The organism is Streptomyces sp. NPDC012474, from assembly GCF_042955185.1.
GTDB lineage: Bacteria > Actinomycetota > Actinomycetes > Streptomycetales > Streptomycetaceae > Streptomyces > Streptomyces cahuitamycinicus.
On the sequence record NZ_JBIBEP010000015.1, the window covers coordinates 1 to 112,870 of the forward strand.

General features: G+C 71.4%; 105 protein-coding genes, 3 pseudogenes and 1 riboswitch (1 of these 109 cut by a window edge). Of the genes and pseudogenes, 65 read left to right on the top strand and 43 right to left on the bottom strand.

The window, feature by feature from the left end; genetic code table 11:
- Positions 1–199: pseudogene (locus ACFY9S_RS28190) on the bottom strand (NAD(P)(+) transhydrogenase (Re/Si-specific) subunit alpha); the annotation flags it as partial.
- Between the two features lie 969 nt (positions 200–1,168).
- Between ACFY9S_RS28190 and ACFY9S_RS28195 the strand changes: the two are divergent.
- Positions 1,169–1,387, top strand: a complete 219-nt coding sequence (locus ACFY9S_RS28195; RefSeq protein WP_391133390.1) for a hypothetical protein — start codon at positions 1,169–1,171, stop codon at positions 1,385–1,387.
- Positions 1,388–1,469: 82 nt separating this feature from the next.
- Here ACFY9S_RS28195 and ACFY9S_RS28200 read toward each other — a convergent pair whose 3' ends face one another.
- Positions 1,470–3,941: a sulfatase-like hydrolase/transferase gene (locus ACFY9S_RS28200; protein ID WP_391133393.1), complete on the bottom strand. Its 2,472-nt coding sequence runs from the start codon at positions 3,939–3,941 to the stop codon at positions 1,470–1,472.
- A 643-nt stretch (positions 3,942–4,584) separates the two neighbouring features.
- Between ACFY9S_RS28200 and ACFY9S_RS28205 the strand changes: the two genes are divergently transcribed.
- The 11 genes from ACFY9S_RS28205 (at position 4,585) to ACFY9S_RS28255 (ending at position 17,871) form a co-directional block, all read left to right on the top strand.
- Entirely contained in the window at positions 4,585–5,001 is a 417-nt protein-coding gene (locus tag ACFY9S_RS28205) for a hypothetical protein (RefSeq protein ID WP_391133396.1), read from the top strand.
- Positions 4,998–5,705, top strand: a complete 708-nt coding sequence (locus tag ACFY9S_RS28210) for a helix-turn-helix domain-containing protein (protein WP_391133398.1) — start codon at positions 4,998–5,000, stop codon at positions 5,703–5,705. The genes ACFY9S_RS28205 and ACFY9S_RS28210 overlap by 4 nt, the downstream gene beginning before the upstream one ends.
- A 234-nt stretch (positions 5,706–5,939) precedes the next feature.
- On the top strand, positions 5,940–6,962 hold the full coding sequence (locus tag ACFY9S_RS28215) for an alcohol dehydrogenase catalytic domain-containing protein (RefSeq protein ID WP_391133401.1): 1,023 nt from the start codon (positions 5,940–5,942) through the stop codon (positions 6,960–6,962).
- Positions 6,959–8,338, top strand: a complete 1,380-nt coding sequence (locus ACFY9S_RS28220) for an amidohydrolase family protein (RefSeq protein WP_391133404.1) — start codon at positions 6,959–6,961, stop codon at positions 8,336–8,338. Before ACFY9S_RS28215 ends, ACFY9S_RS28220 begins: the two co-directional genes overlap by 4 nt.
- A 693-nt stretch (positions 8,339–9,031) precedes the next feature.
- Positions 9,032–10,117: a BMP family ABC transporter substrate-binding protein gene (locus tag ACFY9S_RS28225; protein ID WP_391133407.1), complete on the top strand. Its 1,086-nt coding sequence runs from the start codon at positions 9,032–9,034 to the stop codon at positions 10,115–10,117.
- Positions 10,118–10,901: 784 nt separating this feature from the next.
- The gene (locus ACFY9S_RS28230; RefSeq protein ID WP_391133410.1) at positions 10,902–11,993 is read left to right on the top strand and encodes a BMP family ABC transporter substrate-binding protein; all 1,092 of its coding nucleotides are present in this window, start codon (positions 10,902–10,904) and stop codon (positions 11,991–11,993) included.
- Positions 11,994–12,022: 29 nt separating this feature from the next.
- On the top strand, positions 12,023–13,576 hold the full coding sequence (locus ACFY9S_RS28235) for an ATP-binding cassette domain-containing protein (protein ID WP_391133414.1): 1,554 nt from the start codon (positions 12,023–12,025) through the stop codon (positions 13,574–13,576).
- A 77-nt stretch (positions 13,577–13,653) separates the two neighbouring features.
- Positions 13,654–14,751: an ABC transporter permease gene (locus ACFY9S_RS28240; protein WP_391133417.1), complete on the top strand. Its 1,098-nt coding sequence runs from the start codon at positions 13,654–13,656 to the stop codon at positions 14,749–14,751.
- On the top strand, positions 14,748–15,662 hold the full coding sequence (locus ACFY9S_RS28245) for an ABC transporter permease (protein ID WP_391133420.1): 915 nt from the start codon (positions 14,748–14,750) through the stop codon (positions 15,660–15,662). The genes ACFY9S_RS28240 and ACFY9S_RS28245 overlap by 4 nt, the downstream gene beginning before the upstream one ends.
- A 251-nt stretch (positions 15,663–15,913) precedes the next feature.
- Entirely contained in the window at positions 15,914–16,822 is a 909-nt protein-coding gene (locus tag ACFY9S_RS28250) for an SUMF1/EgtB/PvdO family nonheme iron enzyme (RefSeq protein WP_391133424.1), read from the top strand.
- Between the two features lie 80 nt (positions 16,823–16,902).
- The gene (locus ACFY9S_RS28255; RefSeq protein ID WP_391133428.1) at positions 16,903–17,871 is read left to right on the top strand and encodes a bifunctional riboflavin kinase/FAD synthetase; all 969 of its coding nucleotides are present in this window, start codon (positions 16,903–16,905) and stop codon (positions 17,869–17,871) included.
- A gap of 74 nt (positions 17,872–17,945) precedes the next feature.
- Here the strand turns inward: ACFY9S_RS28255 and ACFY9S_RS28260 are convergent.
- Positions 17,946–18,979, bottom strand: a pseudogene (locus ACFY9S_RS28260) (aldo/keto reductase).
- A 186-nt stretch (positions 18,980–19,165) separates the two neighbouring features.
- Between ACFY9S_RS28260 and ACFY9S_RS28265 the strand changes: the two are divergent.
- From ACFY9S_RS28265 to ACFY9S_RS28290, 6 genes are all read left to right on the top strand, one after another.
- Positions 19,166–19,618 (top strand): VOC family protein, encoded by a 453-nt coding sequence (locus ACFY9S_RS28265; RefSeq protein ID WP_391133431.1) that lies wholly within the window; start codon positions 19,166–19,168, stop codon positions 19,616–19,618.
- On the top strand, positions 19,603–19,998 hold the full coding sequence (locus ACFY9S_RS28270; RefSeq protein WP_391133434.1) for a nuclear transport factor 2 family protein: 396 nt from the start codon (positions 19,603–19,605) through the stop codon (positions 19,996–19,998). Before ACFY9S_RS28265 ends, ACFY9S_RS28270 begins: the two co-directional genes overlap by 16 nt.
- A gap of 148 nt (positions 19,999–20,146) precedes the next feature.
- Complete coding sequence (locus ACFY9S_RS28275; RefSeq protein ID WP_391133437.1) at positions 20,147–21,007, top strand: fumarylacetoacetate hydrolase family protein; 861 nt, start codon at positions 20,147–20,149, stop codon at positions 21,005–21,007.
- A 27-nt stretch (positions 21,008–21,034) separates the two neighbouring features.
- Entirely contained in the window at positions 21,035–22,198 is a 1,164-nt protein-coding gene (locus tag ACFY9S_RS28280) for an amidohydrolase family protein (RefSeq protein ID WP_391133440.1), read from the top strand.
- Between the two features lie 28 nt (positions 22,199–22,226).
- Positions 22,227–23,000: an aldolase/citrate lyase family protein gene (locus ACFY9S_RS28285; protein WP_391133443.1), complete on the top strand. Its 774-nt coding sequence runs from the start codon at positions 22,227–22,229 to the stop codon at positions 22,998–23,000.
- Entirely contained in the window at positions 22,997–23,353 is a 357-nt protein-coding gene (locus tag ACFY9S_RS28290) for a cupin domain-containing protein (RefSeq protein ID WP_391133446.1), read from the top strand. Before ACFY9S_RS28285 ends, ACFY9S_RS28290 begins: the two co-directional genes overlap by 4 nt.
- Before the next feature lie 75 nt (positions 23,354–23,428).
- On the opposite strand, the gene ACFY9S_RS28295 is transcribed toward ACFY9S_RS28290, so the two are convergent.
- From ACFY9S_RS28295 to fdxA, 3 genes are all read right to left on the bottom strand, one after another.
- Positions 23,429–24,223: an IclR family transcriptional regulator C-terminal domain-containing protein gene (locus tag ACFY9S_RS28295; RefSeq protein WP_391133449.1), complete on the bottom strand. Its 795-nt coding sequence runs from the start codon at positions 24,221–24,223 to the stop codon at positions 23,429–23,431.
- Positions 24,224–24,424: 201 nt separating this feature from the next.
- A complete protein-coding gene (locus ACFY9S_RS28300) occupies positions 24,425–25,423 on the bottom strand; it encodes an FAD-dependent oxidoreductase (protein ID WP_391133452.1) in 999 nt (332 codons plus the stop codon).
- The gene (gene fdxA, locus ACFY9S_RS28305; protein WP_391133455.1) at positions 25,420–25,752 is read right to left on the bottom strand and encodes a ferredoxin; all 333 of its coding nucleotides are present in this window, start codon (positions 25,750–25,752) and stop codon (positions 25,420–25,422) included. The genes ACFY9S_RS28300 and fdxA overlap by 4 nt, the downstream gene beginning before the upstream one ends.
- A gap of 187 nt (positions 25,753–25,939) precedes the next feature.
- On the opposite strand from fdxA, the gene ACFY9S_RS28310 reads away from it, so the two are divergent.
- The 6 genes from ACFY9S_RS28310 (at position 25,940) to ACFY9S_RS28335 (ending at position 31,837) form a co-directional block, all read left to right on the top strand.
- Complete coding sequence (locus ACFY9S_RS28310; RefSeq protein WP_391133458.1) at positions 25,940–27,292, top strand: SRPBCC family protein; 1,353 nt, start codon at positions 25,940–25,942, stop codon at positions 27,290–27,292.
- Entirely contained in the window at positions 27,289–27,816 is a 528-nt protein-coding gene (locus ACFY9S_RS28315) for an aromatic-ring-hydroxylating dioxygenase subunit beta (RefSeq protein ID WP_391133461.1), read from the top strand. The genes ACFY9S_RS28310 and ACFY9S_RS28315 overlap by 4 nt, the downstream gene beginning before the upstream one ends.
- A 21-nt stretch (positions 27,817–27,837) precedes the next feature.
- Complete coding sequence (locus tag ACFY9S_RS28320) at positions 27,838–29,049, top strand: VOC family protein (RefSeq protein WP_391133464.1); 1,212 nt, start codon at positions 27,838–27,840, stop codon at positions 29,047–29,049.
- The gene (locus ACFY9S_RS28325) at positions 29,046–30,206 is read left to right on the top strand and encodes a hypothetical protein (protein ID WP_391133467.1); all 1,161 of its coding nucleotides are present in this window, start codon (positions 29,046–29,048) and stop codon (positions 30,204–30,206) included. Before ACFY9S_RS28320 ends, ACFY9S_RS28325 begins: the two co-directional genes overlap by 4 nt.
- A gap of 207 nt (positions 30,207–30,413) precedes the next feature.
- Positions 30,414–31,190 (top strand): 3-oxoacid CoA-transferase subunit A, encoded by a 777-nt coding sequence (locus ACFY9S_RS28330; protein WP_391133469.1) that lies wholly within the window; start codon positions 30,414–30,416, stop codon positions 31,188–31,190.
- Entirely contained in the window at positions 31,190–31,837 is a 648-nt protein-coding gene (locus ACFY9S_RS28335; RefSeq protein ID WP_391133471.1) for a 3-oxoacid CoA-transferase subunit B, read from the top strand. Before ACFY9S_RS28330 ends, ACFY9S_RS28335 begins: the two co-directional genes overlap by 1 nt.
- A 269-nt stretch (positions 31,838–32,106) precedes the next feature.
- On the opposite strand, the gene ACFY9S_RS28340 is transcribed toward ACFY9S_RS28335, so the two are convergent.
- The 3 genes from ACFY9S_RS28340 to ACFY9S_RS28350 all read right to left on the bottom strand — a co-directional run bounded on the left by ACFY9S_RS28340 (position 32,107) and on the right by ACFY9S_RS28350 (position 34,408).
- On the bottom strand, positions 32,107–33,180 hold the full coding sequence (locus tag ACFY9S_RS28340) for a TauD/TfdA family dioxygenase (RefSeq protein WP_391133474.1): 1,074 nt from the start codon (positions 33,178–33,180) through the stop codon (positions 32,107–32,109).
- 110 nt (positions 33,181–33,290) lie between these two features.
- The gene (locus ACFY9S_RS28345) at positions 33,291–33,431 is read right to left on the bottom strand and encodes a hypothetical protein (protein WP_020277398.1); all 141 of its coding nucleotides are present in this window, start codon (positions 33,429–33,431) and stop codon (positions 33,291–33,293) included.
- 281 nt (positions 33,432–33,712) lie between these two features.
- A complete protein-coding gene (locus ACFY9S_RS28350) occupies positions 33,713–34,408 on the bottom strand; it encodes an ANTAR domain-containing protein (protein ID WP_391133477.1) in 696 nt (231 codons plus the stop codon).
- A gap of 135 nt (positions 34,409–34,543) precedes the next feature.
- Here ACFY9S_RS28350 and ACFY9S_RS28355 point away from each other — a divergent pair, with 135 nt between their 5' ends.
- The 5 genes from ACFY9S_RS28355 (at position 34,544) to ACFY9S_RS28375 (ending at position 40,039) form a co-directional block, all read left to right on the top strand.
- On the top strand, positions 34,544–35,461 hold the full coding sequence (locus ACFY9S_RS28355) for an endonuclease/exonuclease/phosphatase family protein (protein WP_391133480.1): 918 nt from the start codon (positions 34,544–34,546) through the stop codon (positions 35,459–35,461).
- Positions 35,462–35,654: 193 nt separating this feature from the next.
- On the top strand, positions 35,655–37,373 hold the full coding sequence (locus ACFY9S_RS28360; protein WP_391133483.1) for a SpoIIE family protein phosphatase: 1,719 nt from the start codon (positions 35,655–35,657) through the stop codon (positions 37,371–37,373).
- A gap of 189 nt (positions 37,374–37,562) precedes the next feature.
- Entirely contained in the window at positions 37,563–38,093 is a 531-nt protein-coding gene (locus ACFY9S_RS28365; RefSeq protein ID WP_391133486.1) for a GNAT family N-acetyltransferase, read from the top strand.
- A gap of 58 nt (positions 38,094–38,151) precedes the next feature.
- Positions 38,152–38,712, top strand: coding sequence for an AAA family ATPase (locus ACFY9S_RS28370; RefSeq protein WP_391133873.1), 561 nt, complete (start codon positions 38,152–38,154; stop codon positions 38,710–38,712).
- 139 nt (positions 38,713–38,851) lie between these two features.
- A complete protein-coding gene (locus ACFY9S_RS28375; RefSeq protein ID WP_391133489.1) occupies positions 38,852–40,039 on the top strand; it encodes a Rieske 2Fe-2S domain-containing protein in 1,188 nt (395 codons plus the stop codon).
- A 196-nt stretch (positions 40,040–40,235) separates the two neighbouring features.
- On the opposite strand, the gene ACFY9S_RS28380 is transcribed toward ACFY9S_RS28375, so the two are convergent.
- The 3 genes from ACFY9S_RS28380 to proP form a co-directional block, all read right to left on the bottom strand.
- A complete protein-coding gene (locus ACFY9S_RS28380) occupies positions 40,236–40,544 on the bottom strand; it encodes a hypothetical protein (protein ID WP_391133492.1) in 309 nt (102 codons plus the stop codon).
- A 6-nt stretch (positions 40,545–40,550) separates the two neighbouring features.
- Entirely contained in the window at positions 40,551–40,964 is a 414-nt protein-coding gene (locus ACFY9S_RS28385; RefSeq protein ID WP_391133494.1) for an SRPBCC family protein, read from the bottom strand.
- Positions 40,965–41,077: 113 nt separating this feature from the next.
- Positions 41,078–42,574, bottom strand: a complete 1,497-nt coding sequence (gene proP / locus ACFY9S_RS28390) for a glycine betaine/L-proline transporter ProP (RefSeq protein ID WP_391133497.1) — start codon at positions 42,572–42,574, stop codon at positions 41,078–41,080.
- 232 nt (positions 42,575–42,806) lie between these two features.
- On the opposite strand from proP, the gene ACFY9S_RS28395 reads away from it, so the two are divergent.
- Positions 42,807–44,321 (top strand): MFS transporter, encoded by a 1,515-nt coding sequence (locus tag ACFY9S_RS28395; protein ID WP_391133499.1) that lies wholly within the window; start codon positions 42,807–42,809, stop codon positions 44,319–44,321.
- An 11-nt stretch (positions 44,322–44,332) separates the two neighbouring features.
- Here ACFY9S_RS28395 and ACFY9S_RS28400 read toward each other — a convergent pair whose 3' ends face one another.
- The 4 genes from ACFY9S_RS28400 to ACFY9S_RS28415 all read right to left on the bottom strand — a co-directional run bounded on the left by ACFY9S_RS28400 (position 44,333) and on the right by ACFY9S_RS28415 (position 48,300).
- A complete protein-coding gene (locus ACFY9S_RS28400; RefSeq protein ID WP_391133502.1) occupies positions 44,333–45,067 on the bottom strand; it encodes a hypothetical protein in 735 nt (244 codons plus the stop codon).
- Positions 45,068–45,304: 237 nt separating this feature from the next.
- Positions 45,305–47,119 (bottom strand): ATP-binding cassette domain-containing protein, encoded by a 1,815-nt coding sequence (locus ACFY9S_RS28405; RefSeq protein ID WP_391133505.1) that lies wholly within the window; start codon positions 47,117–47,119, stop codon positions 45,305–45,307.
- Between the two features lie 224 nt (positions 47,120–47,343).
- Entirely contained in the window at positions 47,344–47,547 is a 204-nt protein-coding gene (locus ACFY9S_RS28410; RefSeq protein WP_391133508.1) for a hypothetical protein, read from the bottom strand.
- Between the two features lie 96 nt (positions 47,548–47,643).
- Complete coding sequence (locus ACFY9S_RS28415) at positions 47,644–48,300, bottom strand: maleylpyruvate isomerase N-terminal domain-containing protein (protein ID WP_391133876.1); 657 nt, start codon at positions 48,298–48,300, stop codon at positions 47,644–47,646.
- A gap of 167 nt (positions 48,301–48,467) precedes the next feature.
- Here ACFY9S_RS28415 and ACFY9S_RS28420 point away from each other — a divergent pair, with 167 nt between their 5' ends.
- Positions 48,468–49,604: an amidinotransferase gene (locus ACFY9S_RS28420; RefSeq protein ID WP_391133511.1), complete on the top strand. Its 1,137-nt coding sequence runs from the start codon at positions 48,468–48,470 to the stop codon at positions 49,602–49,604.
- 43 nt (positions 49,605–49,647) lie between these two features.
- Here the strand turns inward: ACFY9S_RS28420 and ACFY9S_RS28425 are convergent, their stop codons facing one another.
- The 11 genes from ACFY9S_RS28425 to ACFY9S_RS28475 all read right to left on the bottom strand — a co-directional run bounded on the left by ACFY9S_RS28425 (position 49,648) and on the right by ACFY9S_RS28475 (position 60,388).
- The gene (locus ACFY9S_RS28425) at positions 49,648–50,502 is read right to left on the bottom strand and encodes an ATP-binding cassette domain-containing protein (protein WP_391133514.1); all 855 of its coding nucleotides are present in this window, start codon (positions 50,500–50,502) and stop codon (positions 49,648–49,650) included.
- A complete protein-coding gene (gene cbiQ, locus ACFY9S_RS28430) occupies positions 50,499–51,248 on the bottom strand; it encodes a cobalt ECF transporter T component CbiQ (RefSeq protein WP_391133517.1) in 750 nt (249 codons plus the stop codon). The genes ACFY9S_RS28425 and cbiQ overlap by 4 nt, the downstream gene beginning before the upstream one ends.
- A gap of 5 nt (positions 51,249–51,253) precedes the next feature.
- Positions 51,254–51,649: an energy-coupling factor ABC transporter substrate-binding protein gene (locus ACFY9S_RS28435; RefSeq protein WP_391133520.1), complete on the bottom strand. Its 396-nt coding sequence runs from the start codon at positions 51,647–51,649 to the stop codon at positions 51,254–51,256.
- Complete coding sequence (locus tag ACFY9S_RS28440) at positions 51,646–52,347, bottom strand: energy-coupling factor ABC transporter permease (protein ID WP_391133523.1); 702 nt, start codon at positions 52,345–52,347, stop codon at positions 51,646–51,648. The genes ACFY9S_RS28435 and ACFY9S_RS28440 overlap by 4 nt, the downstream gene beginning before the upstream one ends.
- Before the next feature lie 29 nt (positions 52,348–52,376).
- Positions 52,377–52,564, bottom strand: a riboswitch (cobalamin riboswitch).
- Positions 52,565–52,692: 128 nt separating this feature from the next.
- A complete protein-coding gene (locus tag ACFY9S_RS28445; protein WP_391133526.1) occupies positions 52,693–54,084 on the bottom strand; it encodes a protein kinase in 1,392 nt (463 codons plus the stop codon).
- Positions 54,085–54,366: 282 nt separating this feature from the next.
- A complete protein-coding gene (locus ACFY9S_RS28450) occupies positions 54,367–55,671 on the bottom strand; it encodes an MFS transporter (protein WP_391133529.1) in 1,305 nt (434 codons plus the stop codon).
- Complete coding sequence (locus ACFY9S_RS28455) at positions 55,668–57,488, bottom strand: ABC transporter permease subunit (RefSeq protein ID WP_391133879.1); 1,821 nt, start codon at positions 57,486–57,488, stop codon at positions 55,668–55,670. Before ACFY9S_RS28455 ends, ACFY9S_RS28450 begins: the two co-directional genes overlap by 4 nt.
- Positions 57,489–57,651: 163 nt before the next feature.
- Positions 57,652–58,188: a GNAT family N-acetyltransferase gene (locus ACFY9S_RS28460; protein WP_391133532.1), complete on the bottom strand. Its 537-nt coding sequence runs from the start codon at positions 58,186–58,188 to the stop codon at positions 57,652–57,654.
- Between the two features lie 31 nt (positions 58,189–58,219).
- Positions 58,220–58,612, bottom strand: coding sequence for a DUF4440 domain-containing protein (locus ACFY9S_RS28465; protein ID WP_391133535.1), 393 nt, complete (start codon positions 58,610–58,612; stop codon positions 58,220–58,222).
- A 43-nt stretch (positions 58,613–58,655) separates the two neighbouring features.
- A complete protein-coding gene (locus ACFY9S_RS28470) occupies positions 58,656–59,453 on the bottom strand; it encodes a VOC family protein (RefSeq protein ID WP_391133538.1) in 798 nt (265 codons plus the stop codon).
- A gap of 110 nt (positions 59,454–59,563) precedes the next feature.
- Positions 59,564–60,388, bottom strand: coding sequence for an SDR family oxidoreductase (locus ACFY9S_RS28475; RefSeq protein ID WP_391133541.1), 825 nt, complete (start codon positions 60,386–60,388; stop codon positions 59,564–59,566).
- Between the two features lie 52 nt (positions 60,389–60,440).
- Between ACFY9S_RS28475 and ACFY9S_RS28480 the strand changes: the two genes are divergently transcribed.
- The 3 genes from ACFY9S_RS28480 to ACFY9S_RS28490 all read left to right on the top strand — a co-directional run bounded on the left by ACFY9S_RS28480 (position 60,441) and on the right by ACFY9S_RS28490 (position 62,613).
- Positions 60,441–60,917, top strand: coding sequence for a DUF4396 domain-containing protein (locus ACFY9S_RS28480; protein WP_391133544.1), 477 nt, complete (start codon positions 60,441–60,443; stop codon positions 60,915–60,917).
- Between the two features lie 219 nt (positions 60,918–61,136).
- Positions 61,137–61,790 carry a hypothetical protein gene (locus tag ACFY9S_RS28485; protein ID WP_391133547.1) on the top strand — a complete coding sequence of 218 codons (654 nt, stop codon included), beginning with the start codon at positions 61,137–61,139 and terminating at the stop codon, positions 61,788–61,790.
- Between the two features lie 211 nt (positions 61,791–62,001).
- The gene (locus ACFY9S_RS28490) at positions 62,002–62,613 is read left to right on the top strand and encodes a sigma-70 family RNA polymerase sigma factor (RefSeq protein ID WP_391133550.1); all 612 of its coding nucleotides are present in this window, start codon (positions 62,002–62,004) and stop codon (positions 62,611–62,613) included.
- A gap of 128 nt (positions 62,614–62,741) precedes the next feature.
- On the opposite strand, the gene ACFY9S_RS28495 is transcribed toward ACFY9S_RS28490, so the two are convergent.
- Both ACFY9S_RS28495 and ACFY9S_RS28500 read right to left on the bottom strand, forming a co-directional pair.
- Positions 62,742–64,028, bottom strand: a complete 1,287-nt coding sequence (locus ACFY9S_RS28495; RefSeq protein ID WP_391133552.1) for a cytochrome P450 — start codon at positions 64,026–64,028, stop codon at positions 62,742–62,744.
- 17 nt (positions 64,029–64,045) lie between these two features.
- On the bottom strand, positions 64,046–65,359 hold the full coding sequence (locus tag ACFY9S_RS28500) for a glutamine synthetase family protein (protein WP_391133882.1): 1,314 nt from the start codon (positions 65,357–65,359) through the stop codon (positions 64,046–64,048).
- A 368-nt stretch (positions 65,360–65,727) separates the two neighbouring features.
- Here ACFY9S_RS28500 and ACFY9S_RS28505 point away from each other — a divergent pair, with 368 nt between their 5' ends.
- From ACFY9S_RS28505 to ACFY9S_RS28550, 10 genes are all read left to right on the top strand, one after another.
- On the top strand, positions 65,728–65,916 hold the full coding sequence (locus ACFY9S_RS28505) for a ferredoxin (protein ID WP_102913108.1): 189 nt from the start codon (positions 65,728–65,730) through the stop codon (positions 65,914–65,916).
- Between the two features lies 1 nt (position 65,917).
- A complete protein-coding gene (locus ACFY9S_RS28510; protein WP_391133556.1) occupies positions 65,918–67,129 on the top strand; it encodes an FAD-dependent oxidoreductase in 1,212 nt (403 codons plus the stop codon).
- Positions 67,126–67,938 (top strand): acetoacetate decarboxylase family protein, encoded by an 813-nt coding sequence (locus ACFY9S_RS28515; RefSeq protein WP_391133559.1) that lies wholly within the window; start codon positions 67,126–67,128, stop codon positions 67,936–67,938. Before ACFY9S_RS28510 ends, ACFY9S_RS28515 begins: the two co-directional genes overlap by 4 nt.
- Positions 67,939–68,059: 121 nt before the next feature.
- Positions 68,060–69,523: an aldehyde dehydrogenase family protein gene (locus ACFY9S_RS28520; protein WP_391133562.1), complete on the top strand. Its 1,464-nt coding sequence runs from the start codon at positions 68,060–68,062 to the stop codon at positions 69,521–69,523.
- Positions 69,516–70,436 carry a 3,4-dihydroxyphenylacetate 2,3-dioxygenase gene (locus tag ACFY9S_RS28525; RefSeq protein WP_391133565.1) on the top strand — a complete coding sequence of 307 codons (921 nt, stop codon included), beginning with the start codon at positions 69,516–69,518 and terminating at the stop codon, positions 70,434–70,436. The genes ACFY9S_RS28520 and ACFY9S_RS28525 overlap by 8 nt, the downstream gene beginning before the upstream one ends.
- On the top strand, positions 70,429–71,274 hold the full coding sequence (locus ACFY9S_RS28530) for a fumarylacetoacetate hydrolase family protein (RefSeq protein ID WP_391133568.1): 846 nt from the start codon (positions 70,429–70,431) through the stop codon (positions 71,272–71,274). Before ACFY9S_RS28525 ends, ACFY9S_RS28530 begins: the two co-directional genes overlap by 8 nt.
- Before the next feature lie 55 nt (positions 71,275–71,329).
- On the top strand, positions 71,330–71,932 hold the full coding sequence (locus tag ACFY9S_RS28535; protein ID WP_391133571.1) for a TetR family transcriptional regulator: 603 nt from the start codon (positions 71,330–71,332) through the stop codon (positions 71,930–71,932).
- Positions 71,933–72,157: 225 nt separating this feature from the next.
- The gene (locus ACFY9S_RS28540) at positions 72,158–73,609 is read left to right on the top strand and encodes an amino acid permease (RefSeq protein WP_391133573.1); all 1,452 of its coding nucleotides are present in this window, start codon (positions 72,158–72,160) and stop codon (positions 73,607–73,609) included.
- A 65-nt stretch (positions 73,610–73,674) separates the two neighbouring features.
- Positions 73,675–75,165: an aldehyde dehydrogenase family protein gene (locus ACFY9S_RS28545; RefSeq protein ID WP_391133576.1), complete on the top strand. Its 1,491-nt coding sequence runs from the start codon at positions 73,675–73,677 to the stop codon at positions 75,163–75,165.
- Positions 75,162–75,857 (top strand): gamma-glutamyl-gamma-aminobutyrate hydrolase family protein, encoded by a 696-nt coding sequence (locus ACFY9S_RS28550; protein WP_391133579.1) that lies wholly within the window; start codon positions 75,162–75,164, stop codon positions 75,855–75,857. Before ACFY9S_RS28545 ends, ACFY9S_RS28550 begins: the two co-directional genes overlap by 4 nt.
- A gap of 14 nt (positions 75,858–75,871) precedes the next feature.
- On the opposite strand, the gene ACFY9S_RS28555 is transcribed toward ACFY9S_RS28550, so the two are convergent.
- Positions 75,872–76,444 (bottom strand): MarR family transcriptional regulator, encoded by a 573-nt coding sequence (locus tag ACFY9S_RS28555; RefSeq protein WP_391133582.1) that lies wholly within the window; start codon positions 76,442–76,444, stop codon positions 75,872–75,874.
- Between the two features lie 123 nt (positions 76,445–76,567).
- Here ACFY9S_RS28555 and ACFY9S_RS28560 point away from each other — a divergent pair, with 123 nt between their 5' ends.
- Complete coding sequence (locus ACFY9S_RS28560; RefSeq protein ID WP_391133585.1) at positions 76,568–77,509, top strand: LLM class flavin-dependent oxidoreductase; 942 nt, start codon at positions 76,568–76,570, stop codon at positions 77,507–77,509.
- A gap of 15 nt (positions 77,510–77,524) precedes the next feature.
- Here ACFY9S_RS28560 and ACFY9S_RS28565 read toward each other — a convergent pair whose 3' ends face one another.
- Complete coding sequence (locus ACFY9S_RS28565) at positions 77,525–78,556, bottom strand: LuxR C-terminal-related transcriptional regulator (protein ID WP_391133588.1); 1,032 nt, start codon at positions 78,554–78,556, stop codon at positions 77,525–77,527.
- A 206-nt stretch (positions 78,557–78,762) separates the two neighbouring features.
- Between ACFY9S_RS28565 and ACFY9S_RS28570 the strand changes: the two genes are divergently transcribed.
- The 4 genes from ACFY9S_RS28570 to ACFY9S_RS28585 are packed head-to-tail and all read left to right on the top strand — an operon-like array spanning position 78,763 to position 84,041.
- Positions 78,763–79,773, top strand: a complete 1,011-nt coding sequence (locus ACFY9S_RS28570) for a substrate-binding domain-containing protein (RefSeq protein WP_391133591.1) — start codon at positions 78,763–78,765, stop codon at positions 79,771–79,773.
- Positions 79,774–79,783: 10 nt separating this feature from the next.
- Positions 79,784–81,334 (top strand): ATP-binding cassette domain-containing protein, encoded by a 1,551-nt coding sequence (locus ACFY9S_RS28575; protein WP_391133593.1) that lies wholly within the window; start codon positions 79,784–79,786, stop codon positions 81,332–81,334.
- Positions 81,331–82,314 (top strand): ABC transporter permease, encoded by a 984-nt coding sequence (locus ACFY9S_RS28580; protein WP_391133597.1) that lies wholly within the window; start codon positions 81,331–81,333, stop codon positions 82,312–82,314. Before ACFY9S_RS28575 ends, ACFY9S_RS28580 begins: the two co-directional genes overlap by 4 nt.
- 29 nt (positions 82,315–82,343) lie before the next feature.
- Positions 82,344–84,041, top strand: a complete 1,698-nt coding sequence (locus tag ACFY9S_RS28585) for an amidohydrolase family protein (RefSeq protein WP_391133600.1) — start codon at positions 82,344–82,346, stop codon at positions 84,039–84,041.
- 7 nt (positions 84,042–84,048) lie between these two features.
- Here the strand turns inward: ACFY9S_RS28585 and ACFY9S_RS28590 are convergent, their stop codons facing one another.
- The 3 genes from ACFY9S_RS28590 to ACFY9S_RS28600 are packed head-to-tail and all read right to left on the bottom strand — an operon-like array spanning position 84,049 to position 86,689.
- Positions 84,049–84,930 carry a metal ABC transporter permease gene (locus tag ACFY9S_RS28590; RefSeq protein WP_391133603.1) on the bottom strand — a complete coding sequence of 294 codons (882 nt, stop codon included), beginning with the start codon at positions 84,928–84,930 and terminating at the stop codon, positions 84,049–84,051.
- Positions 84,927–85,772, bottom strand: coding sequence for an ATP-binding cassette domain-containing protein (locus tag ACFY9S_RS28595; protein ID WP_391133606.1), 846 nt, complete (start codon positions 85,770–85,772; stop codon positions 84,927–84,929). Before ACFY9S_RS28595 ends, ACFY9S_RS28590 begins: the two co-directional genes overlap by 4 nt.
- Entirely contained in the window at positions 85,769–86,689 is a 921-nt protein-coding gene (locus ACFY9S_RS28600) for a metal ABC transporter solute-binding protein, Zn/Mn family (protein ID WP_391133609.1), read from the bottom strand. The genes ACFY9S_RS28595 and ACFY9S_RS28600 overlap by 4 nt, the downstream gene beginning before the upstream one ends.
- Before the next feature lie 181 nt (positions 86,690–86,870).
- On the opposite strand from ACFY9S_RS28600, the gene ACFY9S_RS28605 reads away from it, so the two are divergent.
- The 4 genes and pseudogenes from ACFY9S_RS28605 to ACFY9S_RS28620 all read left to right on the top strand — a co-directional run.
- Positions 86,871–87,551 (top strand): PAS domain-containing protein, encoded by a 681-nt coding sequence (locus ACFY9S_RS28605; protein ID WP_391133612.1) that lies wholly within the window; start codon positions 86,871–86,873, stop codon positions 87,549–87,551.
- Positions 87,548–88,525: a pyridoxal-phosphate dependent enzyme gene (locus ACFY9S_RS28610; protein WP_391133615.1), complete on the top strand. Its 978-nt coding sequence runs from the start codon at positions 87,548–87,550 to the stop codon at positions 88,523–88,525. The genes ACFY9S_RS28605 and ACFY9S_RS28610 overlap by 4 nt, the downstream gene beginning before the upstream one ends.
- Positions 88,526–88,585: 60 nt before the next feature.
- Positions 88,586–88,945 carry a cupin domain-containing protein gene (locus tag ACFY9S_RS28615; RefSeq protein WP_391133618.1) on the top strand — a complete coding sequence of 120 codons (360 nt, stop codon included), beginning with the start codon at positions 88,586–88,588 and terminating at the stop codon, positions 88,943–88,945.
- A 72-nt stretch (positions 88,946–89,017) separates the two neighbouring features.
- Positions 89,018–89,200 (top strand): annotated as a pseudogene (locus tag ACFY9S_RS28620) (short-chain dehydrogenase); the annotation flags it as partial.
- 65 nt (positions 89,201–89,265) lie between these two features.
- Here ACFY9S_RS28620 and ACFY9S_RS28625 read toward each other — a convergent pair.
- From ACFY9S_RS28625 to rhaI, 8 genes are all read right to left on the bottom strand, one after another.
- Positions 89,266–90,624, bottom strand: coding sequence for a VWA domain-containing protein (locus ACFY9S_RS28625; protein ID WP_391133621.1), 1,359 nt, complete (start codon positions 90,622–90,624; stop codon positions 89,266–89,268).
- The gene (locus ACFY9S_RS28630; protein ID WP_391133624.1) at positions 90,621–91,478 is read right to left on the bottom strand and encodes an AAA family ATPase; all 858 of its coding nucleotides are present in this window, start codon (positions 91,476–91,478) and stop codon (positions 90,621–90,623) included. Before ACFY9S_RS28630 ends, ACFY9S_RS28625 begins: the two co-directional genes overlap by 4 nt.
- 174 nt (positions 91,479–91,652) lie before the next feature.
- On the bottom strand, positions 91,653–92,303 hold the full coding sequence (locus tag ACFY9S_RS28635; protein WP_391133627.1) for an LUD domain-containing protein: 651 nt from the start codon (positions 92,301–92,303) through the stop codon (positions 91,653–91,655).
- Positions 92,300–93,787 (bottom strand): LutB/LldF family L-lactate oxidation iron-sulfur protein, encoded by a 1,488-nt coding sequence (locus tag ACFY9S_RS28640; protein ID WP_391133630.1) that lies wholly within the window; start codon positions 93,785–93,787, stop codon positions 92,300–92,302. Before ACFY9S_RS28640 ends, ACFY9S_RS28635 begins: the two co-directional genes overlap by 4 nt.
- Positions 93,784–94,539, bottom strand: coding sequence for a heterodisulfide reductase-related iron-sulfur binding cluster (locus ACFY9S_RS28645; protein WP_391133633.1), 756 nt, complete (start codon positions 94,537–94,539; stop codon positions 93,784–93,786). Before ACFY9S_RS28645 ends, ACFY9S_RS28640 begins: the two co-directional genes overlap by 4 nt.
- A gap of 105 nt (positions 94,540–94,644) precedes the next feature.
- Positions 94,645–96,090: an FGGY-family carbohydrate kinase gene (locus ACFY9S_RS28650; RefSeq protein WP_391133636.1), complete on the bottom strand. Its 1,446-nt coding sequence runs from the start codon at positions 96,088–96,090 to the stop codon at positions 94,645–94,647.
- Positions 96,087–98,126 carry a bifunctional aldolase/short-chain dehydrogenase gene (locus tag ACFY9S_RS28655; protein ID WP_391133639.1) on the bottom strand — a complete coding sequence of 680 codons (2,040 nt, stop codon included), beginning with the start codon at positions 98,124–98,126 and terminating at the stop codon, positions 96,087–96,089. Before ACFY9S_RS28655 ends, ACFY9S_RS28650 begins: the two co-directional genes overlap by 4 nt.
- 114 nt (positions 98,127–98,240) lie before the next feature.
- A complete protein-coding gene (gene rhaI, locus ACFY9S_RS28660) occupies positions 98,241–99,401 on the bottom strand; it encodes an L-rhamnose isomerase (RefSeq protein ID WP_391133642.1) in 1,161 nt (386 codons plus the stop codon).
- 260 nt (positions 99,402–99,661) lie between these two features.
- On the opposite strand from rhaI, the gene ACFY9S_RS28665 reads away from it, so the two are divergent.
- The 11 genes from ACFY9S_RS28665 to ACFY9S_RS28715 all read left to right on the top strand — a co-directional run bounded on the left by ACFY9S_RS28665 (position 99,662) and on the right by ACFY9S_RS28715 (position 111,215).
- Positions 99,662–101,179, top strand: coding sequence for an ATP-binding cassette domain-containing protein (locus ACFY9S_RS28665; RefSeq protein WP_391133645.1), 1,518 nt, complete (start codon positions 99,662–99,664; stop codon positions 101,177–101,179).
- Positions 101,176–102,216 (top strand): ABC transporter permease, encoded by a 1,041-nt coding sequence (locus ACFY9S_RS28670; protein ID WP_391133647.1) that lies wholly within the window; start codon positions 101,176–101,178, stop codon positions 102,214–102,216. Before ACFY9S_RS28665 ends, ACFY9S_RS28670 begins: the two co-directional genes overlap by 4 nt.
- Positions 102,209–103,219 (top strand): ABC transporter permease, encoded by a 1,011-nt coding sequence (locus ACFY9S_RS28675; protein WP_391133650.1) that lies wholly within the window; start codon positions 102,209–102,211, stop codon positions 103,217–103,219. The genes ACFY9S_RS28670 and ACFY9S_RS28675 overlap by 8 nt, the downstream gene beginning before the upstream one ends.
- A gap of 30 nt (positions 103,220–103,249) precedes the next feature.
- Positions 103,250–104,332 (top strand): rhamnose ABC transporter substrate-binding protein, encoded by a 1,083-nt coding sequence (rhaS, locus tag ACFY9S_RS28680; RefSeq protein ID WP_391133652.1) that lies wholly within the window; start codon positions 103,250–103,252, stop codon positions 104,330–104,332.
- Positions 104,333–104,349: 17 nt separating this feature from the next.
- The gene (locus ACFY9S_RS28685; protein ID WP_102908957.1) at positions 104,350–104,670 is read left to right on the top strand and encodes an L-rhamnose mutarotase; all 321 of its coding nucleotides are present in this window, start codon (positions 104,350–104,352) and stop codon (positions 104,668–104,670) included.
- Between the two features lie 17 nt (positions 104,671–104,687).
- Positions 104,688–106,112 (top strand): BNR-4 repeat-containing protein, encoded by a 1,425-nt coding sequence (locus ACFY9S_RS28690; protein ID WP_391133655.1) that lies wholly within the window; start codon positions 104,688–104,690, stop codon positions 106,110–106,112.
- Positions 106,113–106,202: 90 nt separating this feature from the next.
- Positions 106,203–107,228 carry a substrate-binding domain-containing protein gene (locus tag ACFY9S_RS28695; RefSeq protein WP_391133658.1) on the top strand — a complete coding sequence of 342 codons (1,026 nt, stop codon included), beginning with the start codon at positions 106,203–106,205 and terminating at the stop codon, positions 107,226–107,228.
- Positions 107,229–107,336: 108 nt separating this feature from the next.
- Positions 107,337–108,638, top strand: coding sequence for an alpha/beta fold hydrolase (locus ACFY9S_RS28700; RefSeq protein WP_391133662.1), 1,302 nt, complete (start codon positions 107,337–107,339; stop codon positions 108,636–108,638).
- Between the two features lie 50 nt (positions 108,639–108,688).
- Positions 108,689–109,423 (top strand): PIG-L family deacetylase, encoded by a 735-nt coding sequence (locus ACFY9S_RS28705; protein ID WP_391133665.1) that lies wholly within the window; start codon positions 108,689–108,691, stop codon positions 109,421–109,423.
- 22 nt (positions 109,424–109,445) lie between these two features.
- Positions 109,446–110,342, top strand: a complete 897-nt coding sequence (sigJ, locus tag ACFY9S_RS28710) for an RNA polymerase sigma factor SigJ (protein WP_391133668.1) — start codon at positions 109,446–109,448, stop codon at positions 110,340–110,342.
- Between the two features lie 30 nt (positions 110,343–110,372).
- On the top strand, positions 110,373–111,215 hold the full coding sequence (locus tag ACFY9S_RS28715; RefSeq protein ID WP_391133885.1) for a pentapeptide repeat-containing protein: 843 nt from the start codon (positions 110,373–110,375) through the stop codon (positions 111,213–111,215).
- On the opposite strand, the gene ACFY9S_RS28720 is transcribed toward ACFY9S_RS28715, so the two are convergent.
- Positions 111,177–112,673 (bottom strand): cytochrome P450, encoded by a 1,497-nt coding sequence (locus ACFY9S_RS28720; protein ID WP_391133671.1) that lies wholly within the window; start codon positions 112,671–112,673, stop codon positions 111,177–111,179. The two genes, ACFY9S_RS28715 and ACFY9S_RS28720, sit on opposite strands and share 39 nt — an antisense overlap.
- A gap of 109 nt (positions 112,674–112,782) precedes the next feature.
- On the opposite strand from ACFY9S_RS28720, the gene ACFY9S_RS28725 reads away from it, so the two are divergent.
- Positions 112,783–112,870, top strand: the beginning of a protein-coding gene (locus tag ACFY9S_RS28725) for a TetR family transcriptional regulator (RefSeq protein WP_391133673.1). Its footprint extends 521 nt past the window's final position; the window shows 88 of its 609 coding nt (coding positions 1–88); the start codon lies at positions 112,783–112,785; its stop codon lies beyond the right edge, outside the window.

Below are 112,870 nucleotides of genomic sequence, written 5' to 3' on the forward strand. Positions count from 1 at the left end.
CGCCGAGTTGAGCGCCCGCCTCCTGGTAGGCCGTGTCGGAGAAGCGGGACGAGGCTCCCGCTCCCGGTTCGACCACCACGTCGTACCCGAGCGCGGCAAGTCTCCCCACGGTGGCCGGCGTCGCCGCCACCCTAGTCTCGCCCGCAGTGGACTCGGCCGGTATGCCGATCCGCTGGGGTTGCGGTTCCGCTGGGACCATCGTCTTCCTCTCTCGCAGTGGACATGGCTGCTGTGTGCCTGTTCGCTGCCCGGGGGCTTCATGAATCAGTGCCGCCACCTTCGAGGCGCTCCCGCCGAACGAGTGGTGGGCGATTGTGAATCTCGCCGGATCACGGTTCCGCCGGACGCTCTGTGTGGCTCAGGCGACATGCCGACCGTTGGCGCGCCTTTGCAAGACTTCTGCGGCGATGCCCTGGCTGTGGTCCCCGGACGGTGTCGCCGAATCGGCCTGTTGTCGGCAGGAGCTCGGCGGCGCGGGTTTGGGCCTGCGGGTGCGGGCCGGTAAGCCAGGCAGGGGTGGGGTCGCCGCAGAACGACATCGCCAGCAAATTAAGCCATGTTCATACTGCATTGCAAGATGGCGTCTCATATATTGATCCTAGTTGCAACCCCTCATACGGTTGGCACACTTCTTGAGAAGGTGGGAGCCTGTCGCCCTGACCGGTACCTTCCTCGTGTCGTGCGCCGGCCGCCGGAGCTAGGACGAGCCGCTCAGGTACTGCCCGCCCCGCGAAGGCCTGCGCGCCGGCACTCCCGCTGGCGAGTCAGACCCCGTTCTGAGGACTCGTCGCGGCGTCACGAACAAGTGCCGCACCGAAGACTTCGCCGTTCGGCCTTCGCCGACAGTCCTTCGCTTATGTTCGCGAGGAGTGCATCACCTTGACCACTACTGCCCCCTCAGGGGGTCTCCGGACCGTTCGCCTGGCGCGGCGACGAGCTGTCCAAGTCCTCTGCGTGGATCTACGTCCTCAGTGACGCCGAGCGCGCCGAGCTGGAGGGCCTGGGTCGGCGCTTCGTCGCCGAGGACCCCGACCTGCGCACCGTCACCGCTGCCGACTACCCGTTCGATGCCTGTCGTGCCCTCAACGAGGAGTGCGCGGCCCAGAGGGACGCCGGCCGGGGCTTCGTCCTGGTGCGTGGTCTGCGTACAGACGACTACGGCGACACCATGGCGGCGGCCATCTTCTTCATCATGGGCCTGCATCTCGGCCAGCCGATCGGGCAGAACCTCGTCGACTACTTCGGGCACTTCGGGGGTGATCCCTCAGAGAGGACGCCGCGCCGGATTGGGATGCCGAACTGCGGCTCCAACCGCCTTCGGCGGCTTCGAGGGGACACCGGGCGGGTCGTCGAAATGACGATTGCAGCAGCAGCGATGGCACACTGAGCGCCCAACGGGGCTCCCTTGCAGACAGCCGGATCTTGTTCGATCTTCTGTCCTGCCGGGAGCCCCGTTGCCATGTCAACCCTCAGTCCGCGGCGATCCATGAGGCCATGAGGCCGCCGTCGTCCTTCAGCGCTCCGTCGAGGTCCAGATCGAAGCGCACATGGCCGAAGTGGCCCGAGTACGCCCGTCCAGCCGACGGTGCCGTGACCACCGGCGCCAGCGGATCGCGTCCTACGCTGAGGCCGTTGCCGCCCGTGTAGTACGGCACCACACGGTCAATGGTCGCGCGTACCGATGCCAGGCCGGGCGTGGACAGCTCCACGCAGGCGCCGCCACCGGTGGTGGGACGATAAAGGACGTTCAGATCAAGGGTGCCGGCCGGCAGCGGGCCCAGTTCGAGGGTGTCGTACACCTCGCCGAAGTAGTTGAAGTCCAGCCGCGCCGAACCGTCGGCGATGTGCATGACGAACCCACCGAACGTCCCGCCGAAGGAGAAGATCACCCCCTCCTGGCCGGCGTAGTCAGTCAGTTTCGTCGACATCGTCCAGGCCGCACGCAGCAGGGAAGGGACGGACGATTCGGCGATCCGCTCGGCCCCCTGGTAGTAGACGAGCGTGGGCTGCGGATCGGGGCGCGCCGAGCGCTCGACGAAGCGGTCGTCAAGGGGCAGCACGCCGAACCGGTGCGCCTCGCGCCACCACGTGTCGACCATGTCCTTCAGGCGCTCGGGCTCCTGGGCAGCGAGGTCGTCGACCTCGGAGAAGTCTGCGTCGAGGTGGTAGAGCTCCCACTGGTCGTCGGCATACTTGACGCCGGTCTCGTGCAGGGTGACGGCCTTCCAGCCGTTCTTGTAGAGACCCCTGTGCCCGCCCATCTCGAAGTACTGGGTGCGCTCGGAGGCCGAGGTCTTGTCTTCGCCTGCGAGTGAGAACGGCACGCCGTGGAACGGAATCCGGTCATCATGCTCAGGGGCGCTGACGCCTGCGACCTCGAGCAGTGTCGGTGTGATGTCGATGGCATGCAGGAACGCGTCGTGCACCCGGCCGGCCTCGCCGGTGCGGCCCGGCCAGTGGACGACGAGCGGAGCGCGGACGCCGCCGCCGAAGGTGTAGTGCTTGTACAGCTTGCACGGCGTGTTGCCCGCCTGAGCCCATCCTGCCGGGTACAGCGGATAGGTGGTGGGCGAACCCAGCTCATCGATGCGCGCGACCGAGGTGTCGTCCACCGGCGGGAAGCCGTTCAGCGCGATCAGCTCGTTCCAGGTGCCGGACTCGCCGGCCTCCCCGGAAGCGCCGTTGTCAGACACGACCATGACGAGTGTGTTCTCGTCGGCGCCGAGCGCGGCCAGCCCGTCGAGGAACCGGCCGATCTGTGCGTCGGCGTGCTCGATGTAGCCGGCGTAGATCTCGGCGAAGCGCGCCATGAGCGGCTTCTGCTCCGCGGTGAGGTCCTCCCAGCGAGGCACGTCCGGGTTGGGCTCCGGCAGCTGGGTACCGGCAGGAACGACACCGGTGGCGAGCTGACGCTGGAAGACACGGTCCCGTTCGGCGTCCCAGCCCTCGTCGAACCGCCCGCGGTACTTGCTGCGATACGGCTCGGGTACCTGGTGCGGTCCGTGGCCGGCGCCGAACGCCAGGTACGTGAAGAAGGGGCGGTCCGGATCTCCTGAACGATGATCCTTCACCATTTGCAGCGCGGCGTCCGCCAGGTCCTCACTGAGGTGATAGTCCTCGTGCGGCGGGTCGATGTAGTGGTTGTCCCGCACCAGGTTGGGCCTGTACTGGTCGGTTTCGCCGCCCAGGAATCCGTAGAACCGGTCGAAGCCCTTGCGCAGGGGCCAGTGGTCGAAGGGACCCGACGGCTTCATCTCCTTCATCGGAGTGAGGTGCCATTTGCCTATCGCGTAGGTGCGGTAGCCGGCCTGCTGCAGGAGCGAGGGCAGCATCGGTGCACGGTGCGAGACGGATTCCCGCCCGTTCGGGAAGCCCGACGGGAAGCCGGCGAGCATGCCCATGCCGACCGAGTGATGGTTGCGTCCGCTGAGCAGGCACGCTCGGGTCGGCGAGCACAAGGGTGTGACGTGCAGGTTCGTGTACCGGGTCCCCTCGGCCGCGAGCCGGTCGATGGTCGGCGTCTCGATGGCACCTCCGAAACACCCGAACTGCGCGAACCCCACATCGTCGAGGACGATCACCGCGATGTTCGGGGCTTCTGGCCCCGGGTGAGCTACCGGCGCCTGCCAGGGCGTCGATTCCGCGACCGTTTCGCGGATGACGCCAGCAAAAGCCGGCTCGAACTTGTTGCCCATTCTTTGCCTCATTTCTCTGCCCGGAGAACCGCTGGCCACAGTGCGCGGTCGCGCGCGATGCCGGGCGAGTAGCAGCCGAGGCGGCGGCCCATCGTTTGCAGCCCAGCGCGTTCGGATGGCTCCGTGACGAGCGCCGCGATCTGGCGTTCTCTCGTAATGTGAGATGATGTCTCGCTTTGCGATATGTGGCGTCATGGTAGCGCAGACCACCCAGCCGACCAAGGGGGCGACGGAAGAGATTTCCATCTCGAAAAGCGCTGGTCGCTTGCGCTGCGAGTCAGAGGTGGGATGCATTCTCGCTGGTCGTCCGGTTGGTCCTGTCGGGGTGTCGACTGCCGTTTCCAGCCGCGGCTGGTCCCTGCGTTCCTGGCGCAGTACCCGCGGATGCCCGCGGTGGTGATCATCGAGCAGATCGGGTGGGAACAGTCGTTGTCGGTGCTGAAGTGACGGGGTGCGGGAGTCGCGGCCGGTCTATCTGCCGGTGGATCCGGTTTCCCGGGGCGGCGTATCACCCCCGGAGCAAAGGGGCGCATCGACGAGATGCTGCCGGGCCGGTGGTCGCCCGACAAGTCATGAGGTGCTCAGGGTCAGGAGGCCGTGCCCCCGTGCTTGTAAGTCAAGGCACCAGAGCCCAGCGGCGTCGCAGCACCGTTGGGGCGTGTTGTGCTGGCTGACCCCAGTCCGGCGCTCCCGCCGGCATCGGGGCAGGCTGCAAACACCCCGTGATGGCGTCGAAGCATGCGGGCGACTACTCCCACGTTTCGCATCGCGGAACGGTATATCGTATATTGCTGCAACTTGCTGTTGAGGGCCGCCTCCGCGCCGGCTTTCCAGCTGGTGGGCTGATTGCCTTGCCCACGACCGGACCACACCCTGAAGTGAGCTTCCGATGCGTCGTATTGCCATGTCCCTGGCCGTCATCACGATCGCCGGCCCGCTCGTCGGCTGCGGCGCGCTCCGCGCGACGGGGAGCAGCGGCGACGTAAGTCCGACCAAGGGCAACGACATCACAGTGGGGCTGCTGCTGCCGGAGAACACGAGCCCCCAGTACGAGACATTCCACTACCCCATCATCGAGGCGAAGGTCGAATCCCTCACCCGCGGCCAGGGCCGGGTCGAGTACGCCAACGCCGAGGCGGACGCGGGCAAGCAGTCCCGGCAGCTGCAGCACATGGTCGACGAACGGGTCGACGTGATCCTGCACCGCGCTGCTCATCGACGCCGTCCGCGGGGGAGGGCTCCGCTGATCCGCCGCCGCAGCCCACACCGGCCGACGTCGTCGCCGTCCTGCGGTCCGGGACGGTGAGCCGCTCGGTGCACGCGGCGGCCACGGCACTGGGTACTGATCTACAGGGACCCCTGGCCGCTGCCGTACTGCGCTACGGCGGCTCCCGCCTGCGCGCCTGGTCCACGGCCCTCACCTGGCTGGGACATCCGGTGCGGCAGGAGGGGCGTACGGCGTGGACGGTCGTGCCGGGCGAGGCGGTGCTGGCCCGCCTGCGGAACCGGCTGCGCCTCATGACGGGCGACGAGTCCGCTGACCATGACGTCGTCGCGGCAAGCGGCTCCCACCCCGACTCACCGGGCGGCCTGGCCCGGTCCTTCACCGAGGCCGAAAGGCTGCTCCGGTTGGCCCGGACCCAGCGCGTCTCGCTGCTCACCTTCGACCGCTGCGGAGTCGTCCAGGTACTCTTGCCCCTTCCGCCCGCGCGACTCGAGGCATACGGCGAGGCGCATCTCGGGCCGATCCGGCAGCGTCCGGAGCTGATGGCCACTCTGCGCGCCTGGCTGGCCGAGAGAGGCAGTCGGCAGAGCGTCTCCGAACAACTCCAGCTGCACCGCAACTCGATGGGCTACCGGGTGCGCCAGATCAAGAGCCTCCTCGGCTCGGACCCCCTGCTCCCGACCGCCTCGGCGGAACTGCACTTGGCGCTCACGGCCCTGGACCTGCTCGCTGCCGACGACCAGTGGCGGCTTGGCGACGACGAGCCGATGTCCGCCGGACGCTGACCCGGTCTGCGATGCGCGGCCGCCCGGCCCGGCGGCGCGCCTGCCCGTGTGCTCGCTCCCACACCCCCTCAGCGTGCGCTATGAGCCTTCCGAGCAGGGGAAACTCCGGCGAAACCAAGATGTAGCGCAGGAGCGTTGACAGCACCGGTCGGCGGAGGCAGAGTACCTCGCAATACGTTCCACCGCCTCGCAATGCGAGACGGGACAGAGTGAGGAGGCTGCACGGTGCGAGCCATGGTGCAGACCGATTTCGGCGGGCCCGAGGCCATGTTTCTGCAGGACATCCCGGAGCCGGTGTGCGGACCTGGCGACGTCGTCGTCGAGGTCGCGTACTGCGGACTCAACCGGCTGGACCTGCAGCAGCTCAGGGGGCCGGCCGTGATCCCCGGTTTCCGCCTTCCGCACGTGCCGGGCATGGACTTCACCGGAACGGTGGTGGCCACCGGATCCGCGGTCAGCTCGATCGTCTCCGGTGACCGGGTCATCGCCGATCCCACCCAGGGCTGCGGCTGTTGCCCATACTGCGCGGTGGGCGATCGTGCGTACTGTGTCAGCCCGCGCATCCTCGGCGCCAACGCCCCCGGCGCACTGGCGGAATATGTGCTTGTGTCCGCGGACTCGATCGTTCCACTCCCTGATTCCATGCCGCTCTCCGCGGCCGTCACCCTCCCCACTGCCTTCGCGACGGCTTGGTACGCGGTGCACACGGTCGGGTCGCTCGCCGCAGGTGAGACCCTTGTCGTGCACGGCGGTGCGAGTTCCGTCAGCCTGGCGGCCATCACGCTGGCCAAGCGGGCCGGGGCCTCGGTCGTCGCGTTCGCCAGCACCGACGCGAAGCTGGCCGCGGCCAACGCGGCCGGCGCGGACCTGGTCCTGCGCAACGGTGACCCGGACGCCGTCAAGACGATCACGGTCTTCACCGACGGCGTCGGCGCGGACCTGGTCCTGGACCACGTCGGTGCCGAAACCTGGCGCACCTCACTGGACTGCCTCGGCATCCGCGGGCGTCTGCTCCTGATGGGCAGCACCAGTGGTGACCAGGTGTCGTTCTCGCTCAGGGAGGTCTTCCACCGTGGCCTCAAACTGCTGGGTGTCGGCGGCTACACATCGGTCGACTTCGGCGCCGCCATGTCAGCCTGCTTCGCCGCCGGCCTGTACCTGCCTACCGCCGCCCGGTTCCCGCTCGAGGACATGGCCGAAGCCTGGGACGTGTTCGGCACCCGCGACACCATCGGGAAGGTCGTGATCGAGCCATGACCGACCTGCTGATCGTAGGTGGCGACGTCGTCACGATGGACTCCGCTCGGCGGGTCCTGACCGGTGCGACGGTCGCCGTATCCGGAGACAGCATCGCCGCGCTCGGCACGGCCGACGACCTTCGCGCCCGCTTCCCGGGGGCGCGGGAGATCAACGCGTCGGGCTGTGTGGTGATCCCGGGCCTGGTCGACGCCCACCAGCACACGACCGTCGACCCACTCGTGCGCAGCATGATCCCGGACCACATCAGTTCGCAGGAGTCGATATTCGACTGGATCGTCCCACTACATGCCCACGCAGACGGTGACGATGACGAGCTGTCCGCCACCGTCACGGCGGTCGACTGCCTGTCCCGCGGCATCACCACGGTGCTGGAGCCGGGCACGGTGGCCTACCCGGAACGAGTCGCCACGGGGTTGGGCGCCGCGGGTATCCGCGCCCGGGTCGGGGGCTGGGGCTGGGACGCCGAGGGCGTGCCGTTCAGTGCTCCCGCCGACGAGGTGCTCTCCAGGCAGGAGGACATCGTCCGGTCCTTGCCGGCCACGGGGCCGGTCACCGGGTGGGTCACGCTCGTCGGCCACGACCTGGCCAGCGACGAGCTCTTCGCCGGGGCGGCGAGCCTGGCCGAGCGGCTCGACACCGGACTGACCTGGCACGTCTCGCCGGGACCCGCCGACATCGAGGCGTACGCCCGGCGCTGCGCACGTCGGCCGGTGGTCCACTACCGCGAGTTGGGAGTCCTCGGCCCGCGCCTGCTGCTGGGGCACGCCGTGTGGCTCGACGACGCGGAGGTCGATGCGATCCTCGAGTCCGGTACAGCGGTCGCCGCCTGCCCGGGGGCCTACCTACGTCTCGCCCAGGGATACACCCGTGCTTCCCGCCACGCCGAACTTGTGCGGCGGGGCGGCCGGGTGGCACTGGGCTGCGACGCGCACAACGCCGGCGACGCCCCGGACGTCCTCCTGGCGGCCTACCTGTTCGTCGGCCTCGAACGGGACCATGATCTGCCCGACCCGATCCGCGCCGAGCAGGCTTTCGCCCTCGCGACGATCGACGGCGCCCGGGCGATCGGTCTCGGCGAACGGATCGGTTCCCTCGAGGTCGGCAAGGCCGCCGACATCGTCGTGCTCGACACTCACGACCCCGCCTGGACACCCCGGGGCGACCTCGCTCGCCAGCTCGTATGGGGCCACGTGTCGCGCACCGTCCGGGACGTGCTGGTCGACGGCCGCGTGGTCCTCCGTGACCGGCGACCGACCGGCGTCGACCTCGAGGCCGTCGCCGCGGCTGCCGCCGAGCGGTCCGCCGCCCTCTTGCGGCGAGCCGGTATCACTCCCCGACCGACCTGGCCCACCGAGCCAGCAGCCACTCAGTGAAGGAGACCGGCCGTTGAAGGTCATCCACATGTCTGGGGTTCCGCCGCCGGAGAGTCATGCCTGCTGCCGCAACCGGTGGTACCGCCGCAGATCGCGACTAGCAGAACGCTCGCCCCGGCGGTAGGGACCGATGTCACGCCGAACGGCTACGACATGCCAGTCATCGGCGAATCACCGCTGATCGCGGTTACGCCGGTGCTCAGCGGCAGCACCCCACCAAACCCAAGGCTGCTACCTGGCTCTACATGAATGTCCCGACCGTCGAGAGCGCCGAGCCCACCGAGGCGGTGGCCCGTGAGTACCCCAGCGGCGCCAGCGCGATGGACCTCGCCGACCGGCGACGGGTCCTCTCCCAGGCCGTGGACCCGCAGTCGGCTGGCCGATCGCCCGCCCACCCGGAGTGCCACGTGCACGAGACGATCAACACGGGTGCCCACACCCACCGAGCCCGTCTGCGTCACCGCCGACGCCTCCGTCACCACCCGGGCCGCATCGACCCCACCCGGTCCGAGCGGTCGGGCGGATGGGGTCCCCGCAGTTCCTGGCCGCGGATGAGGAGTCCCTCTTCCACCAGAACCGTGCCTCCCAGGCCGAAGTGAACCATCTCGGCTGACCTGCTCAACCGACCACCACTTCCCCCGATTCACCACCGCCCTGACGCAGCGGTGCCACCCAGTGAATGGAACAACGCTCATGACCACGAAAGGCACGCTGTGGCCTCGTCGGACTGCGGTCGGCCTCGCCCTCGCGGGAGCCCTCGCGCTGTCCGGCTGCGCCGGCAACGCGGCGACGGCGCCCAAGGCGGCGGAGAGCGGCGGCAGCGGTCCGGCGCTGAGGGAGCCCGATGTCAACGGCGACGGCAAGGTCGTCATCGGTGTCCTCAGCCCCGGCGACATCAACGACCACGGCTACTACCAGAGCTTCGTCGACTCGGCGGACGACTTCGCCAAGCAGAAGGGCTGGACGATCGTCAAGCGCGGCAGTGTGTCCACGACGGACGCGCTCAGCGCGGCGCGCGCGCTGTGCCAGCAGCACGTCGACCTCGTCGCGCTCGGCGCGACCGAGCTCAAGAGCGCCGTCCCGGCCTCCGAGGAACCGGTCTGCGCCAAGACCGCCTGGTACATGCCGGCGGCGGCGGGCGTCGTCACCCAGACCCCGCGAATCCTGCTGTCCACCGACGACCCCAACCAGAGCCTGCTCGCCGCCGGCTACGCCGCGGGCCTGAAGATGAAGGCCGCCGGCTACACCAAGGCCGGGTTCGTCACCGGCAACAAGGCATCCTTCAGCGTCCTCGCCGCCAAGGCCTTCCAGGCCGGGATCCGGGAGGTCGTCCCGAGGGCCACCGTGACGAGCACCTACACCGGCGATTTCAACGATTCGGCGAAGGCCAAGGAGGCCATGCAGGCACAGATCAGCCAGGGCACCAAGGTCATCTACCCCTACCTGGGCGGCGCGACCGACGCCGCGGCGCGGCTGGCGAACGCCAACGGCGTGGTGACCCTCACCCCGGGCACGGACCGGTGTGACTCGACCAACCCGAAGTTCGACATTGCAGTGATCTTCAACCCGGGTGACTACTTCCGCGCCGCTCTGGAGGAGTTCGCCAAGAACAACTTGAAGATGGGCACGACGCGCGTGTGGCAGCTCGGCGTCGACCCCTACCCGACGGTGAAGTTCTGCGACCCCGAGGGCGACAAGGCCAAGAAGCTGGCCGAGTTCATGAAGAAGATCGGTAACAAGGAGATCGACCCGATGGCCGAGGTCAAGCGCCTCGGCTGACCTACCGAGACCACGAGGAAGATCGGTTCACACCGACAACCTCAGCGGCTCAGGCTGGTCCAAGAGGGGCGGTGCCCGGCATCGACCTCGTGGCAATCGCAGCGGCTGCCGCCGAGCGGTCCGCCGCTCTCCCGCCCTCGTCGGAGCGTCGAAGCAGGCCCCACCCGGCCCGCGCGGCCCGGCGGACGGAGCCGGCTGGCCACCCAGTGAGGGAGAACACCCGTTGAACGTCATCGACACACCCGGGTTTGAGCCAGCGAAGAAGAAGGGCTTGCGGCCGCAACCAGTGGTACCGCCGCTACATGCCGGTCAACGGCGAACCGCCGCTGACCTCAGTTCATCTTGGCGGCGGCCCCTTCGCACCTCGGTGGCCCGCGAGTACGCTGGGCACCGCCGACCGGTGGCCTGTGCACTCCCACATCGTCGACACCCTGTCGTCGGCCGAAAGCCCCGCCCGCCTGCAGTGCCGCGTGCACGAGGTGATCGACCCGGGCGACCACATCACAAACCGCCGGCTTCTCGGGCGTACACATGCTCGCCCAAGTCGTCTGTGTCATCACCAGTGACTCGATCATGTCCGCCTCAGGTCGTGGAGGCGGTTCGAAGCGGTCGGGCGAATGGGGTTCCCCTGGTCCTTGGCCGGGATTGAGCAGCCCTTTCCACCAGAACCCTGCCTCCACGCAAAACCTGATGTGGCCGGCCGACCCGCTGAACCGGCGACCACTCTTCCTCATTCCACCTCCGCCTCCACACGGCGGTGCCATCCAGTGAACGGAACACGGACATGACTACTGCCAGCACCCTGCGGCGTCGTCGGGCCGCGGTCGGCCTCGCCCTCGCAGGAGCCCTCGCGCTCTCCGCCTGCGCCAGCAACTCGGCGACGGCACCCACGGCGACCGACCAGGCGGCCGACGGCAAGGGCCTGCCCCTGAAGGAGCCCGATGTCAACGGCGACGGCAAGGTCGTCATCGGTGTCCTCAGCCCCGGCGACATCAACGACCGCGGCTTTTACCAGAGCTTCGTCGACTCGGCGGAGGCCTTCGCCAAAAAGCAGGGCTGGACGGTCATCAAGCGCGGCAGCGTGGACGCGACCGACGGGCTCAGCGCGGCGCGCGCGCTGTGCCAGCAGCACGTCGACCTGATCGCGCTCGGCGGGACCGACCTCAAGGCCGCCATCCCGGCCTCCGAGGAACCGGTATGCGCCAAGACCGCCTGGTACGTACCGGCGGCGAAGGGCGTCGTCACCGAGTCCCCGAAGATTCTACTGTCCACCGACAACCCCAACCAGACCCAGCTCGCCGGCGGCTATGCCGCGGGCCTGAAGATGAAGGCCGCCGGCGTCACCACGGCCGGCTTCGTCACCGGCCCCAAGGCGGCTTTCAGCGTCGCCGGCGCCAGGGCCTTCACCGCCGGCATTCGCGAGGTCATCCCCAACGCCAAGGTGCTCGTCACCTACACCGGCGACTACAACGACTCGGCCAAGGCCAAGGAAGCCATGCAGGCGCAGATCAGCCAGGGCGCCAAACTGATCTACCCCAACCTGGGCGGCGCGACCGACGCCGCGACGAAACTGGCCAACGCCAACGGCGTGATGACCCTCACCCCCGGCACCGACCGCTGCTCCTCCACCGACCCGAAGTTCGACATCTCGGTGCTGTTCAGCCCCGGTTCCTACTTCCTCGCCGCGCTGGAGGAGTTCGCCAAGAACAACCTCAAGATGGGCACGACCCGCGTGTGGCAGATGGGCGTCGACCCCTATCCAGCGGTGAAGTTCTGCGACCCCAAGGGCGACGAGGCGAAGAAGCTGACCGAGTTCATGAAGAAGATCGGTAACAAGGAGATCGACGCAGACGCCGAAGTCAAGCGCCTCAGCTGACGTACCGATACCGACAAGGAAGATCAGCGATGACAGCGACGACCTCAGCGGTTCCGGTGCTTGAACTGCGAGGCATCACGAAGTCCTACGGTTCCGTCACAGCCTGCGACGGCGTGGACCTCATGGTCGACGCCGGCGAGATCCACGGACTCCTGGGTGAGAACGGGGCGGGCAAATCCAGTCTGATGAAGGTCCTGCTCGGGCTGGTCCGGCGAGACGCCGGCGCCGTCCTGGTGCGCGGCGAGCAGGTCGCGCTGGACAGTCCGCAGGAAGCGGCCGAGCTGGGCATCGGCATGGTGCACCAGCATTTCAGCCTCATCAGCAGGCTGACCGTGTGGGAGAACGTGGCACTCGGCGACACCGGCAAGGTGAACAAGCAGGCCATCTGCGCCGACATCGCCGACGTCTCCGCCCGGTATGGACTGCCGATCGACCCCGAAGCGCGTGTCGACGCCCTCTCGGCCGGCCAGCGGCAGCGCGTCGAGGTGATCAAGTGCCTGCGGCGTGACCCCCAGATCCTGATCCTGGACGAGCCGACCTCGGTGCTGACCCAGGCGGAGTCGGAGGAGTTGTTCGCCGTACTCCGCCGGGTGGTGCGGGAGGAGGGACGCGCTGTGATTCTGATCAGCCACAAGCTCGCCGAGATCGCCCAGGCCACGGACCGTGTGACGGTCCTGCGCAAGGGACGCGTCACCCACCGGACGGTCACCGCCGAGACCACCGCGGCGGAACTCGCCAGGCAGATGGTGGGCAGGGAGGTGTCGCTGGGCGAGGAGGCTGCCGCCCTCGGCATGCTGCCGGTGCGGACCACGAGCACCGGCAGCGAGACCCGGGCCCGGCAGCCGGCCGTCCTGCGTCTTGAGGGACTCACCGTCGAGGAAGGCGGGGTGAAGCGCCTCGACGGCGTGGATCTGACCGTGGGCGCGGGGGAGATCGTCGCCCTCTACGGCGTCGAGGGCAACGGCCAGGCGACGCTGGGCGATGTCCTGTCGGGTCTTGTCGTGCCGACCGCGGGGACCGTCGAGGTCGCCGGACAGAGCGTCGACGTGACCCGGCCCGGCGCGCTCACCAAGGCCGGTCTGGGCATCGTGCCGGAGGACCGGCACCAAAGCGGTGTCGTTCTCGACATGAGTATCGCCGAGAACCTGGCGATGAAGTCGCTGTCCGAGGTCAGTGGCCGCTTCCTGGTGCGGCGGGCCGCGATGCAGGCCGAGGCGCGCCGCCTCGCCGAGGAGTTCGACATCTTCACTCCCTCGCTGGACCTGCCCGTTCGCAGCCTCTCCGGCGGTAACCAACAGCGGGTCGTACTCGCCCGGGAACTGTCCGGTGACACCCGCGTCCTGGTGGCCGCGCAGCCCACTCACGGGCTGGACGTCGGTGCCATCGAGAGCATGTATTCCCGGCTGCGCAAGGCGGCCGCGGAAGGCGTCGGTGTGCTGCTCATATCCACCGAATTCGAGGAAGTCATGGCCCTTGCGACCTGGATGGCGGTGATCTCCTCCGGGCGGATCACAGGACTGCTCCCCGTCTCGGAGGCGACCCCCGAGCGGCTCGGCATGCTGGTCGGCGGTGAGGCCGCATGAGCGCAGCATCCCGGCCCGGCCCGGACGAGCTCGGCCGTCGTCTCCTCGCACAGCTCAGGCCAAGGCGCGGTGGCTGGATGACAACTGGCCTGACCGTCCTGCTCGTACTCCTCGCCGCCGGTGTGTCCGCGCTGCTGCTCGTACTGACCGGTCTCTCGCCGAGTGCCGCGCTGGACGCGATCTGGAAAGGAAGTCTGGCCAATGCCGACGGATGGACGACCACGCTGCTCAACGCGGCGCCTCTGCTGCTGGTCGCGGTGGGTATGTGTATCTGCACGACCACCGGCACGGTCAACATCGGCCAGGAGGGACAGGTACTCATCGGTGCTCTAGCCGGAGCCTGGGTCGGGCTGAGACTGGCCCTGCCCGGCCCGATGCTGGCCGTCGTGGTACTGATCGCCGCGGCCGTCGGCGGTGGCGTCTGGGCCGGTCTCAGCGCCCTGATGCACCGTTACCGCGGAGTCAACATCGCGGTCAGCACCCTGCTGATGTCGTTCGTCGCCGTCCAAGTCATCTCGTTCGCCGTCGGGACGCAGTGGCTGCTGCAGGAGACCGTGAGTGCCTCCGACATGGCTGACGCGCAGTCCAACCCCCTGCCGGCCAACGCCCAGCTCGCCACCTTCGGACAGTACCCGTCGCTGCAGCTGAACACCGGCCTGTTCCTCGCGCTCATCGCCGCGGCCGGAGTCTTCATCCTCCTCACCCGCAGCCGCTGGGGCTTCAAGGCGCGCATGGTCGGACTCAACCCGGTGACGGCCAAGCACGCCGGTGTCCGCGTGGGCGCGGTCGGCGGCCTCACCCTGGCGGTGTCCGGCGCCCTCGCGGGGCTGGCCGGCGGGCTGCTGGTGGCCAGCCCGATCGGCACCAACCGGCTGACGGCCGGAGTGTCGGACAACGTCGGCTGGGACGGTCTGCTCGTCGCGCTCGTCGCGCGCAACCGGCCCCTGGCCACGATCCCGGTGGCGTTCCTGTTCGGCGTGCTGCGCGCGGGCGGCAACTTCCTGTCCACCACCGGTGTGCCGTACTACCTCGTCGACATCGTCAAGGCGTTGCTCGTCCTCGCGTTCGTCGCGCCGCCCGTCCTCATCGACCTCTGGCGCCGCCGCCGCGGTGCCGCGCCGACCACGGCGCGCCCCGTGCCCGTTGTCCCGACCAAGGTGGAGTCAGCCTCATGAGCGTTCTCGAAGACACCGCGACCATTCTCTCCAGCGGTGTCCGGCTGACCGTGCCGCTGGCGTTCGCCGCCTGCGGTGAGTACCTGGCCGAGCGCGCCGGCACCATGAACATCTCCGTCGAGGCGATGATGCTGGGCGCCGCGTTCACCTCGGTCGCCACCGCCAGCGCGTCCGGCAGTGCCACCATCGGCCTCGTGGCCGGCGTCGTGGTCGGCCTGATCCTCGGCTTCGTACACGGCAACCTCTCCCACCGGGCACAGATCAACACCTTCGCGGTCGGTCTTGTGCTGAACGCGCTGTTGCTCGGGCTGACGAGCTACCTGATCACCGCGGAGCAGTTCGTCTCGCACCAGGTCGCAGTACTGTCGATCCCGCTGCTTCAGGACATCCCACTCATCGGCAAGCCGCTGTTCTCCCAGCGCTGGCCCGCCTTCCTCCTCTTCGCGCTGGTGCCGCTCACCTGGTGGCTGGTGGAGCGCAGTCGCTGGGGCCTGGAACTGCGGGCGGTCGGGGAGAACCCGCAGGCCGCAGACGTCACGGGCATCAAGGTGAACGTGCGGCGTCGGCAGGCCCTGCTGTGGTGCGGCGCACTGTCCGGTCTCGGTGGCGCGTACCTCGCGGTCGGCGAGGTCGGATCGTTCAACCAGGACATGACCGCAGGGCGAGGATTCATCGTCATCGCCGCGGTGATCTTCGGGGCGTGGCGGCTCGGCAGGGCCATGCTCGGCTGCCTGCTGTTTGGCCTGTCCGACGCGCTGCGGCTGGCTCTCCCGGCGCTCGGGATCACCCTCAACGCCGAACTGCTCGTCGCAGCCCCGTATCTGCTCGCGCTCCTCGCCATGGTGCTGTTCACCACCCAGCACCGGCAGCCCGCCGCGCTGTGCCGGCCCTTCCAGCGTGGGTCGACCTGAGCGCCAGGGATGCGGCAGGGACATCGGCGCCCACTGCCACAAGGGGTGGGTGTCCGCGGGCTCCCGATCGAGATCATGGCGATCGGTCGGGGAACGGCGAGCCGAGGAAGCAGGACCAGCCGCCGGGCATGCGGTCGGCCAGGTCGACAGTCCACCGCGCCTGGCGTCAGACACACCCGTCGGCCCGCGGCTCGCGGAGGTGGTCCGCGATCACAGCCGGACATGATCGAAACAGTGAGCCAGTCCCACGGATGGGCGGAAGCAGAAGGGATAGCGAAATGGCAGGATGTTGTGCTCCGGGCCGCGGGGGCCATCAGGGCCGGGCTGAGCGAGTACCGAAGGACGGCCGCGATATCGGTGCGCTGATCGCGTTGCCCGGTGGGATCTTCCGGATGGGCACCGACGACCGCGACGGGTTTCCCGAGGACAGCGAAGGCCCGGTGCGCGAGGTGACCGTGGCGCCGTTCGTCATCGACGCACATTGCGTGTCGAACGCGCGCTTCGCCGAGTTCGTCTCCGTGACCGGCTACCGCACGGATGCCGAGCGGTACGGGTGGAGTTACGTGTTCGCCAAGTTTCTGCCCGGCGAGCTCCGCAAGGTCTCACCACGCCCACAGCGGACACCCTGGTGGTGCGGGGTGGCAGGGGCCTACTGGGCAACCCCGGAGGGACCTGGCAGCGGTCTCGAAGGGCGCTGGGACCACCCCGTCGTGCACATTTCCTGGAACGACGCCACCGCGTTCTGTGCCTGGGCCGGATGCCGCCTGCCCACCGAAGACGAGTGGGAGTACGCCGCACGTGGCGGGCTCGACCAGGCACGCTACCCGTGGGGTGACGAGCTCACCCCCGACGGGCAGCATCGATGCAACATCTGGCAGGGCCGCTTCCCGGTGCACAACACCGCCGAGGACGGCTACACCGGAACCGCCCCGGTTGATGCCTACCAGCCGAACGGGTTCGGGCTGTACAACGTGGCCGGCAATGTGTGGGAATGGTGCGCCAACCAATTCGATCCGGCTCACACCAGCCGCGCGATGCGCGGCGGTTCCTACCTGTGCCACGCCTCGTACTGCAACCGGTACCGCGTCGCCGCGCGAACCGGGAACGACCCCGACAGTTCAAGCGGCAACGTCGGCTTCCGCGTCGCCGCGGATCTCTGACTCCCGCGGAGCGCCCGGGGATGGGCGGTGGCGGCGTGGACATTCGGATACCACGGACACAGGCTCAAGGAGTGGACAGGTTGCAGCAATGGCATGGCTTCAAGGACATCCCGCACGACTGGGGGCGCAGCGTGGTCACCATCGGCTCCTACGACGGTGTGCACCGGGGGCATCAGCTGATCGTCGGCCGAGCGGTGGACCGTGCCAGGGAGCTCGGAGTCCCCTCTGTCGTCGTCGCGTTCGACCCGCGCCCACGCGAGGTCGTACGTCCCGGCAGCCGCCCTCCACTGCTCGCCCCGCGCCACCGGCGTGCGGAACTGATGGCAGAACACGGCGTCGACGTCTTGCTCATCCTCCCCTTCACCGAGGAGTTCGCGAGGCTGTCGCCGGCGGATTTCGTCCTGAGAGTTCTCGTCGAGAGGCTGCATGCCAAGTGGGTCGTCGAAGGCCCCAACTTCCGCTTCGGGCACAGGGCCGCCGGCAACGTCGCCGTCCTCGCCGAGCTCGGTCACAGCTATGACTACGAGGTCGAGGTCGTCGACCTGGTCATACGCGGGGAGGCCGGCGGCGGCGAGCCCTTCTCGTCCACCCTGACCCGCCGCCTCGTCGCCGAGGGCGACGTCCAGGGCGCCGCCGAGGTCCTCGGCCGTCCGCACCGTGTCGAGGGGGTCGTCGTCCGCGGTGCTCAGCGCGGTCGCGAGCTCGGTTTCCCGACCGCCAACGTCGAGACGCTGCCGCACACCGCCATCCCCGCGGACGGTGTCTACGCCGGGTGGCTGCGCGCTGGGGGTGACGCGATGCCCGCCGCGGTCTCCATCGGCACGAAGCCTCATTTCGACGGTACGGAACGCTCCTTCGAGGCCCATGCCATCGACCGCGTCGGTCTTGACCTGTACGGCATGCACGTCACCGTCGACCTCCTCGCCTTCGTCCGCGGACAGGCGAAGTTCGACTCGATCGAGGCCCTCCTCGATGCCATCGCGGGCGACGTGAAGCGGTCACGCGAGCTCATCGAGGCGTACGAGGCGGTCTCGGGCCGGCCGACGTAGGGGCCGGAGCGGCGGGAGGGGCACGGCGGACCCGGCACGCTGCCGGCATCCGCCGTGGAAGCGCGCCCCATGCGTCACCGTCGGCGCAGCGCCGCGATCTCCAGCGCGGGCGGCGTGTAGCCGACGTCGCTGGGGTTGAGCACGCCGCCCGGTGCGACGAGGGTGTCGATCCGGTCCAGCGTCTTGGCCGACAGCGGCCGGTCCACCGCTCTGAGCTGTGTCAGGAGCTGGTCGTGGGTGCGCGGTCCCATGACGGCCGAAGTGACGCCGGGATGGGCGAGCACGAACCGCAGGGCTAGCTCGACGAGCGTGCAGCCCTCGTCGGCGGCGAGGCGCACGAGCTCCTCGACAACAGCAAGCTTGCGTTCGCGCACTTCGTCGTCGGCGAAGTCGAAGTGGTCGCCGTGGGTCCGCGCGCGCGAGTCCGCCGCCGGTTCCGCGCCGGCCCGGTACTTGCCCGTCAGCCAGCCGCCGTTCAGCGGGCTCCAGACCATGACGCCCATACGGTGCCGCTGCGCGATGGGCAGGGCGGCGGCCTCCGGGTGCCGAGCCAGGATCGAGTACGACAGCTGTTCGACGGTGAACCGCTCGCGGCCGGCGCGCCGCGCCGCCCACTGCGCCTCCACGATCTCCTCGGCCGCGAAGCTCGACGTGCCGATCGCCCGCACCTTGCCCGCCCGCACCAGGTCGCTGAGCGCACGAGCGTCTCCTCGATGTCGGTCTCCGGATCGGGACGGTGGACCAGGTACACGTCGAGGTGGTCCGTGCGCAGCCGTCGCAGGCTGTTCTCCACGGCGCGCATGATCCACAGCCGGGAATTGCCGCGCCGGTTGCGGTCCAGCGGACCTCCGGGCATCTGGTTGTGGAACTTCGACACCAGTACGACGTCGTCGCGCCGTCCCTTCAGCGCCCGGCCGAGGATCTCCTCCGACTCGCCGAACGCGTACACGTCAGCGGTGTCGATGAAGTTGACCCCGGCGTGCAGCGCCGTCGCCACCATGCGGCGGCACTCCGCCTCGTCTGTATTGCCCCAGGCGTCGAACATCATCGTCCCGAGGCAGAGCTCGCTCACCTCGATGCCCGTCCCGCCCAGAATCCGGTAGTGCACGTTTCCCTCGTCTTCCCCTGGCGACTCCCGTCGCTGTCGTGCCGCAGGTTCCCACGGCGCCAGGCCCGGATCCGATGTCGCGCGGGGGCAGCGTTCCCGGCGTACGCGTTGTGTCCGCAGCACATCGACCTGAGGGGGCGCGCAGACCTACGCTCGAGGAAAATCGCACCACTCTTTGGAGGTACCGTGGCCACCGGTCTCACCTCGGCCCGCTGGACTCATGTCGCGCTGCCGACCGGCGATCTCGACAAGGCGATCGAGTTCTACACCTCGCTGACTCCCCTGGTCGTCGTCGAGCGGTTCAAGGACGCCGACGGCGAAAGCGTCTGGCTCTCCAACGACCAGCAGGCCGAGACACCGTTCGTGCTCGTCCTGGTGTCGTTCAACAAGGACAAGGGCACCCAGCAAGGCCTGCTGCACCCGTTCGCGCACATCGGCATCGAGGTGCCGGAGCGCGCGGACGTCGACGCGCTCGCGGACAGGGCCCGTGAACTGGGCTGCCTGCACTGGGAGCCTCGGCAGATGCCCGATCCCATCGGCTACATCTGCGCCCTGAAGGACCCCGATGGCAATGTCGTCGAGATCTCCCACGACCAGCGTGTCTTCGACACGGTCCGGCAGAAGTGGGGTTCGTCCTGAACGACACCCGCGCCGCGGTCGAGGCGTATCTCGCGGCGTTGAACGCGCACGACGCCGATGCCGTGGCCGCCTGCGTGGCCGAGGACTTCGTCAACGAACACACGTCGTCGACGGGTCGCAGCCGCAGGGGCCGCGCTGAGTACCGCGCGGCGCTGCCCGGGTTCCTCGAGAACTTCGGGGACCTGCACTACGCGCCCGAGCGCTTCCTCGTCGACGGTGAGTCGGCGGCGGTGCCGTACGTCATGACGTTCCGGATGCGTTCCGCGGGCGATCGCCCCGTGCGTGTACGCGGGGTCTTCCTGTTCACCGTCGCCGACGGTCTCGTCACGCACCGTACGGACTACTGGGACAGCGGCGAGGTGCAGCGACAGCTCGCCTGACGGCCATCGTCCGAACGCCCGAATCAGCCCTCTGACCAGCACGTTGACACCCCGTCCGACTGCCGTGCGGACGGGGTGTCGGCGTGTCCGCACCCCGTGCTTGCGTATCGCTTGACACGATGCCATCTCGCATTGAAAGATGCTCGCCATGCGAGTAGTGATGACGGACGCTGGCTTGGGCCGGATCGAGGACGAGGCCGTCTCCCTGTTGGACACGGTTTTTCCGAACGTTGGTGCGGTCCTGGAGCAGGACGGCTCGCTGCGGGGCCTGGCGTGCTGCGCGGTGCGCCGGCGCATCCCGTTCGACGAGGCCACGCTCCTGGCGCCGCTGGGCCGTCCCCGCGCGGTGTGGGGCATTGGCCTCAACTACCTGTCGAAGGCGGTCAGCACCGGCCGCGGACTGCCCGAGCAGCCGATCCTGTACCTGGCCGCATCGTCCGGCGTTTCGAGCCCCGGCGCGCAGGTGGTGATCCCGCAGTCCGTGACGGAACCCGACTACGAGGGGGAGATCGCGGTCGTCGTGGGACGCCGACTGCACCAGGCGGCCGAGTCCGAGGTCTGGCCCTCGATCGCCGGCATCACCGCGGCCAACGACATGACGGCCCGTGATGTCATGCGCATCACGGGGACGCCCGCTCTCGCCAAGAGCTACCCGGGTTTCACCCCGCTCGGCCCGTCGATCTACAGCTCCGACGACCTCGAGGACCGCCACGGAATCCGCCTACGGACCCGGGTCAACGGTGAGCTCGTCCAGGACGACACCAGCGACGGAATGATCTTCCCGGTTCCCGATCTGCTCAGCAGGCTGTCGTGGTTCGCCGCGCTCGAACCCGGCGACGTCGTCCTCACCGGAACCCCGGCCGGCACCGGCCAGGACCGCGCGTGCTTCCTCGCCGACGGCGACGAGGTACGCGTCGAGGTGGACGGCGTGCTGCCCCTCGTCACCCGCATCGTCCGTCCCACGGACGCCTCACAGCACGACCACCGGCTGACCGAACCGGTCAGCTGACCGTTCCCCACCCTGGAGCACACTTCGATGTCCATCTCCTCCCTGTCGTCGTACGACCTCGTCCTGGCCGGCGGCACCGTCATCGACCCGGCGTCGGACACCCACGCCCGGCTCGACGTGGCGGTCACCGGTGACCGCATCGCCGCCATCGGGGAGGGTCTGTCGGAGAAGGCGGCCCGCACGATCGACGTCACCGGCTCCACCGTGCTGCCGGGCCTCGTCGAGGGCCACACCCACATCTTCCAGTACGTCTCCGCCGTCGGCGCGCCCGCCGAGGAGGCCCACCTGCGTCGCGGCGTGGTCGCCGCGGCGGATGCCGGCACGGCCGGCGCCTCGACGTTCGCGGCCTTCCGCAAGCTTGTGGTCGAAGCCAACCCCCTGCGCATCGTCAACTTCCTCAACGTCTCGGTGCTGGGCCTGATCGACTTCAGGTTCGGCGAGCTGCTGAACCCCGACACCCTGGTCCCCGAGGACGCGCTCGCGACCGCCGAGGCCCACCCCGACATCGTCCGTGGCTTCAAGATCCGTCTCTCCGAGGACGTCGTCGGCGAGAACTGGGAATCGCTGCTGAAGAAGTCCGTGGCCCTGGCCGAACAGGCCGGTCTGCCGCTGATGCTGCACATCGGTGAGACCTCGGAGCCGCTCCCCGTCGTCCTGGACCACCTGCGCCCCGGCGACATCGTGGCGCACTGCTACACCGGCAAGCCGTACGGCATCCTCGACGGCGACCACGTCCAGCCCGCCGTCACCGCGGCCCGTGAGCGCGGCGTGCTGTTCGACTCGGCCCACGGCAAGAGCAATCTCAGCTTCGAGGTGGCACGCCGGGCGATCGCCGACGGATTCCTGCCCGACGTCCTCAGCTCCGACACCAGCGCCCGCAACTGGCGCGGCCCGGTGTTCGACCTGCTCACCAGCATCTCCAAGCTGGTCGCGCTGGGCGCGCCGCTGGAGGAATGCATCCGGCGGGCCACTGTCGCTCCCGCACAGCTGCTCGGGCTCGACGCCGAGGGCTACGGGCGCCTGGAGGTCGGCGGGCGGGCCGACGTCACAGTCGTCGACTGGACCGACGAGGTCAGCCTGCCCGACGCCGCCGGCAACACGATCGTCGCGCCGCGCCTGGAGCCGACCGTGGTGCTGCACGGCGGCAAGGAGGTCGACATCGTGCCGTGGCGGGGTCTGAAGTCGGCGTGACACGCCCGCACATCCCAGGGAGGACTCCATGAGCGTCGGTGACGTCCATCTGCAGCGGCGCCGACTGCGCACGGCCCTGACGGCGGGGCCGCCCGCCGTCGGCACGTTCGTCAAGCTGGCCTCGCCCGACGTGGTGGAACTGGCCGCGGCGGCCGGGTTCGCGTTCGTGGTCGTCGACCTCGAACACTCCACCCTCACCGAGCGGGACGCCGTCGACCTGGTGCGCCACGCCGACGCGTGCGGGCTGCCGGCCCTGGTCCGCGTCCCCGAGGTGGACGCCGCCGCGGTCAACCGGCTCCTGGAGGCCGGAGCGGCGGGAATCCAGCTCTCCATGCTCACCCGCCTCGCCCAGTCCGAGGCACTCCTGGCGGCGAGCCGGTTCGCTCCGGCCGGCAGCCGGTCCGTGAGCCTGGCCAACAGGGCCGCCCGCTTCGGCGCGGCCCCACTGGCCGGGTTCCTGCGTGCCGAGCAGGACGACCCGCCGGTGCTGGTGGGCCAGATCGAGACGGCGCGGACGGATCCGCTGCCGGAACTGGTCGCCGCCCTCGACGTGTGCTTCGTCGGCAGCACCGACCTCGCGGTCGACCTCGGCCTGCCGGCGGACCCGGCGGTGCTGAGCGCCGCGGTGGACCGGGTCAGGGGCGCCGCCCGCTCCGCCGGGGTGGCGTTCGGCGGATGGGCGCCGAACCGGAACACCGCGTCGGACCTGGGACTCGGTGACGCCGACTACCTGGTCGTCGGATCGGACCTGCAGATGTTGGCGGCCGGCCTGCGGGCGGCCACCGGAGAGGACAACCAGTGAGCACACGCAACGCGGCCCTGTTCCACACCGTCGTCAACTGGCACGAGATGCCGGTGACCCAGGTACGGCCGGGGGTCCGCCGTCGGGTCTACGCGACGGACGAGGTGATGATCTGCCACCACGAGCTCGACATCGGCATGACCCTGAACCCGCACCGGCACGAGGACTTCGACCAGCTGGTCCACATCGCCGAGGGGCGTGCGAACTACTACGTGGACGGGGTCGCACATGACATGCCTGCCGGCTCCTTCCTGCTGGTTCCCCGTGGCAGCGAGCACTACGTGGAGCCCACCGAGGCGCCCTGCGTGAACATCGACTTCTTCGTCCCGCCGAGGGCCGACCTGCTCCCCTGAGCGGAGAATCCCGTGCAAGCACGAAAGAGGGCCCACCGCATCGGCGGTGGGCCCTCCGGTGTCGTAACAGCCAGGTCAACCGCCGTTGGGCGAGTCCTCAGAGGTGCCCAGCCGCTGCGACAACGCCCGGGCGGTCTCCAGCAACGCCTGGGCCATCGGCGACGTGACGTCGTCATCAACGGTCGCCGTCGTGCCGACGATGGCCAGCGTTCCGCTGATCTTGTCGCCCTCGAAGATGGGCGCCGCGACCGTGCGAACACCGTTGACAGTGGGGGAGTTGACCGACAGACCGTGCTTCCGGATGGCTTCGAGCTCCTCGTTCAGCTCGGATTTGCGGACCGAGCGCGGCAGCGTCGGCACCTGCTCCGGGGGCAGGAACGCGAGGAAGACACGTCCCTGGGCCGAGGACGTGAGGTTCAGGCGCGAGCCGACGCGGACGCTGATGCGCACCATGTGGTCGGTGTTGTCCACCGAGCGCACCACGGTCGCCGACTCGCCGTCCCAGACCGACAGCACGATGGTCTCGTCGATGCGCCTGACGAGTTCCTCCATGTACGGCTCGGCGGCGGCGACGATCGGCAGGCCGGCCCGTGCCGCCGTGGCGAGCGTGAGTACCTGAGGCCCGAGGGAGTACAGCGAAGTGCGCTCGTCGTACCGCAGCAGGTTCGCCGCCCGCAGTGCCTTCGTGTAGCGGTGCGCGGTCGCCTTGCTCGCACCGAGACGCGCGGTGATCTCGTTGAGACTCATGTGCGGCTTGCCGACCGTGAACGAGCCGAGGATCAGCGCCGCACGCTGCACCGTCTGGATCGTCGGCGCGGTCCTGTCCGGACCCTCCTGCTCGCCGGTGCCGCCCTGCGCCTTCGTGGCCATGGAATTCTCGCTCCTGTCCGTGCCCAGTCAATAATGGGGACGTCAAATGAAACGCCGTCTTGAATGAAGCAATGGTAAGGGTCGGGTCATGGTGGGTGAAAGAGCGCTGGTACGCGCATCCACGTGAGCCGTGGCGGTGAACGTGCCTGATGGCGGGGGAGCGCCAGGCTCTCGTTCACCGCCCCGGCTCAGCGCGGCACCTCACGCGTCGGAGGAGTGCCCCGGTGTGATCGAGCGTGCCGGATCGAGCAGGGCGGCGATGTGGTTGACCGCCAGGGCCGCCTCACCGAAGCCGATGGAGATGAGGCTGACCTTGCCGTCGTGGTCGGCGATGTCGCCGGCCGCGAAGACGCGCTCCCGGTTCGTGCGCATCGTGCGGTCGACGAGGATACGCCGACGCCGCAGGTCGAGTCCCCACCCCTCGATCGGGCCGAGATCGGCGATGAAACCGAGCGCGGCCACGACGGACTGGGCGGGCAGGGTGATGCGGTCGCCGTCGGAGCGGGCGACCACGACCTCCGACACGGAGCCGTCGCCGGAGATCTTCTCGACCTCGTACGGCGTCAGCACCCGCACCGAGGACGCGTGCACCTGCTCGACACTGCGCTCGTGGGCCCGGAACCGCGTGCGCCGGTGCACCAGCGTCACCGACGAGGCGATCGGCTCCAGCGACAGCGCCCAGTCCAGCGCGGAGTCCCCACCGCCGACCACCACGACGTCCTGTCCGGCGAGCTCGTGCAACCGCGGCACGAAATACCGCAGCCCCCGGCCGAGGTACTCGGACCCCACCGGGAGCTCACGGGGGATGAAGTTGCCGATACCGCCGCACACGAGCACCGCGCCCGCGGTGATCCGCGCGCCTGCGTCCGTGGTGGCGACGACGCCCTCACCCGTGTCGTCCAGCCGGGTGACCCCGTGCCCCAGCAGATAGGTGGGGTTCCACCGCCAGGCCTGTTCGGCCAGCCGGTCCACCAGGTCCTGACCGCGGACGGCGGGAAAGCCGGCCACGTCGTAGATGAGTTTCTCGGGGTACAGCGCGGCGATCTGGCCGCCCACCTCGGGCAGGGCGTCGGCGACCGCCACGCTCAAGCCGCGGAAGCCGGCGTAGTACGCGCCGTACAGCCCGGTCGGGCCGGCGCCGATGATGAGCAGGTCGACGGAGACCTCGGGGCCGGCTCCCGTGGGCGCGTGGCCGGTCACGCGCCCACCTCCGGGTGGTCGTGGCCGACCTGGCCGACCTTGCGGGCTCCGCCGGGTGAGCCGAGCGGGCCGGTCCCGAGGGTGAAGAACTCGGCGTTGATGCGCTCGAAGTGCTTGCTCTCCTCGGGCAGGTCCTCGTGGTGGAAGATCGAGATCTGCGGGCAGACGGGTTCGCAGCGCCCGCACTCGACACATTCGTCGGGCTGGATGTAGAGCATCCGGTCGCCCTCGTAGATGCAGTCGGCCGGGCACTCCTCCATGCACGACTTGTCCATGACGTCGATGCAGGCCTGCGTGATGACGTACGGCACGAGCTTGTTGCCCTTCACACGGTCGCACAGTATGCGAGACGGTGTATTTCAATGTGGAACAGGATGATGGCCGTACCCGGGCGGGGTGTCAACCGGGAAACGAATGCTTGACACCCTGGGAATGCTGGGGGACTCTGATGCGACATACGAGATGGCGTCTCATAGCACGCCACTCGGGTCGGGACTTGTGAGAGGCAAACTCCCCATGGGAAGCAACCCCCGGACCGTCCCAGCGCCGATGATCGTCGAGGACTGGGACCAGCTCACCTTCCGGGTCAACCGCGAGGCCTACCGAAGCGCGGAAATCTTCGCCCGGGAACGCGGCTGGGTGTGGATGCACACCTGGCTCTACCTCGGGCACGAGACCGAGATCCCCAACCCCAACGACTTCAAGGTCCGCACCCTCGGCGGCCGGCCGCTGATCTTCTGCCGGGACAGCGCCGGCGACGTGCACGCGTTCCTGAACTCCTGTCCGCACCGCGGCACCGTGCTGTGCCGCGAAAGTGAGGGTTCGACCAGGCTCTTCCAGTGCTTCTACCACGCCTGGACGTTCCGCAACAACGGCGAGGTCGCCGCGATCCCGGACGCCGGGGCGTACGAGTCGAGCGACGAGTTCCGGGCGTCGATGGGGCTGCGCGGCGTGCCGCGCCTGGAGATCCACGAGGGGTTCGTCTTCGTCGCCTTCGACCCCGACGTCCCGCCGCTGCTCGACTACCTCGGCGACGCGGCCGACTACATGACGATGATCCGGCAGCAGCACGCCGGCGGCATGACGACACTGCCCGGCACACAGCTCTACAGCGTGCGCGGCAACTGGAAACTCGCCGTCGAGAACGCCATGGACGGCTACCACTTCGCGCCGACGCACAACACCTTCGTCGGCTATCTGCGGGAGAGCGGCTACGCCGTCACCGACGACAACCAGTACGCGTACAACCTCGGCAACGGCCACGGACTGCTGGTCCTGACCGGGCACGGCGGACGCATCAGCATGCTCTGGGAACCGCGCTTCGGCGAGGACGAGCGGGTCCGCACCGAGGCCCACCGAGCGGAGATGACGCAGCGGCTGGGGGAGGAGCGGGCGCACTACGTGGCCGACGAGAGCCACATCCTGTTCGTCTTCCCGAACCTGCTGCTCTTCGACATCGAGGGTCTGTCGATCCGGCAGCTGGAGCCGGTGGCGCCCGACCAGACCGACGTGCGGGCGTGGCAGCTGGTCCCGCGCGACGAGGACCCGGACACGCGCGCCCTGCGGATGAAGACGGTCGTCAGCTTCGTCGGCCCGGGCGGACTCGCGACGCCGGACGACATCGAGGCGTACGAGGCGGTCCAGCGCGGCATCCAGGCCACGGCGGGCACCACCGCGCCCGAGCTGGACTACAGCGACATGTCACGCGGCATGGCCGACGAGGTCAGGGGCGTCCAGGGCAGATCGATCGACGAGGGCGCGATGCGGGGCTTCTGGCGACAATGGGTCGAAGCCACCGGGCTCGACGACGGCCTCGAGATCCACGGCGAGCGGCCGGCGTCCTTCCTGGCGGGGAGGGACGTCCGATGACGACGATCAGCAACCGCGGCCTGGTCCGGTGCGCGGGACGCATCGTCACCAGGCCGGAGGTGGAGGACTTCCTCTACGCCGAGGCGGACGTCCTCGACCGCTGGGACTACGACAGCTGGCTGGCCCTCTTCGAGCCCGGTGCCCGCTACGAGATCCCGACCACCGACTACCGCCCCGGCTGGTCCCCGCACGAGACCGGATCGTTCGTCGACGACGACTGGGACCTGCTGAACGCGCGGGTCAAGCGACTGAAGTCCCGCAAGGCACACGCCGAGAACCCGCACTCGCGCACGCACCGGCTGGTGTCCAACGTGCGGCTGTCCGGGGGAGACGCACAGGACTCCTTCCGGGTGGCGGCGTCCTTCGTGGTGCACCGTGCCCGCGACGGGCGCTTCGACGCCTACGTCGGGTGGTACGACCATGTGCTGGTGCCGACCGAGGACGGACTGCGTTTCCGGTTGCGGCGCTCGGTCCTCGGCCACGAGTCGCTGGCGGCAGGCGCCCGGCTCAGCTTCATCCTCTAGCCGGCGACGGAAGGCGATCCGATGATCCGACACACCCTGTCCTTCCGTTTCGCCGACGGAGTCGACGAGGCCACACGGGAGTCCGTGCTGGCCGAGCTGCGTGCCTTCCCGGACCGGTATCCGGCCATGTGCGGTTTCGTCCTCGGCGAGAACATCAGCACCCGCGACCAGACCTTCACCCACACCATGGCCGTCGACTTCGACAGCCAGGACGACCTGCTCGCCTACCTCGGCAGCGAGTCCCACGAGAGCTTCGTGCGCACCCGCTGGCGGCCGGTCATCGCCCAACAGGCCATCACCTCGTTCGAGTTCGCCGAGCGTCCCTCGCTCGCTGCAGGAAGGACACCGCCGGTGAGCACCCGCCCGCACGGCCCGTACGGCATGGAGTACGCCCGGATCGAAGTCCCGGACATGCAGGCCACGATCGACTTCCTCGAGTACCACGTCGGGCTGCAGCTGGAGCAGCGTACGGACGAGTACGCCTACCTGCGCGCCGGCATCGAGCATCACGCGATCGAACTGATCCACGCCCCCGAGCGCACCGACGGCTGGACGACCGCGGTCGGCTACAGCGTCGAGAGCGAGGAGGTCCTCGAACAGCTGCACAAGAGCGTGCTCGACGCCGGACTCGAGGTGCTCGAGCTCCAGGAGCGGCAGAAGGCTCTGTGCGACAACGGCTTCGCGGTGAAGGACCCCGACGGCCTCGTCGTCGAGCTGTTCACCGAGTTCCAGGAGTACGCCGAGCCGCCGCACATCGAGATCCGGCCGCTCGACCTGGTGCACCCCTTCATCGCCACCGCCAAGTTCGAGGAAACGGTGGACTTCTACCAGAACGTCCTGCGGTTCCGGCCCTCGGACCACGTCGTCGGCTCGACCACGTTCTTCCGCTGCGAGGACCGCTACCACCACAGCCTCGCCATCCAGAAGAACACCGAGCACTACGTCGCGCACCTGTGCTTCGCGATGAAGAGCCTCGACCACGTCATGCGGATGCGCGCCCGCGCGCTGTACAAGGGCGCGCCGATCGCCTCGGACATCGTCAACCACTCGGCGTCGACGTCGATCGCGTTCTACCTGCACGACACCCGCTTCGGCCCGCGTTTCGAACTGTGTGACCGGCACCGGGTGTTCACGCCGGAGGAGCACGAGACGCACCGGCCCCGCAGGATGCCGGCCGACCCGCGCAACATCGACGTGTGGCGTCCGGCTTCCGACGACTGGGGACGTTTTTGAGACAGCAGTTGCTCGACGTCCTGCACCTGCTCGACGCGCTCCCCGCCCCACGTGGCGGGGAGCGCGCGGCGGCCCACCGGTTGCGCGCCTGGTGCGCCGAGCGGTGGCCGCACGTCGAGTGGCAGGTGCTGGAGCACGGCTCGGCGGGCGGCAGCCTGGTCGCCGCCCACGGAGCCGGACCGCTGCTCTACTCCCACCTCGACACCTCGCTGGACGAGCGAGGTGCGGCCACCCGGCTCGTCACCGGCGACGACGCGCCCGTCGGTCCGCTCACCGTCGACGGCGACACGGTGACCGGATTCGGTCTCGGGGTCGCCCGCGGGCCGGCGGCCGCCGCGCTGGTCGCCTTCGCCGAGGCGGGGGCCGGGCGGCTCCTGCTCGCGGGCTCCGGGACGCACCGCCGCAGGAGCGGGATCACCGGTCTGGAGGCATACACCGACGCCTACCCGCTGCCGCCCTCGGCGATCGTGGCCAAGTGCGGCCCGCCGACGCTGCTGTGGCACGAGCCGGGCGCGTTCTACCTGACCGTCCGGGTGACCGGACGCTCCGGGGCCGCGATGGTGGCGGAATCCGCCACGCCACCCGGGGGAGTCGTCGCTCAGGCCGGCATCGTCCTGGACGAACTGGCACGCTGGCGCACGGCCTACCTGGCCGCAGATCCCCGGGCAGGGCAGACCGGCCGGGCGTGCGGTATCGGAGCGATCAGCGGGGGATGGCCGGACAAACCGGACCTGCTGCCGGCCCGACTGCGGGTCGACCTGTACGTCGTCGTCGGTGACCGGGCGGAGCCGAAGACGCTGGCGGCCGAGCTGACCGACCGGCTGCGGGCGCGGTGCGCGGCGTCGGTACTGCGGGAGTGCGACATCGACGTGGAGGCCGAGCCGGTCGCCTCCGCCGCGGCCACGCCGGCCGACGCCCCGGTGGTGACGGCCGCCCGGGCGGCCTGGCTCGACGAGTTCGGTACGCAGCCGCCGCCGATCACCGGCTGGACGGGCTCGACCGACGGCGTCGTCCTGCGCGCTCACGGCGTCGACACCGTACGCCTCGGCCCGACCGCCAGGCCGGACCCCGGCGAACCGCGTCGCGACGCCCTGTCGTTGACGGAGCTCACCGCCTTCGCGCGCATGTACCGAAAGCTCTTGACCGAACCGGACTAGCCCGTGCGGTTGCCGAGGGCGGACCGCGGTCTTCGCCGGTGTGCTGATCGCCTACAAGGCCGGCTGGATCCGCGTCGACCGCCGCTTCTACGGGCGGTACGGCGGCGGCGCGGGCCACCCGCCCGCGCGCCCGGCCCCGTCGGGGTTGCGAGCGATGTCGAGACCATACGTAGGGCACGGATGCCCTGAAAGGAAGTGGACGGGCCGATGGACAAAGTCATCGCCTCAGCCTCCGAAGCCGTGGCGGACGTCCCTGACGGGGCGTCCCTGGCAGTCGGCGGCTTCGGTTTGAGCGGGGTCCCGGACATCTTGATCCAGGCCCTGTACGACACCGGTGTGACAGGACTGAACGTGTTCTCGAACAACTGCGGCGCTCTGGATTCCGGCCTCGCCGTGCTCCTCGCCGCAGGCCGGATCGCGAGGGTGACCGGCAGCTACATCGGCGGCAACCAGGAGTTCGCCCGTCAGTACCTGGGCGGCGAGATCGAGCTGGAGCTGATCCCCCAGGGCACGCTCGCCGAGCGGCTGAGGGCCGGAGGCTGCGGCATACCGGCCTTCTACACCCCGGCCGGCGTCGGCACGCTGGTCGCCGACGGCGGCCTGCCGTGGCGGTACGACGGTGACGGCGGCATCGCCGTCGCCTCACCGCCCAAGGAGGTACGGGAGTTCGCAGGCGGGGACTACGTCCTGGAGCGCGGGATCACCGCCGACTTCGCCCTGGTGCGGGCGGCGAAGGGGGATCGCCACGGCAACCTGGTGTTCAGCAAGTCCGCCCGCAACTTCAACCCGCTGGCGGCGATGGCCGGCCGCATCACGATCGCCGAGGTCGAGGAGCTGGTCGAGCCGGGCGGCCTCGACCCGGACCAGGTACATCTGCCGGGCATCTTCGTGCAGCGGGTGGTGGCCCTCAGCCCCGAGCAGGCCGCCGACAAGAAGATCGAGAAGCTGACAGTCGCCCCGAGGGGCCGGAAGGTGCGGGCCTGATGGCTTGGACACGTGACGACATGGCGGCCCGCGCGGCCCGTGAGCTGTGTGACGGCGAGTACGTCAACCTGGGCATCGGTCTGCCCACCCTGATCCCGAACCACTTGCCCGATGGTGTCCATGTGGTGCTGGAGTCGGAGAACGGCGTTCTCGGCACCGGCCCCTTTCCCCACGAGGACGAGGTCGATCCCGACCTGATCAACGCGGGCAAGGAAACCGTCACGGTGCTGCCCGGCGCGGCGTTCTTCGACTCGGCGCTCTCCTTCGGCATGATCCGCGGCGGCCACATCGACACCGCCGTACTCGGTGCCATGCAGGTCTCCGAGCTGGGTGACCTCGCCAACTGGGCGATCCCGGGCCGGATGGTGACCGGGATCGGCGGAGCCATGGACCTGGTCCACGGTGCCCGTCGGGTGATCGTCACCATGACGCACACCGCGAAGGACGGCAGCCCGAAGATCGTCCAGGAGTGCGACCTGCCGCTCACCGGAAAGGGCTGCGTGGACCGGATCATCACCGACCTGGCCGTCCTCGACGTGACCACCGGAGGCCTGGTCCTCGTCGAGACCGCCCCCGGCGTCACGCATGAGCAGGTCGCCGCCAAGACGGCGGCGAAGGTGATCATCTCCGACGAGACCGCCTGCTGACCCTGCTGGACATGTACGTCGCCGATGCTGTCGGCACCCCGGTCCCCTGGTGCGGCGGCGCGCTGCCCGTAGGCGCGTCGCCGCATCGGGCTGGCCGGAGGCTTCTCCGTCCGGCAGAAAACCGCCGCAGCCCTGCTTCGGCAGGGCTGCGGCGGTGGGCGAAACCATCTGGTGGTGCGCGACGGACGTGAGTACGGCGCGTTCAGGCGCGCTCCATGGTGAACCACCCGCACCGGCCGTCAGCGTGAGGGCCGGTGCGGGTGGCGGTGTCACACTCCCCAGTCGTCGTTGACGGTGACCGCGTCGGCGATACGGAACCGGCCGCCGGGCACCAGCGGTGTCGTGGGCTCACCCAACTCGACGACGTGCTTGCCGAACCGGGGAGCCAGCGGGCGGCCGACGTCCCGCTTGAGCCACAGACGCAGCAGGTGCCGACGGCGCTCCGGCTCCGGGTGGTCGACGTAGCTGGTGCGGGAGTGCAGCGCGGCGTAGTTGAGCAGCCACTGCACGTCCCCCGGCTGGAAATCCATGTCGATCGGCAGGCCCGGCTCCTGCGAGATCTCGTCGAAGAGGTTGATGGCCGCGACCTGGTCGGGCGTCAGTTGCGGGACACCGGGGTACTCCTGGGCGCTGAAGATCATCGAGTTGCCCGCGTAGGTGCTGAAGACTCCGTCGACGTAGCCGATGATCGGCGAGGTGTACGTCAGTTCCGGGGAGTCGGGGTCCTGACGCCGCCAGTCCCAGTGGTACGTGTCGAAGAGCCGGGGAGCGAGGTCCGGCCGGCGGCGCAGCATCTCGTTGTAGATCGTGGTGCCGCTGACCAGGCTGGAGGCTCCGCCCTCCTTGGCGCCGCGCAGGCACATGAGGGCGACGACGTCGGAGCTGTCCGAGTGGAACGGCAGCCGGTCCCGTACGCGGGAGGGCAGGGCCCCCTCGTCGGACAACGTCTTGTTGGAGGTGGCGATCACGTGGTCGAGCAGGTCCCCCCGCTGGTTCTGCCCGATCGGCTGGCCCAGGTGCAGTCCCATGACGAAGAAGATGGCGGCTGCCATGGCGTCGCCGTACTCCTCGGTGCGCAGGCCGCGCACCAGGACGAAGCCGCGTCCGGCGTCCATCTGGGCGGCGCACTCCTCGTTGAGTGCCCGACAGGCGTCGAATGGATAGTCGGCGGCGGTGACGGTGCGCAGGTCGGGGTTCTCGGCGACGAAGCGCCGTCCCAGTGCCTCCAGCTCGGCGCGCTCGGCGTCGCTGAGCAGGTAGATCCATTCGGTGGACCTCGACAACTCGTCGCCGCGCCAGGCGGACGGTCCGGAGATCGGCTGAAGGCCGACAGTGGTGGTCATGATGAAGCGCTCCTCGAAAATGCGGTGAACGCCCGTGGGTGAAGATCCGACGGACGACGAAGGTCTCGGTGCGGCGGGTGTTCGTCGACGACGAACGGCACCCGGAACACTCAGAACGGGGTCTGAGGCTCGCCGGCGGCCGTACCGGGGCGCAGTCCTTCCCGGGGCGGGAAGTAGCTGAGCGGCTCGTCATAGGTCCGGCGGCCAGCGCACGACACGAGCAGAACGCCGATCAGGGCGACTGTCTCCATGCTGGTTCCGTCCTTTCGAGAAGTGCCTCAACCATAGGTGAGGGCACAATGTGAGTCAATGGACGTGACGCCGTCTCGTATTGCAGTACGTGTCCGTCGTCGTCCCCGCAGGTCCGTCCCGGACGAACCCGGCGTCGGCCTCCACCCTTTCGACATCCGCACGCTCCTGGGCGTACTCCGGAGACCGAGTGACAACGGCGCCACCGTCACCGTCATCGTCGTCAGCGCCGGTGCAAGCCCGCCCCCGCATTACTCAGTCGCGCCCGACCGTCGATCGCCGGTCAGGCCGGACCGTCGGTGTGTTTCTCCCGGATCCGCTGGGCCACGTCGCGCAGTTTGATGTTGTGGTGCTGGGAGATGTTGCGCAGCACACCGAAGGCGTCCTCGTCGCTCATCCCATGGCGTTCCATGAGCATGCCCATGGCCTCGCCGATGGCGTGCCGGGTCTCCAGGGCGTGTTCGAGCTGGTCGATCGTGCGCGCGTCCGCCAGGGCGACCGCGGCGTGCGAGGCCAGCAGCCAGCCGGCGGTCGCGATGTCCTCGGTGAAGGCCCCCGGGCGGCGCGAGTACAGGTTCAGGGCGCCGAAGTCCTCTTCATGGGTGTAGAGCAGGACCCCGGTCATGCTGGCGATGCCCAGTCCGCGCGCGGCCTCGGCGTACCGCGGCCAGTCCGGCTGTGGCCGGGTCATGTCCGCGATCCGGAACACGCGCTCCTCGTCCGCTCGGCGGGCGAGATCGAAGCACGGCCCCTCGCCCAGCGCGCCCTGCAGACGGTCGGATTCCTCGACCATGTCCCCGTAGGAGGACAGCGTCACGGCGCGGCCCTTGCGCACCGCCAGAATCCCCGCCGCGTCACAGCCGTCCACCAGCTTCACGGCCGACGCCGCGATCTCGTCCAGCGTCTGCTGCACCGAGTCCTGCTTCAACAGGGTCCGTGCGAGCAGGGCCATTTCCTCGGCGAACTTCTGCCACTCCATGCGCCACCACCCGGGTCGGTCACCAGTCCGGCCACCCTACGCACAGCCTGAACCCCGAGGGGCGAAGGCGCCAGGACCGATGAGCCGGGAAAGGGGGATACACGTGTGTCTTCGGCGCCTCCGTCCCATAACCTCATGCAGAGAGACGCCTGCGGACAGGTGTCCGGTGAGGAGGCGAAGGTGCTCGGTAAGGGTACGGGCGCGCGGTTGCTCGCGTGCGCCATGCTGGCGGTCTGCATGGTGCTCGTCGGCCCCAGCACGCCGAACGGTGGCCTCTTCGCCGGACCGCGGCACGCCGCAGCCGCCGGCGACGTCGTACCGAACCGGGTCATGACATGGAACATCTGCAACCCCTGCGAGGTGAGCGACGTCGACCGGGCCGCGGACATCGCCGCGTACGCGCCCCAGGTCATCGGCATGCAAGAGGCGTGCGTGCGAGACGTGGAGAGGATCCGGGAGTACCTGAAGAACCTTCACGGGCTGGTCTACAACGTCGAGTACGGGTCCGTGCTGCGCAAGTGGGGCCGCTGCGGGGGAGCGCCGTGGAGTCCGGGGGCCTTCGGCCAGGCGATTCTGTCGGCCGCACCGATGACGGACCCCGTCAACGTCGAGTATCCGGACGGCGGATCGGAAGACCGCGGTTACATGGCCGTCACCACCACCGTGGCCGGACAGCCCGTCCGGGTCTTCAACACGCATCTCGCGCAACGGCGTCAGGAGACGGTCCGGGCGGACCAGACGCGCGTACTCGCCGCGGAGGTCGCCCGGCACGATCGCGCGATCCTCCTCGGCGACTTCAACGCCGACCCGGACGCCCCCGAGCTCACCCGGATATGGGCACTGGCCACGGACGCGGACCCGCAGTGCCGGCCGTCGCCCACCGGGGCCTGCCTGCCGACCACCGACTGGCAGAGCAAGTTCGACTACGTGTTCCTGCGCGGCTTCGTCCCGCTCAGGCACCGTGTGCATCCGACGCCCCACTCGGACCACCACCTGCTGCACACCGACGTGAACCCGACCGCCGCGGACCCGACCGACGTCGACCCGACCTGAGAAGGCGTCCTGGCCGGCTTGCCAGATTCCTGGAATCGCAGGTCAGCGGCCCGCACGCGGTGATCACGGGCCCGGCGCGGGACACAGTGTCGCCGGGCGACGTGGAATCCCGCGCCGTATGGGCATACGGGGAGGGCAGACAACCAGGGCATGCCGGCGACGAGACGCCGGCCCGATCGGCAGGGAGGCCGCGATGACGGGGCCGGAGAACACGGAGACCGTTCACGGGCCGTCCGTGCCGACAGCGTCCGTCGTGCTGGCCGGAACCCTGGAAGCCATCGGCGCGGGCGCCTACGTCGTGGACGAGCAGGGCTGCATCATCGCCGTGAACCTGCGCGCCGAGCAGCTCCTGGTCCGGTCCGCCGACGACATGGTCGGGCACGACGCACACGACCTGCTGCACCGCGGCCCCCAGGGGCAGCCCCTGCCGCGAACCCAGTGCGCCATGCGGCAGGCCTTCCACGCCGGGCGCACGGCCCAGGCCGACGAGGACTACTTCGCCTGCGGCGACGGCACCCTGCTGCGCATCTCCTGGCTGATCACGCCGTACGACGTCGGTGGCCGGCACGCCGGCACGCTCGTCGTCTTCCACACCCCCCACCACCCGCAGGCCACGGACCCGCTGCCGGAACCGGCGGCCCAGCCACTGTCGGAGCTGCACCGGCTGGCGCTGCTGGCCGAGACCACCGCGCAGCTCACGTCCACGCTCGACGTCGACGAGGCGCTGCGCAGGCTGGTGGCCCTGGTCCTGCCCCGGCTCGCGGACTGGGCGGTCGTCGACCTGATCACCGAACGCGACGAGGTGTGGCGTGCCGTGGTGGTCCACTCCGACGGTGACACGCTCACGCACCACGAGGATCTGCAGGGGCCGATGCCGCCGATCCCCGAGGAGTCCCCGATGCCCCTGTCCAGGGCACTGCGCGGAGTCGCCTCGAACCTGGCCGGACCGCAGACCTACCAGGGGCCGCCGGACTCCGGCATCGCGGTCGAGCAGCGCCACCTGTTCGACGTCACCGGGATGCACTCCGCGGCCATCGCGCCCATCCGCAGCACCCGCTCGGTCCTGGGAGCGCTGACCCTGGGCCGCGACAAGGACCAGGCGGCCTTCACCCCCGCAGACCTCCCCCTCATCGAGGACATCGCCCGCCGGGCCGGCCTCGCCCTGGACAACGCCCGCCTCTACCAGCGCCAGCGCAAGGTCGCCGAGACCATGCAGAACCATCTGCTGCCGCAGATGCCGGGTGTCCCGGGCCTGCAGATGACCGTCCGCTACCTGCCCGCACCCGACGCCTCACAGGTCGGCGGCGACTGGTACGACGCCTTCCCCCTGTCCGACGCGTCCACCGCCCTCGCCATCGGGGACGTCGTCGGCCACGACCTGGAGGCGGCGGCCGGCATGGCGCAGGTCCGCAACATGCTCCGCGCCTACGCCTGGTCCCAGCACGAGCCTCCCAGCCGCGTCGTCGAACGGCTCGACGAGGCGATCCAGCACATCACCGACGTCGCCATGGCCACGACGATCTTCGCCCGGGTCGAACCGGCCGAAGAAGGCAACTGGCAGTTGTCCTGGACCAACGCCGGCCACCCCCCGCCGCTGCTGATCAGCCGCGACGGCCTGGCGCGCTACCTCACCGACGGCCACGGCATACTCCTGGGCACCCAGACCGGCACCCGGCGCCCGGACGCCACCGTGCAGCTGCCGCCCGGCTCCACCCTGGTGCTGTACACGGACGGCCTCATCGAAGCGCCCCGCCGCACCCTCGACGAGGGACTGGACCGATTGCGCCAGCACGCCGCCGCCCTCGCCCACCGCCCCCTCGCCTCGTTCACCGACCAGCTGCTGCGCCGCGTCCGACCCTCGGGCAACGACGACGACGTCGCCGTCCTGGCCGTGCGCGTCCCCGAGCGCTGAGCCGGAACCGGCTGGACGAAGTCGCGGGCCTCATCCGCCCGGGGTGCCCCGCGTCGCGCTGCCGACGCTGTCGCGATGCTCGCGCACCGCGATACGGGCCGGTTTCGTCAGCATCATGCCGTTGCGGATCGACCGGCCCGCCGCGGAATTCGCTGGTGACGGGCGACGGCCCGCGCCCATACTGACGCGGTGGATCCAGTGACCCTTGAGACCGGGCGTCTGGTGCTGAGGCCCTTCGGGCCCGGCGACGCGGACGCGGTGTACGACGCCTGCCAGGACGAGGACATCCAGTTCTACACACCGGTTCCCGTGCCCTTCAGACGGCAGGACGCCGAGAAGAGGGTCCGCGAGGACTGGCCCCAGGGCTGGGCCCGCGACGACAACTACCTCCTCGGAGCGTTCCGCAAGGACACCACGGCGCTCGTCGGCTCCTACTGCCTCACCGGAGTGAGCCAGGGTGTCTACGAACTCGGCTACTGGGCGGTCAAGGAACAGCGAGGCCGGGGATACTCGGTCGAGGCCGCGCGGGCGCTCTGCGACTGGGGGTGGGCCACGCTCGACGTCCACCGCATCGAGTGGTGGGCCATGACCGGCAACACCGGCTCGCGTGCCGTCGCCGAGCGGCTGGGGTTCACCGTCGAAGGGACGCTGCGCAACCGCGGCATCGCCAACGACGGCAAGCCCCACGACTGGTGGGTCGGCGGACTGGTGAGGCCCTGACGTGGAGCGCGCGAAAAGCGGGGGCATGGCGGGGCGCGGGGGGCGAGCGGGCCTGTTCATGGCGCCGCGTGGTCCGGTCTCCGCGCCGGTGGGCACGGAGCAGACTCGGCTGGTCGTGCTGAGGGGCAACAGCGGGGCCGGGAAGTCGTCCGTCGCGGCCGGGGTCCGTGAGAGGTTCGGGCGGGGACTGGCGCTGGTCGGACAGGACAATCTGCGCCGGATCGTGCTGCGGGAAAGGGACCGGCCCGGTGCGGCGAACATCGGTCTGATCGATCTGACGGCCCGCTACGCCCTGGACGCGGGGTACCACGTCGTGGTCGAAGGGATCCTGTACGCCGACCACTACGGCGAGATGCTCACCCGGCTGAGGGCGGACCACCGTGGGCCGACTCACGCGTACTACCTGCACGTGCCGTTCGAGCAGACCCTCGTCCGCCATGCGACCAAGCCCATCGCGCACGAGGTCGGCGAGGCGCAACTGCGCGACTGGTACCGCGAACTGGACCTGCTGCCCGGCGGCATCGAGACGGTGATCGGTGCCGACAGCACCCTGCGCGGGACCGTGGACCGCATCATGCGGGACACCGGCCTGGCAGGTCCGCCCACGCTCGACCTCTAGTCACCCGTACGTACGCGCCGGGCAGGGCGTGACCAGCGCGCCGAGGTGAGGATGGACGGTGCCGGGCGCCCGCGTCGGCGGCTCGGTGCTGCCCGATGTGAGGCGCGGCTGTCGCTGCCCGTACGCGCGAGGGAGAGGTATGACCGAGACCGACGAGGCCGGAGCCTTCTCCGCCGGGACCGCGTGGCCCTCGGCGCACCGCGATCCGAGTACCGGCATGGTCGACCTCCGACGCGTCGGGGCGCACCCGGACCACTGGTATCCGGTCGCACTGTCGAAGAACGTGCGCAGCAGGCGGACGTTCGCGACGGCGTTCGCCGGCGAGCGCATCGCGCTCTACCGGGGGGAGAGCGGAACCGTGTACGCGCTGGAGGACCGGTGCGCACACCGTCAGGTGCCGCTGAGCATGGGCGTCGTGGAGGGCGAGGCGCTGCGCTGCTGCTACCACGCGTGGGCCTATCGCGGCGACGGCCGCATCTCGCAGATCCCGTACCTGGCCAAAGGCGACGGCCGGCCGCCGCGCGGTGTGCGCGGCTACCCCGTCCGCGAGGCGTACGGCCTGGTGTTCGCGTTTCCCGGCGACCCGGACAAGGCGGCCGACACCCCGCTGCCCGATCTGCCGGCGTTCGGCTCGCCGCGGTACAAGGCGATGACCTACTCCCGGACCGTGCGCTGTCACTACTCGTTCATGCACGAGAACCTCCTCGACATGAACCACCAGTTCCTCCACCGGGGAGTGGTGGGCAGACTCCGTCCCGAACTGCTCGACTCCCGGACCGACGAGCGGTCGGTGGAGGCGAGGTACCTGTTCAGTCACGCCGGGGGCAAACGGAACCGCGGGGCCAGCCTGCTGGCCGCCGAGGGCATCGGCGGCAGCGACTCCCGCGACGTCATGACGATCCGCACCGAGTACCCGTACCAGACCCTCGACCTGGTCCCGGAGAACGCCGAACGGCCGGCCTTCCGGCTCTGGGTCGCCTATGTGCCCGAGGACGCCGAGCAGCGCAGATGCCACACCTTCGGCCTGCTCATGATCGAGAAGCCGCGGATTCCCGGTGCCCTCCAGTTGGCCTGGCCGCTCATCAGGCGCTTCACCGAGCGGGTGTTCGCCGAGGACCGGACGGCCGTCGAGGCCGAGCAGCGGGCCTGGGACGAGCAGGGTGAGGACCGCAATCGCGAGGTGTTCTCCCTCATCCTGGACGTCCGGGAGGTACTGCGCACCAACGGCGTCCCCATCCGCCCCCGGGCCGCCGCGTGCGGCGCCTCCTCGATGTGCGACGGCCATGACCGCGGGCCGGTTCGCGGGGCGGACGCCGGCACTTCTTGAGATCACGCGTCTCGCCGACGCCGCGGGATCTCGGGGATGCCGCTCGCGCCGGGCCTAGACGTCGCGGGGTCTCGGGGATGCCGCTTACGCCGGGCCTAGACGTCGCGGGGTCTCGGGGATGCCGCTTACGCCGGGCCTAGACGTCGCGGGGTCTCGGGGATGCCGCTCGCGCCGCGCCTCGTCGGCGCGGGCGCGCTCACGGGCGGGGGTCGGTGCGGTGCCACCGTGGGCGGGCGTCGTGGCCGCGGCGGCCCGCGACCGAGGCGCGGCGCGGGCACCGGCGCCGCACCCGGTCCGCGGCGCCGCCGGATTCGGGGAAGGTGTCCGGCCAGCCGACGTGCGGGAAGCGGACCAGCCGGGAGCGGCTGAGGGACAGGCCGCAGACCGTCTCGTTGCGGCCCGGCTCCCAGGCGTGCACCTCACCGGAGGGCAGCCGGCGCCGCCCCTCCTCCTCGTCGGTCCACTGTCCGGACGCCGCGACGGCGTACTGCCTGCCACGCGCCACGGTGGCTCAGCCGGCCGCGTGGTCGACGTGCAACCGCACCTGCTCCTCGAGCCGCCGCAGACTGGTGTCCAGGGCGTCGGTGACGGCCTGCTCGCCCGGGTCGTGGCCGTCGTCGAAGAACGACAGGTGCACGGTCACCTCGCTGGCTCCGCCGTCGAGCCCGGCGACCTGGAGCCAGCCCGCGTACTCGCCCTGGTCACGGGTGCCCCATTCGAGCCGCATCTGCTCGGGCCGGGCACGGAACAGGGCGGAGGTGTCCTCGTCGGTGCGGTCCTCGTGCACGGTGACGGCAGGCAACTGCCCGGCCTCCACGTGCAGGGCCTCCGGGAGCCAGCTGTCCAGCCGGCCGACGTTCGCGGCCTCGTCGAAGACGTGCTCGGGCTGTGCGGGCATCGTGCGGGAACGTTCGTACTCGGTCATCGCCGCCTCACCGGCCTCACCTCGGGGTCGTAGCGCGCACCGCGTTCCCGGCCTGCCCACCTCTAATCGCGAAGCCCCGTCCGCCCGGTCGCGGACGGGGCCCGGCAGGCGGGTCAGAACCTGGGCTGCGGTGACTGAGCCCGGACCAGATCCTCCGCCTCCGCCTCCGTCGCCACGGACGGCGGGGAACCGGCCAGCGGCTTGTTGGCGGTCTCGCGCATGCACAGTACGGCGATCACGCCGATGACCGCGGCGCCGGTGGCGTAGTACGCCGGCATGAGGGTCGAGTCGAAGGCACTGATCAAAGCAGTGATCACCAGCGGTGTCGTACCGCCGAAGATCGAGGTGGCCAGGTTGTAGGCCACCGAGAGCGAGCCGTAGCGCACCTGCGTGGGGAATATCGCCGGGAGCGCCGCCGACATCGTGCCGAGCATCGGCAGCAGGGAGAGCCCCATCAGCAGCAGGCCCAGGGAGATGAGGACGACGCTGCCCTGCCTGATGAGCCAGAACGCCGGCAGGGAGAGGAACAGGAACCCGAGCATCCCCGTCATCAGCAGCGGCTTGCGCCCGAAGCGGTCCGAGAGCCGCCCGACCTGGTTGATGAGGCACATCTGCAGCACCATCACCACGACCAGGATCAGCAGGCCGTGACTGGTTCCGTAGCCCAGCTCGTCGGACAGGTACGTCGGCATGTACGACAGCAGCATGTAGTCGGTGATGTTGTACGCCGCGACCAGCGCCAGGCACAGCAGCAGCGGCCGCCAGTACCGGGTGAAGATCTTGCCGAGGTCGGCGGCGGCCGAGGTCTCCACGGCGTCGGCGGCCTCGCTCGCCTTCGCCTGCCCGCCCTCCAGCTTCTGGAAGGCGGGCGTCTCGTCCAGCTTGAGCCGCAGGTAGAGCCCGATGAAGCCGAGCGGGGCCGCGACCAGGAACGGCACGCGCCAGCCCCACGACAGCATCTGGTCGTCGCTGAGGAGGGTCTGCAGGAGGACGACGAGGCCGGAGGCCCCGACGTAGCCGGCGAGCGTGCCGAGCTCCAGGAAGCTGCCGAAGAACCCGCGCCGCTTGTCGGGCGCGTACTCGGCGATGAACGTGGAGGCGCCCCCGTACTCCCCGCCGGTCGAGAAGCCCTGCACCAGCCGGAAGAAGATCAGCAGGGCCGGGGCCCACAGGCCGATCACCGCGTGCGAGGGGATCAGACCGATGGCGAAGGTCCCCACCGCCATCATGATCATGGTGAGGGAGAGGATGCGCTTGCGCCCGACCTTGTCCCCGAGCGGCCCGAAGACCATGCCGCCCAGGGGGCGCACCAGGAAGGCCACGGCGAACGTCGCGAAGGACCCGAGCAGCTGGGCGGTGTCGTTGCCGGAGGGGAAGAAGACCCTCCCGATGGTCGACGCCAGATAGCTGTAGATGCCGAAGTCGTACCACTCCATGGCGTTGCCGAGGGCGGCGGCCTTGGTGGCGCGCTTGACCGCGGCGTCGTCGGTCACCGTGATGTCGCTGCGCCGCAGCTTCGGGTGACGGCGCTTCTCGATCGCCCGGAACAGCACCCGGTGTCGTCTCACAGCCGCGGGATCCACCGACTCGTCGTTGTCGGGCGCAGCCATCACGTCGTTCCTTTCGCCGGTCGCAACTCCAAGCACAACGCCTGCACAGATCTCGCGCGCTCAAACGAATCCCTTCGCGCGACGTCCGGTCGATCACGCAACGTGATGCGCGGGTGCTCAGGGTGAGAGGCGGGTCGCTCCCGCGTCCGGGAGGATCTACGGGACGGGGTGTGTGCCCGTGCCCCGGAGGGGAACCTGATGCGCCGGGTGCTGCCTGGTGAGAGGAGCCCAAGTGACAGCGTCGGCGGCGGGCGGCCGGAACCAGGGCGGGCAGCAGGACGGGTACGAGCCGGACCCGAAGCGGTGGCGGGCCCTGTGGGTCACGCTGGTGGCCGGCTTCATGAGCCTGCTGGACGTGTCGATCGTGGCGGTCGCCCTGCCCACCATCCAGCAGGAGCTGCACGCCTCGGCGGCCGAGGTGCAGTGGGTGGTGTCCGGCTACGCCCTCTCCTTCGGCCTCGCCCTCGTCACCGCCGGCCGCCTCGGCGACGCCCTGGACCGGCGCCGCATCTTCCTGATCGCCCTCAGCGGCTTCGTGCTGTTCAGCGCGGCCTGCGGAGCGGCCCCGAACATCACGCTGCTGGTGGTGGCCCGGCTCGCCCAGGGCCTGGCGGCCGGCTTCATGGCCCCGCAGAACTCCGCGCTCATCCAGCAGATGTTCCGAGGTGCCGAGCGCGGTCGCGCCTTCGGCTTCTTCGGCGCCACCGTCGGCATCTCCTCCGGCGTCGGCCCCCTCACCGGCGGCCTGATCCTCGCACTGGCCGACGGCGCGCAGGGCTGGCGGTGGATCTTCTACGTCAACGTCCCCATCGGCATCCTCGCGATCCTCCTCGGACGCCGCCTGCTGCCCCGCACCCGGCGCTCCGGCCGGGAACACGTCGACGTGCCCGGCGTCGTGCTCCTCGGCCTCGGTGTCCTGGCCCTCATGTATCCGCTGGTGCAGGCGGAGACCGGCGGCCTCGCCCGGCTGTGGTGGATGTTCCCGGCCGGGGCCGGGCTCCTCTTCGTCTTCACCCGCTGGCAGCGCCGCCTGCTGCACCGCGGTACCCAGCCGCTGCTCGACCCGCGCCTGTTCACCACCGTGCGCGGCTACGCCGTCGGCGCCGGCGTCGGCACGCTCTACTTCATCGGCTTCAGCGGCGTCTGGCTGGTCTTCGCCCTCTTCTACCAGCACGGCCTCGGCTTCTCCCCGCTCGAATCCGGCCTCGCCGTGACGCCCTTCGCCCTCGGCTCGGCCTTCGCGGCCGCCGTCTCCGGGCGGCTGGTGGACCGGCTCGGCCGGCTGCTCACCGTGGGCGGGCTCACGGGCGTGATCCTCGGCCTGGGCGGCACCGCGCTGCTGCTGCGCTTCGCGCCCCTCGACATCGCGCCCTGGATCGCCGCCCCGGTCATGTTCCTCGGCGGCGTGGGCGGCGGGTGCGTGATCTCCCCGAACATCACCATGACGCTGCGCGAGGTGCCCGTACACATGGCGGGAGCGGCGGGCGGCGCCCTGCAGACCGGGCAGCGGCTCGGCGCCGCGGTGGGCACCGCCGTCCTGCCCGGCCTCTACTACCTGGTGCTCGGCGGCAGGAGCGACGACTACCGCGGTGCCCTCTTCCTGGCGATGGCCGCCGGGCTCGTCGGCATGGCCGCGTCCCTGGCACTCGCCGCGTACGACTGGCGGCGCGACCGGCGGACCGGCGAGCCGCACCGCGCCTGCCCGGACGACGTCGCCCACAGCCCGGTGCACGCCCGGCAGACCTGAGCGTCACCCGTTCACGAGGGCTGGGGCCGGGGCTCCTGCGGGGCGGATGCGTCGTCGTCCAGTTCGCCGCGCAGCGCGCCGAGGGCGAAGGCCGTCATGGACATCAAAATCAGCAGTGCGAGCGGCCCCCAGATCGCCGGAAGGGACCACAGCGGCCAGTCGTTGGCCGCCTGCGCCCACAGCGTCAGGACCGCCGTGCCGCCCAGGGCGACACCGTGCCACCGCACCGTCTTCGCCGCGGTCGCGTGCCGCCGCTCGCCCCGCGCGAAGAGGGGCCACAGCCCGCCCACGAGGGCCGCCAGGCCGAACGACGTGCAGGCCAGCGCACCGCCCAGGCGGTCCTCGGGCCAGCCCACCGGCCCGTCCGACGTCTGCTGTCGCCGCCCTTCGGCGTCCCGTACCTCGACGACCCGACCGTGCCAGATCACCCCGACGACCCTGTCGTCCTTCTGCATTCCGGACATCACGGGCTCGGTGCGCAGGAACGTCACCTCCCACGGCTTGCCCGACGGCAGGACCAGCTCCGCCTCCGGGGACTCGCTCCGCTCACCGCGGTTCATGGCGGCGCCCCGTACGGTGAACTCCTGCTGCCACACGCACCCGGACGCCTCGACGGGGACGGTGGCGCAGGCCGGCGCTCCGCGGTACTCCCGCTCCCGCTCCAGCGCCCCGCGGATCTGGAAGGCGGACGCAACCCCGACGCCGAGCGCGACGACCGCGAGCAGCACCCACATCACGGACCGCATGACTGTGTGCCCCGACGACCCCACCGTGCCTCATCCCCCTCCGCGCACGGAAACCCGGAGAGCATTGGAACACGGCTCAGGTGACGGCGTGGACCCGCCGGCCGTCGACGAAGGTCTCCGAGGCCCCGGGTGGCGGCGATCTCCCCGGGCGGACCCGCGAACGGGTCGCCTGGACCTCCTGCCGGAGGCCCAGGCGACCCGGGCGCGGGCCCTCGAACGGAGGCCGGCGACCCCGCGCTACACCACCTCGGCACGGCCGGGGGTGTCGTCCAGGAAGCCGCCCGACTGGTGCTGCCACAGCTTCGCGTAGGCACCCCCGTGCCCGAGCAGCTCCTGGTGGGTGCCCTGCTCGACGATCCGGCCGCGGTCGAGGACGACGAGCTGGTCCATTCCGGCGACCGTGCTCAGCCGGTGCGCCACCACCAGCGCGGTCCGCCCGTCCATGAGCCGCCACAGCGCCTCCTGGACCAGCAGTTCGCTCTCCGAGTCCAGGGCGCTGGTCGCCTCGTCGAGCAGCAGGATCGGCGCGTCCCGCAGGATCGCCCGGGCGAGGGCGACACGCTGGCGCTGCCCGCCGGACAGCTTGACGCCCCGCTCGCCGACCATGGTGTCGAAGCCGTCCGGCAACGCGTCGGCGAACTCGGTGACATGGGCCGCCTCGGCCGCCCTGCGGATCTCGGCTTCGGTGGCGTCCGGCCGGGCGAAGGCGATGTTGTCCCGCAGGGTGCGGTGGAACATCGCCGGGTCCTGGGGGACGTAGGCGATCCGGCCGCGCAGGTCGGCCTGGCGCACCCGGCTGATGTCCTGGCCCCCGACCAGGATGCGGCCGCCGTCGATGTCGGTCATCCGCAGCAGCAGCCGGGTGAGCGAGGTCTTGCCGCCGCCGGACCGGCCCACGAGACCGACCTTCGCCCCGCTCGGCACGGCCAGGTCGAGCCCCTCGAAGAGCGGCCGGCCGCCCCGGTGCGCGAAGGTCACCTTCTCGAAGCGGACGTCGGCCGCCCGGGTCCGCAGCGGCTCCGGTGCCGGCGGGTCGAGCACCGTCGGCGGCGTCAGGAGCAGTTCGGTGAACTGAGCGGCCTCCGTCATCGAGCTCTCCAGCCGGCGGTATATCTGGTTGAACTCGAACATGATCCGGGTCGCGTTGTTGTAGTAGGCGAAGGCCACCACGACGGCCTCCACGCCGTGCGCGCCGCCGCCCAGTGTCACCGCGAGCAGCAGGCCCATCGCGTTGGTGAGGACGGACATCGGTGCGACCAGCGTGTCGATGCGCAGGTTGCCGTAGTCCCACGACCGCATGGTGAGCCGGCGGGACATCGCCACCCGGGACCGGTGTTCGGCGGCCTCGCGTTCTTCCGCGGCGAACGCCCGCACGGTGTCCATGTTCATCAGGCTGTCGGCGACGTGGCCCGACACCCGGGCGATCGCCTCCTCACGCCGGTCGACGAGCGCCTGCCGGCGCCGGATGAGCGGCACGACCAGCACCGCCGTCAGGGCGATCATCGCCAGGAGGCCGACGACGAGCAGCGGTTCGTAGCGCCACAGCACCACCGCGCCGAACGCCAGTGGCACGAAGCTCCCCACGATCTGGAACGTCAGTGTGTCGACGAACTGCTCGAACCGGGAGGCGAAGCTGAGAACCCGCTTGGTCAGCGAGCCGGCGAAGTTGTCGTGGAAGAACGCGGCGTCCTTGGCGAACAGTTCGTCCATGCCGACCACGTAGAGGTGCTCGATGCCCAGGGCGTCGAGACGGTTGAGGCAGTGCACGGCTGCGCGCCACAGCGCCTCCGCGGTCAGCAGGACGCCGGCGAAGGCCAGTACGTACGGCAGCGTCGAGCCGGTGGTGACGTCCTCGTTCCCGGCGATGTCGGCGACGAGTTTGGCGACGATCAGCGGCGCCACGTAGTTGATTCCGATGTTGCCCAGCGCCGAGAACAGCATCGTGGGTGCCGCCCACCGGCGGAGCCGGGACAACTCCCGACCGTAGTGACGAAGTGCGAGAAGAACCGAGCGCCTGCCCGGTAAGACCCTGTGTGTTTCCGGCGTTTCCATCCCACCCCTGTGTCGTTTCGCGGCCGCCCGCCGCGCCGCGTCGTGCGCGCGGGGGCCGGCACCGCAACGGATGCGTGAGGTTTCGGGTCGAGTCCGGAAGTGTCCCGCGATACCGGCCGCGGAGTCCAAGCGTTTTCCGGCCGGGCGGTGGTGTGCGGGGAGCGCCAAGGGGCACGGCGGGCGGACCGGGGGAGCGGTCGCCGCCCCGGGGCGTTCCGTGCGGTTCAGGACGCGGCGCTGGAGTCCGGGCGAAGCGTGAAGACCCGGTCGAGACCGACGAGGGTGAGGACGCGCATGAGGTTCGCCGGTACGGCGGCCAGGACGACGTCGGCTCCGGCGGCCGGCGGGCGGCCGCGGGGCCCGGGGAGGAGGGGACGGCGGCAACGCCGAGCGCCCGCAGAGCGGTGTCGCGTCCAGACCGTCGCCACAGCTTGTTCCTGCGGCGGACGCCCATGGCCACCATGCTCCCGCCTGGGGCGGAGCACTCCAGGGGGCCCGCGGGCAACGCGTTCGCCGCCGCGGAGTCAGCCCAGGTACAGCGGCACCGTCGAGTCCGGTGTGCCGAGTTCGGCCTGCTCCGCCTCGGTCGGCGCCCGCCGCCCGGTGCCGACGAGCAGTGCGTCCACGTCGTGGAAGGACTTCGGGAACGGGCTCCCCGCGATCCGCTCCAGCATCTCCCGGGAGCGGGCGAGCCCCTCCGCGGGCGGCTGCCCGGCATCCGGGAGGTGGGCTGTCAGGTCGAGGTGGTGCAGCGTCCACTCCAGGACGTACGTGGCGAGGAAGTCGCCCACGGTGAGGATCTCGTCACGGGTGCCGACCCGGCCGTCCGGATCGGCGAGCAGGGCCGCGCGCCCGGCGGCGGAACCGACGTCGTCCAGTTGGAACTTCAGCAGCTGCGGATCCTCGTAGGCGGCGGCCAGCCGGACGGTCAGCGCGTCGAGCGGATCGTCACCGGTGGGCGGGGTGTCGGAGATGTGCCAGTACGTCAGCGCGTCACGGGTCGGTTCCCGGTCGGACGGGGTGGCCAGGGTGATCAGGACGTCCTGGGCGTCGACGATCAGATGGCACACCAGGTCCCGCACCAGCCAGCCCGTACAGCCGGATGGCCGCCCGAAGTCCTCGTCGGAGAGACCGGCCACCGCCGCTCGCAACGCCGTCCAGGTCCGTGAGAAGAGATCCACCCCGGCAAGGTAGTGCGGTGCGGTGAGCGTGGACAAGCGCATGTGCGGGCATCCGGAGGTATGCCGGGAGTGTCGCGAGCGTTGATGCGCGCGACTCCCACCGGCCACGTCGAGTGATCCCGCAGTCGCGGCCCGGCACATGGCTTGCGATCCGAAGAGGGGTGAGCATGAGCGTCCTGCAGAATCCCGGAGCACCTCCCTCGGCCGACAGGGGCGCGGAGCCGCTGGTGTCGCCGGTCTGTTCGCACACCGAGTGGGATCCGCTGGAGGAGATCATCGTCGGCCGTCTGGAGGGCGCGACGATCCCCTCCGACCACGCGGTGGTGACCTGCAACGTGCCACCGTGGGCCGGGCGGTTGCAGGGGCTCGCGGCCGGTTTCCGGTACCCGCGGCTGCTCGTCGAGCAGGCGCAGCAGGAGATCGACGCCTTCGTCGCCCTGTTGGAGTCCCTCGGCGTCACGGTCAGGCGACCTGAGGCGGTCGACCACCGGCGCCGCTTCGGCACTCCCGACTGGACCTCGCGCGGCTTCTGCAACACCTGCCCGCGCGACAGCATGCTCGTCATCGGCGACGAGATCATCGAGACACCGATGGCGTGGCCGTGCCGGTACTTCGAGACGCACTCCTACCGCCCCGTCCTCAAGGACTACTTCCGGCGCGGCGCGCGCTGGACGGCGGCACCCAGGCCACAGCTCACCGACGAGTTGTTCGACCAGCACTTCCGTGTCCCGGGGCCGGGCGAGCCCATGCGGTACATCCTCACCGAGTTCGAACCCGTCTTCGACGCGGCGGACTTCGTCCGGGCCGGACGGGACCTGTTCGTCACCCGCAGTAACGTCACCAACGCGATGGGCATCGACTGGCTGCGCCGACACCTCGGCCCGGAGTACCGCATCCACGAGATCGAGAGCCGGTGCCGCACACCCATGCACATCGACACCACCTTCGTCCTGCTCGCGCCGGGGAAGGTGCTGATCAACCCCGAGTACATCGACGCCGACCGCCTGCCGGACGTCCTCAGCTCCTGGGACGTCCTGGTCGCTCCCGAACCCGACCCGATCGACGAGCGGCTGCTCAAGCTCACCTCGATGTGCGGCAAGTGGCTCAGCATGAACGTGCTCATGCTCGACGAGAAGCAGGTGATCGCGGAGCGGCACCACACCGGGATGCTGCGCGCGCTGGAGAGGTGGGGCTTCGAGCCGATCCCGTGCGACCTGCTGCACTACGCCCCCTTCGGCGGCTCGTTCCACTGCGCGACCCTCGACGTCCGGCGCCGCGGTCCGCTCCAGTCCTACGTCGACTGACCGTGCCGTCCCCCTCCGCTGAGACAGGGAGGGGTGACCACCCTCATCCTCCGGACGTCCCGAGCCGTTCGCCCACGAGAGCGGCGAGTTCCTCCGGCGTGCGCGGTCCCGGCTCGCTCTCCGCCAACCACCCCCGCGCGCGCAGGAGTTCCGCCGCCGCGGCGCCCCAGGGCAGGCGCAGCCCCGCCTCACCGAGGAGATCCGGGCGGGCCAGTGCCGTGGCCGCCGGTCCGGTGCGCACGCCGGACGGGGTGAGGAGCGCGGCGTCGTCGGCCCAGCGCAGGGCGAGGTCGACGTCATGGGTGGCCATCACCACCGTGGTGCCGGCGGCACGGAGTCCGTCGAGGGTGCTCAGGAGCCGCTCCTGGCCGTCGGGGTCGAGTCCGGCCGTCGGCTCGTCCAGGACGAGCACGCGCGGCCGCATGGCGACCGCGCCCGCGATGGCGGTGCGCTTGCGCTGGCCGTAGGAGAGCAGATGGGTGGGCCGGTCGGCCAGCGCGGTGATGTCCAGCGCGGCGAGCGCCTCCGTCACCCGCGCCCGCACCTGAGTGCCGTCCAGGCCGAGGTTCAGCGGCCCGAACGACACGTCCTGCTCGACGGACGCCGCGAACAGCTGGTCGTCCGGGTCCTGCACCACCAGCTGCACGGTGGTCCGCAGCCGGGTCAGACCCCGGCGGTCGTACGCCACCGGCCGCCCCTCGACCGTCAGCCGGCCCTCGTGCGGCCGCAGTCCGCCGGAGAGCAGCCGCATCAGCGTGGTCTTGCCACTGCCGTTGCGGCCGAGCAGCGCGAGCGCGCGGCCCTCGTGTATCTCGAAGTCGAGCCCGCTGAGCACGGTGGGGCCGTCCTCGTAGGCGTAGGAGGCGCCCCGCAGGGCGACGAGGGCCGGCTCGCTCATGTCAGCGGCCTTTCCAGTACGAAGGTGAGGGCGGCCAGCGTCGCTAGGAGCGCGCAACTGGCGGCCGTGAAGCGGACGGAGACCCGCGCCTCCGGCACCAGGACGCGCAGGGTGCCGTCATAGCCGCGCCCGGCGAGTCCGGCCTGGAGACGGGCGGCACGGTCGAAGGCCCGGACGAACGCGGTGGCGCCGAGCCCGGCCAGGGAACGCCACTCAGCGGCCCGGCTGGTGTGACCGAGCCGGGCCGCCTGGGCCTCCCGGATGCGGCGCACGGAGTCCAGCAGCAGGAAGCTCATCCGGTACGTCACCAGCGCCACGTCGACGACCGGCGCGGGGATCCCCGCCCGGACCAGGCGGGGCAGCAGGTCGGACATGGGTGTGGTGAAGGCGAACAGCAGCACGCCCAGCGAGGCCGCCGAGGTCCGCAGCAGCAACTCCCCGGCCCGCACCGGCCCGTCCCCGGCGAGGGAGACGAACCCCCCGGGCCCGCCCACCCGGACGAGCAGCGTGAGCGCGCCGGTCGCGCAGAAGCCCAGCGGCACCCGGTAGGCCCGCCACAGCCGCCGCCCGGGCACACCGGCCGGCCCCAGCAGCACCGCCAGGGCGGTCAGGAGTACCAGGGCCGCACCCGGCCAGGGCGGCAGGGAGATCGCGAGCACGGTGAGGCCGAGCCCGAGCACGGCCTTGTCCACGGGATGACGGCGGCGCCAGCGGCTGCTGTGCGCCGCCGCGTCGATCGGCAGCACCGGGCTCAGTCCCGTTCCGCCGCGGACTTCCCTGCGGCGCCGGCGGGTGCGCTGCCGGCCTGCCGTTCCGGCGCCCGCCGTTCGCCTTCCCGGTCCAGCGCCCGCTGCTCGCCCTGCCGGCGGCACCGGCGCAGGCCGAAGTAGTAGGCGAGGACTCCGGCGCCGAGGGCCGCCTGGAGGGAGAACAGCGCCGACTCGATCTCGCCGGACGGTGGCTCGTACAGCGGCGAGAACCACGGCTCGTAGTCCGGCTTCAGCTCGGTGATCGCCGTCTCGGCCTCGGCGTCGGCGCCCGTGAACGGCTCCTTCTTGTGGTCACCGAGGCCCAGCGCCAGGGGCAGCACGGCCAGCGCGGCCACCGCGAACAGCAGCACCAGGTTGATCTTCGTGTTCCTGCTCATCGGGACACCGCCTCGCTCTCGGTCCGGGACTGCTTCCTGGAGAGGAGCACGCCCAGCCGGGTCAGTTCGCCCTTGCTGGACTGCACCAGCAGCCGCATCACGAGCACGGTCAGCAGACCCTCACTCACCGCGAGCGGGATCTGGGTGACGGCGAAGATGGAACCGAACTTGGCGAGCGCGCCCAGGAATCCGCTGCCCGGGTCGGGGAAGGCGAGCGCCAGCTGCACGCTGGTGACGCAGTAGGTGGAGAGGTCGGCGACGAAAGCGCCGGAGAACACCGCGACCATCAGCGGCGCGTTGGAGCGCCGCAGCAGCGCGTAGACGGCGTATCCGGCCCAGGGCCCGACGATCGCCATGGAGAAGACGTTGGCGCCGAGCGTGGTCAGGCCGCCGTGCGCGAGCAGCAGCGCCTGGAAGAGCAGGGTGATGGTGCCCAGTACCGCCATGATGGGCGGCCGGAACAGGATGGCTCCGAGGCCCGTGCCGGTGGGGTGCGAGCAACTGCCGGTGACGGACGGCAGCTTCAGGGCGGACAGGACGAACGTGAAGGCGCCGGACGCCCCGAGGAGCAGGGTGCTCTCGGGGTGCTCGCGCACTTCACGGGTGAGCGACCGGACTCCGTGGACGACGAACGGCGCCGACGCGGCGCCCCAGGCGACCGCGTGCGCCGGAGGAAGGAAACCCTCGGCTATGTGCATGGCTCAGCAGACCCTCTCCAGCACCTCGTGGATGGTTGACGCGCCTTGGCCGGTCTCCTGGCTGACGGGTACCACCGCCCGTACTCCGCCTTCCCGGGCCGCAAGGACCCAGTGGCTGCCCGTTCAGGGGCTGGAGCCGGACTTCCCGATTCACAGTGGCGAGGGCCGCACCGGCATCACACCGGATTTCCCGTTCACCAAGGCCTGGTGACAATAAGGCCGGGGTAAGGGCGATGACAAGCCGCCCAAGGGGCGCGCGAGGGGGCGCCCGCTCGCACACCGGCGCATCCCCCGGCTGATCCACGTGCTCCGGGCCTCAGGTGCAAGGACCTTCGGGGCCCGCGGTCAGTCGTCACCCCCGTCGTCGCCCCCGTCGCCGCCGTCGTCGCCCTGACCGTCCTCCCCGGCCTGGACCGGCTTCTCCGGCTGCGGCTGCTCCGGTCCGGGGTCGCCCGTCCCCTGCTCCGGAGTCGCGGCGCCGGTCGCCGGTGGGGGAGGGGTGGGGGAGGCGGGCGGCGTGGACGGGGTGACCTCGGCCACGGTGCCGCTGGTCGGTGTGGTGGCGATCTGCCGGCCGGCCTCCGGGTCGGAGGTGACGGGCGGGGCGGAGTCGCCGGACGGGGTGGCCGCAGGGTTGCTCGTGGTCGGGGACGCGTCGGGTTCCGTGCCCTCGGCGGTCGTGTCGGGCGAGAACCAGCGCATGCCGAGGAGCATCGCGGCGAGGAACAGCGCCGCTGCGGCGGCCGTCGCGGCCACTCTCGACCTGCTGCCGAGCCCGCCGCGCCCGCGGGAGCGGCCCGAACGCCCCGCCTGGGCCGCCCGGGCCGCGGTGCGGTGCCCCGTGGTCGCCGGCAGCGCGTACGTGGTCGGGTGGCTGGTCTCGGCGGCAGCGTACGGGGCGGGCCCGGCGTGCGCCGGCGCGGACGAGGGGTTCGGCCGCAGCGGCGGTGAGACCTCCGGCAGCGGCTCGGGCAGACCCCGCCAGGCGCCCCCGGCGAACCACTCGGCGGCCTGCTCCGCGGTGGGCCGGTCCTCGGGCTGCTTGGCGAGCAGTCCGAGGAGGTAGTTCTCGAACGCCGGGGGAAGGCCGGCGACGCCGAGCTCGCGGGGCGGCACGGGTGCCGAGTCGAGATGCTGGTGCAGCAGGGCGACGGCGGTGTCGGCCTGGAACGGCGGGCGGCCGCTGAGGAGCTGGTAGAGCACGCAGCCCAGGGAGTACATGTCGGAGGCGGGCCCCGCGGGCTTTCCCAGGGCCCGTTCGGGCGCGAGGTAGAGGCCGGTGCCGATGATCTGGCCGGTGGCGGTGAGCGCGGCGCCGGGATCGTCGAGGAAGCGCGCGATGCCGAAGTCGCCGATCTTCAGCGTGCCGTGGGCGTCCAGCAGCAGGTTGGCGGGTTTGACGTCCCGGTGCACGATGCCCTGCCCGTGCGCGGCGGCGAGCCCCGCGGACGCCTGCGCGGCGAGACGGGCCACCTGCTCGGCGGGCAGCCTGCCGGAGTTGGACAGCACCCCGGCGAGGCTGTCGCCCTCGACCAGCTCCATCACCAGGTACAGCCGGTTGTCGTACTCGCCGAAGTCCAGGACGCCGACCACGTTGGGGTGGTTGAGACGCCCGGCGGTCTGCGCCTCCAGACGGAACCGGGAGGTCGCCGTGGCGTCGGTGTCCTGGGGCAGCAGCAGCTTGAGGGCCACCGCTCTGGCGAGCGTCTCGTCGTACGCACGCCAGACCTCTCCCATTCCACCGCGCCCGATCTCAACATCCAGCCGGTAGCGGCCAGCTAGCAGCACTCGTCCTCGTCTCATGCGTGTGGGAAGGTCGTTGCCGCAGGCCGAACTCCCCGCTTTCGAACGGGGGTTGGTGGGGGGTTCCGCAGCCGACTAAGGATACTGGCGTGGCGTGGCCGCCGATCGCCGCAACGGTGTCCTCGAAGGGTGCGGTCTCGGAAATCCCGGAGCGAGGAGGTCGCCCGCCGGAGTGAAGGTCCCGCGCGCCCCGTTGCCGTGGGCGCCGGCGCCGCCTCAAGCCGCCGCGCCCGCTCCCTTCTCCCGGCGCGGCAGCACCACCACCGCCAGGGCCGGTACGGCCGCGAGGACCAGCCACGGCACGGCGGCCGGCAGTCCCAGGTCGAGCAGGAAGCCGGTGGCGGCGCTGCCGGCCAGGACGATCAGCCCGGAGACGGACGACAGCGCACCCATGTAGAGCCCGAGCCGGCCCTCCTCGGCGAGGTCGGGCACCCAGGCGCGGGCGGCGGGCACGACCAGCATCTGCCCCACGGTGAGCAAGATCACGAAACCGGCGGCCGGCAGCAGCCCGGAGGTGCCCGTCCAGCCGGCCGGGCGGGCCGCGGCCACCACCACGAATCCGGACGCGATCAGCAGCAGCCCCGCGCTCATGGAGCGGCGCAGGTCGAGCCGGTCGCCCGCCCAGCGGGTCACCGGCAGCTGGGTGAACACCACCAGCACCGAGGACAGCGCGAAGAGCCAGGACAACGGCGCCTGGGAGCCCGCCGCGCGCTGCACCTCGTCCGGCAGGGCGAGGTACAGCTGGTTGTAGGCGAGCAGATAGGTGCCGTAGGCGCAGCACAGGGCGAGGAAGCGGCGGTTGCGCAGCAGGACGCGGGCCCCGCCCCGCTCCCGGACGCGGACCCGGCCGGGGATGTGCTGCGGCATCAGCCACAGGTGCCCGGCGAGGACGAGCACGAAGACCGCGGCACCGGCGAGGCACGCGGTGCGGAAGCCGACGGCGAGCAGCAGCGCGCCGAGCAGCGGCCCGACGAACGCCCCGGCCTGGCCCGCCACGCTGAACAGGGCGAGGACACGGGTGCGCGGGCCGCGCCCGTCCTCCTCCCAGGTCACCGCCTGGCGGGCCACCTCGGACTCCACGGCCGGGGAGAACAGCGCGGCCGCGAAACCGATCACCAGCACCGCCCCGATCACCGTCCAACTCGCCTCCGCGTAGCCGAGCCACGCGAACCCGGCGATCCGCAGCACGCAGCCCGCCAGTACGACGGGCCGCACCCCGAACCGGTCGACGAGCCAGCCGCCGACCACGAACAGCCCCTGCTGGCTGAAGGTGCGCAGCCCGAGCACGAAGCCGACCAGCCACCCCGCCATGCCGATCGCGGTGCCGAGGTGCTCGGCGAGGAACGGCAGGACGGCGTAGAAGCCGATGTTGAAGGCGAGTTGGGTGAGGATCAGCAGCCGCAGCAGCGGCGACAGTTCCTTGCAGAGCCGCCAGGTGCTCTCACGCGGGCCCTTGGGCGGGGCGGCGTCGGACGTTCGGGCGGTCCGGCGGGACAGCACACGGGAGAGGAGGTCGGTCATCGTTCTTCCGTCGGTGGGGCGGACACGGAGGTCAGGCGGGCAACGGTGCGTTCCGGCCGCCGCGGCGGGGCCGGCACGGGCGTTCCGGCAGGCGTTCCGGCCGGGCCGGCGGGCCGCGTGCGCCGTCGGGGCAGCCGTACGCCGCCGGCGGCCGTCACCGCGAGCGCCCCGAGCAGGGCGAGTACGGCGGCGGGGAAGAGGACGGCCCACGGGGCACGCTCGGCGTACGGCTGGTTCTCGGAGAGCAGCAGGCCCCAGTCGGGGGACGGCGGCTGGGCGCCCAGGCCGAGGAAGCCGAGCGCGGCCAGGCTCAGCGCGATGCCCGGGAGCCGGAGCAGGGCGTGCCGGGCGACCGGGGGCGCGACGGCGGGCAGCAGTTCGTGCACGAGCAGGTGCAGGCGGCCGGCCCCCAGCGCCCTGGTGGCCGCCAGGTGGGCGGTGGCGCGTTCCTGGCGCAGCAGGGAGGAGGTGTGCGCGGCCAGCGGGGACCAGGCCACGACGGCCACGGCGAACGCGGGTGTCCAGGGGCCGCTGCCCATGACGCCGGTGACGAGGAGTCCGGCCAGTACGGGCGGTACGGCGCTGAGCGTGTCGACCAGCGGCCCGGACAACCTCGGGAGCAGCCCCAGCAGCAGCCCGGTGACGAGGGCGGCGGCGCTGACCGCGAGGGCGGTGCCGAGGGTGGTCAGCGCGCCGTGGGAGATCCGGGCGAGGACGTCGCGGCCGAGCGCGTCGGTGCCGAAGGGGTGCTGCGGCGAAGGGGCTTGCAGCCGGGCGAGGGTGTCCAGGGCGATCGGGTCGCGGGGCAGCCCGGCCCCGACGACGGCGGCCAGCAGCCCCGCGTAGAGCAGGGGGAGCGTGCGGGGCGCGGGCGGCCGGGGCCGGTGCAGGGACTGCAGGGCGCCGTCGCGCAGCGCCGGGCCGACCAGCAGCCGGGCGGCGAGCCGGGCGAGGACGCCCGCGGAGGCCGCGAGCAGGACGAGGGCGAGGGTGCCGGTCTGCAGGACGGGCAGGTCCTGGGAGAGTGCGGCGTGCAGGGTGAGCCGGCCGATGCCCGGGATGTCGAAGACCTGCTCGACGGCGACCGAGCCGCCGGTCAGTCCGACCACGAACAGCGCCACATTGGGCAGCAGTCCGGGCACGCAGCGGCGCACCGCCTGCCGCGCCACCGACGTCGGCGGGACACCGCGTGCCGCGGCCGCCATGGCCCAGGGCTCCCCGAACGCCCCGGGCAGCAGGTCGTCGAGCAGCCGCCCCAGGACCGCTCCGGCGGGCAGGCCGATGGCGAGCGAGGGCAGCACCATCCACTGCGGCCCGTACCAGCCCAGGGCCGGCAGCCATCCCAGCTGCACACCGATCACCGACACCAGCACCGAGGCGACGAGGAACTCGGGCAGCGCGGCCAGCACGGCCGTCGCCGTCCCGCCGGGACGACGGTCGGCGAGCCGGCCCCGCGCGCCCAGCCGGAGCGTAGGGGCGCAGACGGCGGCCGCCGTCGCCGCGGCGACCGCCAGGGCCCCGGCCATCAGCAGCAGCGACACGCCGAGGGCCAGTCCGAAGCCCGGCAGCACCTGGCTGCCGGACACCCAGGACGTGCCGGCGCTCCCGTGCAGCAGCCCGCCCAGCCAGCGGCCGAGCAGTGTCAGCGGGCCGTCGTCGAGGCCCAGTTGGTCCCGGACGGCACGCAGGGTCTCGGGATCGGGGTCGCGGTCCGCCGACCGCGCGCGGAGCACGGTCAGCGCGGGGTCGGTGCGCGACAGCCACGGCAGCAGGCCGATCCCGCACACCAGGCAGGCCACGAGCAGGGTCCGCCACATCAGTGCCGGGGCGCCGCTGCGCGCGAGCGCGCGCACGGCGGCGGCCGCACCGTTCGTCGAGGGTGTCTTCGAGCTGTTCAGGGCCGGGGCCCCGTACGGGTGAGGGTGCGTGCCGTGCCGACGGCGGCCGGACTGCTCATCACGTATATGAAAACCATTGTCATCAGGTGAACGGTATCTCGAAGTGCACTACACCGTTGCCCCCGCCGGGCACTTCCTCCCGTTCGTCGCACAGCACCTTGCCCAGCGCCTTCCACAGGCCCAGCGCGCCGGGGGAGTGGGGGTAGGTGTGCAGGTATGCGGACCGGTATCCGCCGTCGGCCCGGGCGAACTCCAGCAGGCCGTCGACCAGTTGCCGGGCCAGTCCGCGCCGCCGGTGCTCGGGGCGTACGTACACCCGCCGCAGCTGCGCCGTCTCGCCCGAGGGGAACCGCTCGGCCAGCCAGCGGGGGTTCGGCGGGTGCGCCGGACCGCGCGCGTCCAGGGCCGCGGTGGCCGCCACCGTCCCGTCCCGCTCGTCCATGGCGACCAGGAGGGTGTGCCGGGGCGGCGTGACGTAGAACGGCACCGGATCGATGATGTCGGCGTGCCAGCGCGGCACGTAACCCGTGCCGAAGTCGCGGTACACGGCGTCGAGCATCACCGCCCGGGCCCCGTCGATGTCGCCCGCTCCGGCTTCCCTGATGCTGTACTCACGCATTTGCGCATCATATGCAAGAGGAATTCCGGAGTCAGTCGGGGGCCGCCGGTGTGATGTGGCTCAGTACGCACAGCCAGCGGCCCTGCCGCCGCACGAAAACGTCCGTCGTCCACTCGTCGGCGTCGTGGCGCTGGCCCTGGTGGTGGGCCGTGTTCGTCACCCTCCCGGTCACCACGGCGGTGTCACCGTAGACGCGGACCCTCGGGTCGGTGATGAGGTCCATCGCCGAGTGGGTGAGCGCACCGGACTCCACGAGGGAGAGGAACCTCTCCTTCGGGTCGATCCCCGAATCGGAGACGATGACCCACTCGTCCGCCATGAAGCCCGCGATCCGCGCGGGGTCGTTGGAGACGATCGCCTCGGCCCAGCCCTTCGCCAGACGGGCGACCTGAAGGGCGTCTGCGGATGCGGACTCTTCGCTCATGGCACGACCGTAGGGGTCGAAACGGTGCTGCGGGGTGTCCGGTTCAGCTGACGGACGGGGTGAGCACCACGAAGTCCGCGCCGGCCGGGTCGAGACAGACGGCGAGGCGGCCGACGCCCTCCGCGTCCTCCGGGCCCATCTGCACGCTGCCGCCGTTCCCGGTGACCTCGGCCACCGCGGCGTCGCAGTCGTCGACGGCGAAGACCGGGTGCCAGTACGGCCGCCCACCCGTGAGGTTCAGATCCTCCCTGCGGAGGTGCATGAGCCCGCCGTGCATCCGGTCCTCGGAGAGTCCGGACGGGGTGATCAGGGTGTACGTGCCGGCGCCGCCCGGCAGTGGCATGTCGCTGAACTGCCAGCCGAAGAGGGTGCCGTAGAACTCCCGCGCACCCGCGGCGTCGCTGGTGTACAGCTCGGTCCACGCCAGGGAGCCCGGCTGGTCGACCAGCTCCAGGCCCTTGTTCGTGCCGGGCTGCCAGACGGCGAACTGGCCGCCCAGCGGGTCGCTGTACTGCGCCATCCGGCCCCAGTCGTCGAGGTCCATCGGTGCGACCCGCACGGTGCCGCCCGCCTGCTGCACGGCCCGCGTCGTGGCGTCCGCGTCGGTGACGCTGTAGTAGAGCATCCAGGCCGGACGCGCGCCTTCCTCGGTGAGCTTGCCGAGCCCGGCGACGACCTTGCCGTCCTTCCTGAACATTCCGCCCTCGAAATCGTCGCTCTCGCCCATGGGCTCGTAGTCCCACCCGAGGACGGCGCCGTAGAAGGCGGCGGCGGCCCGGACGTCCAGAGCGCCCAGGTCGAGCCAGCAGGGGGAACCGGGGACGTACTCGGTCGTGATCATGGCGCTGCTTCCCTTCGGCGGGTCCTGTGTGCTCAGCGTGACACCGAGCACCGGTCATCGCCCGTCGGCCGCTGTCCGTTCGGGGGACCCCCGCGCGGATGCCGGGGGCCTCAGTGGACGGACAGTCCGCCGTCGACGAAGAGGGACTGTCCGGTGACGTAGGCGGACGCCGCGCTCGCCAGGAAGACCGCCGCGCCCGCGAAGTCCCCGGCGAGACCGTTGCGCCCGACCATCGTGCGGGCGGCGAGGGCGGCCACCTTCTCCGGGTCCGACGACAGCCGCGCGTTGAGCGGTGTCATGACGAAGCCCGGCACGAGGACGTTGCAGGTGACGCCGCGCGGCGACCACGCCTCGGCCTGAGAGCGCGCCAGGGCCTCCAGGGCGCCCTTGGAGGCGCCGTAGGCCCCGCTCTGGACGAACGCGCGATGCGCCTGCTGCGAGCTGATGTGGATGATCCGCCCGTACCCGCGCTCCGCCATGCCGGGGCCGAAGCGCTGCCCCAGCAGGAACGGCGCCTCCAGGTTGACGGCCATCGTGGCGTCCCAGACGTCCTCGCCGAGCTCGTCCATCGGCGGACGCAGGTTGATCCCGGCGCTGTTGACGAGGATGTCCGGCTCCCCGAAGGCCTCGATCGCCCGCTCCGCGGCCGTCCGCACGCCGTCGCGGGTGCTCAGGTCCGCGCCGACCCACGTGGCGCGGCAGCCCTCGGCCGTCAGCTCCTCGACCGTGGCCGTCAGCCAGGCCTCGCCGCGGGCCACGGCCACCACGCTCGCCCCGGCACGCGCGAGTGCGCCGGTGATGGCGCGCCCGATACCGGAACTGCCACCCGTGACGACCGCGACCCGGCCCTCCAGGGAGAACAGCTCGGAAAGGTAGGCCTGAGTCGCAGGTGACGCCGGAGTCGGCTCTGCCGATGGAGTGGACTGTGTCGTCATGGCGACCACTCTAGGTCGCGTAGATACCCCCTGGGGGTATACAGTCGGGGTCATGGACCACACCGCTCACGAACCTGAGAAGCAGGCGCACGGGACCGCGTCCTGGGGGACCGCCGTGAAGGCGACGCTGCACTGCCTGACCGGATGTCTGATCGGCGAGATCATCGGCATGGCCATCGGCACGTCGCTGGGCTGGGCCGACGTGCCCACCATGGTCCTGGCGATCGGGCTCGCGTTCCTCTTCGGCTACTCGTTCACCCTGTCCGCCGTCCTGCGGTCCGGCATCGGCCTCAAGGCCGCGATCAGGATCGCGCTGGCCGCGGACACGGTCTCGATCGCCGTGATGGAACTCGTGGACAACGCGATCATCGCCCTCACCCCGGGCGCTATGGACGCCCATCTGTCCGACGGCCTCTTCTGGTCCGCGCTCCTGGGCGGCTTCGCGGTCGCCTTCCTGGTGACGACCCCGGTCAACAAATGGATGATCGGCCGCGGCAGGGGGCACGCCGTGGTCCACGCCCACCACTGACGCGCTGTCGCCCCCGTGACGCTTCAGCCCGCAGGTCGTGGAACGCAGTCGCCTCCGCATCGCCGTCGAGCACGCGCCACACACCGGCGCCCCGGCCGTCGATCAGCAGAGTGGTCCACTGCAGTGGCCTGGATCACATGGCCGGGATTGAGTGCCCGGCCGGGGAGCTGTCCGTACTCATGGGTGTCGGGGCGAGGCCGGATGCGAGGATGAGGCGCCATGACAGCCGGGTGGTGTGCTCGCGCGATACGGGCCGCGGTGTTCGCGGCCGTCTGTGTCGTGCTCGCCGCCCTGGGGCACGTCATGATGTCCGGCGACCACGTGCCCCCGTCGACGCTGCTGGCCGGCTGGGTCGTGACGGGCGCCGCCGGCTGGTGCCTTGCCGGCCGGGAGCGCGGACTGCGCCTGGTCGTCGGTGTCGCCGTGGCCGTCCAGACGGCTCTGCACTCGGCGTTCTCCCTCGGTCCGCCGGCGCCTTCCGCGCCCGGGAACCCCTCCATGGACATGCCGTCCATGAGCCACGGCATGGGATCCATGAGCCACGACATGAGTGCGGGCGCCATCGGGGCCGCGTCCCCGCACTCCGGGCACGTCCCCGGTGGTGACTCTTCCCTCGGCATGCTCGCCGCCCACCTCCTGGCCGCGCTGCTGTGCGGACTGTGGCTGGGCCACGGAGAGCGGGCCGTCTTCCGGCTGCTGCGTGCCGTGGGCAGCCGGCTCGCCGCGCCACTGCGGCTGCTGTTCGCCCGGCCCGCACCGCCGCCCCCGCCCGTGCGCCGGCGGCGACGGCCGTCGAACAACTCGCCCCGCCGCCTCCTCCTCGTGCACGCGATCACCACCCGGGGACCACCCGCGGGGGCCGCTGCCGCCTGACGGCAGCCGGTACCGGCCGGGGCAGCCCCGCGCGCCCCGGCAGCGGCCGTACCTCCGTGCCTGCGCGCACCCCGTGGGACCTCACACCTCCCGACGCGCGGTACGGGCACGCCCGCGCCCCCGCTCACCGGACCGCGCCCACGCGCGCACGCACGACCTCACGGCCTGCCTGCTCGCGTCCCAGCGGTCCCGGATCCCCGAAGGACATCAGGTGATCACTCCTGCCCTGCCCCTCTCGCACGAGAGGTCGGCGTCGGCCGACGCGTCGATAACCGCCTGGGCGCTGGCCGCCCGCGGCGGCGACTCCGCGGCCGTCGACCACTTCGTGCGCGCCCTGCACCGTGACGTCATCCGGTACGTCGCCCATCTGTGCGCCGACCCGCAGGCGGTGGACGATCTGGCGCAGGACACGTTCCTGCGGGCGCTCGGCAGTCTGCACCGGTTCGAGGGACGTTCCTCGGCGCGGACCTGGCTGCTGGCGATCGCCCGGCGCGCGGTGGCCGACAGCATCCGGTACACCGCCGTACGCCCCCGGCCGGCCGACCTGCCGGACTGGGAGCCGGCGGCCGAACTCGCCCAGCCGCGCGGCCTGCCCGGCTTCGATGACGGCGTGGCACTGCTGGAGCTGCTGGCCGGACTGCCGCACGAGCGCCGCGAGGCGTTCGTCCTCACGCAGCTGCTCGGCCTGCCCTACGCGGAGGCCGCCGTACGGAGCAACTGCCCGGTCGGCACGGTCCGTTCCCGCGTGGCCCGCGCGCGGGCCACGCTCCTCGCCCTGCTCGCCGCGGCGGAGGAACCGGACCCCGCTCTCGCCGCGGCCTGACCCCTCCGGATCGGCGGTGCCCACCGGCTCTGCCCGACGGGCACCGCCGGCGACGGTCGCGCTCGACTCTCACTTCACCAGCCGCACCCACCGACGGAAGGCGGCGACCCGGGAGTCGGCGGGCTGGGTCAGGCCGGGGTGACCTCCACCGGCAGCCTCTTGATGCCGTTGACGAAGTTGGAGCGCACGCGCGGCACGTCGCCGGTCAGGCGGATGTCCGCCAGGCGCGGGATCAGTTCCTCGAACATGATGCGGATCTCGGTGCGGGCGAGCAGGTTGCCCAGGCACAGGTGCGGGCTGCCCTTGCCGAAGGTGACGTGGTCGTTGTCGCGGCGCGCGACGTCGAAGTCGTAGGGGTTGCCGAAGACGTCCTCGTCGCGGTTGCCGGAGGCGAACCACATCACCACCTTGTCGCCCTCCTTCACCCGCTTGCCGCCCAGCTCGACATCGCGCGTCGCGGTGCGGCGGAAGTGGTAGACGGGGGAGGCCCAGCGCAGGAACTCCTCGACCGCGACCGGGATCAGCGACGGGTCCTCCTGGAGGCGGGCCAGTTGCCCGGGATGCTGGAGGAGAGCCAGCATCGAGTGGGAGATGGTGTGCCGGGTCGTCTCGTTGCCGGCGACGACCAGCAGCAGGAAGTAGTTGTCGAAGTCCTGCGGGGAGAGCGGCACTCCGTCCCGGGGCGTGGTGTTGACCAGCCGGGAGATCAGGTCCGTGCCGTCGCCGCCGCGCCGCTGCCGGGCCAGTTCACGGCCGTACTCGAAGACCTCCAGCGAGGCGGGGGAGCGGAAGGGCAGATCGCGGTACTGCTCGCTCTCCTCGCTGTGCAGCAGGACGTCCGCGTAGTCGGGGTCGGTGTGGCCGATGATGCGGTTGCCCCAGTCGATGAGCTTCCGGTTGTCCTCCGGCGGCACGTCCAGCAGCCGGGCGAGCACGTTGATGGGGAAGTCCGCCGAGACGTCCTCGACGAAGTCGAAGCGGCCCTTGGCGAGGGCGGCGTCGAGGGTCCTCGCGGTCAGCCCGCGCAGGAAGTCCGTGTACCCGCTGATCACGTTCGCGCCGAACTGCCGCTGGATGACGCTGCGCAGCGCCCGGTGTCGGACCCCGTCCAGTTCCAGGATCGAGGCGCGCTTCTTGATCTGGTCGTCGTCGACCTCCTCCAGGTTGACGAACCTCGTCGACGTGAAGGTCTCCGCGTCGCGGTCCACCCGGACGATGTCCTCGTGCCGGGTCACCGCCCAGAAGCCGGAGTTGGGCGCCTCCTCGGGCTGCCAGTGGACCGGGTCCTCATGGCGCAGGGTGTGGAACATCCGCCAGGGCGTCACGCCGTCGGTGAAACGGTCCAGGTCGGTGAGGTCCACGTCGGCCAGGGGCAGTGGCTCGCGTACGGCGGCGGTGGGGGTCTCGGTCGTCATCGGCATGCTCCTCGGCGTCACAGGTGGTAGGCGTACTCGGTGAACTCCCAGTCCGTGACGTGCCGGTGGAAGCGTTCGACCTCGTCGCGCTTGTAGGAGAGGAAGGACGTGGTGAAGCCCTTGCCGAGCAGGCCGGTCAGGGCGGTGTCCGCCTCCAGCGCGTCCAGCGCGGCGGAGAGGGTCTGTGGGAGGGCGGCCGAGCGGGCGGTGTCGTAGCCGTAGCCCTCCAGTGGGGCGGGCGGCTCCTCACCGGCCAGCACGCCCAGCAGCGCGGCGGCGGCCGTCCCGGCGATCGCCAGGTAGGGGTTGGCGCTCGCGTCGCCGAGGCGCAGTTCGAGCCGGGCGCCGGTGCCGCGCTCGGGCGGGATGCGCACCATGGCGCTGCGGTTGTCCAGGCCCCAGTCGATCAGCCAGGGCGCGAGGGTGTCCGGGCCGAAGCGTTTGTACGAGTTGACCGTGGGGTTGAGCAGGGCGGCCAGGGCGGGCGCGTGTGCGAGGACGCCGGCGACGGCGTGCCGGGCGGTGGCGGACAGGCCGTACGGGCCCGACGGGTCGTCGAAGGTGTTGCGGCCCTCCTCGTCGTCGCCGGACAGGTGGAGGTGGAAGCCGGAGCCGCCGGCGTCGTTGAAGGGCTTGGCCATGAAGGTGGCCAGGCGGCCCTCCTTCCGCGCCAGTTCCTTGATCGCGGCTTTGAAGCGGAAGGAGCGGTCGGCGGCCGACACGGCGTCCGAGTGGGACAGGTTGATCTCGATCTGGCCGCCGTCGAACTCGTGGTTGCCGCTGATCGCCCCGACCCGCAGATCACGCACGTGGCGCAGGGTGCGCAGCAGGTGGTTGTCCGGGTCGGCGCGCAGGCCGGCGGTGTAGACGACCCCGGGGTCCGGTGCGTAGCGGCGCCAGCCGCCGGACGGGTCCGGGTCGCACAGGAAGTACTCCAGCTCGGGCCCGACCACCGGCCGCAGTCCATGTTCGGCGCACCGGGCGAGGACGGAGCGCAGCAGATCACGGGGCGACTCGGGGGCGGGCGCGCCGGTCGCCGGGTCGACGACCTCGCCCAGACAGGCGGCCACCCCCGGCTCCCAGGGCAACGGGACCAGCGTGCCGAGATCCGGCCGGACGCAGATGTCCGGCAGCCCCGCGTCCAGCCCGCCGCTGACCGGGACCACGTCCCCCTGCGGGCTGGTGTGGTAGACGGCGCGGCAGAACGCCAGGCCGTGCTCACAGGCGCGGGGCAGCTCTTCGAGCAGCACGTCACGCGCCCGGTCGGTACCGATCAGGTCGGGATAGGTCACCCGGACCACGTCGATGCCGTCGGCGGCGAGCCGGTCCATGTGGCGGCGGACTTCTTCGGAAGCGTGAGCGCTCACCGTTGTCTCCTCGGGCGGACGTCGGGACACCTCCGGGACACGGGGCCGGGGAGGCGGGTGGCGTGAGAGCGAGCGTCCGGGCGCGGCGGAGCCAGGACCGCCCAGGGCTGTTTGACGCCAAACGGTAAGCGGGGGAGAGGGGCCCCGCAAGAGGTCTGGGCAAAGAATTTATCCATCCGGATAGCTCTTGACCGGACCTCCACCCCTGCCTACCTTGTTTGAAGCCAAACGAGTTCGGGGTGCTTCCACGCCCCGTTGGCCGGGGCCCGGCCCTTCCGGCCGGGCCCCCTCTCCCTTCCGCATCGACGCCCTCACATTCAGGAGGACCGGCCATGAAGGTCGTCGTCGACATGAACAAGTGCCAGGACCACGGCCAGTGCGTCTTCTCGGCACCCGACGTCTTCCGCATGGACGACGACGGCCGCCTCGCCTACCTCCCCGACCCCGACGACGCCCTGCGCGACGAGGTCGAGGAGGCCGCGGACGTCTGCCCGCTGCAAGCCATCCGGATCGAGGACTGACATGAGCGGGCGCATCGTCGTCGCCGGCGCCTCCCTCGGCGGACTGCGAGCCGCCGAGCAGCTGCGCGCCGCGGGCTGGACCGGCGGCATCACCGTGATCGGCGACGAGCCGCACCCGCCGTACAACCGGCCCCCGCTGTCCAAGGAGGTCCTCGCGGGCAAGGCGGCCTTCGCCTCGCTGGCCTTCACCCCGAAGGCGTCCACGAGAGACGTCCAGTGGCGCCTGGGTACGAGGATCGTCTCCGCCCGGCTCGCCCGGCGGACCGTCGAACTCGACGACGGCTCGGTGCTCCCCTACGACGGTCTGGTCGTCGCCACCGGGATGCGGTCCCGCCGGCTGGGTTGCCCCGGGCCGGTCGCCGGTCGCCACACGGTCCGGACCATCGACGACGCCCAGGTGCTGCGCGCCGGGCTGACCCGGCCCGGCGTACGGGTCGTCGTGGTCGGCGCCGGGTTCATCGGCTGCGAGGTCGCCGCCACGGCCGTCGGGCTCGGGGCCGCCGAGGTGACCGTGATCGATCCGCTGCCCCTGCCGATGGCCGGGCCACTCGGGGAGCTGCTCGCGCGGGAACTGCGCGCGCGGCACGAGAGGCGCGGGGTCCGCTTCGTGCTCGGGGCGGGCGTGGCCGGGTTCGAGGGCGGCGACCGTGTCACCGGCGTCGTGCTGAGTGACGGGTCGGTGCTGCCCGCCGACGTGGTGGTGGAGTCCGTGGGATCGGTCGCCAACACCGAGTGGCTCGACGGCAACGGACTCGACCTGAGCGACGGCGTGCTCACCGACGGACACCTGCGCGTCGGAGGCCGGCCCGAGGTCGTCGCGGTGGGTGATGTCGCCCGCTTCCCGAACGCCCGCTACGACGGTGTGCCGCGCCGGGTCGAGCACTGGTCCGTGCCCGCCGACTCGGCCAGGCACGCGGCGAAGATACTCGTCGGCGGCGACTCCGGCCTGCCGCCCTTCGCGCCGCTGCCCACCTTCTGGAGCGACCAGCACGACGTCCGGTTGCAGTCCTTCGGGGCGCCCGGCCTGGGGCTCGGCGACGTCCGGGTGCTCGACGGCGACCTCGCGGGGGACGTGCTGGTCGGCTACCACCGCGACGGTCTGCTGGTGGGTGTCGTGGCGCTCGGCGGGCCCTCCGCGGCCCGGGCCGCCGCCCGGTACCGCGCCGAACTGCTGAAGCAGCCCGCCCTCACCTCGCAAGGAGCCCTCTCGTGACCGGTCTTCGTGGCTACTTCCATCCCAAGACGGCGACGGGCGCGTCGTCGCTGGTCCCCTCACCACCCTGGCGGTACTCCGGTGACCTGCTCACCGTCGAGTACCGGACGGACCCCGCACGCGTGCGTGAACTGCTCCCCGACCCACTGGAGCTGGCGGACGACGACCCGGGGGCCGTGGCCCTGATCTGGGCCGACTGGCAGTCGTGCTCGACGTCGGGGGAGGAGCTGCTGGACCCCGTGCGGGCGCAGTACAAGGAGGCGTTCGCGGTGGTGCGGTGCCGGTTCCGGGGGCGGACGTACTCGCGGTGCGTCCACATCTGGGTGGACAAGGACTTCGCGATCGCGCGGGGGCTGCACCAGGGGTATCCGAAGAAGCTCGGCTCCATTCACCAGACGCGGCCGCATCCCTACGGGCCCGCTCCCCGGATCGAGGCGGGGGCCCGGTTCGGGGCGACCCTGGCGTCCGTGGACCGGCGTCTCGCCCAGGCTGTGGTGACGCTGCGGGAGCCGTCCGGGAGCGGCGGGTTCGTCAACGCGCATCCCATGGCGCATCACCGGTGGCTGCCGTCGATCGAGAAGGGCAAGGGGCTCGCCCTCGATGAGCTGATCGAGTCCGGGGCCGCGTCCTTCGAGGGCGGTCGAGCGTGGGTGGGTGACGCGGAGCTGGAGCTGTTCGAGGCGCCGACGGAGGAGCTGGCGCGGCTGGAGGTACGGGAGCCGATCGCCGCGTACTACCGGCAGGTCGGGGTGGTCTGGGACGGGGGGCGGCTGCTGGAGGTGGGTACGTCCGGAGCGTCTGCCGAGTGAGGTCTGGGGGCGGGTGCGGGCTCGTTGTGGTTGATCGCGCCCACGCGGCGGAGCCGCAAATCGATACAGTCCCGCGCCCCCAGGTGCGTGCGATTCCCCTCGTTTGAACGGAACCCTTCTCATGTCTGACAACATCCGCGTCGCCGGTGTTTCCGTCGACACCCGGCACTGGATCGGCGGCGAGCGCGTCGCATCCGCCGGAACCTTCACCGATCACTCGCCCATCGACGGCAGCGCACTCGGCGAGATCGCCAGGGGCGGGCCCGCCGAGGCCGAGGCCGCTGTCGCCGCCGCACGGGACGCCTTCCCCGCCTGGGCCGCCACCCCCCGCGCCGAACGCGCCCGCATCCTGCACGCCGTCGCCGACGGCGTCGAGAAGCGGACCGAGGAACTGGCGATCGTCGAGACCACGGACAACGGCGCCCTGCTCCGTTCGCACCGGCGGGGCGTCATGCCCCGCGTCGCCCACAACTTCCGGTTCTTCGCCGACTGGTTGCTCCGTCTCGAACACGAGGACTTCGAGACGCGCGGTCACACCAACCACGTCAGCTGGGACCCGGCCGGGCCCTGTGTGCTGATCACCCCGTGGAACGCGCCCCTGATGCTGGCCACCTGGAAGGTCGCCCCCGCCCTCGCCGCCGGCGACACCGTCGTCCTCAAGCCCGCCGAGTGGTCGCCGCTGACCGCCTCCCTGCTGGCCGACATCGCCGCCGAGGCCGGACTGCCCGCCGGTGTCCTCAACGTCGTCCAGGGGTACGGCTCCGAGATCGGCGACGCCCTCACCTCCCACCCCGACGTGCGCCGCATCAGCTTCACCGGGTCGGTGCCGACGGCCAGGCGGATCGCCGCCTCGGCCGCGGCGAACCTCACGCCCCTGAGCCTCGAACTCGGCGGCAAGTCACCCCTGCTGGTCTTCGCCGACGCCGACCTGGACCTGGCCGCCGGCCTCGCCGTGGAGCAGTACGACAACGCCGGGCAGGTCTGCCTGGCGGCCACCCGGCTGCTCGTCGAGGAGAGGGTCGCCGAGGAGTTCACCCGCCGGTTCGTCGAGAAGGCCACGGCCCTGCGGCAGGGCGACCCCCGCGACGAGGCCACGGACATCGGGCCCACCGTCCATCCCCGCCAGCTGGAGAAGATCGACGGCTTTGTGCAGCGCGCGGTCGCGGCGGGGGCACGGGCCGTCGTCGGCGGTCATCGCGAGGACGGGCAGTACTACGCGCCGACCCTGCTCACCGACGTCGCCCAGGACTCGGAGATCGTGCAGGAGGAGGTCTTCGGGCCGGTGCTGACCCTGCAGACCTTCACCGGCGAGGACGAGGCCGTGCGGCTCGCCAACGACACCCGCTTCGGGCTGGCCGCCACCGTCGCGACCGGCGACCGGGAGCGGGCGGAGCGGGTCACCGCCCGGCTCGTCGCCGGCACCGTCTGGGTCAACTGCTTCTTCGTGCGCGACCTCCGGGCACCCTTCGGCGGCTCCCGGCAGTCCGGGGTCGGCCGGGAGGGCGGGACCTGGAGCTTCGACTTCTACTGCGACCTGAAGAACACCGTCACCGCCCCGGAGGGATGGGACCAGGACCATGGGTGAGATCGTCGGGGCCGGGCTGCTCGCCCACGTGCCCACCATCGTGCTGCCCGAGGCCGACCGTCTCGAGCTCAACGAGGGCAAGGAGATCACCCTCGTCACCGGGCTGCGGCAGCTGCGCACGGACGTCTTCGAGCGTGACGACTACGACACCGTCGTCGTCCTGGACTCCCACTGGGCGACCACCGTCGAGTTCGTCGTGACCGCGCAGGCGCGCAGGGCCGGGCTCTTCACCTCCGAGGAACTGCCGCGCGGCATGTGCAGGATGCCGTACGACTTTCCCGGCGATCCCCAACTCGCCCACAACGTGGCCGCGTTCGCCGACAAGCACGACACGTGGATCACGCCGGTCGACGACGAGTACCTGCCCATCTACTACGCCACCCTCAACCTCTGGAAGTACCTGGGTAAGGGACTGCCCGGCAAGCGGTGGGTCACCATCGGCGTCTGCCAGACCGGCGACATGGAGGACCACCTGCGGCTCGGGCGGGCCCTCGCCGACGGGATCGCCGCGACGCCCGGGCGCCGGGTGCTGCTCATCGCCTCCGGCGCCCTCTCGCACACCTTCTGGCCGCTGCGCGAACTGCGCGACCACGAGGCCAGCGATCCGGTGCACATCCGCACCCCCGAGGCCCGCGCGGCCGACCTCGAACGCATCGCCTGGTTCAAGGAGGGCCGCCACGACAAGGTCCTCGACACGATGGACGAGTTCTGGCGGTACAAGCCCGAGGCGAAGTTCTTCCACTACCTGATGATGGCCGGCGCCCTCGGTGAGCGGCGCTGCGCCGCCCGGGCCCGTCAGTACGGCGCGTACGAGAACTCCGTCGGCACCGGCCAGGCACACCTCTGGTTCGACCGCCCCGCCGGCGGCTGGACCGCCGGCCACATCCCCGCGCAGGAGTCCGACCATGCCTGAGTACCGCCGCATTCTCCTCGATGGCGCCGCCGTCCAGGTCACCGTCGACGGTGACGAACTCGTCGCCGGGGACGGCCGCCGCGTCACGACCGAGGACGCCCACCACCTGCCCCCGGTCGTGCCCTCCAAGGTGATCGCCGTCCACCTCAACCACCGCAGCCGGGTGGACGAGTTCCGGATCGGACTTCCCGGCACTCCGACCTACTTCCACAAGCCGACCTCGGCCCTCAACTCCCACCGGGGCGCCGTCGTCCGGCCCGAGGGCTGCAAGTGGCTCAACTACGAGGGCGAGGTGGCCATCGTCGTCGGGAAGACCGCGCGGAACATCTCGCCGGGCGAGGCGGGCGAGTACATCGCCGGGTACACCGTCGCCAACGACTACGGCCTGCACGACTTCCGCGACACCGACGCCGGGTCCATGCTCCGCGTGAAGGGCTCCGACACCCTCTGCCCGCTCGGCCCCGGACTGGTCACCGACTGGGACTTCCACGGCAAGCGGCTGCGGACGTACGTCAACGGAGAGGTGGTGCAGGACGGTTCGACCGACGAGATGACCTGGGACATGCACTACCTCGTCGCCGACATCGCCCGCACCATCACCCTGTACCCCGGGGACGTCCTCCTGTCCGGCACGCCCGCCAACTCCCGGCCCGTCCGGCCGGGCGACGTCGTGGAGGTGGAGGTGGAGGGCCTCGGACGCCTCACCAACCGCATCGTGACCGGACCGGCCGCCATCCGCACGGACGTGGGCGCCCAGCCCACGGAGTCGGAGGAGGTCCTCTCGACCGCCCTCGGCGGCGACTGGGAGTTCCGTGGCATCCGCCCCCCGCGCCGCTGACGCGCGGCCCGGCCGTCCCGTCGCCGAGCGCGACCGCCCCGGTAGGGTCACCGGCATGACCGAGCCCGCCGGGCGGCGCCCCCGCAAGCGCGTGAACTACGGCACGGGACGTGAGGCCCTGCTGGAGGCCGCCGTGCGTGTCGTGGCCCGGGGCGGGCTGCGCAGGCTCACCTACCGGGCCGTCGCGGAGGAGGCCGGCGTCACCCACGGCCTGGTCGTGCACCACTTCGGCTCACGCGACGCGCTGATCGAGGAGGCCGTGGCCCACGCCATCCGCTCCTCCCTGAGCAGCAGCGCCCTCGAACCGGGCACGGGCGAGGTCGCCGACTTCTCGGTGGGTCTGACGGACATGGTGGAGGCCGGGCCGGACCTCCAGGCGTTCCAGTACGAGCTGCTGCTGGAGGCCCGGCGCCGCCCCGAACTCCTGGCCCACCTGCGTTCGCTGTACGACGAGTACTTCGACGCGACCAGGCGTGAGCTCACCCAGATGCTGCCCGGGCCGGTCGGCCAGGGCCTGTCCCGGATGGTGTTCGCCACCCTGGAGGGACTGGTCCTGCACCAGCTGGTCTTCGGTGAGCGCGAGGTCATCGACGAGGCCCTGGACGAGCTGCGCTCGGTGCTGCGGCTGCTCGCCGAACGGCACGCCGACGAGGCCTGACCCGCACCGGTCTCCGGGCGAGGCCTGACCCGCTCCGGTCTCCGTGCTGCCGGTCGTGGCCGGGCCGACCGAGTGCCGCAGCGCTGGGCGACGTCCTCGTGTGGGCGCCCCGCCGTGTTGGAACTCCCCACCCCTCACCCCTTGCCAAACGGATAGTTCCGCCCCACCATGAGGCAACTCGTTTGGCCTGAAACGATCCTTCCTCCCCTCTGGCAGGTGATCCGAGTGGACAGTCAGACGGTCTCCCGGCACGCGGCGAAACCGGACGCGCCCACCGCAGGCACGCTCAAGCCCAACGCCCTCGGCGTCCTGGGCATCCTCTTCTTCGTCCTGTCCGCCCAGGCCCCGCTGACCGGCATCGCCGGCGCGGCCCCCATCGCCGTGGCCCTCGGCAACGGCCCCGGCGTGCCCGCCGCCTATCTGGTGGCGGGCCTGGTGATCCTGCTGTTCTCGGTGGGCTTCGTCGCCATGGGCCGCCACGTGGTGGACGCGGGCGCCTTCTACACGTACATCGGCAAGGGGCTCGGCCGCACCACCGGCACCGGCAGCGCGGGCCTCGCGCTCTTCGCCTACTGCACCATCCAGGCCGCCATGTACGGCCTCTACGGCGCCATCGTCAGCGGCCTGGTCGCGAGCCACACCGGCCTGGACCTGCCGTGGTGGGTCTGGACGCTGGCCACCATGGTCCTCGTCCAGGCGCTCGGGGCGGCCGGGGTCGAGATGGGCGCCAAGGTGCTCGCCGTGTTCGTGCTCGCGGAGTTCAGCATCCTTGCGGTCTTCGCCCTGGTCACCCTCTTCAAGGGCGGCGGACCCGAGGGGCTCGGACTCGCCGACAGCTTCTCCCCGTCCGCGGCCCTGGACGGCGCCCCGGGCGTGGCCGTGATGTTCGCCGTGGCCTCCATGTTCGGCTTCGAGGCCACCGCCATCTACGGCGAGGAGGCCCGCGAGCCCAGGAAGACCGTGCCGCGGGCCACCTACCTCGCGGTCGCCGTGGTCACCGGCTTCTTCGCCCTGGTCTCCTGGATGCTCATCTCCTCCTACGGCGCCTCCAAGGCCACCGCGGCCGCGGGCGAGGCGCTGGAGAGCGGCGACGGGGCCGGGTTCGTCTTCGCGCCGATCGCGGCGGACTTCGGCGGCTGGGTGGGCGACGTGCTGCCGGTCCTGCTGGCCACGTCCCTCTTCGCCGGCATCCTCACCTTCCACAACTCCGCCAACCGCTACCTGTTCTCCCTCGGCCGCGACCGGCTGCTGCCGCTGCGGCTGTGCCGGCTCAACCGGCGCCACGCGCCCTGGACCGCCGGGTGCGTCCAGACGGCGCTCGCCGTCCTCCTGGTGGTGCCCTTCGCGCTGGCCGGCAAGGACCCGGTGCTGACACTGTTCTCCTGGTTCAGCGGCGTCGCCGTCCTGGCGATGATGCTGCTGTACCTGCTGACCTCGGTGTCCGTCGTCGTCTTCTTCCGCCGTGCCCGTCTCGACACCCGCTTGTGGAACACGCTGATCGCACCCGCCCTGGGCGCGCTCGGCATCGCGGGGGCGATCTGGCTCATCCTGGCCAACTTCACCACCCTCATCGGCGGCGAGCGCACCACCGCCCTGTGGCTCACGCTGTCCGTCCCGGTCGTCATGGCGCTGGGCCTGGCCGCCGCACGCGTGCGGGGCAGGACCGCCGACCGCTGACCCTCGAGCGCTGTCGTCCACGGACAGCCCCGCATGCATCGTTTGAGATCAAAGGAGGATCATTCATGCCGGCCGTCCCCCACGACGAGTGGCTGCGCCGTGCCGAGGCGTTCCAGCTCTCCGGTGCCCATCACATCGACGGCGCCGAGGAGACCGGGGGAGGGGCGTCGTTCCCGGTCGTCTCCCCCCGGGACGGCCGGGTGCTCGCCGAGGTCGCGGACGGCGGCGCCGCCGAGGTCGACGCGGCCGTCGCCGCCGCCCGGCGGGCCTTCGACACCGGCCCCTGGCCGCGTCTGGCACCCGCCGAGCGCGGCCGGGCCCTGCTGCGCCTCGCCGGCCTGCTCGAAGAGCGGCGCGAGGAACTCGCCCTCACGGTCAGCCTGGAGATGGGCAAACCGATCTCGGACGCGTACGGCATCGAGCTGCGGGCCGTCATCACCACGTTCCGCTGGTACGGCCAGCTCGCGGACAAGCTCACCGACGAATCGCCCCACACCGCCCCGGACGCCCTCGCCCTGGTCACCCGGGAACCCGCCGGAGTGGTCGGGGCGGTGGTCCCGTGGAACTTCCCGCTGACCCTGGCCGGTTGGAAGATCGCCCCGGCCCTCGCGGCCGGCTGCACGGTCGTCCTCAAGCCCTCGGAGAACTCCCCCCTCTCCGCCCTGCTCCTGGGGCGCCTCGCCACCGAGGCCGGCATCCCGCCCGGCGTCCTCAACGTGGTCACTGGCGACGGCCCCACGGCGGGCCGCGCCCTCGGCCTCCACCCGGACGTCGACGTCCTGGCGTTCACCGGCTCCACCGCCATCGGCCGCCACTTCCTGCGCTACGCCGCCGACTCCAACCTCAAGCGCGTCTGGCTGGAACTCGGCGGCAAGTCGCCCAACATCGTCCTGCCCGACGCCCCCGACCTCGACCGGGCCGCCGCCACCGCCGCCTGGGGCATCTTCTTCAACCAGGGCGAGATGTGCACGGCCCCCTCCCGGCTCCTCGTGCACTCCTCGATCGCCGAGCGGGTCACCGAGGCCGTCGTCCGGCGGGCCCGCGAACTGAGGGTGGGCGACCCCCTCGACCCGGAGACGGAGATGGGCGCCCTCGTCGGCCGTGCGCATCTGGACCGCGTACGCGATCACATCCGCCACGGCGTCGACGAGGGCGCCCGGCTGCGCACCGGCGGCGACCGCGTCCTCGCCGAGACGGGCGGGACATACCTGGAGCCGACCGTCTTCGACCGCGTGGACCCGGGTTCGCGCCTGGCGCGGGAGGAGATCTTCGGCCCCGTCCTGTCGGTGCTCGCCTTCGACGACCTCGACGAGGCGGTCCGGCTGGCCAACGCCACCGAGTACGGCCTCGCCGCCGGCCTGTGGACCTCCGACCTGTCCACCGCCCACCGGGTGTCGCGCGCCCTGAAGGCCGGAACGGTCTGGGTCAACTGCTACGAGGAGGGCGACCTGACCGTGCCCTTCGGGGGGATGAAGCAATCGGGCAACGGCCGCGACAAGTCCGCCCACGCGCTGGAGAAGTACACCGAGCTCAAGACCACCTGGATCCAGCTGTGACCCGGCCCCTGATAGCGATCCCCGCCCGTTTCTCGGCCACGACCTCCGCGCTCCGGTACGCCGCCGAGGTCAACGCCCGCGCCCTGGTCGAGGCAGTCTGGCGGGCCGGCGGCGAACCGGCGGGCATCCACCCGGCCGACACCGGCACGGCCGCCCGGCTGGCCCGCTTCGACGGCGTCCTGCTCCCGGGCGGCGGCGACCTCGCCCCCTCCCGCTACGGCGCCACCGACACGCACGGCACCGTCTATGACGTCGACACCCTGCAGGACACCTTCGACCTCGACGTCGCCCGGCACGCCCTGGAGTCGGGGCTGCCGCTGCTCGCCGTCTGCCGCGGCCTCCAGGTCGTCAACGTCGCCCTCGGCGGCACCCTGGAGCAGGACATGGGCGGCCCCGAACGCGAACACCGGCACCTCGTGCACCCCGTCACCCTCGAACCCGGCTCGCTCGTCGCCCGGGCCGCCGGCGCCGAGAAGACCGACGCCTCCTGCTACCACCACCAGCGCGTCGACCGTCTGGGCACCGGCCTGCGCGTCACGGCCCGGGCGGCCGACGGCACGGTCGAGGCCCTCGAACTCCCGGGCGCGGACGGCTGGTTCACGGCCGTCCAGTGGCACCCGGAGGACACCGCCCACGAGGACCCCACCCAGCAGGGCCTGTTCGACGCGCTCGTGCGGGCCGCGGCCCAATGAGACCGCGGCGCGGCTCAGGCCCGGGGCCGCCGCCCGCTGCGCCGCGGGGCGGGCTCGGCGCCGCCCAGCAGGGACTGCCGCCGCTCCTCGCCGTGCTCCTCCACCTGGAGCACCACACTGCGCAGCCCTTCGGCGAGGCGGCGGCACTCGGCGTCGCTGAGCCCGGCGGTGACGAAGGCCTCCTCCTCGTTGAACGCCGGGAACACCCGCGCCATGAACTCCTCGCCCTCGCCGGTGAGGCGCAGCAGCACCAGGCGCCCGTCGCTGGGATGACCGTCCCGCCGCAGCAGCCCCCGGGACTCCAGCGTGCGCACCACACCCGTCAGCGTGCCCTTGGAGATCCCCGCCTCCTCCGCCACGTGCCGGGTCTCCGGCTCGCCCCACACCCAGACCACCCACAGCACCACGAAGGCCGTCCAGGTCAGGTCCGAACCGCGCAGCACCGAGTTCTCCAGGTGCTGCCGCACCGCGGACGCGGCCCGGTAGATGTTCGCCACCGCCGCCATCTGCTCCCGGCGGATCGCGATGCCGCCGAGCTTCGCCGCGGCGAGCTTCTCGGCTTCGGTGATGGATCGGTGCCCCGGCACGGGCGGCTCCTTCGTCTGGTCGCGAGCGCTTCGTCCGCTCGCGACGCGTCACCCACGGGCGGCTCAACCCCGCCGCCCGATCGTTCGGACTCAAATTGTACGAAGTCGAAAGGGAAACCGGTCATGCCCAGCCCTCCCCGCATGCTGCTCGTCCTCAGTGAGAACTGGACCCTCACCGGCGGCCGGGCCGATCTGCCCGCCGCCGTCCGCTGGGCCCGCGAGGCCGAGGACGCCGGCTTCGACGCGGTCATGGTCAGCGAGCACATCGTCCTCGGCCCCGACGCGGCGACCGCCGGCATCATGGGAAACCCCCGCGACTACGCCCTCCCCGGCAACCAGGACCCCCACACCCCCTGGCCGAACTCCCTGCTGCTGCTCGCCGCCATCGCCTCCGTCACCTCCCGGCTGCGCCTGGCCGCCGCGGCCGTCCTCGCCCCGCTGCGTCACCCCCTCCTGCTCGCCCGGGAACTCGGCACCCTGGACCTGATCAGTGAGGGCCGCCTCGTCGTGCAGCCGACGGTCAGCTGGAGCAAGGACGAGTACGACGCCCTGGGGGTGCCGTTCGCCCGGCGCGGACGGCTCCTCGACGAACATCTGGAGATCTGGGCGAAGGCCTGGGGGCCGTCCCCGATCTCCCACGACGGGCCGCACTACCCCTTCCAGGACGTGTACTTCGAACCCAAGGCCCACCGGCCCGACGGCCCCCGGCTCTGGTTCGGCGGCCAGCGCCTGCACGGCCCGGTCCTGCGCCGCCTCGTCCGGTACGGCCACGGCTTCCACCCGCTCGGCCGGCCCACGCCGGGGGATCTCCACGGGCTCGAGGAGGCGATGTCCGCGGCCGGGCGCGACGCCGCCGGCCTGGAGATGATCGGCGGTACCCGGGCCGTCTTCCCCGACGACCGCTCACCGGCGGACCTCGGCGCGGCGCTCGCCGTCATCCCTGAGCAACTGGAGCAGGGCTTCACCACCTTCTGCGTCAAGCCGAACCAGTTCATCGACGACCCCGGCGGCGTGGGGGAGTTCTGCCGCGAGGTCATGCGGCGCGTCGAGACGCTGACGTCCTGACCGCCCCGGCCCGGATCACCGCTCGACGAACCGCGCCAGGTGGTCCGGGTCCGGCCGCAGCAGCCCGTCCCGCACCGCGAGCGCGGTGGCCTCGGCCCTGGAGGCGCAGCCGGTCTTGCGCAGCAGGTGCTCGACATGGCTGTGCACGGTCCGCGGGGACAGGAACAACGCCTGCGCGATGGCCTGGTTGGTCTGCCCCGTGGCCGCCCGGGTGAGCACCTCCAGCTCCCGCGGGCTCAGCCCGTACGGCAGTTCCGTGGGCGTCTCGTGCACCAGCACCGCGTCCACCGCAAGGCCGGGCCCGGCCGGGTGCCGGTGCAGAGCGACCCGCCGCCAGCCTCCGCAGGCCGGCCACAGCAGCCGCAGCCGCTGCCCGCCCGTGTTGGTGAAGGCGTGCAGCAGCGCACGGAACCCGCCCTCCTCCCGCAGCACCCGGGGCCGGTCGCGACCGGGCAGGTCCATGACGCGGCCGTCGCCGGTGACGAGGCTCGCCGCGTCCTCGCCCGCCAGGCCGTGCAGGTCGCCGGCGTGTGCCAGCGGGTCGGCGAAGGCGGCCAGGGCGGGGATCACGGAGGCGAGCAGCCGTCGCGCGTCGGTGTCGTAGGCGTCCGCGGTCTCGGTGGAGAGATGGACCAGCCCCACCAGCCGGCCCCTGTGCCGCAGCGCCCCCGTGACGCCGTCCCGGAAACCGGCCGGGCGCACCCGCTCGGCGTAGAACCAGCCGTGCCGGAAGCGCGGCCCGGCGTCCTCGGAGTCCTCCGCGTCATCCGAGATGGACGGCGGCAACTCCCGCCGTACGACGTTGCGGTACCACGGGGTGGCGACGAACTCTCCGGCGAGGGCCTGCGAGGCCTCGGCGGTGTAGCCGATGCTCGCGATCTGGACGTGGGAGCCGGTCAGCGGGTCGATCGTGAGCAGGGTCGCCGCGTCCAGCGGCAGCGCCAGGGCGAGTTCGCGCAGGGCCTGCGCGGAGGCGGAGGCGGTGTCGCGCTCGCGGGTGAGCATGCCGATGCGGGCGGCTGCCGCGATCTGGTGGTGGCTGGACATGCGAGCCTCCGTGCGGGCTCGGACGGCAATTTCGTTTGGGGCCTAACGATAGGGCGCCGATCCGTGTCCGGCAAGGTGTCCACCGGGTCCGGTCGAACCCGCGGTCGGTATTTGTACGGATGGTGCGGCGGGCCCGGCGGGTCTTTCCTGTTCGGCACAGCCGGACGCCCGCTCCAGTCGGGCCCGCCCCTCGGAGAGCCCTCGCCATGACCCCACCCCCGTACACCGCCTCGCGCAGACACTTCCTCGCCCTGTCCGCCGCCACCGCCCTGGCGGCAGCCGGCTGCTCGGCACCCGAGAACACGGCCGCCTCCGCCGAGCCCTCACGCTCCGGCGGCACCCGCCTGACGACGATCGGCCTCGACTACCCCTTCACCCAGCTCCCGCTCTACTCCACGCTGGTGAAGCTCTCCACCGCTCAGGCGAAGCCACACGGCATCTCGTTGCTGACGACGAGCGACAACGCCAGTGCCGACACCCAGGCCACCAACCTCAACACCTGGGTCGCCCGCAAAGTCCCGGCCATCGTGTCCTTCCCCATGGTCTTCGAGGCCGCCGAGCCCATCGCCGAGGCGGCCCTCGACGCGGGGCTGATATGGGTCACCTACGGAGGTTCCCTCCAGCACCAGAGCGCCGACATCCGGTTCAGCTTCCGCGAGGGCGGCACCCTGCTCGGGGCCGCGGCGGCGCAGTGGGCCCAGGAGCACCTCGGCGGCAAGGGCAAGATCGCCTTCCTCACGGACAGCACCATCGAGCTGGGCCGCGAACGCACCAAGGGCATGATCGACGCTTTCACCGAGGCGGCGCCCGGCGTCGACGTGGTGGCGCGGGAGCAGTCCATCGACCCGGACACGGGCCTGTCGAAGACGAAGGCGATCCTCGCCAAGCACCCCGACCTCAATCTCGTCCTCGGCGTCACCGACGCCGCTGCGTACGGCGGTTTCAAGGCTCTCCAGCAGGCGGGCCGGGCCAAGGACGACGCCAGGACCTTCGTCGGCGGCCAGGACGGCTCCGCGCCCTCCCTCCTCGCCGTGAAGCAGGGCACGTTCTACCGGGCCTCCGCCGCCCTCGCGCCGAAGGACATCGCGGCCGCCATCGTCGACGTGCCGCGGGCGGTCGCCGCCGGAAAGGCCGACCCCAGCGCCCAGGTGCCGATCACGCTCGTCCAGCGCGCGGACGCCGCACGCATCGACGCCCTGCTCGCCCAGAACGCGTAGGACCGGCGCCATGACGACCACGAACCTCCGCATCAGCGGGCTGACGAAGTCCTTCGGCGGCGTCCGGGCCCTCGACGGTGTCGGCCTCACCGTCCCCGCCGGGCAGGTGCACGCCCTGCTCGGCCACAACGGGGCCGGCAAGTCCACCCTCATCAAGTGCCTGGGCGGCGCCTACCCGCCCGACGGAGGCACCATCGAAGTCGGCGGCACGACGTACACCCGGCTCACTCCCCGCGAGTCCATCGCCTCCGGCGTGGCGATCATCTTCCAGACGCTCAGCGTGGTCGACGCTCTGACCGTGGCGGAGAACATCTTCCTCGGCCAGGAGTGGACCCGGCACGGCCGCATCGACCGGCGTGCCCAGGAGGAGGTCGCCGCCGGGCTGCTGGAGCGGGTGGCCGCGAAGTGCTCACCGAGGGACCGGGTGGGTGATCTGCCCATGGGCCAGCGGCAGTTGGTGGAGATCGCCAAGGCCCTCAGCCGCAGCGCCTCCGTCCTGGTCCTCGACGAACCGACCGCCGCCCTGTCCGGCGCCGAGACCGACGCCCTGGCCGAACGCGTCGAGGACCTGCGCACCCAGGGACTCGCCATCGTCTACGTCACCCACCTCCTGGGCGAGGTGGAACGGCTCGCGGACGCCGTGACCGTGCTGCGGGACGGGCGGGTGACCCACCACGCGACGGTGGCGGGGCGGAAGCGGCGGGACCTGGTGGAGGCGATCGCAGGACGGCCGACGCAGGCCCCACGGAAGTCGCGACGGCCTCCCACCCCGCCCCGTCTCGTCGTCGAAGCGCTGCACGGACCCGGCTTCGGCCCCGTCGGTCTCACCGTCGCCCCAGGCGAGCGCGTCGGTCTGTTCGGGCTCATCGGCTCGGGCCGCACCCGCGTGCTGGAGACCCTCTACGGCAGGCGTCGCGCCACCGCCGGCACGATCCGCGTCGGCGACCGTACCGTCACCCCCGTCCGGCCGGCCGACGCGCTCGCCGCCGGGATCGCGCTCGTCCCGGCGGACCGGCGGGCCCAGGGCCTGTTCCCCTCGATGACGGCGCAGGACAACGCGCTGCTGCCCTCCGTCCGGCCTCTGTCCCGCCACGGACTACGGGCGTTGCGCACCGAGCGGCGGGTGTTCGGCGCGCTGGCCACGGCGGTCGGACTGCGCCCGGCCCGGCCCCGACTGCCGGCGGGCGCGTTCTCCGGCGGCAACCAGCAGAAGCTCGTCCTCGGCCGGTGGATCAACGAGGCCCGGCACGTGGACGTGCTGCTGCTGGACGAGCCGACGCAGGGCGTCGACGTGGGTGCCCGGCAGGAGATCTACCGGGTCGTGTCCGCCCTCGCCGAGGAACGCGGCACCGCCGTGCTGTTCGCATCCAGCGACCCCGAGGAGATCGTGGCGCTCGCCGACCGCTGCCTGATCGTCGCCGGGGGACGCATCGTCGGCGAACTCTCCGGCGCCGAACTCACCGAACAGGCCCTGCTGTCGGCCGTTCACGACCCCCTGACCGCCGAACAGGCCCCGCCGTCGGCCGTTCACGACCCCCTGACCGCCGAAGGAGCAGCATGACCACCGCCGACCCGGTCCTCCCGCGGGTCCGCCCGATCACCACCGGCGGGCTCGCCGCCGTACGCCGCAACCCGCTCCTCGTCGTGCTCGTCGCGATGGTGCTGGTCTTCCAGCTGACCACGGGCAGCTTCCTCGACCCGGCCAACCTGGGGGGCATCGCCACCGACGCCGCGACCCTCGCCATCGTCGCCGTGCCGCTGGCCCTGCTCGTCATCAGCGGCTACCTCGACCTGTCGGTGGGCTCCACGCTCGCCCTGGGCGGGCTCGTCGGGGGCTGGCTGGCGGGACAGCACCACCAGTCGCCCGCCGTCGCCCTGCTCGGGGCGCTCGCGGCCGGGGCACTGGTCGGCGCGGTGAACGGCGTCCTGTGCTGCTGGTTCGGCCTGTCCGCGTTCATCGTCACCCTCGGCATGCTGACCGCCGTACGCGGCCTCGCACAGCAGCTGTTCCCGCTGCCGCTGAGCGGCTTCGGCTCCGGGTTCGCCTGGATCGGCGGGGCCCGCGTCGCCGGGGTCGCCGCGCCGGTCGTCATCGCGGCGCTCGTCCTGGCCGCCGGCGCCCTGTTCCTCGCCGTCACCCCGGCCGGCCGGCACGTCTTCGCCATCGGCGTCAACCGGGAGGCCGCCCACCTCTCCGGCATCCGCATCCGCCGCACCCCGTTCGCGCTGTTCGTCGCCACCGGTGTGGCCGCCGCCCTGGCCGGGGCCATCAAGGCGTCGGTGCTGGACAGCGCGGTGGCCGGCACCTCCGGTGCCGGGTTCGAACTGACCGTGCTCACCGCGGTGCTGCTCGGCGGCGTCGCCCTCACCGGCGGCTCCGGCTCCATCCTCGGCGTCCTGCTCGGCGTGCTCTTCCTCGGCGGCCTGCAGAACGGCCTGACCCTGCTGAACGTGCCGACGTTCTGGCAGCAGATGGCCCAGGGCACCGCGCTGGTGGCCGGCGCGGCCCTGGCCTACTTCGCGCCCCGCACCGGGCGCTGATCCGCCCACCCACTGAAATGAGGTCATCCGTGAGCGACACCGCTCCCACGCTCGTTCTCACCGGCGGTCAGGTCCTCACCGTCGACGCCGGGTTCTCCGTCGCCGAAGGCGTGGCCGTGCGCGGCCGGGACATCCTGGCCGTCGGCAGCGACGCGGAGATGCGCGCCCTGGCCGGGCCCGGCACCCGGATCGTCGAACTGGGCGGCCGGACCGTGCTGCCCGGCATCAACGACTCGCATCTGCACGGAGCCGCCTACGGCATGACGAAACCGCCGTTCGCCCTCGACGTCGGCCATCCGTCGGTCGGTTCCGTCGCCGACATCGCGGCGGTCGTCGGCCGGGCGGCACACGAGACCCCGGAAGGCGACTGGGTCATCGGCCTGGGCTGGGACCCCGGCTACCTCGCCGAGTGCCTCGCCGACCCCGGCCGCTTCCCGCACCGGCGGGACCTGGACGCGGTGGCACCCGATCACCCGGTCTGCCTGACCGACTTCTCTTCGCACATGGTGTGGGTCAACTCCGAAGCCCTGCGGCGCTGCGGCATCGACGCGGACACCCCGGCCCCGCCCGGCGGTGTCATCGACCACGACCCCGACGGCCGGCCGACCGGCATCCTGCGCGAGTCCGCCGGGCGGCTCGTCCAGGCCGAACTGCCCGCGCCGACCCAGGCCCAGCGTCGCCGGGCCATCCAGGGCGTGATCCGTGAACTGCACTCCCGCGGCATCACCAGCTACACCGAGCCCGGCCTCGGCCCAGGCGGCGCCGGCTCCCTCTTCGGCGGTCTGAGCACCGACAACTGGACCGCCTACGCCGACCTCGCCGCGAGCGGAGAGCTCCAGGCCCGCGTCAGCGTCCTGCTCCTGCCCGCCCCCATGGGCGGCTCCGCCGACGACGTCCGCAAGGGACTGGCCGAACTGCACCGCCCCGAGTCGGCCGACCCCAGGCTGCTGCGGGCCATCGGCGTGAAGATCTTCGCCGACGGAGTGCCGCCCAACCGCACGGCCTGGATGAGCGAGCCGTACCCGGACGGCGGCCACGGCGCCCTGTGCGTGCACGGCGACACGCCCGCACTCCAGGTGCACGAACTGCGCGAGATGATCAGGCTCGGCCACGAGGCCGGCTTCCAGCTCGGCGTGCACGTCACCGGCGACCGGGCCATCGACCTCGTGGTGGACGCCTTCCTCGCCGCGAACTCGGCCGCCCCCCGCCCCGACGCCCGCCACTACGTGATCCACGGCGACTTCATCAGCCCGGACAGCCTCGCCAAGCTCGCCGCGCACGGTTACGGCGTCAACATGAACCCCGCCATCAAGTGGACCATCTCGGACCTGATGGACGAGGTCGTCGGCCCCGAGCGCTCCGCCTACCAGTGGCCGGTGCGCTCCGCGCTCGACGCCGGGGTACGGGTCTGCGCCAGCTCCGACGCGCCGATCACCGAGCCCGACTGGCGTCAGGGTGTGGCCTCGATGATGCTGCGCGAGTCCAAGGCCAGCGGTCGCCCGAGCGGCCCCGAGCAGTGCGTGCCCCTCGCCGACGCCCTGCGGGCCTACACGTCCACCGCCGCCTGGCAGGACTTCGCCGACGGCTGGAAGGGCACCCTCGAACCGGGCCGGGCCGCCGACCTGTGCGTCCTGGACGGGCCGCTGCTCGGTCTCGACCCGCACGACGTCACCCGGATGCGGGTGGATCTCACGGTCTTCGACGGGCAGGTCGTCTTCGAACGGTGAGGCCTGCTCAAGTGGTTCGCACCGCTGTCCGCCGCGCCCCCCACCGCCGGTTCCGGTAGCGGCCGGCCACCCTGCACACCGCGTAGATCGTGAAGGAGATGGTCGTGACGTAGGGGCTGATGGGGACGCTGCTGCCCAGGGCCAGCAGGATGCCGCCCTCGATCGAGGCCACGGCGAACAGCACGCTCAGCGCGGGCAGCAGCACGGGCGAGGCGGTGACGCGGGCGGCCGCCGCGGCCGGGGTGACGACGAGGGAGAGCACCAGCAGCGCGCCGACGATCTGTACCGACAGGGCGACCGCGAGCCCGAGGACCAGCATGAACGCGAAGGACAGCCCACGCACCGGCACCCCGCGGGCCTGAGCCACGTCCGGATCGGTGCTGGCGAAGGCGAGCGGACGCCACATGACCGCCAGGGCCACCAGCACCAGGGCGGAGGTGCCGAGCAGCCACGACATCTGCGGGGTGTCCACGGCCACGATCTGCCCGGTGAGCAACCCGAACTTGTTGGCCGCCCGGCCCTTGTAGAGGGCGAGGAAGAGCACGCCGAGTCCCAGGCCGAACGGCATGATGATGCCGATCACCGAGTTGCGGTCCCGGGCCCGTGTCCCGAGGACGCCGATGGCGCCTGCCGCGAGGAGCGAACCGACGATCGAGCCCGCCACGATGTTCGTGTCCAGCAGCAGTGCCGCTGACGCGCCCGCGAAGGACAGCTCGCTGATGCCGTGCACCGCGAACGGCAGATCCCGCATCAGGACGAACACCCCGGCCAGCCCGCCCACCAGACCCAGCGCCACGCCGGCGACGAGGGAGTTGCGGACCAGGGCGAGGAGTTCGCCGTAGTCGGTGAAGTCGAAGATCTGGTGCCAGATCCCGTCGGCGAGTGTCATGAGCGCACTCCGTCCGTCTCCAGAGGTTCGGCGTGGTGCGGCGGGACGGACGTATCGTCGGGCGCTCCCGCCACCACCACCCGGCCTCGGACGCGGACCACGTCGACCCGCGTGCCGTAGAGGCGGGACAGTGACCCGGAGGTCAGCACCTCGTCCGGGGTACCGACGCGGTGAGCGCCGCGGGCCAGGTAGAGCACCCGGTCGACCAGGCCCAGCACCGGGTTGATCTCGTGCGTCACGAACACCACCGCCGTGCCGCGGGAGCGGCGCCGGGCGTCGATCAGCTCGGTGACGGCCCGCTGGTGGTTCAGGTCGAGCGACAGCAGGGGCTCGTCGCACAGCAGGAGGCGTGGGTCGGTCGCCAGGGCCTGCCCGATGCGCACGCGCTGCCGTTCGCCGCCGGAGAGCATGCCGAGCGGGGCGTCGGCGTAGGCCGAGGCGCCGACCGACTCCAGGATCTCGTCCACCCGGCGGCGGACCGGACCGGTGCGCAGCCGCGGACCGAAACGGTGGCCGTCGATGCCGAACCGGACGAGGTCGCGGGCGCGCAGCATCGCCTGCGCGGACAGCGCCGCCTGCTGCGGGACGTATCCGATGTGCCGGGCGGCCTGGCGCGCGGGCCGGCCGAGGACCGTCAGCGTGCCCGCGGACAGCGGCTGACGGCCCAGCAGGGCCCGTAGGAAGCTGGTCTTGCCCGCACCGTTGGGGCCCAGCACGGCCAGGAACTCCCCGGGCCGTACGTCCAGATCGAGACCGCTCCACACCTCGCGCTCGCCGTAGGACAGGGCGGCCGCACGCAGGGCGACGACCGGCGTGCCGTCCTGCCGGGGCGTCGGGGTCACTTGGCCAGCGCGCTCGCGAGCGCGTCGAGGTTGCCGGTCATCCAGCCGATGTAGTCCTTGCCCTTCGGCAGGGTCTCCGTCACGGGCACGACGGGGATGCCTGCCGCCTCGGCCGCCGACTCGGCCTTCTCGGTCTGCGGGCCGGAGGTCTGCGCGTTGTAGACGAGGACCTTCACCTTCTTGCCGCTGAACAGGGCGAGGCTCTCCTGGAGGACACGCGGGGAGACGTCGTCGCCCTCCTCGATCGCCTCGCTGAACCGCGCCGGCGTCCGGTTCACCAGGCCGCTCGCCTCGGTCATGTACAGCGGCACGGGTTCGGTGATGGCGACGCCCCCACCGCCGTGCGCCTTCTTGATCCGCGCCTCCTCGGTCTCCAGCGGCGCGAGCTTCGCCTTGAAGGCGGCGGCGTTCTTCCCGAAGGCGCCGGCGTCGGCCGGGTCGGCCTTCGCGAGGGCGGCGGAGACCCGGTCGGCGACCTTGGCGACGGTGGGGAAGTCGTACCAGACGTGCTCGTTGAGTTCCCCGCCCTCGGGCGCGGTCCTGCCGGACACCTCGACCGCGTTGATCACCTGGGCGGAGTCGTTGTGCCCGCTCTTCAGCATGCGGTCGACGAAGTCGTCGTAGCCGCCGCCGTTCTCGACGACGACCTTCGCCTTGGACAGGGCCAGCTGGTTCTGGGGGTCGGCCTCGTAGGAGTGGGGGTCCTGGTCGGGGTCGGCGATGACCGAGGTGACGTCGACCCGGTCGCCGCCTATGCGCCGGGTGATGTCGCCCCAGACGTTCGTGGAGGCGACCACGGACACCCGGGCCGGCGCGCTCCGGGCGTCGGCGGAGTCCGACGAGTTGCCGCAGCCCGCGAGCAGGGCCAGGGACGCGCCGGTCAGCAGCGCGAGGCGGCGGGACGTGGACAGGGACATGGGTCCTCCAGGACGGGCGTGCACAGGGGGTTCGGCACGCATCACGGTAGATGGGAATGAATGTCAGAAGCGGTCTCGAGTGCAAGCCATGTGAAAACCATTGCCAACTGTTGAGTGGGTTGGACTGTCTATCCAAGTGCTGGACCCCTGGTCTAAAGTGGTGAAGGTGAGAGGAGGCGGTATGGGCAACGGGACGAACGCCGAGCGGGACGCGATCCTCGCTGCGCTGACGCCGGTCGTGGACGGCCTCGCCGCCACCTTCGGGCCGGTCTGCGAAGTCGTGCTGCACGACTACCGGAACCCGGAGAAGTCGGTGGTCGCCGTGGCCGGTTCGGTGACCGGGCGGGCGGTCGGCGGCGCGATGAGCGAGATCGGCATGCGCGTCCTCGCCGGCGGCGACGCGGCGGCCGACGAACTGAACTACGTCACCCGCACCCGCGACGGGACGCTCGTGAAGTCCTCGACGATGGTGCTGCGCGACTCCACAGGAGCCGTGTTCGGCGCCCTCTGCGTCAACGTGGACGTCAGCGCCGTCGCCCGGGTCCACGACCTGCTCGGCGCGCTCGCCGGGCTCGGTGCCGCCCCGCCGGAGCTGCCGACCACCACCTTCGGCAACGACATCGACTCGGTGGTCGACGCCCTCGTCGACGCCCACCAGTCGCGGCAGCGGGGCAGCTGGGCGGAGCTCGGCCGGGCGGAGCGCGTGGAGCTGTTCGGCGGCCTGGACACCCGGGGGGTCTTCGCCGTGCGCGGCGCCGTCGAGCAGGTCGCCGCCCGGCTCGGCATCTCGCGCGCCTCCGCCTACAACTACCTGTCCCGGGCCCGGGCGGCCCACGACACTTCCACCGGAGGATCCGCGTGACGACCACCACCCCACCGGTCACCCTGGACGACGTCCGGGACGCCGCCGCCCGGCTCAAGGGCGTCGCCCACCGCACACCCGTGCTGCGCTCCCGCACCCTGGACGCGCTCGCCGGCGCCGAGATCTTCCTGAAGTGCGAGAACTTCCAGCGCGTGGGCGCCTTCAAGTTCCGCGGCGCCTACAACGCCGCCTCCCGCCTCACCCCCGAGCAGCTGTCCCGGGGCATCGCCGCCTACTCCTCCGGCAATCACGCCCAGGCCGTCGCCCTGGCCGCCCGCGAGCTGGGCGCCGCCGCCGTCATCGTCATGCCGGAGGACGCCCCGCCGTCGAAGCGGGCCGCCACCGCCGGCTACGGCGCCGAGATCGTCACGTACGACCGCTACACCGGTGACCGGATCGCCATCGCCGAGGCCCTCGCCGCCGAGCGCGGTCTCGCCCTCATCCCGCCGTACGAGCATCCGCACGTCATGGCCGGACAGGGCACGGCCGCGCTCGAACTGCTGGAAGAGGCGGGGGAGCTGGATGCGCTGCTGACGCCGGTCGGCGGCGGCGGGCTGATGGCCGGCAGCGCCACGGCCGCCAAGGGCCTGTACCCCGGTATCCGGACCGTCGGCGTCGAGCCGGAGGCCGGGGACGACACGAAGCGTTCGCTGGAGGCGGGCCGGCGCATCAGCATCCCGGTCCCGCGCACCATCGCCGACGGCCAGGCACTGCACACCCCCGGCGAGCTGACCTTCTCGGTCAACCGGCGTCTCCTCGACGACGTCGTGCTGGTCACGGACGACGAGATCCGGCACGCGATGCGGTTCGCCTTCGAGCACCTGAAGATCGTCGTCGAGCCGAGCGGCGCCACCCCGCTGGCCGCCCTGCTCAATGCCCGGGCGGGTGCGCTGCCGCGCAGGGTCGGCGTGATCATCTCCGGTGGCAACGTCGACGCGGCGCGCTTCGCCGAGCTCTGCGGCGGCGCCCCCTGATTGGCGCCCCCCGCCGCACGGACGGACGATGGAGGCAAACCCTCACGGAGGAGGAGCGTCATGCTGGAAGTGAAGACGCTCGACAAGCCGGACGAGCGGCGCGACTACCCCCGAGGCCACCTGGAAGCCGTCCACATGACGGGGCTGGACTTCGCCGTGGCCACCTTCGAACCGGGCTGGCGCTGGTCCGAGTCCGTGGCCCCGATCGCCGGGACGGACACCTGCCGGATCCATCACAACGGCTATGTCGTATCGGGCCGTATGCACATCCGCATGGACGACGGCGCGGAGACCGAGGTGGGCCCGGGCGACGTGTTCGTCTGCGCACCCGGCCACGACGCCTGGGTCGTCGGCGACGAGCAGTGCGTGGTGTACGACTTCGCGGGCAGCATGGCCAAGGACTACGCCAAGAAGGATTAGCCGGTTTCCGCAGGGCCGTGGTGCGATGCGCCCGGTCCTGCCGCGCCGGTTCGTCGCCTCAACCTCTCCCTCGTGCCCCAGGAAGGTTCCGTCGCCCTGGTCACCGGCGGCAGCCGCGGCATCGGACGGGCACTCGTCGCGGCCCCGCACGAGCGGGGCGCGCGCAAGGTGTAGGCCACCGCCCGGGAGCCGCGCACGGTCACGCACCCCGACGCGGTGCCGCCCGCCCTGGAGGCGGTCGACGCCTCCCCGGTCAGGTCCCGCCCGGCACTCCTCCTGAGCGTGCTCGGTCGCCGCGCCGCTCTGTCCGATCCCTCTGATCACACCGGCAGCAGTTGTGCCACCAGCGCGCTCAACTGCCGTGCGTTGCGGCACTCGTGCATCTCGACCAGCTCGGCGTAGGCGGGTGCGGCGGAGTCGCCCGTGCCCCAGCGGGAGCGCTGCTCCGGATTGAGCCAGTGGACGCGGCGGGCGCGCTCGGCGATCCGCCGCACGGCGGGCAGGTTGGGATCGCTCCAGTTCGTGCGGGCGTCACCGAGGACGAACACGGTCGTGCGGGAGCCGACCGCGTCCGCGTACCGCTCGGCGAACTCGCCCAGCGCCATGCCGTAGTCGCTGCTCCCGTGATAGCCCGTGACCGCCGCCTCCTCCTGGATGCGCGCACCCAGCCCCGCCGGGTCGGCCCTGCCGTGCTCCAGCAGCCCGGTCACCTCGTCGATCCGGTTGACGAACGCGAACACGCGCACCTTGCTGAACTGGTCGTGCAGCGCCTGCACCAGCAGCATCGTGAAGTCGGAGAAGCCGGAGACCGACCCCGACACATCGCACAGCAGCACCAGTTCGGGACGCATGGGACGCCGTCGGCGCAGCACCGGCTTCATCGGCACCCCGCCCGTCGACAGCGAACCGCGCAGGGTCCGCCGCAGATCGATCGAGCCCCGGGAGGCACGGCGGCGCCGGGCCGCAAGCCGGGTCGCCAGCTTGCGGGCAAGCGGCTGCACCGTCCTGCGCAGTTCGGCCAGCCGGTCCTGCCCGGCGAACAGGAAGTCGACCCGGTCGGCGGTCGGGGCCACCGCCCGCCGGGCGATCTCGTCCCGGCCGCGCCGCTCGGCGACCCGCCGCCGCGCCTCGGCCGCCACCATGGCCCGGAAGGTGTCGACGCGCCGCCGGATCTCGTCCTCCAGCAGCCGGTCCGCGAACCCCGCGTTCCCGCCCTGCCCCCGGACGTTGTCGCGCACCCGGGCCAGCAGCGTCTGTGGCCGCAGCCGTTCGAGCGTCTGGTACGACGACCAGCCGTCCGACTCCGGCGAGGAACCGTAGCCGCCGAAACCGTCGACCGCCTCGATCGCCAGCCGGCCCAGCATCTCCCGGTCGTCGGCGGCCAGGGCGTCGGCCAGCCGGTCCCGCAGGTCCTCCCGCCCCGCCGCCCGCCGCCCCGGTCCACCGACACCGCGGGGAAAGTAGAGGTCGAAGACCTGGTCGAACACCTGCCGTTGCCCGGGCCCGTGCAGCAGTGTCGCCGCCAGACCCTCGCGCAGCAGCTCCCGGTCCGCGAGGCCCAGTTCCCCGATCGCCCGCGCCGCGTCGACGCTCTCGCCTGTGCCGATCCGCACGCCGTGCGCGCGCAACGCCCCGACCAGGGACGTCAGCCGCTCGACGACGCCCGCCGGCGTCGTCACAGGGCGTCCAGGTCGAGTTTGGCGGACGCCTTGAGGACGTCGTCCTGGTGCTTGAGGAGCACACCGAGCGTCGCCCGCACGACCGTCTCGTCCAGCGAGTCCGCCCCGAGCGCGAGCAGGGTGTGCGCCCAGTCGACGGTCTCGGCGACCGAGGGCACCTTGCGCAGGTCCATCGCCCGCAGCGCGCCCACGACCCGGACGACCGAGCGGGCCAGCGCCTCGTCGAGGCCGGGCACCTTCAGCCGTACGATCCGGCGCTCCAGCTCCTCGTCCGGGAAGCCGATGTGCAGGAAGAGACAGCGGCGGCGCAGCGCCTCGGACAGCTCCCTGCTGGCGTTGGAGGTGAGGACGACGAAAGGCCGGCGCGTCGCCGTGATGGTGCCCAGTTCGGGGACGGTCACCTGGAAGTCGCTGAGCACCTCCAGCAGCAGGCCCTCCACCTCGACGTCCGCCTTGTCGGTCTCGTCGATCAGCAGGACCTTCGGGTCGTCGCCCCGGATCGCGGTCAGCAGCGGCCTGGTGAGCAGGAACTCCTCGCTGAAGATGTCGGTACGGGCCTCGTCCCACGTCTCGTCGCGGCCCGCGCTGATGCGCAGGAGCTGCTTGGCGTGGTTCCACTCGTACAGGGCGCGGGACTCGTCCACCCCCTCGTAGCACTGGAGGCGGACCAGCCGTGCGCCGGCGACCTCGGCGACGGCCTTGGCGAGCTCGGTCTTGCCGACGCCGGCCGGGCCCTCCACCAGGAGCGGCTTGCCGAGGCGGTCGGCGAGGAAGACGGTCGTGGCGACGGCGGGCGAGGCGAGGTAGCCGGTCTCGGCGAGGCGCGCGGAGACGTCGTCGACGGATCTGAACAACGGGGCCTCCAGGACGGCGGCGTCGTACGGACGGACAAGGCACTATCTAAGCGCTTGTTCACCCGCGCTGTCACGGGGTTCCCGGGCGGGCAGGCGGTAAAACCGCCATGGTCGTCCACCTCGCCTCCGACCTCGCCTCGGCGGCCACGTGGGTGCCCTGCGGGTCGACGGCGGCTACGTCGCCCCGGTCCTGCCCTGACCGACCAGCACCACCTCCAGCGTGCGCGGCCCGTGCACCCCCTCGACCCGGTCCAGCTCGATGTCACTGGTCGCCGACGGCCCGGAGATCCACGTCAACGGGCGCGCCGGGTCGAGGCGTTCGAGCCCCTGGGGCACGGACGACACGACCTGGTCCGGCACCCGGACGACGCAGATGTGGTGGTCGGGGACGAGGGTGATCCGGCGGCGGCCCTGGTCGGGCGAGCCGTCCAGCACGATCGTGCCGGTCTCGGCGATGGCGACGGCACACCCGGTGACGACGCTGTCGACCCGGTCGAGTTCGTGCGGCGTGCTCACGGCCCGGTCGGGGACGCGTGTCGCGTCGACCGCCCCGAGCCAGCGCGGTGGCAGCCCGGGCGGCACCAGCACGGATCGCGCGCCCCGTTCCGCCAGGAGCCGCGTGAGCACGTCCGGCAACTCCTCGTCCGTGCAGCGATGCACGACCGCCCGGTAGTCGGCCAGATTCTCGGCGAGCAGCTCCACCGTCTCCGCGACGGTCCGCCGCCCGTGCTCGCGCAGATAGTCCCGCGCGATCGGCTCGTCCTCGGCCGGCGCGTCCGCCAGCGCGCGCCGCACCCGTCCCAGGATCCGTTCCCTGCTGTTCACCTGTCCCCGTCCTTCCCACCACGAGTCCGCTGCCACCAGTCGCGGAACGGCTCGGCGGGCACCGGCGGCAGATCCCGGGTCGCGCTCCAGGCCCTGCCCGGGCCCGGCAGCGTCCGGGGATGGAAGCGGCGGGACCGGGAGGCGGCGCGCTGGCCCGTGCGCAGCGCGCCCGGGTGCGTGAACGCCCAGCGGGCCGCCCGCATCGCGGCCCGCTCGGCGGCATGCCCCTTCGCCGGCCGCAGCACCACCTTGTTGCCCTCGCGGGTGACCTCCCCGCCCTGCACGACCCGCTCCCGCAGATGCACCAGCACCTCCGGGATGTCGATGGCGACCGGGCACACGTCGTAGCACGCCCCGCACAGCGAGGACGCGTACGGCAGCGAGGCGTCGATCTCGCTGCCCGTGCCCCGCAGCTGGGGGCTGAGGATCGCGCCGATCGGCCCCGGGTACACCGACCCGTAGGCGTGGCCGCCCGCCCGCTCGTACACCGGGCACACGTTGAGGCACGCCGAGCAGCGGATGCAGCGCAGCGCCTGCCGGCCGACCTCGTCGGCGAGGGTGTCGGTACGGCCGTTGTCCAGCAGCACCAGATGGAAGGTGCTCGGCCCGTCCGCCGTCCCGGAGTCGGTCGTGCCGGTCCACGTCGAGGTGTAGGGGTTCATGCGCTCGGCCGTGGAGGAGCGGGGGAGGGTCTGCAGGAACACCTCCAGGTCCCGCCACGTCGGCACGATCTTCTCGATGCCCACGACCGAGATCAGCGTCTCGGGCAGGGTCAGGCACATCCGGCCGTTGCCCTCGGACTCCACGACCACGAGCGTGCCCGTCTCGGCGACCATGAAGTTGGCACCCGAGATACCGACCTTGGCCCTCAGGAACTTCTCCCGCAGGTGCAGCCGGGCGGCCTCGGCGAGTTCGGCCGGTGTGTCGGTCAGACCCTCGGGAGCGGGCCGGCCCCACTCGCCCATCTCACGGGCGAAGATGTCCCGGATCTCGCCCCGGTTGCGGTGGATGGCCGGGACCAGGATGTGCGAGGGCCGGTCCTTGCCCAGCTGCACGATCAGCTCGGCGAGATCGGTCTCGTAGGCGCGGATGCCCTCGGCCTCCAGCGCCTCGTTGAGCCCGATCTCCTGCGTGGCCATCGACTTGACCTTGACGACCTCCGTCTCACCGGTCGTCTTCACCAGCCGGGTGACGATCTCGTTGGCCTCGGCCGCGTCGGCGGCCCAGTGGACGATGCCGCCCGCCGCCGTGACCGACTCCTCCAACTGTTCCAGGTAGCGGTCGAGGTACCGCAGCGTGTGGTCCTTGATCCGCTTGCCCGCCTCGCGCAGCTCGGCCCAGTCGGACACCTCCGTGACGGCCTTCGCCCGCTTGGCGCGGATGGTGTGCGTGGCGTGCCGCAGATTGCCGCGCAGGGTCGTGTCCCCCACGGCCTCCCGCGCGGCCTCCGGAAACGCCGGCATCCCGAGATACGTCCCGCTCATACGGCCGGTTCCTCCTCCGTGCTCGCCAGGATCTCCGCGATGTGCACCGGCCGCATGCCGGTCCGCAGCCGGGCCATCGTCCCGCCGATGTGCATCAGGCAGGAGTTGTCGGCCGCGCACAGCACCTCGGCGCCCGTCGACTCGGCGTTGCGCACCTTGTCCGCGCCCATCGCCGCCGAGACGTCGGAGTTCTTCAGCGCGAAGGTGCCGCCGAACCCGCAGCACTCGTCGGCCCCCGGCAGCTCGACGAGCTCCAGCCCCTTCACCGCCTGGAGCAGTCGCCGCGGCCGGTCCCCGAGACCGAGTCCGCGCAGCCCGTGGCAGGTCGGGTGGTAGGTCACCGTGCGCGGGTAGTACGCCCCGACGTCCGTCACGCCCAGCACGTCGACCAGGAACTCCGTCAGCTCGTACGTCTTGGGCACCACCGGCGCCAGCGTGGTCGCCAGGGCGTCGCCACGCCCTTCGGCCCGGGCCCGCTCGCCCATCCGCGGATACAGCTCCCGCACCATCGCCCCGCACGACCCGGACGGTGTCACGATCGCCTCGTACTCGGCGAAGACATCGGAGAAACGCCGGGCGAGCGGCTCGGCCTCATGGCGGTATCCGGTGTTGTAGTGCGCCTGCCCGCAGCAGGTCTGCGCCATCGGGAAGTCGACGTCGACGCCCAGCCTGGTCAGCAGCTTCACCACGGCGCGCCCGGTGTCCGGATAGAGCGTGTCGTTGACACAGGTCAGGAACAGGGCGACACGCATCGCGGCTCCTCGGGGTCGGTCATCGGATGAGTGCTGGGGCCCCTCCCACCACGCGTTCAGCGTAGTGGGGGAGCGGTAGGGCGACGGGGAGCAGGGGAGACCCCGTCAGGTCCCGGCGAGCCGGGCCTGCGCGGCACGCCACCGCTCGGTCCCGCCCCGGGGCTCGTACCGCGTGAGCGGCTGGGTGTTCACGAGCAGCCGCCGCATCCCGGGCAGGTCACCGACCAGCCCGTGCGCCCGCGCCTGCACGAGGACGTTCCCCAGCGCGGCGGCCTCGGTCGGCCCGGACACCACCGGCAGCCCGCACGCGTCGGCCGTCAGCTGGCACAGCAGGGCGTTGCGCGTGCCGCCTCCGACCACGTGCACGACGTCGACCGCGTGTCCCGCGAGCCGCTGGGCGTCCTGGACGGCCTTGCGGTGGGCGAGCGCCAGGGAGTCGAGGATGCACCGCGTCACCTCGGCCGGCGTCCCGGGCACGGGCTGCCCCGTGCCGCGGCACGCCTCGGCGATCCGCTCCGGCATCCGCCCTGGCGCGAGGAACGCCGCGTCCCCCGCGTCCACGACCGACCGCAGCGCCGGAGCCTTGGACGCCTCCAGCAGCAGCGCGCCCAGATCCGTCTCGCCCCAGGCCCGCACGCACTCCTGGAGCAGCCAGAGCCCCATGATGTTGCGCAGGTAGCGGACGGTGCCGTCCAGTCCCAGCTCGTTGGTGAAGTTGGCCGCCCGGCTCTCCTCGGTCAGCACCGGCGCGTCCAGCTCCAGCCCGGCCAGCGACCAGGTGCCCGTGCAGATGTAGGCGAACCGTTCGTCCGAGGCGGGTACGGCTGCCACCGCCGAGGCGGTGTCGTGCGACCCGACGGCCGTCACCGGCACGGGCCAGGTCAGCCCGGTCTCCTCCAGCACCTCGTCGCGCAGCAGTCCCGCCGGGTCGCCGGGTCGCCGCAGTGGTGCGAACAGCCCCAGGTCGATGCCGAGCCGGGAGGCGACGTCGTACGCCCAGTCGCGCGTCCCGGGGTCGATCAGCTGGGTCGTGGACGCGTTGGTCAGCTCCGTGCCCTGCTCGCCGGTCAGCCAGTACGTCAGCAGGTCCGGCATCAGCAGCAGCCGCCGGGCCTGGGCGAGCAGGGCCGTGGAGCGGGCGGCGGTGAGCTGGTACAGGGTGTTGAAGGGCGCGTACTGCAACCCGGTCGCGGCGTACAGCTCCGCGGCGGGCACGGTCGCCCACACCTTCTCCGCGACCCCCTCGGTCCGGGGGTCCCGGTAGTGCACCGGATTGCCGAGGAGCGCACCGTCCGCGTCCAGCAGCCCGTAGTCCACGGCCCAGCTGTCGATGCCGACGGAGTCGACCTGCCCCGCGGCCCGCAACCCGTCCAGCACTCCGGCGTACAGCCCGAGCACGTCCCAGCGCAGTCCCTCGGGCACCCGGACGGGGCGGTTGGGGAAGCGGTGCGCCTCGGCGAGCTCCAGGCTGTCCGGGCCGACGCGGCCGACCATGACGCGCCCGCTGGACGCGCCGAGGTCGACCGCGGCGTACGACTTCACGGCGCTCATCGCAGGAAGGCGGCCGCGACGCCGGCGTCGACGGGGATGTGCAGCCCGGTCGTGTGCGTGAGGTCTCCGCCGGTCAGCGCGAAGACGGCGGCCGCGACATGCTCCGGCAGCACCTCGCGCTTGAGGATGGTGCGCTGGGCGTAGAACTCACCCAGCTTCTCCTCCTCCACCCCGTACACGGCGGCCCGCTTGGCCCCCCATCCGCCGGCGAAGATCCCCGACCCCCGCACGACGCCGTCCGGGTTGACCCCGTTGACGCGGATGCCGTGCTCGCCCAGCTCGGCGGCGAGCAGCCGCACCTGGTGCGCCTGGTCGGCCTTGGTGGCGGAGTAGGCGATGTTGTTGGGGCCGGCGAACACGGCGTTCTTCGAGGCGATGTAGACGATGTCACCTCCCAGCTCCTGGGCGATCATCACCCGGGCGGCCTCCCGCGACACGAGGAAGGACCCGCGCGCCATGATGTCGTGCTGGAGGTCCCAGTCCTTGGCGGAGGTCTCCAGCAGCGGCTTGGAGATCGAGATGCCCGCGTTGTTGACGACGAGGTCCACTCCGCCGAAGGCCAGCACCGCCGCCCGGAACGCCTCGGCGATCTGCTCCTCGGAGGTGACGTCCACCGTCACGGCCACGGCCTTGTCCGGCCCGCCCAGCTCCTCGGCGACGGCGGCGGCGTTCTCACCGTTCAGGTCGGCGACGACGACACACGCCCCGTCGGCCACGAGCCGGTGCGCGATGGCCTTGCCGATCCCGCTCCCGGCACCCGTCACCAGCGCCACCCGGGTCGCCAGTGCCTTGGGCTTCGGCATCCGCTGAAGCTTGGCCTCCTCCAGCGCCCAGTACTCGATCCGGAACTTCTCCGACTCCTCGATCGGCGCGTACGTGGACACGGCCTCGGCCCCGCGCATCACGTTGACGGCGTTGACGTAGAACTCGCCCGCGACCCGGGCGGTCTGCTTGTCCTTGCCGAACGAGAACATGCCCACACCCGGCACCAGCACGATCGCCGGGTCGGCGCCGCGCATGGCGGGGGATCCGGGCTCGGCGTGCCGCCGGTAGTAGGCGGCGTACTCCTCGCGGTACTCGGCGTGCAGCTCCTTCAGCCGGGCGATCGCCTCGTCGAGCGGCGCGCCCGGCGGCAGGTCCAGCACCAGCGGCCGGACCTTGGTGCGCAGGAAGTGGTCGGGGCAGGAGGTCCCCAGCGCGGCCAGCCGCGGGTGTTCCGCGCTCGCGAGGAAGTCGAGGACGACCTCGCAGTCGTTGAAGTGCCCCACCTGGGGCCGGTCCTGGGAGGCGAGGGCGCGCACGTACGGCGCGAGGGCGGCGGCCCGCTCCCGGCGTTCATCGGCGCCCAGTGCCGCGTACCCCTCGATCACCGGGCCGAAGGGCTCGGGCTTCCCCCGCTCGGCGAGGAACCGCTCGGCGGTCCGGATGATGTGCAGCGAGTTCCGCTCGCACTCCTCGGAGCTGTCACCCCAGGCGGTGATCCCGTGTCCGCCGAGAACACACCCGACAGCCTGCGGATTGGCCTTCTTCACGGCGGCGATGTCCAGCCCGAGCTGGAATCCGGGCCGCCGCCACGGCACCCACACCACGCTGTCCCCGAAGCACTCGGCGGTCAGCTTCTCCCCGTCGGCGGCACAGGCGAGCGCGATCCCCGAGTCCGGGTGGAGATGATCGACGTGCGCGGCCTCGACCAGCCCGTGCATCGCGGTGTCGATGGAGGGAGCGGCCCCGCCCTTGCCGTGCAGGCAGTAGTCGAACGCGGCGACCATCTCGTCCTCACGCTCGACCCCCGGATACACCTCGACGAGTGCCCGCATCCGGTCCAGCCGCAGCACGGCCAGCCCCGCCTCGGTCAGCGTCCCGAGATCCCCACCGGACCCCTTGACCCACATCAGCTCGACGTCACCGCCGGTGACCGGATCGGTCTCGGTGCCCTTGGCGGAGGCGTTGCCCCCCGCGTAGTTCGTGTTCCGGGGATCGGCCCCGAGCCGGTGCGACCGGGCGAGGAGGGCGTCAGCTTCGGGATGGGTGGCCATGACAGTTCCTTTTCGAAAGAGAGGGGGTGAGGTGCCTTCTTCTGGGGGCGCGGGGAACTGCGCGATCAACCACAGACAACCCGCACTCCGCTGTCAACAGATCTCGGCAGACGCCTACGCACCCCACCCCGCCTGCTGCCCACCCACGCGCTCGGCGACGATCTTCTCGGCCCAACCGGAGTGCCGATAGGCCGCGAGAGGCTCGGGGTCCAGCCCCATCTCCTCCCGCACCTCCCGCAGCAGCGGCCGCACATCCGTGTTGTACGCGTCCATCACCACGGCATTGGCCTCCAGCACATCACCACCGCGCTGCGCGGCCTGCAACGCGTCACCGTCGACCAGCAGCGCCTTCGCCGTGGCCTCCTGCACGTTCATCACCGACCGGATGATCGCCGGGATCTTCGCCTCGATGTTGTGGCACTGGTCGAGCATGAACGCGACGTCGGCCGACAGCCCACCGCCCCGCACGACCTCGTACATGATCCGGAACAGCTGGAACGGATCCGCCGCCCCGACCATGAGGTCGTCATCCGCGTAGAACCGCGAGTTGAAGTCGAACCCCCCGAGCTTCCCCTCACGCAACAGCGTCGCCACGATGAACTCGATGTTGGTCCCCGGCGCGTGATGCCCGGTGTCGACGACGACCTGTGCCTTCGGTCCGAGCTTCAGACAGTGCGCGTACGCCGTGCCCCAGTCCGGGACGTCCGTCGTGTAGAACGCCGGCTCGAAGAACTTGTACTCCAGCAGCATCCGCTGCCCGTCCCCGAGCCGCTCGTAGACCTCGGCCAGCCCCTCGGCCAGCCGGTCCTGCCGCCCCCGGATGTCGTCCTGGCCGGGATAGTTCGTCCCGTCGGCGAACCACAGCTTCAGATCCGCCGAGCCCGTCGCATCCATGATGTCGACGCACTCCAGCAGATGATCCACGGCCTTGCGCCGCACGGAGGCCTCCGGATGGCAGATGCTCCCGAGCTTGTAGTCGTCGTCCTGGAAGGTGTTGGAGTTGATCGCGCCGAGCTTCACCCCGCGCTGCTCGGCGTGCTTGGCCAGCGCCGCGTAGTCGTCGACCTTGTCCCACGGGATGTGCAGGGCCACCGTCGGGGCGACGCCGGTGAACTCGTGCACCTTGGCCGCGTCGTCCAGCTTCTCGAACGGGGTGCGCGGCACACCCTGCTGCGCGAACACCTTGAACCGCGTGCCCGAGTTCCCGTAGGCCCACGACGGCGTCTCGACGGCCTGTGTCTTGAGAGCGGCCTTCGCCGCGGCGAGCTCGGTCACGTCAGGCTCCTGTGACATCGGGTCGTTACGACCACTGAATGAAACGATTCAGGACGCGAAGCTATGGGTCTCCCGAAGGGGTGTCAACCCCTCCGGCCAAGGCGGTTCCCCGTGACTCATGCGTGACCTTCTGTCCTCGAAATTTTTCGACCGGAACCCATTGACGTGACATGCGCGGCCCGCCTACGGTCCCGGCAACCCAGTTGAAACCTTTCACGACGCCGAGAGGGCCGACCCGCCGGCGTCGTCGAGGAGCCCTCATGACCCACCCGTCCACCACGGGTCCGGCCCCGGTTCTCGCCCTGAAGGACGTCTCCAAGTCCTTCGGCGCGGTCCGCGCACTGCGGGACGTCTCCCTGGAGCTGTTCCCCGGGGAGGTGCACGCACTCGCCGGTGAGAACGGCGCCGGCAAGTCCACCCTCATCAAGACCCTCGCCGGGGTGCACCGCCCGGACGCCGGCCAGGTGCTGCTCGACGGTGCGCCCGTCGCCTTCCACGGCCCCGGCGACGCCCGCGACGCCGGCATCGCCGTCATCTACCAGGAGCCCACGCTCTTCCCCGACCTGTCGATCGCCGAGAACATCTACATGGGCCGCCAGCCGCGCCGCGCCCTCGGCCGGATCGACCACAAGGCCACCCACAACGCGACGGCCGCCCTGATGGAGCGCCTCGGTGTCGAACTCGACCCCGACCGGCCCGCCCGCGGTCTGTCCATCGCCGACCAGCAGATCGTCGAGATCGCCAAGGCGCTCTCCTTCGACGCCCGGGTCCTGATCATGGACGAGCCGACGGCCGCCCTCACCGGCAGCGAGGTCGCCCGCCTCTTCGGCGTCGTGCGCACCCTGCGCGACCAGGGCGCCGCCGTGCTGTTCATCTCCCACCGGCTGGAGGAGATCTTCGAGATCTGCCGGCGGGTCACCACCCTGCGCGACGGCGCCTGGATCGCCAGCGAACCCCTGGAGGGCATGACCGAGGACGACCTCGTGCGCCGCATGGTCGGCCGCGACCTCGACGAGCTGTACCCCAAGCAGGAGGTCGAGCCGGGCGAGGTCGCCCTCAGCGTGCGCCGGCTGACCCGCGAAGGCGTCTTCACCGACGTCTCCTTCGACGTCCGGCACGGCGAGATCGTCGGCCTGGCCGGACTCGTCGGCGCCGGGCGCACGGAGGTCGCCCGGGCCGTCTTCGGCATCGACCGCTGGGACGCCGGTGAGGTCTCCGTCCACGGCAAGGCCCTGGTCAAGGGGGCACCGTCCACCGCCATGGCCGCCGGAGTCGCCCTGGTCCCCGAGGACCGGCGCGCCCAGGGCCTGGTGATGGACATGTCCATCGAGCGGAACATCGGGCTGACCGGGCTCCGCACGACGGTGAAGGCCGGACTCATGGACCGCGGCGCCGAGCGCAGCCGCTCCCTCGACTGGGCCGTCAAGCTCCAGGTCAAGTACGCCAGGATCGCCGACACCGTCAACACGCTCTCCGGCGGCAACCAGCAGAAGGTCGTGCTCGCCAAGTGGCTGGCCACCGGCCCGAAGGTGCTGATCGTCGACGAGCCCACCCGCGGCATCGACGTCGGCACCAAGGCCGAGGTGCACCGCCTGCTGTCCCAGCTGGCCGCCGACGGCGTGGCCGTCCTGATGATCTCCTCCGACCTGCCCGAGATCCTCGGCATGGCCGACCGCGTGCTGGTGATGCACGAGGGCCGCCTCACCGCCGAGATCCCCCGCACCGACGCCACCGAGGAAACCGTGATGGCCGCAGCCACCGGGAGGGCCGCCGCATGACGGTCGTCACCCCGCAAGAAGCCCCCGTGGCCGACGTGCCCAAGTCGAGCGGCACCCGGCTGGTCGACCGCGTCTTCAAGATGCGTGAACTCGCCATCCTGCTCGTCTTCCTGGTGATGATCGGCGTCACCCAGGCCGGCAACAGCGAGTTCCTGTCCGAGCAGGGCATCAAGGACCTGCTGCTCAACGCGACCATCCTGGTCCTCGTCGCCACCGGCCAGTCCCTCGTCGTCATCACCCGCAACGTCGACCTGTCCGTCGGATCCACCCTCGGCATCAGCGCGTTCGCCGCCGGTGTCTACCTCCAGGGCGGCGGCAACCCCGTCGTGGCGATCGCGCTGGCCGTGCTGTTCGGCATCGGCTTCGGACTGCTCAACGGACTGCTCGTCAGCCTCGGCCAGGTGCCGGCGCTCGTCGTCACCCTCGGCACGCTCTACATCATCCGGGGCATCGACTCCATCTGGGTCGGCTCCCGGCAGATCACCGCGGCCGATCTGCCCGGCGGATTCGTCGACTTCGGCTCCGGCGGCATCGCGGCGGTCCCGTACCTGGCGCTGATCGCACTGGCCGTGCTCATCGCCACCGCCTACTACCTCAGGCACTTCGCCAGCGGCCGCGAGCTGTACGCGCTCGGCTCCAACCCCGAGGCGGCGCGCCTCGCCGGCATCCCCGTCCGCAAGCGGATCCTCGCCGCGTACACCTTCTGCGGCGCCCTCGCCGGACTCGCAGGCGCGATGTACCTCGCCCGGTTCGGCAACGTCGACTCCGGCACCGGCAACGGCTACGAACTCACCGTCGTCAGCGCGGTCGTCGTCGGCGGGGTCGTCTTCACCGGCGGCTCCGGCAGCGTCTACGGCGCGGCCCTCGGGGCGCTGCTGCTGACCTCCATCAACAGTGTGCTGCCCGCCCTCGGCGTCAGCTCCGTCTGGGTGCTCGCCATCAACGGCATCCTGCTCATCCTCGCCATCGCGGTCGACCGGATCGTCGCGCTGCGCGTGGCCTCCGCCCTGAAGAAGAGGAACGCCCGCCATGGCTGACATCTCCCTGAGCCGGGCGGCCGGCTGGTCCGGCCTGAAGAGGTGGGATTCCGCCGTCGGCGCACTGCTCGTCGTGGTCCTGCTGTTCTCCTTCGGCTTCGTCGACGGGTTCGGCAACGCGCTCAACCTGTCGTTCCTGATCGGCAACACGCTGCCGATCGCGCTGATCGCACTGCCGATGACGCTGCTGGTCGTATCCGGTGAGATCGACCTGTCGGTCGCCTCCACGGCCGGTCTGTCCGGTGCCGTGATGGGCGCCCTGTGGAACCAGGGGATGACCATCGAGGCGATCATCCCGGTCTGTCTGCTGCTCGGTGTCGTGTGCGGGCTGGTCAACGGGCTGCTGGTGACCAGGCTGGGGCTGCCGTCCCTCGCCGTCACCATCGGCACGCTCGCCGCCTACCGGGGCATCGCGCAGATCGTGCTCGGGTCCGACGCGGTGACCGACTTCCCGGTCCAGTACCTGGACTTCGCGTCCGGGCGCATCGGCGACACGTTCGTGCCGTACGCCCTCCTGCCGTTCCTCGTCCTCCTCGCCATCGCCGTGGTCGCCCTGCACGCCACGCCGTTCGGGCGGTCGCTGTTCGCGATCGGGGCGAACGAGGAGGCCGCCCGGTTCGCCGGCATCCGGGTCAAGCGGCAGAAGCTGATCCTTTTCACCCTGACCGGTCTGATGGCCTCCCTGACCGGCATCTTCTGGGCGCTGCACTACGCCAGCGCCCGCTACGACAACGCCACCGGCCTCGAACTGTCCGTCGTGGCCGCCGTTCTGCTCGGCGGCATCGACTTCGACGGCGGCAAGGGCACGTTGGGCGGTGCGATCGCCGGGGTGTTCCTCCTCGGCGCGCTGCAGAACGTGATGAGCCTCCAGGACGTGTCCGCCCAGTCCCAGATCGTCGTCACCGGCGTCCTGCTCGTTCTGTCCGTGCTGGGCCCCCGGGTCCTGCGGCAGATCTCCCAAGCGCGGGCGGGCCGCAGAGCCGCCTCGACTCCCACCTCGTAACCCAGCCCTTCCTCGTAAAGGACCAACGCCATGCGCAAGTCAACCCTCCGCCGCAGCTGCGCGGCCCTCGCCACCGCCACCTCCCTCGCGCTCGCGCTCACCGCCTGCGGCGGCACCACCAAGAAGGACGTCGCCGACGAGGGCGCCTCCGCCGCCACCGCCGGCAAGGCCGACCCCAACGCCGCCACCAAGAAGGGCCTCACCGTCGGCTTCCTGCCCAAGCAGGTCAACAACCCGTACTTCACCAGCGCCGACAAGGGCGGCGAGAAGGCGCTGAAGGAGCTGGGGTCCAGCTACAAGGAGGTCGGCCCGTCCAGCGCGACCGACACCGCCGGGCAGGTCTCCTACGTCAACACGCTCACCCAGCAGCAGGTCGACGCCATGGCCGTCTCCGCGCAGGACCCCGGTGCGCTGTGCACCGCCCTGAAGCAGGCCATGAAGAACGACATCAAGGTCGTCACCTACGACTCCGACACCACCCCCGACTGCCGCAACGCCTTCGTCTCCCAGGCCTCCGCCGAGGACCTGGGCCGCACCGAGGTGCAGCTGCTCGCCAAGCAGATCGACTACAAGGGCGAGATCGCGATCCTGTCCGCCGCGCAGACGGCGACGAACCAGAACACCTGGATCGACTTCATGAAGGACGAGCTGAAGAAGCCCGAGTACAAGGACATGAAGCTGGTGAAGACCGCGTACGGCAACGACGACGCCCAGCAGTCCTTCCAGCAGACCCAGGGCCTGCTCCAGGAGTACCCGAACCTGAAGGGGATCATCTCCCCGACCACCGTCGGCATCAAGGCCGCCGCCCAGTACCTGTCGGGCTCCAAGTACAAGGGCAAGGTCAAGCTGACCGGCCTCGGCACCCCGAACGACATGCGCAAGTACGTCAAGAACGGCACCGTCGAGGCGTTCGAGCTGTGGGACCCGGCCAAGCTCGGCGAGCTGGCCGCCCGTACCGCCGTCGCCCTGTCCTCCGGGCAGATCACCGGCAAGGAGGGCGAGACCTTCAAGGCCGGCTCCATGGGCGAGTACACCATCGGCAAGGACGGCGTGATCAGCCTCGGCAAGCCGACCGTGTTCGACGCCAAGAACATCGACCAGTTCAACTTCTGACCGACGGAGGGTTGTTGATGCAGCGCGTGTGCTTCCTGCTGAAGGTCCGGGCGGAGCGCCTCGACGAGTACCGCGAGCGGCACGCCGCGGTGTGGCCCGAGATGCTCCAGGCACTCTCACAGACCGGCTGGCACAACTACTCGCTCTTCCTGCGCGAGGACGGACTGCTCGTCGGCTACCTCGAGACCGAGGACTTCGCCGCCGCACAGGCCGGCATGGAAGCCACCGACGTCAACGCCCGCTGGCAGGCGGAGATGGCGCCGTTCTTCGAGTCGCTGGACGGCGCCAGGCCCGACGAGGCCATGAAACCGCTCACGGAAGTGTTCCACCTCGCCTGAACAATGGAGTTCATGAGATGCACAGACGTACATTGCTGGCCGCCGCTCTCGCCGGAGCCGTCGTGACCCCCGCCCTCACCTCCGGCACCGCACGGGCCGCCGACCCCGGCCCCTCCGTGACCCGGACCGGCACCACCACGCTCGACAGCCAGGCCATCTTCTTCGTGTCCTACGACGGGTTGGTCAACAACAACGCGTTCCAGAAGAACGGTCTGCTGACCTACAAGGGCTACCAGTACGCCGTCTGGTACACCGCCGACCGCAACGCCGTCGTCGGCCGCCGCGCCCTCGGTGCCGGCACCTGGTCCACCGTGAAGGTCGGACACTCCCTCCGCTACAACGACTCCCACAACGTCATCTCCATGGGCGTCTCCAAGGTCGACGGCCGGCTGCACCTCAACATGGACTCCCACAGCGACGGCTTCACCTACGTCAAGTCGGTCGCCGGGCTCCTGGACAACCCCGGAGGGCTGAGCTGGACCACGAGCCGCTTCGGTGCGCCCCAGTCCACCCTGGACGGACTGGCGCTGACCTCGCAGTTCACCTACCCGCAGTTCATATCCACGCCGGAGGGCAGGCTCCAGCTGAGCTACCGCGTCGCCGTCTCCGGCAACGGGCGCAACGCCCTCGCCGAGTACGACGGCACCAAGTGGACCAACCTGGGGGAGTGGTCCAGCTCGACCGGCACGTACACCAGCGAGCACGGCTCCTCGACCGCCCGCAACATGTATCTGCACGGCATCGACTACGACAGGAACGGCCGGCTGCACTCGCTCTTCACCTGGCGCGAGCAGAACGGCGCCGTGATGTGCAACGGCGGCGGCATCACCAACCACGACACCGGCTACGTCTACTCCGACGACCGGGGCCGCACCTGGCGCAACAACGCCGGCACCGTCGTCGGCGTCACCGGCGGCTCCGACAAGGTGTCCGTGACCGACGCCGGTCTGGTCGTCGACCCGCTCAACCCGGACCACTCCCTGATGAACCAGGAGAGCCAGTGGACCGACTCGGCCGGCCGCCCCCACGCCATCATCAGCTACGTTCCCGGCCGCTTCGGCCAGTGCACGACGAACTACGCCGCCAACCGCACGGCCAACGGCCGCGCTTTCCTCGTCCGCAAGAGCTCCTCCGGCCCCTGGCAGAAGACCGAGATACCGGTGCCGCTGAACTCCAGCCAGCGCACCAAGTTGGTCATGGACAAATACAACAACGCTTACGCGATCTTCCCGTTCGGCCGGATCGCCGCCGCCTCGGCGGCCTCCGGGCACACCGACTGGAGGATCCTCTTCGACGGCAGCGGCCTCAACGCCTTCGGCGAGGTCGTCATCGACGAGACGCGGGTCGCGCAGGACGGCGTGCTGTCCTTCATGTACCAGGAGAAGTCCAGCGGAACGACGCCCTCCGCGCTGCATGTGATCGACTTCCGCCTGCCCGCCTGACCGCATCCGGTCCCCGGGGCGGCGTGCCGGTAGTGTGAAGCCGCCCCGGCCGCCGCCCCCCCCTCGTCTCCCTCTGGAGGTCCCTGCCCGATGGCCCAGTCGGTGGGTATCAAGGACGTCGCCCGCGTCGCCGGAGTCTCCGTCGGCACGGTCTCGAACGTGATCAACCGCCCGGACACGGTCGCGACCGAGACCCGGGCCCGGGTGCTGTCCGCGATAGACCGGCTCGGCTACGTCCGCAGCGAGTCCGCGCGCCAGTTGCGCGCCGGCCGCAGCCGCATCATGGGGCTGCTCGTCCTGGACATGGGTAACCCCTTCTTCGTCGACGTGGCGCGCGGGGCCGAGCGCGCCGCCCGCCAGGCCGGAGTCGGCGTGATGGTCTGCAACAGTGCCCAGGACCCGGGCGAGGAGGCCGAGTACCTGTCGCTCTTCGCCGAGCAGCGGGTGCGCGGCGTGCTGCTCACGCCCGCCGACGCGACCGGCCGCAACATCGAGGCGTTCCGCCGCCACGGCATCCCGTTCGTCCTCGTCGACCGGGTCGCCGAGGGCACCACCGAGTGCTCGGTCTCCGTCGACGACGTGGCGGGCGGCGCCCTGGCCGTACGCCACCTCGTCGACGCCGGGCACCGCTCCCTCGCCTACGTCAGCGGCCCGCCCGGCCTGAACCAGGTCCGCGACCGCCGCACCGGCGCCCTCGCAGCGCTCGCCGAGGCCGGGCTCGGGCCCGACGCGCTGCGCGAACTGCCCACCGAACGGCTGGACGTCGCCGCCGGCCGCGACGCCGGGGCCCGGCTGCTCGGCCTCGCCGACCGGCCCACCGCCGTGTTCTGCGCCAACGACCTGCTCGCCCTGGGCGTCCTGCAGGCCATGTACGCGGCCGGTGTCGGCGTCCCCGACGACCTCGCCATCGTCGGCTACGACGACATCGAGTTCGCCGCCGCCGCCGCCGTCCCGCTCACCTCGGTGCGGCAGCCCGCCGTCACCATGGGCGCCATGGCCGCCGACCTGCTCCTGGAGGAGACGGAGGAAGAGGGCGCGGGGCGGGCACACGAGCACCACAGGGTCGTCCTCCAGCCCGAGCTGGTGGTCCGCCGCTCCAGCCTGTCCGCCCGCTGAGTCTGAACCGCCGTTCAGCAAGGTTTCATGATCGAAGGACTCACGAGCGGACGCTCGCTGTGATGAACTGGGACGCGGCCCGAAAATTCGTCCGTCCCGGGAGCCCTGTTGACCCACAGCTACCGCCAGCCCGGAGTCGTCCTCACCGACCGCCGCTTCACCGTCCCCCTCGACCACCACCGCCCCGACGGCGAGACGATCGAGCTGTACGCCCGCGAGGTCGTCGCGAGCGACAAGACGCACCAGGACCTCCCGTGGCTGCTCTATCTCCAGGGCGGTCCCGGCTTCGGAGCGGACCGGTCCGTCGGCCGGCCGGGCTGGCTCGGCAGGGCCCTGAAGGAGTACCGCGTCCTCCTCCTCGACCAGCGCGGCACCGGCCACAGCACACCCGCCGGCCGCCAGACGCTCCCGCTGCGCGGCGGCCCGGCCGAGCAGGCCGCCTACCTCACGCACTTCCGCGCCGACTCCATCGTCCGCGACTGCGAGGCGATCCGCGCCGAGGTCACCGGCGGCACTCCCTGGACCGTCCTCGGCCAGAGCTTCGGCGGCTTCTGCGTGACCAGCTACCTCTCCTTCGCCCCCGAGGGCCTGGCGGCCGCCGTCATCACGGGCGGGCTGCCCTCCCTCGACGCCCACGCCGACGACGTCTACCGGGCCGCGTTCCCGCGCGTCGAACGCAAGGTCGGCGCCCACTACGCCCGCTACCCGCAGGACGCCGAACGCGCCCGCCGCATCGCCGACCACCTGCTTCACCACGACGTGGTCCTGCCCAACGGCTACCGGCTCTCCGTCGAGGCCTTCCAGTCGCTCGGCATCGTCCTCGGCACCGGCGACGGCACCCACCGCCTGCACTACCTCCTGGAGAACGCCTTCGTCCGCACCCCGCAGGGCTTCACGCTCTCCGACGCGTTCCTGGAGCAGGTACAGGCCATGCTCTCCTACGCCCGCCACCCGCTGTACGCCCTGATCCACGAGTCGATCTACGGCCAGGACGCCCGGCCCACCGACTGGTCGGCCGAGCGGGTCCGCGCCGAGTTCCCGCAGTTCGACGCCGCCAAGGCGCTCGCGGGCGACGAGCCCCTCCTGTTCACCGGAGAATCGATCCACCCCTGGATGTTCGAGTGCGACCCGGCCCTGCGCCCGCTGCGCGAGACCGCCGGCCTGCTCGCCGCTCGCACCGACTGGACGCCCCTGTACGACCCGGCCCGCCTCGCCGCCAACCAGGTACCGGTCGTGGCGGCCGTCTACCACGACGACATGTACGTCGACACGGCCCACTCCCTGCGCACCGCCCGCACGATCCGGGGCTTGCGCACCTGGATCACGGACGAGTTCGAGCACGACGGCATCCGCACCGGCGGCCCCCGTGTCCTCGACCGGCTGCTGGCCCTCGTACGGGACGAGGCGTGATGCCGTGCCGTACGCCCCGTGATGTCGGTGACGCCGATTAGTCTGCGGACATGACGACCACTCAACTGCAGCCCATGCCCGGCGACTGGCGGCGTGCCCTCGCGGTCGTGGCACACCCGGACGACCTGGAGTACGGCTGCTCGGCCGCGATCGCGGCCTGGACCGACGAGGGCCGCGAGGTCGCCTACGTCCTCGCGACCCGGGGCGAGGCGGGCATCGACACCATCGAGCCCGCGCGGTGCGGGCCGCTGCGCGAGCGGGAACAGCGGGCGAGCGCGGCGGTGGTGGGCGTGTCGGAGGTGGAGTTCCTCGACCACAGGGACGGCGTCATCGAGTACGGCACCGCCCTGCGCCGCGACATCGCCGCCGCCATCCGCAGGCACAAGCCCGAGCTGGTCATCACGCTCAACCACCGTGACACCTGGGGCGGCGTCGCCTGGAACACCCCGGACCACGTGGCCGTCGGCCGCGCCACGCTCGACGCGGCCGGCGACGCCGGAAACCGGTGGATCTTCCCCGAGCTCGTCGAGCAGGGCCTCGACCCCTGGGACGGCGTGCGCTGGGTCGCGGTCGCGGGCTCGAGCACCCCCACCCACGCCGTCGACGCGACGGACGGTATGGAGCGCGCGGTGGCCTCGCTGCTGGAACACCGCAGCTACATCGAGGTGTTGACCGACGAGGACCCGGAGACCTACGTCCGCCGTTTCCTGACCGGGCACGCCGAGGCCATGGGGGAGCGGTTCGGAGGCAGGCCGGCGGTGACGTTCGAACTGTTCGGCAGATGACCGGCGCACGACGGGGGAGACCATGACAGGCAGCGAGGAACTGGCCGAGCGGTTCGAGGAGCACCGCGGCCATCTGAGGGCGGTCGCGTACCGCATGCTGGGGTCACTGGCCGAGGCGGAGGACGCCGTCCAGGAGGCCTGGCTGCGGCTGAGCCGCTCCGACGCGGACGACATCGCGAACCTCGGCGGCTGGCTGACGACCGTGACCGGCCGCATCTGCCTGGACCTGCTGCGCTCGCGCGCCGCACGCCACGAGGAACCGATGGGCGACGCCTTCGTCCCGGACCCGGTGCTGCGACCCCTGGCGCAGGTCGTCGACCCGGCGGAGGAGGTGCTCCAGGCCGACTCCGTGGGCCTGGCCCTGCTCGTCGTCCTGGAGAACCTGGCGCCCGACGAGCGGCTCGCGTTCGTGCTGCACGACATGTTCGCCGTGCCGTTCGACGACATCGCGCCGACCGTGGAGCGCAGCCCGGCCGCGACCCGGCAGTTGGCGAGCCGTGCGCGGCGCCGGGTGCGTGGCGCCACCCCGTCGGCCGATCCGGACCTCGGCCGGCAGAAGCGGGTGCTCGACGCCTTCCTGGCCGCCTCGCGCGGCGGTGATTTCGAGGCGCTGCTCGCACTGCTGCACCCGGACGTGGTACTGCGGGCCGACTCGGGGGCGTTCGTGCGGGGCGCGGCCGCGTCCAAGGTCGTCCACGGCGCGAAGACGGTGGCGGAGCAGGCGCTGATGTTCGCCCGCTACGCGCAGGCCGCACAGCTGGTGCTGGTCAACGGCTCGGTCGGGGTCGTCCACGCGCCCGAGGGCCGCGTGCAGTCGGTCATGGGCGTCACGATCGCCGACGGCCGCATCACCGGCCTGTACATCCTGGCCGACCCCGAGCGACTGGAGCGCCTGGAGTCACCCGGGCCGGCGGTGTGACCGGAACTCAGCCGTCAGTTGTCGTTCCGTATGCTGAACGGCATGCGAGAACACCAAGCTGAGCTGGCCGACCTGCGCGGCGACTGCGAGCGGTGCTTCGGGCTGTGCTGCGTCGCCCTGCCCTTCGCCGCCTCGGCCGACTTCGCGGTCGACAAGGCCGCCGGCACGCCCTGCCGCAACCTCCGGGAGGACCACCGCTGCGGCATCCACGCGAAGCTGCGGCAGAAAGGGTTCTCCGGTTGCACGGTCTACGACTGCTTCGGCGCCGGGCAGCAGGTCTCGCAGGTCACGTTCGGCGGGCAGGACTGGCGTACCGGTCCGCGGGACGACGCCCGCCGAATGTTCGAGGTGTTCCCGGTGGTCAGGCAGCTGCACGAGCTGCTGTGGTACCTGACCGAGGCGCTCGCCCTGCCGGCGGCCCGTCCCGTCCACGCCGAGCTGCGCAAGGCCCTGGAGAGGACCGAGGAGCTGACCGGCGGGACCCCCGAGGAACTCGCCGGGCTGGACGTGGCCGCGCACCGCCAGGAGGTCAACGTCCTGCTGCTCAGGACGAGCGAGCTGGCCAGGGCCGGCACCAAGGGCCGGAAGAAGGACCGCCGGGGCGCGGACCTCATGGGCGCCCGGCTCAGGGGCGCCGACCTGCGCGGCGCCAGCCTCCGCGGCGCCTACCTCATCGCCGCCGACCTCACCGGTGCGGACCTGCGGGGAGCCGACCTGATCGGCGCCGACCTGCGCGACGCGGACCTCACGGACGCCGACCTGACCGGCGCGTTCTTCCTCACCCAGCCACAGCTGAACGCCGCCCGGGGGAGTGCCGGGACCCGGCTGCCCGGGTCAGTCGCCCGCCCCGGGCACTGGACGGCGCAGGTCTGAGGCCGGCTCCCGCACCGCCGTACGGCGCTCCGGGCGCAGCCGCAGGCCCTCCGGCATCAGGGTCAGCCGTTCCGTCACGCGCAGCCGGTAGGCCGGGTCGGCCCGCAGCTCGTAGCGCCGCAGCAGCAGTCCGAGCACCAGCGTGGCCTCGTGCAGCGCGAACTGGCGCCCGATGCACGCCCGGGCGCCCGTCCCGAACGGCTTGAAGGTGTGCGCCGGCCGGGACCGTACGGCCTGCGCGTCGAAGCGGTCGGGGTCGAACCGCTCGGCGTCCGCGCCCCACACCTCGGGGTCCCGGTGCAGCATCGGCGTCAGCACCAGTGCCCACGCCCCGCGCCGCATGGGATGCTCGCCCGCCAGCACCGTGTCCTGTCGGGCCTGCCGGGAGAACGCGGGCGCGGTGGGCCACAGCCGCAGCGACTCGTCCAGCACCCGCCGGACGTAGCGGAGCCGGGCCACCTGCTCGTACGCGGGTTCCGCCGTGTCGCCCCACACCCGGTCCACCTCGGCGCGGGCCCGGGCCGCGATCTCGGGGTGGCGGGCGAGGTAGTGCAGGGCGAAGGAGAGTGCGCCCGAGGTCGTCTCGTGGCCGGCGACGAGGAACGTGATGACCTGGCGGCGGACGTTCTGCGGCGCCAGCCGTTCCCCGGTGTCGGGATGGGCCGTCTCCAGCATGCGGTCGAGCAGATCGCCGGCACCGCCGCCGGTGGCGCGCCGGGCCCGGACCAGTTCGTCGACCGTGTGGTTGAGGAGGGCGATGTCGGCCTCGTTGCGGCGGCTCGCGCTCCGCAGCAGCAGCGGGGCCAGCGGGAAGGGGACGGTGTTGAGCCGCTGCGCGTAGGTCAGCGTGCCCACCATCGCCGTCACGAAGGGATGCGGCCGGGAGCGCTCGAACGAGCCGAAGTCGTGCCCGAAACCGGTGCGCGCGATCGTCTCCAGCGTCAGCTTGGTCATGTCGCCGGGCACGTCCACGGCCCGGCCCGTCGCCGCCGCCCGGTCCCAGTGTTCCGTCAGCCGCTGCGCGACGGACAGCATCATGGGGTGGTAGCCGGCCATGGCGTCACGGCTGAACCCCGGGGCGAGCACATCGTGGGCCAGCTGCCAGTTGGGCTCGTGGTTGTACGCCGTGAACAGGCCGTCCCCGGCGACCGGCCGCAGGTTGGCCACGCCGAGTCCCACGTGTTTGGCGAACCGCGCCTCGTCCGCGAGGTCGGCCGTGTGCCGGGCACCCCACACGAACACGAACTCCTTGCCGAACGCCTGCCGCCTGAAGACCGGTCCCAACCGGCGCGCGTAGCGCATCGACTCCTGCACGGGGGTGCGCCGGTTCACGCCGACCACGTCACCGAGGAGCGGGATCCTGCGCGGCGGATGCGGAATGCGCTCCAGCTCCGGCCATGCATGCTCGGCGCTGCGGAACCCCTTGGGCTCCCCGGTCCGTATCGGCGCCTGGGCCATGACGCGATCTCCCTTGATCCGGCGGCGGGTTCGCACGTGTTGTACGTCGGTTCAATAGCGCGCTTCAGTCTGGTCCCGTTGTTGAACCGACGTCAAGTAAAGTGCGGGCATGGCCGCGAACCAAGGCGGGCGCACACGTCGCCGGCTCAGTACCGAGGAGCGCCGGGAGCAGCTTCTGTCGGTCGGGGCGCGGCTGT

Coding starts and splice junctions, on each gene's coding strand:
- ACFY9S_RS28450 (WP_391133529.1), bottom strand. CDS start 55,671: ATGACCGACCTCCTCTCCCGTGTGCTGTCCCGCCGGACCGCCCGAACG.
- ACFY9S_RS28200 (WP_391133393.1), bottom strand. CDS start 3,941: ATGGAAATCTCTTCCGTCGCCCCCTTGGTCGGCTGGGTGGTCTGCGCT.
- ACFY9S_RS28425 (WP_391133514.1), bottom strand. CDS start 50,502: ATGAGCGAGCCGGCCCTCGTCGCCCTGCGGGGCGCCTCCTACGCCTAC.
- ACFY9S_RS28465 (WP_391133535.1), bottom strand. CDS start 58,612: ATGAGCGAAGAGTCCGCATCCGCAGACGCCCTTCAGGTCGCCCGTCTG.
- ACFY9S_RS28435 (WP_391133520.1), bottom strand. CDS start 51,649: ATGAGCAGGAACACGAAGATCAACCTGGTGCTGCTGTTCGCGGTGGCC.
- ACFY9S_RS28695 (WP_391133658.1), top strand. CDS start 106,203: ATGGCCCAGTCGGTGGGTATCAAGGACGTCGCCCGCGTCGCCGGAGTC.
- ACFY9S_RS28580 (WP_391133597.1), top strand. CDS start 81,331: ATGACCACCGCCGACCCGGTCCTCCCGCGGGTCCGCCCGATCACCACC.
- ACFY9S_RS28280 (WP_391133440.1), top strand. CDS start 21,035: ATGTCCATCTCCTCCCTGTCGTCGTACGACCTCGTCCTGGCCGGCGGC.
- ACFY9S_RS28445 (WP_391133526.1), bottom strand. CDS start 54,084: ATGGGAGAGGTCTGGCGTGCGTACGACGAGACGCTCGCCAGAGCGGTG.
- ACFY9S_RS28240 (WP_391133417.1), top strand. CDS start 13,654: ATGACAACTGGCCTGACCGTCCTGCTCGTACTCCTCGCCGCCGGTGTG.
- ACFY9S_RS28405 (WP_391133505.1), bottom strand. CDS start 47,119: ATGGAAACGCCGGAAACACACAGGGTCTTACCGGGCAGGCGCTCGGTT.
- ACFY9S_RS28570 (WP_391133591.1), top strand. CDS start 78,763: ATGACCCCACCCCCGTACACCGCCTCGCGCAGACACTTCCTCGCCCTG.
- ACFY9S_RS28285 (WP_391133443.1), top strand. CDS start 22,227: ATGAGCGTCGGTGACGTCCATCTGCAGCGGCGCCGACTGCGCACGGCC.
- ACFY9S_RS28440 (WP_391133523.1), bottom strand. CDS start 52,347: ATGCACATAGCCGAGGGTTTCCTTCCTCCGGCGCACGCGGTCGCCTGG.
- ACFY9S_RS28455 (WP_391133879.1), bottom strand. CDS start 57,488: ATGTGGCGGACCCTGCTCGTGGCCTGCCTGGTGTGCGGGATCGGCCTG.
- ACFY9S_RS28560 (WP_391133585.1), top strand. CDS start 76,568: ATGCCCAGCCCTCCCCGCATGCTGCTCGTCCTCAGTGAGAACTGGACC.
- ACFY9S_RS28505 (WP_102913108.1), top strand. CDS start 65,728: ATGAAGGTCGTCGTCGACATGAACAAGTGCCAGGACCACGGCCAGTGC.
- ACFY9S_RS28640 (WP_391133630.1), bottom strand. CDS start 93,787: ATGAGCGGGACGTATCTCGGGATGCCGGCGTTTCCGGAGGCCGCGCGG.
- sigJ (WP_391133668.1), top strand. CDS start 109,446: ATGACAGGCAGCGAGGAACTGGCCGAGCGGTTCGAGGAGCACCGCGGC.
- ACFY9S_RS28335 (WP_391133471.1), top strand. CDS start 31,190: ATGGCTTGGACACGTGACGACATGGCGGCCCGCGCGGCCCGTGAGCTG.
- ACFY9S_RS28400 (WP_391133502.1), bottom strand. CDS start 45,067: ATGCGGTCCGTGATGTGGGTGCTGCTCGCGGTCGTCGCGCTCGGCGTC.
- ACFY9S_RS28575 (WP_391133593.1), top strand. CDS start 79,784: ATGACGACCACGAACCTCCGCATCAGCGGGCTGACGAAGTCCTTCGGC.
- ACFY9S_RS28720 (WP_391133671.1), bottom strand. CDS start 112,673: ATGGCCCAGGCGCCGATACGGACCGGGGAGCCCAAGGGGTTCCGCAGC.
- ACFY9S_RS28545 (WP_391133576.1), top strand. CDS start 73,675: ATGCCGGCCGTCCCCCACGACGAGTGGCTGCGCCGTGCCGAGGCGTTC.
- ACFY9S_RS28685 (WP_102908957.1), top strand. CDS start 104,350: ATGCAGCGCGTGTGCTTCCTGCTGAAGGTCCGGGCGGAGCGCCTCGAC.
- ACFY9S_RS28480 (WP_391133544.1), top strand. CDS start 60,441: ATGGACCACACCGCTCACGAACCTGAGAAGCAGGCGCACGGGACCGCG.
- ACFY9S_RS28275 (WP_391133437.1), top strand. CDS start 20,147: ATGCGAGTAGTGATGACGGACGCTGGCTTGGGCCGGATCGAGGACGAG.
- ACFY9S_RS28355 (WP_391133480.1), top strand. CDS start 34,544: ATGCAGAGAGACGCCTGCGGACAGGTGTCCGGTGAGGAGGCGAAGGTG.
- ACFY9S_RS28520 (WP_391133562.1), top strand. CDS start 68,060: ATGTCTGACAACATCCGCGTCGCCGGTGTTTCCGTCGACACCCGGCAC.
- ACFY9S_RS28315 (WP_391133461.1), top strand. CDS start 27,289: ATGACGACGATCAGCAACCGCGGCCTGGTCCGGTGCGCGGGACGCATC.
- ACFY9S_RS28605 (WP_391133612.1), top strand. CDS start 86,871: ATGGGCAACGGGACGAACGCCGAGCGGGACGCGATCCTCGCTGCGCTG.
- ACFY9S_RS28420 (WP_391133511.1), top strand. CDS start 48,468: ATGAGCGTCCTGCAGAATCCCGGAGCACCTCCCTCGGCCGACAGGGGC.
- ACFY9S_RS28565 (WP_391133588.1), bottom strand. CDS start 78,556: ATGTCCAGCCACCACCAGATCGCGGCAGCCGCCCGCATCGGCATGCTC.
- ACFY9S_RS28230 (WP_391133410.1), top strand. CDS start 10,902: ATGACTACTGCCAGCACCCTGCGGCGTCGTCGGGCCGCGGTCGGCCTC.
- ACFY9S_RS28310 (WP_391133458.1), top strand. CDS start 25,940: ATGGGAAGCAACCCCCGGACCGTCCCAGCGCCGATGATCGTCGAGGAC.
- ACFY9S_RS28510 (WP_391133556.1), top strand. CDS start 65,918: ATGAGCGGGCGCATCGTCGTCGCCGGCGCCTCCCTCGGCGGACTGCGA.
- proP (WP_391133497.1), bottom strand. CDS start 42,574: ATGGCTGCGCCCGACAACGACGAGTCGGTGGATCCCGCGGCTGTGAGA.
- ACFY9S_RS28235 (WP_391133414.1), top strand. CDS start 12,023: ATGACAGCGACGACCTCAGCGGTTCCGGTGCTTGAACTGCGAGGCATC.
- ACFY9S_RS28470 (WP_391133538.1), bottom strand. CDS start 59,453: ATGATCACGACCGAGTACGTCCCCGGTTCCCCCTGCTGGCTCGACCTG.
- ACFY9S_RS28525 (WP_391133565.1), top strand. CDS start 69,516: ATGGGTGAGATCGTCGGGGCCGGGCTGCTCGCCCACGTGCCCACCATC.
- ACFY9S_RS28375 (WP_391133489.1), top strand. CDS start 38,852: ATGACCGAGACCGACGAGGCCGGAGCCTTCTCCGCCGGGACCGCGTGG.
- ACFY9S_RS28495 (WP_391133552.1), bottom strand. CDS start 64,028: ATGACGACCGAGACCCCCACCGCCGCCGTACGCGAGCCACTGCCCCTG.
- ACFY9S_RS28715 (WP_391133885.1), top strand. CDS start 110,373: ATGCTGAACGGCATGCGAGAACACCAAGCTGAGCTGGCCGACCTGCGC.
- ACFY9S_RS28370 (WP_391133873.1), top strand. CDS start 38,152: ATGGCGCCGCGTGGTCCGGTCTCCGCGCCGGTGGGCACGGAGCAGACT.
- ACFY9S_RS28220 (WP_391133404.1), top strand. CDS start 6,959: ATGACCGACCTGCTGATCGTAGGTGGCGACGTCGTCACGATGGACTCC.
- ACFY9S_RS28250 (WP_391133424.1), top strand. CDS start 15,914: ATGGGCGGAAGCAGAAGGGATAGCGAAATGGCAGGATGTTGTGCTCCG.
- ACFY9S_RS28670 (WP_391133647.1), top strand. CDS start 101,176: ATGACGGTCGTCACCCCGCAAGAAGCCCCCGTGGCCGACGTGCCCAAG.
- ACFY9S_RS28295 (WP_391133449.1), bottom strand. CDS start 24,223: ATGGCCACGAAGGCGCAGGGCGGCACCGGCGAGCAGGAGGGTCCGGAC.
- ACFY9S_RS28330 (WP_391133469.1), top strand. CDS start 30,414: ATGGACAAAGTCATCGCCTCAGCCTCCGAAGCCGTGGCGGACGTCCCT.
- ACFY9S_RS28345 (WP_020277398.1), bottom strand. CDS start 33,431: ATGGAGACAGTCGCCCTGATCGGCGTTCTGCTCGTGTCGTGCGCTGGC.
- ACFY9S_RS28195 (WP_391133390.1), top strand. CDS start 1,169: ATGGCGGCGGCCATCTTCTTCATCATGGGCCTGCATCTCGGCCAGCCG.
- ACFY9S_RS28340 (WP_391133474.1), bottom strand. CDS start 33,180: ATGACCACCACTGTCGGCCTTCAGCCGATCTCCGGACCGTCCGCCTGG.
- ACFY9S_RS28350 (WP_391133477.1), bottom strand. CDS start 34,408: ATGGAGTGGCAGAAGTTCGCCGAGGAAATGGCCCTGCTCGCACGGACC.
- ACFY9S_RS28485 (WP_391133547.1), top strand. CDS start 61,137: ATGACAGCCGGGTGGTGTGCTCGCGCGATACGGGCCGCGGTGTTCGCG.
- ACFY9S_RS28225 (WP_391133407.1), top strand. CDS start 9,032: ATGACCACGAAAGGCACGCTGTGGCCTCGTCGGACTGCGGTCGGCCTC.
- ACFY9S_RS28655 (WP_391133639.1), bottom strand. CDS start 98,126: ATGGCCACCCATCCCGAAGCTGACGCCCTCCTCGCCCGGTCGCACCGG.
- ACFY9S_RS28245 (WP_391133420.1), top strand. CDS start 14,748: ATGAGCGTTCTCGAAGACACCGCGACCATTCTCTCCAGCGGTGTCCGG.
- ACFY9S_RS28615 (WP_391133618.1), top strand. CDS start 88,586: ATGCTGGAAGTGAAGACGCTCGACAAGCCGGACGAGCGGCGCGACTAC.
- ACFY9S_RS28665 (WP_391133645.1), top strand. CDS start 99,662: ATGACCCACCCGTCCACCACGGGTCCGGCCCCGGTTCTCGCCCTGAAG.
- ACFY9S_RS28385 (WP_391133494.1), bottom strand. CDS start 40,964: ATGACCGAGTACGAACGTTCCCGCACGATGCCCGCACAGCCCGAGCAC.
- ACFY9S_RS28675 (WP_391133650.1), top strand. CDS start 102,209: ATGGCTGACATCTCCCTGAGCCGGGCGGCCGGCTGGTCCGGCCTGAAG.
- ACFY9S_RS28645 (WP_391133633.1), bottom strand. CDS start 94,539: ATGCGTGTCGCCCTGTTCCTGACCTGTGTCAACGACACGCTCTATCCG.
- ACFY9S_RS28690 (WP_391133655.1), top strand. CDS start 104,688: ATGCACAGACGTACATTGCTGGCCGCCGCTCTCGCCGGAGCCGTCGTG.
- rhaS (WP_391133652.1), top strand. CDS start 103,250: ATGCGCAAGTCAACCCTCCGCCGCAGCTGCGCGGCCCTCGCCACCGCC.
- ACFY9S_RS28500 (WP_391133882.1), bottom strand. CDS start 65,359: ATGGACCGGCTCGCCGCCGACGGCATCGACGTGGTCCGGGTGACCTAT.
- ACFY9S_RS28460 (WP_391133532.1), bottom strand. CDS start 58,188: ATGCGTGAGTACAGCATCAGGGAAGCCGGAGCGGGCGACATCGACGGG.
- ACFY9S_RS28600 (WP_391133609.1), bottom strand. CDS start 86,689: ATGTCCCTGTCCACGTCCCGCCGCCTCGCGCTGCTGACCGGCGCGTCC.
- ACFY9S_RS28590 (WP_391133603.1), bottom strand. CDS start 84,930: ATGACACTCGCCGACGGGATCTGGCACCAGATCTTCGACTTCACCGAC.
- ACFY9S_RS28205 (WP_391133396.1), top strand. CDS start 4,585: ATGCGTCGTATTGCCATGTCCCTGGCCGTCATCACGATCGCCGGCCCG.
- ACFY9S_RS28535 (WP_391133571.1), top strand. CDS start 71,330: ATGACCGAGCCCGCCGGGCGGCGCCCCCGCAAGCGCGTGAACTACGGC.
- ACFY9S_RS28320 (WP_391133464.1), top strand. CDS start 27,838: ATGATCCGACACACCCTGTCCTTCCGTTTCGCCGACGGAGTCGACGAG.
- ACFY9S_RS28530 (WP_391133568.1), top strand. CDS start 70,429: ATGCCTGAGTACCGCCGCATTCTCCTCGATGGCGCCGCCGTCCAGGTC.
- ACFY9S_RS28650 (WP_391133636.1), bottom strand. CDS start 96,090: ATGAGCGCCGTGAAGTCGTACGCCGCGGTCGACCTCGGCGCGTCCAGC.
- ACFY9S_RS28360 (WP_391133483.1), top strand. CDS start 35,655: ATGACGGGGCCGGAGAACACGGAGACCGTTCACGGGCCGTCCGTGCCG.
- ACFY9S_RS28215 (WP_391133401.1), top strand. CDS start 5,940: ATGGTGCAGACCGATTTCGGCGGGCCCGAGGCCATGTTTCTGCAGGAC.
- ACFY9S_RS28475 (WP_391133541.1), bottom strand. CDS start 60,388: ATGACGACACAGTCCACTCCATCGGCAGAGCCGACTCCGGCGTCACCT.
- ACFY9S_RS28705 (WP_391133665.1), top strand. CDS start 108,689: ATGACGACCACTCAACTGCAGCCCATGCCCGGCGACTGGCGGCGTGCC.